The organism is Vibrio sp. CyArs1 (genome assembly GCF_022432925.1).
GTDB lineage: Bacteria > Pseudomonadota > Gammaproteobacteria > Enterobacterales > Vibrionaceae > Vibrio > Vibrio mediterranei.
Map to the genome: position 1 here is coordinate 1 of NZ_JAKRBO010000001.1, position 115,343 is coordinate 115,343.

107 protein-coding genes are annotated in these 115,343 nt (G+C 43.2%); 62 read left to right on the forward strand and 45 right to left on the reverse strand.

Going from position 1 to position 115,343, the window contains the following annotated elements; translation table 11 throughout:
* From MMA19_RS00005 to MMA19_RS00025, 5 genes are all read right to left on the reverse strand, one after another.
* Positions 1-1,419 (reverse strand): VWA domain-containing protein (locus tag MMA19_RS00005; RefSeq protein ID WP_240205163.1); only part of this gene is annotated, 1,419 nt, incomplete at its 3' end.
* Complete coding sequence (locus tag MMA19_RS00010) at positions 1,409-2,383, reverse strand: VWA domain-containing protein (protein WP_240205164.1); 975 nt, start codon at positions 2,381-2,383, stop codon at positions 1,409-1,411. The genes MMA19_RS00005 and MMA19_RS00010, both read right to left, overlap by 11 nt.
* Complete coding sequence (locus tag MMA19_RS00015; protein WP_031493882.1) at positions 2,380-2,877, reverse strand: DUF4381 domain-containing protein; 498 nt, start codon at positions 2,875-2,877, stop codon at positions 2,380-2,382. Before MMA19_RS00015 ends, MMA19_RS00010 begins: the two co-directional genes overlap by 4 nt.
* 6 nt (positions 2,878-2,883) lie before the next feature.
* Entirely contained in the window at positions 2,884-3,912 is a 1,029-nt protein-coding gene (locus tag MMA19_RS00020; RefSeq protein ID WP_240205165.1) for a DUF58 domain-containing protein, read from the reverse strand.
* A gap of 12 nt (positions 3,913-3,924) precedes the next feature.
* Positions 3,925-4,881: a MoxR family ATPase gene (locus MMA19_RS00025; RefSeq protein ID WP_240205166.1), complete on the reverse strand. Its 957-nt coding sequence runs from the start codon at positions 4,879-4,881 to the stop codon at positions 3,925-3,927.
* Between the two features lie 260 nt (positions 4,882-5,141).
* Between MMA19_RS00025 and MMA19_RS00030 the strand changes: the two genes are divergently transcribed.
* The 7 genes from MMA19_RS00030 (at position 5,142) to MMA19_RS00060 (ending at position 10,456) form a co-directional block, all read left to right on the forward strand.
* On the forward strand, positions 5,142-5,342 hold the full coding sequence (locus MMA19_RS00030) for a hypothetical protein (protein ID WP_006069048.1): 201 nt from the start codon (positions 5,142-5,144) through the stop codon (positions 5,340-5,342).
* Between the two features lie 337 nt (positions 5,343-5,679).
* Positions 5,680-6,357, forward strand: a complete 678-nt coding sequence (locus MMA19_RS00035) for a LuxR C-terminal-related transcriptional regulator (protein ID WP_006069047.1) — start codon at positions 5,680-5,682, stop codon at positions 6,355-6,357.
* A gap of 417 nt (positions 6,358-6,774) precedes the next feature.
* Positions 6,775-7,494, forward strand: coding sequence for a curlin repeat-containing protein (locus MMA19_RS00040; RefSeq protein ID WP_240205167.1), 720 nt, complete (start codon positions 6,775-6,777; stop codon positions 7,492-7,494).
* A gap of 89 nt (positions 7,495-7,583) precedes the next feature.
* A complete protein-coding gene (locus MMA19_RS00045; protein ID WP_240205168.1) occupies positions 7,584-8,504 on the forward strand; it encodes a hypothetical protein in 921 nt (306 codons plus the stop codon).
* The gene (locus MMA19_RS00050; protein ID WP_240205169.1) at positions 8,488-8,832 is read left to right on the forward strand and encodes a hypothetical protein; all 345 of its coding nucleotides are present in this window, start codon (positions 8,488-8,490) and stop codon (positions 8,830-8,832) included. The genes MMA19_RS00045 and MMA19_RS00050 overlap by 17 nt, the downstream gene beginning before the upstream one ends.
* Before the next feature lie 223 nt (positions 8,833-9,055).
* Entirely contained in the window at positions 9,056-9,739 is a 684-nt protein-coding gene (locus MMA19_RS00055; RefSeq protein ID WP_240205170.1) for a LuxR C-terminal-related transcriptional regulator, read from the forward strand.
* Between the two features lie 135 nt (positions 9,740-9,874).
* A complete protein-coding gene (locus MMA19_RS00060) occupies positions 9,875-10,456 on the forward strand; it encodes a thioredoxin domain-containing protein (protein ID WP_236109627.1) in 582 nt (193 codons plus the stop codon).
* A gap of 299 nt (positions 10,457-10,755) precedes the next feature.
* Here the strand turns inward: MMA19_RS00060 and MMA19_RS00065 are convergent, their stop codons facing one another.
* Genes MMA19_RS00065 through MMA19_RS00075 form a run of 3 tightly spaced genes read right to left on the reverse strand, consistent with a single transcriptional unit; the run spans position 10,756 to position 12,513 of the window.
* Positions 10,756-11,592 carry a CsgG/HfaB family protein gene (locus MMA19_RS00065; RefSeq protein ID WP_006069040.1) on the reverse strand — a complete coding sequence of 279 codons (837 nt, stop codon included), beginning with the start codon at positions 11,590-11,592 and terminating at the stop codon, positions 10,756-10,758.
* Between the two features lie 17 nt (positions 11,593-11,609).
* Positions 11,610-12,020, reverse strand: coding sequence for a curli assembly protein CsgF (locus MMA19_RS00070; RefSeq protein ID WP_031494927.1), 411 nt, complete (start codon positions 12,018-12,020; stop codon positions 11,610-11,612).
* 10 nt (positions 12,021-12,030) lie between these two features.
* Positions 12,031-12,513, reverse strand: coding sequence for a curli production assembly/transport protein CsgE (locus MMA19_RS00075; RefSeq protein ID WP_240205171.1), 483 nt, complete (start codon positions 12,511-12,513; stop codon positions 12,031-12,033).
* Positions 12,514-12,893: 380 nt separating this feature from the next.
* Here MMA19_RS00075 and MMA19_RS00080 point away from each other — a divergent pair, with 380 nt between their 5' ends.
* From MMA19_RS00080 to MMA19_RS00090, 3 genes are all read left to right on the forward strand, one after another.
* Positions 12,894-13,571, forward strand: coding sequence for a curlin subunit CsgB (locus MMA19_RS00080; protein WP_240205172.1), 678 nt, complete (start codon positions 12,894-12,896; stop codon positions 13,569-13,571).
* A gap of 95 nt (positions 13,572-13,666) precedes the next feature.
* Positions 13,667-14,470: a hypothetical protein gene (locus MMA19_RS00085; RefSeq protein WP_236109625.1), complete on the forward strand. Its 804-nt coding sequence runs from the start codon at positions 13,667-13,669 to the stop codon at positions 14,468-14,470.
* Positions 14,471-14,498: 28 nt separating this feature from the next.
* Entirely contained in the window at positions 14,499-14,834 is a 336-nt protein-coding gene (locus MMA19_RS00090) for a hypothetical protein (RefSeq protein WP_240205173.1), read from the forward strand.
* 33 nt (positions 14,835-14,867) lie between these two features.
* Here the strand turns inward: MMA19_RS00090 and malK are convergent, their stop codons facing one another.
* Positions 14,868-15,977: a maltose/maltodextrin ABC transporter ATP-binding protein MalK gene (malK, locus tag MMA19_RS00095; protein ID WP_240205174.1), complete on the reverse strand. Its 1,110-nt coding sequence runs from the start codon at positions 15,975-15,977 to the stop codon at positions 14,868-14,870.
* A 723-nt stretch (positions 15,978-16,700) separates the two neighbouring features.
* Between malK and malE (MMA19_RS00100) the strand changes: the two genes are divergently transcribed.
* The 4 genes from malE (MMA19_RS00100) (at position 16,701) to MMA19_RS00115 (ending at position 21,758) form a co-directional block, all read left to right on the forward strand.
* Positions 16,701-17,882 (forward strand): maltose/maltodextrin ABC transporter substrate-binding protein MalE, encoded by a 1,182-nt coding sequence (gene malE, locus MMA19_RS00100; protein WP_240205175.1) that lies wholly within the window; start codon positions 16,701-16,703, stop codon positions 17,880-17,882.
* Between the two features lie 84 nt (positions 17,883-17,966).
* Positions 17,967-19,538 (forward strand): maltose ABC transporter permease MalF, encoded by a 1,572-nt coding sequence (gene malF, locus MMA19_RS00105; protein WP_124941881.1) that lies wholly within the window; start codon positions 17,967-17,969, stop codon positions 19,536-19,538.
* Between the two features lie 11 nt (positions 19,539-19,549).
* Positions 19,550-20,440, forward strand: coding sequence for a maltose ABC transporter permease MalG (malG, locus tag MMA19_RS00110; protein WP_240205176.1), 891 nt, complete (start codon positions 19,550-19,552; stop codon positions 20,438-20,440).
* Between the two features lie 394 nt (positions 20,441-20,834).
* Positions 20,835-21,758 (forward strand): cation transporter, encoded by a 924-nt coding sequence (locus MMA19_RS00115; protein WP_096442783.1) that lies wholly within the window; start codon positions 20,835-20,837, stop codon positions 21,756-21,758.
* On the opposite strand, the gene MMA19_RS00120 is transcribed toward MMA19_RS00115, so the two are convergent.
* Both MMA19_RS00120 and MMA19_RS00125 read right to left on the reverse strand, forming a co-directional pair.
* Complete coding sequence (locus MMA19_RS00120; RefSeq protein WP_240205177.1) at positions 21,739-21,987, reverse strand: hypothetical protein; 249 nt, start codon at positions 21,985-21,987, stop codon at positions 21,739-21,741. The genes MMA19_RS00115 and MMA19_RS00120 overlap by 20 nt on opposite strands.
* 99 nt (positions 21,988-22,086) lie before the next feature.
* Positions 22,087-22,980, reverse strand: a complete 894-nt coding sequence (locus MMA19_RS00125) for a LysR family transcriptional regulator (RefSeq protein WP_096442793.1) — start codon at positions 22,978-22,980, stop codon at positions 22,087-22,089.
* 124 nt (positions 22,981-23,104) lie between these two features.
* Between MMA19_RS00125 and MMA19_RS00130 the strand changes: the two genes are divergently transcribed.
* On the forward strand, positions 23,105-24,733 hold the full coding sequence (locus MMA19_RS00130; protein WP_240205178.1) for an alpha-glucosidase: 1,629 nt from the start codon (positions 23,105-23,107) through the stop codon (positions 24,731-24,733).
* Between the two features lie 76 nt (positions 24,734-24,809).
* Here MMA19_RS00130 and MMA19_RS00135 read toward each other — a convergent pair whose 3' ends face one another.
* The 6 genes from MMA19_RS00135 to MMA19_RS00160 form a co-directional block, all read right to left on the reverse strand.
* Positions 24,810-24,968 (reverse strand): hypothetical protein, encoded by a 159-nt coding sequence (locus MMA19_RS00135; RefSeq protein WP_156020507.1) that lies wholly within the window; start codon positions 24,966-24,968, stop codon positions 24,810-24,812.
* Between the two features lie 335 nt (positions 24,969-25,303).
* Complete coding sequence (locus MMA19_RS00140) at positions 25,304-25,729, reverse strand: phosphate-starvation-inducible PsiE family protein (RefSeq protein ID WP_006069026.1); 426 nt, start codon at positions 25,727-25,729, stop codon at positions 25,304-25,306.
* A 213-nt stretch (positions 25,730-25,942) separates the two neighbouring features.
* Positions 25,943-27,118, reverse strand: a complete 1,176-nt coding sequence (gene malE / locus MMA19_RS00145; RefSeq protein WP_006069025.1) for a maltose/maltodextrin ABC transporter substrate-binding protein MalE — start codon at positions 27,116-27,118, stop codon at positions 25,943-25,945.
* A 190-nt stretch (positions 27,119-27,308) separates the two neighbouring features.
* Positions 27,309-29,105 (reverse strand): alpha-amylase family protein, encoded by a 1,797-nt coding sequence (locus MMA19_RS00150; RefSeq protein WP_240205179.1) that lies wholly within the window; start codon positions 29,103-29,105, stop codon positions 27,309-27,311.
* A 200-nt stretch (positions 29,106-29,305) separates the two neighbouring features.
* Positions 29,306-29,791, reverse strand: a complete 486-nt coding sequence (locus MMA19_RS00155) for an acyl-CoA thioesterase (protein WP_006069023.1) — start codon at positions 29,789-29,791, stop codon at positions 29,306-29,308.
* An 87-nt stretch (positions 29,792-29,878) separates the two neighbouring features.
* Positions 29,879-30,793 carry a DMT family transporter gene (locus MMA19_RS00160; RefSeq protein WP_240205180.1) on the reverse strand — a complete coding sequence of 305 codons (915 nt, stop codon included), beginning with the start codon at positions 30,791-30,793 and terminating at the stop codon, positions 29,879-29,881.
* 99 nt (positions 30,794-30,892) lie between these two features.
* On the opposite strand from MMA19_RS00160, the gene MMA19_RS00165 reads away from it, so the two are divergent.
* Positions 30,893-31,687, forward strand: a complete 795-nt coding sequence (locus MMA19_RS00165) for a helix-turn-helix transcriptional regulator (protein WP_006069021.1) — start codon at positions 30,893-30,895, stop codon at positions 31,685-31,687.
* A gap of 69 nt (positions 31,688-31,756) precedes the next feature.
* On the opposite strand, the gene MMA19_RS00170 is transcribed toward MMA19_RS00165, so the two are convergent.
* The 4 genes from MMA19_RS00170 to MMA19_RS00185 form a co-directional block, all read right to left on the reverse strand.
* The gene (locus MMA19_RS00170) at positions 31,757-32,713 is read right to left on the reverse strand and encodes a LacI family DNA-binding transcriptional regulator (RefSeq protein ID WP_006069020.1); all 957 of its coding nucleotides are present in this window, start codon (positions 32,711-32,713) and stop codon (positions 31,757-31,759) included.
* Between the two features lie 299 nt (positions 32,714-33,012).
* Positions 33,013-33,330: a PTS N,N'-diacetylchitobiose transporter subunit IIA gene (gene chbA, locus MMA19_RS00175; RefSeq protein WP_006069019.1), complete on the reverse strand. Its 318-nt coding sequence runs from the start codon at positions 33,328-33,330 to the stop codon at positions 33,013-33,015.
* 106 nt (positions 33,331-33,436) lie between these two features.
* A complete protein-coding gene (locus tag MMA19_RS00180; protein ID WP_006069018.1) occupies positions 33,437-34,765 on the reverse strand; it encodes a PTS sugar transporter subunit IIC in 1,329 nt (442 codons plus the stop codon).
* An 82-nt stretch (positions 34,766-34,847) separates the two neighbouring features.
* Positions 34,848-35,153, reverse strand: a complete 306-nt coding sequence (locus MMA19_RS00185) for a PTS sugar transporter subunit IIB (protein WP_006069017.1) — start codon at positions 35,151-35,153, stop codon at positions 34,848-34,850.
* Positions 35,154-35,519: 366 nt separating this feature from the next.
* Between MMA19_RS00185 and MMA19_RS00190 the strand changes: the two genes are divergently transcribed.
* From MMA19_RS00190 to MMA19_RS00210, 5 genes are all read left to right on the forward strand, one after another.
* On the forward strand, positions 35,520-36,842 hold the full coding sequence (locus MMA19_RS00190) for a PTS transporter subunit EIIC (protein WP_038221529.1): 1,323 nt from the start codon (positions 35,520-35,522) through the stop codon (positions 36,840-36,842).
* Between the two features lie 89 nt (positions 36,843-36,931).
* The gene (locus tag MMA19_RS00195; RefSeq protein ID WP_240205181.1) at positions 36,932-37,837 is read left to right on the forward strand and encodes a DMT family transporter; all 906 of its coding nucleotides are present in this window, start codon (positions 36,932-36,934) and stop codon (positions 37,835-37,837) included.
* A gap of 2 nt (positions 37,838-37,839) precedes the next feature.
* Complete coding sequence (locus MMA19_RS00200; RefSeq protein WP_240205182.1) at positions 37,840-38,358, forward strand: MerR family transcriptional regulator; 519 nt, start codon at positions 37,840-37,842, stop codon at positions 38,356-38,358.
* Positions 38,359-38,456: 98 nt separating this feature from the next.
* Positions 38,457-39,233: a CSS-motif domain-containing protein gene (locus MMA19_RS00205; RefSeq protein ID WP_006069013.1), complete on the forward strand. Its 777-nt coding sequence runs from the start codon at positions 38,457-38,459 to the stop codon at positions 39,231-39,233.
* Positions 39,175-39,978: a CSS-motif domain-containing protein gene (locus MMA19_RS00210; protein WP_124941888.1), complete on the forward strand. Its 804-nt coding sequence runs from the start codon at positions 39,175-39,177 to the stop codon at positions 39,976-39,978. Before MMA19_RS00205 ends, MMA19_RS00210 begins: the two co-directional genes overlap by 59 nt.
* 11 nt (positions 39,979-39,989) lie before the next feature.
* On the opposite strand, the gene MMA19_RS00215 is transcribed toward MMA19_RS00210, so the two are convergent.
* The 4 genes from MMA19_RS00215 to MMA19_RS00230 form a co-directional block, all read right to left on the reverse strand.
* Positions 39,990-40,892, reverse strand: coding sequence for a DMT family transporter (locus MMA19_RS00215; RefSeq protein WP_124941889.1), 903 nt, complete (start codon positions 40,890-40,892; stop codon positions 39,990-39,992).
* 108 nt (positions 40,893-41,000) lie between these two features.
* Positions 41,001-41,624 (reverse strand): 3'-5' exonuclease, encoded by a 624-nt coding sequence (locus MMA19_RS00220; RefSeq protein ID WP_240205183.1) that lies wholly within the window; start codon positions 41,622-41,624, stop codon positions 41,001-41,003.
* A gap of 128 nt (positions 41,625-41,752) precedes the next feature.
* Entirely contained in the window at positions 41,753-43,183 is a 1,431-nt protein-coding gene (locus tag MMA19_RS00225; protein ID WP_038222077.1) for a sodium-dependent transporter, read from the reverse strand.
* 727 nt (positions 43,184-43,910) lie between these two features.
* Positions 43,911-45,782: a methyl-accepting chemotaxis protein gene (locus MMA19_RS00230; RefSeq protein WP_124941890.1), complete on the reverse strand. Its 1,872-nt coding sequence runs from the start codon at positions 45,780-45,782 to the stop codon at positions 43,911-43,913.
* A 306-nt stretch (positions 45,783-46,088) separates the two neighbouring features.
* Between MMA19_RS00230 and MMA19_RS00235 the strand changes: the two genes are divergently transcribed.
* From MMA19_RS00235 to MMA19_RS00265, 7 genes are all read left to right on the forward strand, one after another.
* A complete protein-coding gene (locus tag MMA19_RS00235; RefSeq protein ID WP_198558758.1) occupies positions 46,089-46,784 on the forward strand; it encodes an aspartate/glutamate racemase family protein in 696 nt (231 codons plus the stop codon).
* 157 nt (positions 46,785-46,941) lie between these two features.
* Entirely contained in the window at positions 46,942-48,345 is a 1,404-nt protein-coding gene (locus MMA19_RS00240; RefSeq protein ID WP_171389523.1) for a sensor domain-containing diguanylate cyclase, read from the forward strand.
* Positions 48,346-48,378: 33 nt separating this feature from the next.
* Entirely contained in the window at positions 48,379-49,293 is a 915-nt protein-coding gene (locus MMA19_RS00245; protein WP_240205184.1) for a LysR family transcriptional regulator, read from the forward strand.
* Between the two features lie 123 nt (positions 49,294-49,416).
* Positions 49,417-50,031, forward strand: coding sequence for a LysE family translocator (locus MMA19_RS00250; protein ID WP_240205185.1), 615 nt, complete (start codon positions 49,417-49,419; stop codon positions 50,029-50,031).
* 102 nt (positions 50,032-50,133) lie between these two features.
* Entirely contained in the window at positions 50,134-50,841 is a 708-nt protein-coding gene (locus MMA19_RS00255) for a hypothetical protein (RefSeq protein ID WP_240205186.1), read from the forward strand.
* Positions 50,842-50,931: 90 nt separating this feature from the next.
* Positions 50,932-51,999, forward strand: a complete 1,068-nt coding sequence (locus tag MMA19_RS00260; RefSeq protein ID WP_240205187.1) for a spermidine/putrescine ABC transporter substrate-binding protein — start codon at positions 50,932-50,934, stop codon at positions 51,997-51,999.
* A gap of 2 nt (positions 52,000-52,001) precedes the next feature.
* On the forward strand, positions 52,002-54,410 hold the full coding sequence (locus MMA19_RS00265; protein WP_240205188.1) for a bifunctional diguanylate cyclase/phosphodiesterase: 2,409 nt from the start codon (positions 52,002-52,004) through the stop codon (positions 54,408-54,410).
* Between the two features lie 4 nt (positions 54,411-54,414).
* On the opposite strand, the gene MMA19_RS00270 is transcribed toward MMA19_RS00265, so the two are convergent.
* Both MMA19_RS00270 and MMA19_RS00275 read right to left on the reverse strand, forming a co-directional pair.
* On the reverse strand, positions 54,415-55,470 hold the full coding sequence (locus MMA19_RS00270; RefSeq protein ID WP_038226507.1) for a diguanylate cyclase: 1,056 nt from the start codon (positions 55,468-55,470) through the stop codon (positions 54,415-54,417).
* Position 55,471: 1 nt separating this feature from the next.
* Positions 55,472-55,924: a hypothetical protein gene (locus MMA19_RS00275; protein WP_171389517.1), complete on the reverse strand. Its 453-nt coding sequence runs from the start codon at positions 55,922-55,924 to the stop codon at positions 55,472-55,474.
* Positions 55,925-56,001: 77 nt separating this feature from the next.
* Here MMA19_RS00275 and MMA19_RS26505 point away from each other — a divergent pair, with 77 nt between their 5' ends.
* Positions 56,002-56,130 (forward strand): hypothetical protein, encoded by a 129-nt coding sequence (locus MMA19_RS26505; RefSeq protein ID WP_258182402.1) that lies wholly within the window; start codon positions 56,002-56,004, stop codon positions 56,128-56,130.
* Positions 56,131-56,146: 16 nt separating this feature from the next.
* Here the strand turns inward: MMA19_RS26505 and tkt are convergent, their stop codons facing one another.
* Together tkt and tal are read right to left on the reverse strand one after the other, a co-directional pair.
* Entirely contained in the window at positions 56,147-58,138 is a 1,992-nt protein-coding gene (gene tkt, locus MMA19_RS00280) for a transketolase (protein WP_240205189.1), read from the reverse strand.
* A gap of 83 nt (positions 58,139-58,221) precedes the next feature.
* The gene (tal, locus tag MMA19_RS00285) at positions 58,222-59,172 is read right to left on the reverse strand and encodes a transaldolase (protein ID WP_006070549.1); all 951 of its coding nucleotides are present in this window, start codon (positions 59,170-59,172) and stop codon (positions 58,222-58,224) included.
* A gap of 439 nt (positions 59,173-59,611) precedes the next feature.
* Here tal and MMA19_RS00290 point away from each other — a divergent pair, with 439 nt between their 5' ends.
* A complete protein-coding gene (locus MMA19_RS00290) occupies positions 59,612-60,595 on the forward strand; it encodes a sugar-binding transcriptional regulator (protein WP_006070548.1) in 984 nt (327 codons plus the stop codon).
* Positions 60,596-60,602: 7 nt separating this feature from the next.
* On the opposite strand, the gene MMA19_RS00295 is transcribed toward MMA19_RS00290, so the two are convergent.
* Positions 60,603-61,493, reverse strand: a complete 891-nt coding sequence (locus tag MMA19_RS00295; RefSeq protein WP_240205190.1) for a LysR family transcriptional regulator — start codon at positions 61,491-61,493, stop codon at positions 60,603-60,605.
* Positions 61,494-61,599: 106 nt separating this feature from the next.
* On the opposite strand from MMA19_RS00295, the gene MMA19_RS00300 reads away from it, so the two are divergent.
* Positions 61,600-62,121 (forward strand): lactoylglutathione lyase family protein, encoded by a 522-nt coding sequence (locus tag MMA19_RS00300; RefSeq protein WP_124941900.1) that lies wholly within the window; start codon positions 61,600-61,602, stop codon positions 62,119-62,121.
* Between the two features lie 39 nt (positions 62,122-62,160).
* On the opposite strand, the gene MMA19_RS00305 is transcribed toward MMA19_RS00300, so the two are convergent.
* Genes MMA19_RS00305 through moeA form a run of 4 tightly spaced genes read right to left on the reverse strand, consistent with a single transcriptional unit; the run spans position 62,161 to position 65,334 of the window.
* The gene (locus MMA19_RS00305; RefSeq protein WP_006070545.1) at positions 62,161-62,994 is read right to left on the reverse strand and encodes a sulfurtransferase; all 834 of its coding nucleotides are present in this window, start codon (positions 62,992-62,994) and stop codon (positions 62,161-62,163) included.
* An 11-nt stretch (positions 62,995-63,005) separates the two neighbouring features.
* A complete protein-coding gene (locus MMA19_RS00310; RefSeq protein WP_006070544.1) occupies positions 63,006-63,311 on the reverse strand; it encodes a hypothetical protein in 306 nt (101 codons plus the stop codon).
* Between the two features lie 24 nt (positions 63,312-63,335).
* Entirely contained in the window at positions 63,336-64,088 is a 753-nt protein-coding gene (moeB, locus tag MMA19_RS00315) for a molybdopterin-synthase adenylyltransferase MoeB (protein ID WP_124941902.1), read from the reverse strand.
* A gap of 10 nt (positions 64,089-64,098) precedes the next feature.
* Positions 64,099-65,334 (reverse strand): molybdopterin molybdotransferase MoeA, encoded by a 1,236-nt coding sequence (gene moeA, locus MMA19_RS00320; protein ID WP_006070542.1) that lies wholly within the window; start codon positions 65,332-65,334, stop codon positions 64,099-64,101.
* A 223-nt stretch (positions 65,335-65,557) separates the two neighbouring features.
* Between moeA and folE the strand changes: the two genes are divergently transcribed.
* Together folE and MMA19_RS00330 are read left to right on the forward strand one after the other, a co-directional pair.
* Positions 65,558-66,211: a GTP cyclohydrolase I FolE gene (gene folE / locus MMA19_RS00325; RefSeq protein ID WP_006070541.1), complete on the forward strand. Its 654-nt coding sequence runs from the start codon at positions 65,558-65,560 to the stop codon at positions 66,209-66,211.
* Positions 66,212-66,356: 145 nt separating this feature from the next.
* Positions 66,357-68,402 carry a hybrid sensor histidine kinase/response regulator gene (locus MMA19_RS00330; RefSeq protein WP_240205191.1) on the forward strand — a complete coding sequence of 682 codons (2,046 nt, stop codon included), beginning with the start codon at positions 66,357-66,359 and terminating at the stop codon, positions 68,400-68,402.
* A gap of 48 nt (positions 68,403-68,450) precedes the next feature.
* On the opposite strand, the gene cqsA is transcribed toward MMA19_RS00330, so the two are convergent.
* The 3 genes from cqsA to clcA form a co-directional block, all read right to left on the reverse strand.
* Positions 68,451-69,632 (reverse strand): alpha-hydroxyketone-type quorum-sensing autoinducer synthase, encoded by a 1,182-nt coding sequence (cqsA, locus tag MMA19_RS00335; protein ID WP_006070539.1) that lies wholly within the window; start codon positions 69,630-69,632, stop codon positions 68,451-68,453.
* Between the two features lie 221 nt (positions 69,633-69,853).
* A complete protein-coding gene (locus tag MMA19_RS00340) occupies positions 69,854-70,822 on the reverse strand; it encodes a TDT family transporter (protein ID WP_038222071.1) in 969 nt (322 codons plus the stop codon).
* 102 nt (positions 70,823-70,924) lie between these two features.
* Positions 70,925-72,325 (reverse strand): H(+)/Cl(-) exchange transporter ClcA, encoded by a 1,401-nt coding sequence (gene clcA / locus MMA19_RS00345; RefSeq protein ID WP_006070537.1) that lies wholly within the window; start codon positions 72,323-72,325, stop codon positions 70,925-70,927.
* Between the two features lie 470 nt (positions 72,326-72,795).
* On the opposite strand from clcA, the gene MMA19_RS00350 reads away from it, so the two are divergent.
* From MMA19_RS00350 to MMA19_RS00395, 10 genes are all read left to right on the forward strand, one after another.
* Complete coding sequence (locus MMA19_RS00350) at positions 72,796-73,782, forward strand: GTP-binding protein (protein ID WP_006070536.1); 987 nt, start codon at positions 72,796-72,798, stop codon at positions 73,780-73,782.
* 3 nt (positions 73,783-73,785) lie between these two features.
* Positions 73,786-74,823, forward strand: a complete 1,038-nt coding sequence (locus tag MMA19_RS00355; RefSeq protein WP_031494840.1) for a helix-turn-helix transcriptional regulator — start codon at positions 73,786-73,788, stop codon at positions 74,821-74,823.
* 128 nt (positions 74,824-74,951) lie between these two features.
* Entirely contained in the window at positions 74,952-77,207 is a 2,256-nt protein-coding gene (locus MMA19_RS00360) for a multiheme c-type cytochrome (RefSeq protein WP_240205192.1), read from the forward strand.
* A gap of 104 nt (positions 77,208-77,311) precedes the next feature.
* The gene (locus MMA19_RS00365; RefSeq protein WP_240205193.1) at positions 77,312-78,301 is read left to right on the forward strand and encodes a MoxR family ATPase; all 990 of its coding nucleotides are present in this window, start codon (positions 77,312-77,314) and stop codon (positions 78,299-78,301) included.
* Between the two features lie 17 nt (positions 78,302-78,318).
* Positions 78,319-79,278, forward strand: a complete 960-nt coding sequence (locus tag MMA19_RS00370) for a DUF58 domain-containing protein (RefSeq protein WP_240205194.1) — start codon at positions 78,319-78,321, stop codon at positions 79,276-79,278.
* Positions 79,275-79,832, forward strand: a complete 558-nt coding sequence (locus MMA19_RS00375) for a DUF4381 family protein (RefSeq protein WP_240205195.1) — start codon at positions 79,275-79,277, stop codon at positions 79,830-79,832. The genes MMA19_RS00370 and MMA19_RS00375 overlap by 4 nt, the downstream gene beginning before the upstream one ends.
* The gene (locus MMA19_RS00380) at positions 79,829-80,869 is read left to right on the forward strand and encodes a VWA domain-containing protein (protein WP_240205196.1); all 1,041 of its coding nucleotides are present in this window, start codon (positions 79,829-79,831) and stop codon (positions 80,867-80,869) included. The genes MMA19_RS00375 and MMA19_RS00380 overlap by 4 nt, the downstream gene beginning before the upstream one ends.
* The gene (locus tag MMA19_RS00385) at positions 80,869-82,557 is read left to right on the forward strand and encodes a VWA domain-containing protein (protein WP_240205197.1); all 1,689 of its coding nucleotides are present in this window, start codon (positions 80,869-80,871) and stop codon (positions 82,555-82,557) included. Before MMA19_RS00380 ends, MMA19_RS00385 begins: the two co-directional genes overlap by 1 nt.
* Complete coding sequence (locus MMA19_RS00390; protein WP_240205198.1) at positions 82,554-83,813, forward strand: BatD family protein; 1,260 nt, start codon at positions 82,554-82,556, stop codon at positions 83,811-83,813. The genes MMA19_RS00385 and MMA19_RS00390 overlap by 4 nt, the downstream gene beginning before the upstream one ends.
* Before the next feature lie 26 nt (positions 83,814-83,839).
* A complete protein-coding gene (locus MMA19_RS00395) occupies positions 83,840-84,745 on the forward strand; it encodes a LysR family transcriptional regulator (protein WP_038222099.1) in 906 nt (301 codons plus the stop codon).
* 6 nt (positions 84,746-84,751) lie between these two features.
* Here MMA19_RS00395 and MMA19_RS00400 read toward each other — a convergent pair whose 3' ends face one another.
* The 4 genes from MMA19_RS00400 to MMA19_RS00415 all read right to left on the reverse strand — a co-directional run bounded on the left by MMA19_RS00400 (position 84,752) and on the right by MMA19_RS00415 (position 89,711).
* Positions 84,752-85,702: a LysR family transcriptional regulator gene (locus MMA19_RS00400; RefSeq protein ID WP_240205199.1), complete on the reverse strand. Its 951-nt coding sequence runs from the start codon at positions 85,700-85,702 to the stop codon at positions 84,752-84,754.
* 91 nt (positions 85,703-85,793) lie between these two features.
* Complete coding sequence (locus tag MMA19_RS00405) at positions 85,794-86,915, reverse strand: bacteriohemerythrin (protein ID WP_006070525.1); 1,122 nt, start codon at positions 86,913-86,915, stop codon at positions 85,794-85,796.
* A 248-nt stretch (positions 86,916-87,163) separates the two neighbouring features.
* Entirely contained in the window at positions 87,164-88,873 is a 1,710-nt protein-coding gene (locus tag MMA19_RS00410; protein ID WP_240205200.1) for an alkaline phosphatase family protein, read from the reverse strand.
* A gap of 28 nt (positions 88,874-88,901) precedes the next feature.
* Complete coding sequence (locus tag MMA19_RS00415) at positions 88,902-89,711, reverse strand: SUMF1/EgtB/PvdO family nonheme iron enzyme (RefSeq protein ID WP_236109599.1); 810 nt, start codon at positions 89,709-89,711, stop codon at positions 88,902-88,904.
* Positions 89,712-89,918: 207 nt separating this feature from the next.
* Between MMA19_RS00415 and MMA19_RS00420 the strand changes: the two genes are divergently transcribed.
* From MMA19_RS00420 to MMA19_RS00435, 4 genes are all read left to right on the forward strand, one after another.
* Positions 89,919-91,226, forward strand: a complete 1,308-nt coding sequence (locus tag MMA19_RS00420; RefSeq protein ID WP_240205825.1) for an anaerobic sulfatase maturase — start codon at positions 89,919-89,921, stop codon at positions 91,224-91,226.
* Positions 91,227-91,236: 10 nt separating this feature from the next.
* Positions 91,237-92,271: a hypothetical protein gene (locus MMA19_RS00425; protein ID WP_240205201.1), complete on the forward strand. Its 1,035-nt coding sequence runs from the start codon at positions 91,237-91,239 to the stop codon at positions 92,269-92,271.
* Positions 92,272-92,392: 121 nt separating this feature from the next.
* Complete coding sequence (gene gltS, locus MMA19_RS00430) at positions 92,393-93,619, forward strand: sodium/glutamate symporter (protein WP_006070520.1); 1,227 nt, start codon at positions 92,393-92,395, stop codon at positions 93,617-93,619.
* A 78-nt stretch (positions 93,620-93,697) separates the two neighbouring features.
* The gene (locus MMA19_RS00435; RefSeq protein WP_240205202.1) at positions 93,698-93,934 is read left to right on the forward strand and encodes a hypothetical protein; all 237 of its coding nucleotides are present in this window, start codon (positions 93,698-93,700) and stop codon (positions 93,932-93,934) included.
* Positions 93,935-93,958: 24 nt separating this feature from the next.
* On the opposite strand, the gene MMA19_RS00440 is transcribed toward MMA19_RS00435, so the two are convergent.
* Positions 93,959-94,531 carry a TetR/AcrR family transcriptional regulator gene (locus MMA19_RS00440; protein WP_240205203.1) on the reverse strand — a complete coding sequence of 191 codons (573 nt, stop codon included), beginning with the start codon at positions 94,529-94,531 and terminating at the stop codon, positions 93,959-93,961.
* Positions 94,532-94,647: 116 nt separating this feature from the next.
* Between MMA19_RS00440 and MMA19_RS00445 the strand changes: the two genes are divergently transcribed.
* The 10 genes from MMA19_RS00445 to MMA19_RS00490 all read left to right on the forward strand — a co-directional run bounded on the left by MMA19_RS00445 (position 94,648) and on the right by MMA19_RS00490 (position 104,914).
* Positions 94,648-95,265 carry a glutathione binding-like protein gene (locus MMA19_RS00445; protein ID WP_240205204.1) on the forward strand — a complete coding sequence of 206 codons (618 nt, stop codon included), beginning with the start codon at positions 94,648-94,650 and terminating at the stop codon, positions 95,263-95,265.
* A 162-nt stretch (positions 95,266-95,427) separates the two neighbouring features.
* Entirely contained in the window at positions 95,428-96,102 is a 675-nt protein-coding gene (locus MMA19_RS00450; protein WP_006070516.1) for a type 1 glutamine amidotransferase domain-containing protein, read from the forward strand.
* Positions 96,103-96,272: 170 nt separating this feature from the next.
* Positions 96,273-96,857, forward strand: coding sequence for a sugar O-acetyltransferase (locus tag MMA19_RS00455; protein ID WP_240205205.1), 585 nt, complete (start codon positions 96,273-96,275; stop codon positions 96,855-96,857).
* A gap of 177 nt (positions 96,858-97,034) precedes the next feature.
* The gene (locus MMA19_RS00460; protein WP_124941918.1) at positions 97,035-98,660 is read left to right on the forward strand and encodes an EAL domain-containing protein; all 1,626 of its coding nucleotides are present in this window, start codon (positions 97,035-97,037) and stop codon (positions 98,658-98,660) included.
* Positions 98,661-98,889: 229 nt separating this feature from the next.
* Positions 98,890-99,309 (forward strand): D-ribose pyranase, encoded by a 420-nt coding sequence (gene rbsD, locus MMA19_RS00465; RefSeq protein ID WP_006070513.1) that lies wholly within the window; start codon positions 98,890-98,892, stop codon positions 99,307-99,309.
* Positions 99,310-99,342: 33 nt separating this feature from the next.
* Positions 99,343-100,848: a ribose ABC transporter ATP-binding protein RbsA gene (gene rbsA / locus MMA19_RS00470; RefSeq protein ID WP_124941919.1), complete on the forward strand. Its 1,506-nt coding sequence runs from the start codon at positions 99,343-99,345 to the stop codon at positions 100,846-100,848.
* A complete protein-coding gene (rbsC, locus tag MMA19_RS00475) occupies positions 100,845-101,825 on the forward strand; it encodes a ribose ABC transporter permease (RefSeq protein ID WP_006070511.1) in 981 nt (326 codons plus the stop codon). The genes rbsA and rbsC overlap by 4 nt, the downstream gene beginning before the upstream one ends.
* A 75-nt stretch (positions 101,826-101,900) precedes the next feature.
* Positions 101,901-102,779, forward strand: a complete 879-nt coding sequence (gene rbsB / locus MMA19_RS00480; protein WP_006070510.1) for a ribose ABC transporter substrate-binding protein RbsB — start codon at positions 101,901-101,903, stop codon at positions 102,777-102,779.
* 150 nt (positions 102,780-102,929) lie between these two features.
* Positions 102,930-103,850 (forward strand): ribokinase, encoded by a 921-nt coding sequence (gene rbsK, locus MMA19_RS00485; protein ID WP_031494699.1) that lies wholly within the window; start codon positions 102,930-102,932, stop codon positions 103,848-103,850.
* 59 nt (positions 103,851-103,909) lie between these two features.
* A complete protein-coding gene (locus MMA19_RS00490; RefSeq protein WP_006070508.1) occupies positions 103,910-104,914 on the forward strand; it encodes a substrate-binding domain-containing protein in 1,005 nt (334 codons plus the stop codon).
* 96 nt (positions 104,915-105,010) lie between these two features.
* Here the strand turns inward: MMA19_RS00490 and MMA19_RS00495 are convergent, their stop codons facing one another.
* Both MMA19_RS00495 and MMA19_RS00500 read right to left on the reverse strand, forming a co-directional pair.
* Positions 105,011-106,153, reverse strand: a complete 1,143-nt coding sequence (locus tag MMA19_RS00495) for an iron-containing alcohol dehydrogenase (protein WP_240205206.1) — start codon at positions 106,151-106,153, stop codon at positions 105,011-105,013.
* 147 nt (positions 106,154-106,300) lie between these two features.
* Positions 106,301-106,906, reverse strand: coding sequence for a hypothetical protein (locus tag MMA19_RS00500; protein ID WP_124941922.1), 606 nt, complete (start codon positions 106,904-106,906; stop codon positions 106,301-106,303).
* A gap of 436 nt (positions 106,907-107,342) precedes the next feature.
* On the opposite strand from MMA19_RS00500, the gene MMA19_RS00505 reads away from it, so the two are divergent.
* Positions 107,343-109,775 carry a glycosyl hydrolase family 18 protein gene (locus tag MMA19_RS00505; RefSeq protein WP_240205207.1) on the forward strand — a complete coding sequence of 811 codons (2,433 nt, stop codon included), beginning with the start codon at positions 107,343-107,345 and terminating at the stop codon, positions 109,773-109,775.
* A 68-nt stretch (positions 109,776-109,843) separates the two neighbouring features.
* Here the strand turns inward: MMA19_RS00505 and glgC are convergent, their stop codons facing one another.
* Positions 109,844-111,088 carry a glucose-1-phosphate adenylyltransferase gene (gene glgC / locus MMA19_RS00510; protein ID WP_346657515.1) on the reverse strand — a complete coding sequence of 415 codons (1,245 nt, stop codon included), beginning with the start codon at positions 111,086-111,088 and terminating at the stop codon, positions 109,844-109,846.
* A gap of 274 nt (positions 111,089-111,362) precedes the next feature.
* Here glgC and MMA19_RS00515 point away from each other — a divergent pair, with 274 nt between their 5' ends.
* Genes MMA19_RS00515 through MMA19_RS00530 form a run of 4 tightly spaced genes read left to right on the forward strand, consistent with a single transcriptional unit; the run spans position 111,363 to position 115,335 of the window.
* On the forward strand, positions 111,363-112,115 hold the full coding sequence (locus MMA19_RS00515; protein ID WP_240205209.1) for an outer membrane lipoprotein-sorting protein: 753 nt from the start codon (positions 111,363-111,365) through the stop codon (positions 112,113-112,115).
* Positions 112,116-112,148: 33 nt separating this feature from the next.
* Entirely contained in the window at positions 112,149-113,378 is a 1,230-nt protein-coding gene (locus MMA19_RS00520; protein WP_006070502.1) for an FtsX-like permease family protein, read from the forward strand.
* The gene (locus MMA19_RS00525; RefSeq protein WP_006070501.1) at positions 113,368-114,603 is read left to right on the forward strand and encodes an FtsX-like permease family protein; all 1,236 of its coding nucleotides are present in this window, start codon (positions 113,368-113,370) and stop codon (positions 114,601-114,603) included. Before MMA19_RS00520 ends, MMA19_RS00525 begins: the two co-directional genes overlap by 11 nt.
* Before the next feature lie 21 nt (positions 114,604-114,624).
* Positions 114,625-115,335: an ABC transporter ATP-binding protein gene (locus tag MMA19_RS00530; RefSeq protein ID WP_006070500.1), complete on the forward strand. Its 711-nt coding sequence runs from the start codon at positions 114,625-114,627 to the stop codon at positions 115,333-115,335.
* Positions 115,336-115,343 lie beyond the last annotated feature (8 nt).

The following is a 115,343-nucleotide window of genomic DNA, read 5'->3' on the forward strand; positions in this document are numbered from 1 at the left end:
TTGCTGTTGCTGTTGCTGTTGCTGTTGCTGTTGCTGTTGCTGTTGCTGTTGCTGTTGCTGTTGCTGTTGCTGTTGCTGTTGCTTCATTGCGTCTTTAACTAGATTAAGATTAAACTTCGCATCAGCATGGTTAGGCTGTTGATTGAGCACTTGTTGATACATATCAGCTGCTTTTTCCAATTCACCATGCTGGGCATAGGCATTACCAAGGTTATATAAAGCGCTGATATCGCTCTCGCCCTGTAAGTTGTCGATAGCTTGTTGGTAATCGCCATTTTCATATTGCGCCGCTGCTAACCATTGCTTGTTGCTGAACAAGTTCTTGGCGGACTCGTAATCTTTATCTTGAAAGGCGTGGTAACCAAGTTGGTTCTGATTATTGAATGCGCTATCAATGATGGACGCCTCTGCGCTGTTACTATTAAAACCTAAAAGAATAGCGAGTAAAGGAGAGCAAAACACTACGCCTTTTCTAAATAATGGCAGAAAGAGTACTAATACAAGAGGAAGTAGCCAGTAGCCGTTATTTACCCTTATATCGACGCTTTGCTCTCCTTCTTTCTTAAGGTTTGCGGTTACATCTGAGGTTTGGATCAGACTCGAAATGTCCTGATTGTCACTTCGATACGTTGTATAGTGCCCTCGTCCCACTTTTGCTGCTTGCTCTAAGTTTGTGAAGTGAGTTTTGGCAACGACGGTGTTTCCCGACTTGTCAGTCAGCAGAGAGCCGTCGGGTAGTGCAATAGGTGCGCCTCCAATGGTTCCGAACGCTAAGACTGAAAGTTTCCAGCTATGACCGCTGAGCATCGCTTCAATTGCTTTAAGTTCACTTTGGCCTAGATCATCAGAAAACAGAATGATTTCACCGTTAGACAAGCCTGCTTGTTTCATCATATCGATAGCTTGCTTTACGGCTAAGTCTGCTCTCGCACCTTGGAATGGCATAATCTCAGGCGAAAGGTTTGTGATTAGGTTGCCTAGCGTGGCGGAATCTGTCGTTAGGGGGCTTAAAGTGTAAGCATCGCCTGCGTAGGCTACTAATCCGGTCTGCCCATCGGCAATCAGTGGAAGTAGATCCTGTGCCTTGTACTTTATTTGAGCGAGACGGCTAGGTTTGATGTCATTGGCATAAACTGAACGAGACATGTCTAGCACTAACACTCTGGCACTGGATGATTGAAATGCAGGCCGAGTTTGGGTTTCAAAGCTCGGTCCTGCAATCGCGGTTATCAGAACAAGACAAAGTAACGTTAACCAAAACTGAGCTGACTTTTTAGAATCAGATTGCAACTTCAACGCTTTTTCTAAGTGAGAGGCGATAAGTGATGAGTTAGATTGACGGAAGTTCTTCACCGCAACAACTAAAGCAACAGGCAAAAGTAGCCAAAACGCTTGCGGATAGAGAAATTCAAAATTCATCTTTTTCTCTCCTTAGTATCACTAAAAGCATAATCAGCAACAGGCTGATCGTCGCGGGTAGTGCAAACCACTCGGTTTGAGGTCTCCAGGATTGGGTGGCTTGCTTAACAGGTTGTAGTGCATTGATGGTATCGTAAATGGTCGCTAGTTCATCGGCATTACGAGCTCTGAAATATTGTCCGCCAGTTATGTTAGCGATTTTTATCAATGTCTTTTCGTCTAAATCTTCTGCGGTGTTTACCGTGCGGGTCATAAAGAAATCTTTAACCTGCATCTCACCTGCGCCGACACCTATGGTGTAAATCGTGGTGCCGTACTTTTTGGCGATTTCTGCTGCTTGAACAGGGTCAAGAACACCGGCGTTATTGCTGCCATCACTGAGTAATATCATGACTCGTTGCGGAGCGTTACTATCGACAAAGGTTTTTGTCGCAAGTCCAATACCGTCTCCTATGGCAGTCTGGGTGCCAATCAGTTTTAATAGGGTTTGATTAAGCTGAGTTTTAACGGTCTCTCTGTCGAAGGTCAGTGGGGTCTGCAAATAAGCGTGGTCAGCAAAATATACTAATCCGACTCGATCTCCCTTGCGACGGTCAACAAAATCTGACACCACATGTTTGACGGCAGTGAGCCTATCAATGTAACCATCTTGATATGCCATATCTTGTTGGCTCATTGAATAGGAGAGGTCGATGACAAGCATCATGTCACGGTGCTTTGGCTGAATCTCAATAGGCTCGCCATACCAAATTGGTCGAGCAGCAGCACATACTAGGCTTACCCATGCCATTATTGCGATGGTCCGGACGAGTAGTATTTTCTTTCGGCTCGCAGCTGGCATGCCTGAAATGTGAGGTAAAACTATAGATGCGCTTGGTTGTTTAGGTTGAAAGAACTTATAGCTGAGGTATGGCAGGGGTAGCAAAGCGAATAGCCACCACCATTCAAATGTAAATTCACTCATGATGCAGCATTCCAGTTTCGATATTTTCTTTTTGGAGGCAGCGCATTCTGTACCCAGTATTTACAATCGGAGATTAAGTTTGCCTCCTCATCTTTTGGAGGATTGGCGCTGGTGTATAGTGCGGAGTGCCACGAAGATTCATTGGGTATAAACTTCGGCGAGGCAAGTTGTGAATCCAAAAAACTCAACCATGATTGTCCAGTCAAATTAGCCACCTCTTTTCTAGGGAAGTAGCTAAGCGCCGCTTGGCGTAATATTTCATTGGCTTCAGCGGGTGACAATGTGGACACATCGCTTGTAAGCATTTTTAAAGCGGCTTTTTTTGCGCGCTCTTGCTTACGTTTTCTACGTATCAATAGAACAGTTAAAATGATGGAAAGCACAATGAAACCCAGTAAAGCCCAGTATCCCCAAGGTAGGGGCCAAACGCTAGGCTCGGTTGGTAGGTGTAATGGCTTTAAAGGTAAAGTTTGAGGCTGACTTAGCTGGCTCATAATTCACTACTTAAAATTGGACATTAATAGCTGTTGTAAAAGCGGTGTTCCGCTTGATACTTGAGATAAGGCAATACCATATCGATTTAACTTGGAAGTTAGCTCGCGCTGTTGCTGCGTATATATGGATTCAACGGTTTTCCTTGTACGATCATTAGAAAAGTCTATTGATAACCGTTCATTTTTACCCATTACGTTTTGTATACCCTTAGCTTTGGTGATACCAAGCTCGATAGGGTCAAACAACTGAATAGCTCGTACACGGTTGTGTTTAGATAGCTTCGAAATGGCGCTTATATCCCTATCAGAAGTCGCCGAGAAATCACTGATCACAATGACCTCACTTCCTTTATTGCAGAGATTGGCTAGTACTTGATAAGGGTCTTTGTCACTTTCCATATCGTTAGAATTAGGAACACTCTTCGATTCCGTTACTACGTTATGAAAACCCTCATTATGAGCGTCGACGAGTTGCTGCAGTAATTGGTATAGCGAGGCTTTTGAGCTCGAAGGACGAAGCTCAAACAAACGTCTATTGGTTCGAATAACCGCGCCGACGCGATCTTTATTGCCAATAGCAATCCAACTTAACAAACTGGCTAAGTGACAAAGCTGCACTGACTTTAACAGCAGTTGCGTTCCCGTATACATGCTTGGTGTCAGGTCTAAGAATAGAACGACAGGGCGTTCTCGCTCTTCAGTAAAAAGTTTAGTGTGCACCTTGCCAGTGCGAGCGGTAACGCGCCAATCTATTTGTCTAACGTCATCACCAGCTTGATACTGGCGAACTTCAGAAAACGTCATTCCACGTCCCTTGCGAGGGCTGGCATGCTGTCCGTTAAGTTGTGACCAGAGGCTTTTAGCTGGTGGCTGCCAACGTTTACCGTGTGTTTGATAGAAGCAGAGCTCCTGCAGAGAAATCGAGGCTCCATTACACTGTATAGGCAAGTCTCCGCGCACGATAGCGGTCTCGAGGACGTGACTGTTATTGGTATCTTTTCGAAAACCTTTAGCAAGGTTAAATTTTCCGAACATAAGCCAGTTTACCTACGCCGATGCAACGGTTTTTAGTAACTCGTCAATGATTCTATTGCCATCAATTCCTTCGGCCTGCGCTTGATAAGTCAGTAACAGTCGATGTCGCAGAACTGGGTAAATGATTTCGTGAATATCTTCTGGGCTTACAAAGTCGCGACCAGATAGCCAAGCGTGAGCTCGAGCCGCTCTATCTAACGCGATAGTTGCACGTGGACTCACTCCCATCTCAATCCAGCTGACTAGGTCGTTGCTATAAGCATCTGGAGTTCGTGTTGCCATAACCAATCGAACGATATATTTTTCAATAGACTCTGCGATATGAATGGATAAAACTTGGCGTCGCGCTTCGAAAATTTCTTGCTGGGAAATACGATTCTCAAAGTGGTGACTTTCTCCTAAAGCTTCACCGCGATTCAGCCTCAAGATCGCTAGCTCACTATCCGCATCTGGGTAATTGACCTCTAAGTGAAGCAAAAAGCGGTCTAACTGAGCTTCTGGTAGTGGATAGGTTCCTTCTTGTTCTATGGGGTTTTGTGTGGCCATAACGAGGAAAAGATCGGGAAGAGGGTAGGTCGTTTGACCAACACTAATCTGCTTCTCCGCCATTGCTTCTAGCATCGCCGCTTGTACTTTAGCTGGTGCGCGGTTTACTTCATCCGCCAAAATAAGGGAATGAAATATCGGACCAGACTTAAATTGAAACTCACCAGTCTCAGGACGATAGATATCAGTACCTGTTAAATCTGATGGTAGAAGGTCCGGTGTAAACTGAACACGATGGAAGCTACCTTCAATGCAATCGGCTAAGGACTTTACCGCACGTGTTTTTGCAAGACCAGGAGGGCCTTCTACCAGTATATGTCCATCAGCGAGCAACGCTACGAGCAACTGTTTCACTAAGTTGTCCTGACCAATAACCTGAGATTCGAGATAGCGTTGAAGTTGTTGGAAAGACTGCGCTGGCATGATGATGTTTCCTTATGGCGAGCGATTGAGATAAATAGGTAGATGGAAAACTACCGCGAAAGTTCCCTAAGTTATGTCATTGTTTTGTAATTACAATCAAGGATGTTACCACTTCACGTTTCATAATTTGGCAATACGTGTTCATTGTTGAAGGAAGTAAACATGCTCATAAGTAGGCTAATTGTAGCTGGAATATGGCATGAGCACGCCAAAACAAGTAAACTAGAACCAGTTTAAGTGATTAAGTAAGGTAATTTGTTATGAGTGATTTTGAGAAAGAATTAGAGTTGATGTCTTCTCAAGCAGAGTCTGAGCCAGAGGTAGCTCTTCCTTCAATTGAAGAGCAGCGTGAAATTGCTGCAGAGTTAAAGAAGCTTGAGGCTGAAGGTAAATTGACTCCAGAGGTGCTAGAAAAGTACTTTGGCAAGTTTAATCAAAAGAGCCAGACACCAATTCACTAAACCACCTATTTAAGCCCCTGTTAAGTGCTATTTTAACTAGGGGCTTTTAAATAAAAGTTCCACTGCTAGCTAAACCCCCTCAATATTTCACACTGAACTTTTGATTTAGTATTTGAGAGCTATATCTCATATCTCAATTTAACACTCTATGTTTAGTTGCAACTGATATTTTTCTCAAAAATGAGACTGCATATGCAAGCCGTTGTTTTGAATAAAAGTTAGTCAAATGCAATCGATTTCATTGCACTTCTAGGCTATTGACGGATGAGAATGCATCGAATTCAATATTAACTTTGGAACTACTTTTCAAAACAAAAATAATCACATGGAGTGAACTATGGCTACCTTGGTAGAGGGAAACCAACGTGCGGTTCTGTTGGCAGAGAATAATTTGCAATCGAGTCTGTTAAAAGAGTCGATTGAACAGCAACTTAATATGGAAATTCGGCTAATTTCACCTGAACGTATTGGTCAACTCAGGCGCAGCACCAAAGATTACAATGTCGATCTAATTATTATTGACTACCCGACGATGGACCATGCGGCGGTAAGACAATACCATGAAGTTAGGGATGTTTTCTCGCTAGAAGCTCAAGAAGTTTTGATAAATACCTCTCCAGGTATCCGTCATTCGGAGATGTTACGTTGGCAACGTTTAGTAGGTGTATTCTATGCGACCGATAACCTAGAGCGGCTTATTACAGGTTTTAAGTGCATACTAAACGGTGAGATGTGGATGAGCCGAAAGTTGGTTTACGAATACATTAAACTTTACCGAGGAAAACATTGCCATACGACAAACCCTTACTACACTAAATTGACTAGAAGAGAACAAGAAATTATTAAACTTTTGGGTAACGGGGCTTCTAACACGCAAATAGCAGAGACTCTTTTTGTGAGTGAAAATACAGTAAAAGCACACTTGCATAATACTTTTAAAAAAATAAAGGTGAACAATCGTCTGCAAGCCCTCATTTGGGCCAAAGATAACATAGCTCCCCATGAACTTGCATAGTCTTCGCTCTTCATATTAAATGCTAACCCGTCTTTTTTGGCGGGTTTTCTATATGCATTAAATGAAAGTGAATATTTAGCTTGCTTGTTGTGGATGATGTTCTAATATTATCTTTGATCATGATCACAAAACCAATGCCGAGGGCCATTATAGAGATCTAATGTGATAATTTTTCTAAAAGGCTGTTTGTTATGATGTTATTTATTTTTATCATGCGATAGTTTAAGTTTCGTAAATGTTTCGATTAGCTAATCTGCGTCATTTCTACTCTTTCCTGTTAACTATTCTCATCTACTTGCTAGCAAATTAATAACCCTAGTTAGTTTATTGGTGTTCTGATGGATAAACTTTAAGCTTGATTCAAGGTTTAGGTTTATATGCAACCTCAGATTGCTGAGGCTAGGAAAGGGTATTCCCATGAAAATGGAACAATGGCTTACCGTTCTATTTAAAACTCAAGGTTTGTGTAAATGCAGCTATTTATTTAGCTGGGCACTTATTTCCCTTTTCCTTTCTGAAAGCGTCGTTATTGCTGGCGAAGTGAACAGTTCTAATGTAATTGTACATACTCCCCCATTTGAATCTGGGGAGTTTTTAACTGGTATTACTGACGCCACTCTATCGAGATATGGGTTTGAAGAAGCCAATAATTCAGATTTGAGCACTGAGTCGGATCTTGATAATTATTCAGATATCAATATAGCGAATGCTACATCGGCACAAGTAGTCATCTTGCAAAAAAGCTATGGGTCTGATGCGAAAAATAAAGCAAAAGTCAGTGTTTCCGGGGCTGGGAATCGTGTATTGGCAGCACAACTAGGAGGCAGGAATGAAGCCTACATAGCGCAAGAGGGCAATAATAATATAGCTATTGTAGGTCAAGTTGGCTGGGATTTAAGTTCAGAAAGTGTCGCCGTTGTTATCCAAGAGGGTGATGATAACGAAGCCTACATTGGTCAAAAGCGATACAGAAGTGCATCTAGCAATGTCAGTGTTAATCAAATTGGTAATGGGAATATTGCAGCGGTAGTCGCCGGTTCAGGTGCAGACCTTGGAATATCTCAAGTAGGAAATGGAAGTGAGTTAATAATTAATGCTTCCAGTTCAATGGGAATTTACGTCAATCAAACTAATTAACGGCGTGGTATGTTGGTGGGTTGATATAAATACGTGCTTCTTAAGAAGTATATGTCGACAAGGAATTATAAAGGATTAAGGTTGTTATTATGAGAAAACTAGCTGTTGTAATCGCTGCAAGTTTGAGTAGTGGTTCAGTCATCGCACATGAAGTTGATTTCAAAAATTACTTTTCTGGTGTAGATGCCGATAAAGAGAGTGTGATTATATCTCAGTACTCTGATGATACAGATGTGTCCATATTACAAAATGGTGAAAGTCAACAATCAGTCGTAGACATAAAGGGTACATTAAATGCCGGTAATGATAATGATGTGACAGTACGTCAGTTCGGATATAGTAATGATTCACTGATTAAGATAAAAGAAGCCAGCGGCGGCAATGATATAACCGTTGTACAGCGTGGTTCTTCACAAGATTCACGAATTGAAATCGAAGGTGATGCGGATCATAACTTAGTGGTCGTAAGGCAGCGTGACGCTTGGGGCAGAGATGACAGTTGGTCTGATATCAAAATTGACGCGGGTGATGATAACAGAGTACGTGTCAATCAATATGGGGCCAACAACCACTCTGATACAGAAGTTATCGGTAACTCGAGTGACAATAACAGAGTTCGAGTTGCGCAAGACGGTGATAGAAATGACTCTGATATTACAATTAATGACGGTGCCCGCAACCGTATTGTTGTAGCTCAGACAGATAACCGACACAAATCTGATATCGATGTTGATGGTAGTCTTAACCGAATTGGTGTAACCCAATCGGATAACATAGCAGGTGAAGGTCATGATTCAGATATTGATCTAACTAGAAATAGTAACAACAATAGCATTGAAGTAACGCAAACAGGGTACACTCCTAATGAGTCTATTGTTAGTTTAGTAAACTCCTCGGGTAATAATGGTGGCTTGATTGCTGGTATATCAGTGACTCAAACTGGAAATGACTATTCAAATATTCAGCTCTCTAATTCAAATACCGGTACATACGTTGTTGTACAAAATTAGAGACGGCAAAACTTTATTTAGAGCGGCGCTGGGCGTCGTTCTCTTTTTTTACTCTAATTTCATACTAGGTGATGTTCAGCATACATTAGGTTTGTTTAGTTGTGAGCAAAAGGAAAAGGGACTGGTTTTAACCATCTATAGTGCTGAAGAGAAAACTCATGAAGTTACTACAAATACGAATTCTAGAATACATGTAAAGCAATCTGGTGGCTTTACACGTTATACTTATGATAGTTCCCTACTTCCATTAATTATTTTAAACCAAGAAACCTTGCTTGAGTGGCGCGTTGATTCAAATTGTAATATTTCTACTATTGATAGGGGCTAAAGTTGCTCTAAATAAAGATAGGGGCTTCAATGACAAGAGATTAATGGCCTCGATTTCCTCAGCAATTAATCTAAACTTTCTCACTACTGAGAATCTAACCCTAACTTACTGTAATTCCACAAATAAGACTTAATCTTCGGGCTTAGCGCCAGATCCGCTCAATAAATGCTCTGTTATACTTCACAGAATACGGCGTACTAAGCATAGTTACAGGGAGTTGGTTATGTCTGTTGAAAAGGATAGCAACGACGTGCACGCATTATTGTTAGCAGAGAATAGTCTGCAATCCGGTTTGCTCAAAGATTCAATAGAGCAAAAGGTTCCGATCACCATTAGGTTAATGTCTGCTGAGAAGCTTTACCGCTCACGAGATGATGTGGTTGAGAGGGATGTGCGCTTTATTATCATTGATTACGCTGCCATTGGTCATGGCACTGCCACTCACTATCACGAGATTATAGAGAGTATGGACAACAGCATCAAAGAAATTTTATTAAATGCGCCCAGTGACCTAGAACACGCGGAAATGCTTAAATGGCAAAACCTGGTTGGTGTCTTTTATGCCTCGGACACTATTGAAACGTTGGTTTCGGGCTTTGAGCGCATTTTAGCTGGGGAGTTGTGGATGAGCAGAAAGCTGGTCTACGAGTACGTGAATTTCTATCGTCGTCGTCAATGCTCAAAAACCAGCCCGTATTATACCAAGCTAACGAAACGAGAACAGCAAATCATTAAGCTGCTTGGCGATGGAGCGTCTAATACAGAGATCGCCGATACTCTATTTGTTAGTGAGAATACAGTGAAAGCCCACCTTCATAATGCATTCAAGAAAATTAAGGTCAAAAACCGTTTGCAAGCATTGTTGTGGGTGAAGAACAACATAGCATCTAGTGAATTCGTTCAATAGTGTGACTATCCGCTGAGCCGAAACAGAGCCTCTTTTTACCGCACGTTGTAACCATTTTCTAACAGTGTCTGATTTCACTAGAAATAGATGCTGTTTTATCGTGTGCACATTTCCATATTTTGAGTGTGGCACGTGATGAAAAAATCTCTCCTATTTTGGGCATTTAGCTTGTTGTCGACCGCTGTATTTGCTGGTCAGTTTGAAAAGGGTAAGCACTATGTAACCTTGCCTCGACCTCAGACTATTGAATCTCAGGTTATGTTATTCCATTCACCTTATTGTGGTCCTTGCGCCATGGTTCACGGGCCATTGGTGGATATTGTTCAAAAACATGACTTAACCTTTAACGAAGTTGTTGTAGGTATGGGGCCTGTCGGTCGCGACGTTCAAGAAGCCTTTGTGGTTGCCAAAGGGCAGGGCACAGAGCAAGCATTTATTGAAGAGTTGATTCATAGAATTCACTTTCGAAGGGATCAAACTCCAAGGTTTCGTAGTGATATTGCCGATGTCTTAGAAATGTGCGGTGTTAATTCTCAACCTTTTGAGGAGCGCTGTGAACAAATACAAGATGAAGTCGATGACTTTAACAGTTTAATAAAGGAGTATAGGGTTCGAGCGACACCGACGATAATTGTAAATGGTAATCAGCAAGTCATATTGCACCAATTGAGTAGCTTAGAAGAATTAGAACGCCTTATTGTGGAGTTAACAACCTAGTGGTTCAACAAGACGTGCATATCACTTTGTTAAGTGTAGTTATATTGATAGCGCCCATGCTGCTTAGTTGGAACCGTTCAAACCGAATGATGGTCATTGGCTTCAATATGTTGGGTGTTATCTGTATTGCTGCGGCATACCATTATTGTTATCACCCCTTAGCGTACCTTCCATTCTTTATGTCAGGGCTCACTTGTTGGATGTTTGCAGTCGGATTTGCGGTTAATAATCGATAAAAAAACAGGGCTACGGGTAAGTTCCATTTTCCGCATAGCCCTGTTTGCTGCTTACTCGGTTAGCTATAAAATTTCCGTTTTAGCTTGAGAGTATTTGGCGATAATCGGGTTAGACATTGCATCTGGGTCACCAGATGACCACATTCCTCTTTCCATCCCTTTGACAATTAGATGTATAACAGCGGCGTCAATAGCCGACATAATCGCGATATTGACGGGCTCATTGTTGCTGTAACCCAACTCAATTTCGAGTAGCTCTTTATAGTCAATGAATCGGAATGCGCCCAAACCAATTTCATGAGAAGAGATGGTTTTTGAAGTAGTTATACTTAGCAAGACTTGTCCACTACGCACGTCGACTGCTCTAAGGTTGACGGTAACTTGGTCAGTTCGATATTGACCTGAAGCTCCTATGCCTAAGTATTTTGCACCTGCGCCGCCAGTTCGTATATTGGAGTCATACGCGACAATACCCCCTTCAATCACCACATTAGCGGAGTTAAGTGACGATAGATCCGAACCATGATTTGAGATCACTTTGTCTTTTTTCTGAGCTGCTCGAATAATCTTACGCTCAGTTAGTAGGTTTTGAAGACCTTCTCGCTCAAGTGGAACAAACCATTGAGAGTCTAGTAGTGATGTTGTCAGCAATGACGTACCACCCTGAGGTACTGCAGTAGAGAAGTTACTATTAGGCTGAGGCTTATATTGGCCTGTCTGGTCGCGGAAATCATAGACAGAAACTAAGATTTTACCTGCTGGTTTAGGTAACGCGATCAAGTCGGTGTAAGTAGCGCCTCGTGGCATTAATTTAGGCTCTGCAGAGGTATCAGGTATATCCAAAGAATGTGCGCAGCCACCAAGCATTAATGCTAGGCTCAAGTAAATTAGACCTTTCATAATACGTTCCTTGTAAATTAGAGGTCGGGATTAAGTCCAGAAACACTGATTTCAGTGGATTCTCCAGTTGCCTTGTCGACTATCTGAACCAATAAAGTGCCTGAATCATCAACGACATTAAGGAAGAAGTCGTCAGTTTCCAATTGGCCAGTATTGCCATTACCAATATCTGCCAATAATTGGCTAATTAGTCGGGACTCTAAGCTTGAAGCAAGCCTATCTAGTGCTGATTCTTCTTCAAAATCAAACGAACTCGCGTTCGGGTCTTGATAGTCGTTAATTGCGTTCGCATGATTGATCAAGATCGTACTGTTTAATGGGTTTCCCCCAAAGGTAGGATTAACTGGGGTGTAGACGAGTTCGCTCGCCAGTGTTAATGGAGACCCCAATATTCCAATTAACGCGAGTTTAGTTGATAAATTTGCCATCCTTGCCGCCTTAAAATTCATCGTGTTCCAAATCAAAGGTGTCCATGTAAAGACGCTCAGCCTGCCATCGAATAATGTAATTACCCACGACTTGTAAGGCATCGTTTGCCCGGTCTTTAGCCTGTCTTCGACCTGGTGACAACGCTGTTCTGTAGATAGCTTTTCGAGAATGGTATACCTCAATAATACTGCCGGAAAGCGCTGTCGGGATTTCTTTGATAGTGAGATTTTCTTTAAGGTCAGGGTATCTATCATTAAGTTGTTGAGAGAAGAAAAAGTAAAAGTCTTCCCCTAAACGAGTGATAGTTCTATCGACAATAACACCACTAACTTCGCTAAAGTCGTTAAACGGAACCTTAAGTTTGTCTCCTTGCCCTTCTATCTTTTTACCGTTTTCTAAGGGAGCCCCGTTTTCAATACCATTACTGTTTCCTGCCCCGAAAACAGAAGAGGCATACAAACACATAGTAATCATAAGCAGCAATAACTTCATGTTGGCTCCCATTCAAAAATCCGTTTAAAAAATGAGAAGAGTGAGTTCAACTGAACTTAGATAAATAGTAACCCAAAGCCTTTTTTCACTGCATAAACTTTAGCACTAGTTATTATGACTTTTTTTTCATACTTCGGTTCTTTTGATTGCCTAATAATTACTTCAAATATCCAAGGTTTATTTCTTACAAATCAATTTAAGTTTAGTGTGACTAAAACTAGTTGTAATTAAAATTCTAAATGTCATCGGTTCTTATTTTTAAAAGGCGCAAACTCAATCATTGTTTGAAATCACAATTATTGTTTGAAACGCAACACAACCATTTTAAGAATCATGAAGTGTTAAATCCGAAGTCTGCGTTCAGTTAATTCAGAAGCAGGATGAAAATCGATACATTTGGCAATTCAGGGAAAGTCGCAATGAATGCTTCGATAAAAACGAAACTTCAATCGGTATTAGGCGTAGCGTGCTTAGTCGCTAGCACTAGTGCTGCGAGTACAGCTCTGGTTTTTGCTCCCAACGGAGGGGTTGAGTCTCACGGTGTTTTCTTACATGGAGTAAACGAGGATATCCAAAGTGATTTCAATGATTTACTCAATACTGTAGATGACATCGATAATTATTCAGAGGTGCACATCACTAACGCCACTGATTCGCTTGCGGTTGTAGTTCAGGAAAGTCCGGGGAACTCAGCAGGTAACAAGGCGAAAATAGTACAAAGCGGTAGTAGCAATACTGCCCTAATTGGTCAGAAAGGGGCAGCAAATACCGCCTATATCATTCAAGAGGGTGATAACAATGCAGCGGCGATAGGTCAACTTGGAAGAAATGGGCAAGCTCTTGTCGCCCAAAAAGGAGACAATAACTTAGCGGTAATCGGTCAAGCAAATATATTTCATCCTTCGAGCAAACTCAGTATTAATCAAGAGAACGATAATAATATTGCGTTTGTCGCTGGTTCAGGTGGTGCTAATTTAGGTGTTTCCCAGAATGGCGGGGATAACATATTAATTAATGCATCAAGTGCAATGAGAATTTACATAGACCAATCTAACTAGCGCGCGGTATTAACGTTACTTTGGTTTAGTAAATGACTTCTTTTTATAGAAGTTATAGTCGACATGGAAACTTAAAAGGAAATAAGGGTTTTATTATGAAAATGTTAGCATTAGCTTTAGGTGTTGCAGTTGCTTCTTCTACAGTGATGGCAGCAGGTCCTGGTACAGGGAAGGAAATCTCATTCAACAATTATGCAGCTTATCAGAGCATGGATGTCCAGGGTGATAAGGACAACAAAAGTGTGGTCTTGCAATCAAACGATGTAGGCACTAGCGTGACAGTGATGCAAGGCGAGTTGGGTGTGTTTGATGGTAACCGTTCGGTTGTGGATATCAGATTGAATAGTCCAGGTAACAATAATGATGTGATGATCGACCAATCTGGTGGGTACAGTTTCAATGACTCCAAAGTTAAAATCAGTGGAACCACAGGCGGAGCAGATATCGACGTTACTCAAGATGGCCATGCGAATGACTCTGTCGTCAATTTCAGACATGATGAAGATAACTCTTCAGCAACGGTTGCACAAACTGGTGTCGATAACTGGTCGCGAGTTCGCTCTAGAGGTGCGAGTAAATCGAACACAATAGCAGTAACTCAGAATGGGGAAAACCAAGACTCGGAAATTCGTTTGTCTGATAGCTCTTCCAACAACATGATTACTGTTATGCAAGGTAAAAATACGAATAAGAAAAACAATGTGTCCATTGTTGATCTGAGTGCATCTAGTTCAAACAATGACTTGATGATTAACCAGAAAGGTAATAATAACCTCTCAGAAGCGTATCTAGTGGCCTCTAGTGGCGGTGATATTGATGTTATCCAAAGTGCAGCAGACAGTTCATATGTTTCACAAATGAACTCTTTGAATAGTACAGTCTACGTACATCAAAACTAAAATGCGTTTATTTGGTATAGAAAAGACGGTGTTTAACACCGTCTTTTTTTGGGTCATAGCTTTTGATGGGTCTTCTTCGTTATTGAAAGAGCAAGTTAAGTGTGAACTCAGGCATCAGCAGATAGAGATAATATTAGAGGTTGATAAAGGTAATCCAATCATCGATGTAACGACATCTATGGACGACCGCTTCCGTTGGCAGGCGTCTGGTGGTACAGCTCTTTTTAGCTTAAATAAAGACGCTTTCCCTGTAGTAGTCGAAGATAGCAAAAGCACGAGTAAATTAATTATCAATAAGCGTTGCTTGATTGAAGTCATAAAAAAGCCCTCACACTCTCATAAAGAGAAGGAGGACTTTCAGTAAGTATCAATGCGTGAAGCGATTAACTAGAAAAGATTATACACCTGTCTCTTTATACAAACGTCGACACGCCTTACCATCACTATGGAACAAGTGGCAACGATGTGCTGGGATGCCAATCTTAATACGGTCACCGACTTCTACCTCAAGAGTGTCTGGTTGACGGTAAATAACGTCAGCATCAGCGCTTTCTAGGTTTAGATAGACTTGGGTTTCGTTACCTAGCTTTTCGACGATCATAACTTCGCCTTCAACCTTAGCATCTCCTTCTTCTTCGGAGACAAGGTGCTCTGGACGCACACCTAGAGACATACGGTCGCCTTTGTTGACGGTTGTTCCGTCTACTGGAATCCAGAATGAGTCGCCGTCAGAAAGCTGAACTTTTACGCGCTCTGTTTCTACTTCGTCGATGAATACACTCATGAAATTCATCTTTGGAGAGCCAATAAAACCAGCTACAAAACGATTGTCAGGATAATGATAAAGCTCTAGTGGTTTACCGACCTGTGCCACATACCCAGCATCTAGGACAACAATTTTGTCTGCCATAGTCATCGCTTCTACCTGATCATGCGTTACATAGATCATGGTGCAGCCAAGTTGACGTTGCAGCTTAGTAATTTGCGAACGCATGTTGACACGCAGCGCTGCATCAAGGTTAGACAGGGGTTCATCTAGCAAAAATACATTAGGTTGAGATACCAATGTACGACCAATCGCTACACGCTGGCGTTGACCACCAGAAAGTGCTTTAGGCTGACGCTCTAGTAGATGGCCTAATTGTAGAATTTCAGCAGCATGTTCAACACGGCGGTCGATTTCTGCTTTATCTGCTTTAGCGAGTTTAAGGCCAAACGACATATTGTCGTAAAGATTAAGGTGAGGGTAGAGTGCATAAGATTGGAATACCATACCTACGCCGCGCTTTGATGGTTCTACATCATTCATGCGCTCATCACCAATATACAAATCACCGGACGTGATGTCTTCTAAACCTGCGATACAACGTAGTAGAGTTGATTTACCACAACCTGATGGACCGACAAAGACAACAAACTCGCCTTCGTTGATTTCTAGGTCGACATTCTTGGAGATCAGTACGTCGCCGTACGCTTTACTAACATTTTTTAACGTGACACTCGCCATGTAGCTCGTCCTCGATTCATTTTTATATCTTTCTGTCGGTCATTATAGAGATAAGTCGACAGGTAATAATAGTAGGAAATTGGTAAGTGATTAGGGTATTGCTCGATTTTGTTAAAAGGCCTTGTCCTTTGATTGTTTATCTAGCCCCTGATGGAAAGAAAAAAGGGCGGCGCTGTACGATATGGCGCCACCCTCAAAGCCAAGACTTCGCTAGTATCCCCCGACATAAATTGAAGCTCTCCCCCGTAAAATAAATTACCACTAGTACTTCAATTTATGACTACTTGGCGAGTCCGGCGATGCAAACCCAGCATGTGTTTCGTATGAAACTCAAGGAGCACATGGCTCTTACTGGTAAAGGGTTCTTACCATCCACTCTTGGATGACTGCAGTTTCCTTGATTCGTGTAAGTCGTACATCCTCCTGATAAAAATAATTGTGGGGGGAGTAGGAAGGGAGGAGGGGTTAGGGGAGGAGAAAAGGCATATGAGATCTAGTTCAAATAATTACTCCTCATAATGGTGAAATATGTCACAACAGAAGATTGTTTTGTGATGTTGATCTATAGTCTTGGGCGATTGAGATCACGGAAATCATTGCTACTCCAAAGGGCGTAGAGAGTAGGAGGATGAGACCTTGCGGTATTTTTTAGATGATACTCATCGAAATTTAGGAAAATCCTCTGGATGACCCTGCGATCAAAACTATAAAAAGGATATGAACATGAAAAAAGCCCTAAGCACTGTAGCTCTAGGTACACTAGTTGCTCTAGGTTCTTTTGGTGCAAATGCTGCTATCGAAGAAGGACAACTCACTATTTGGATCAATGGTGATAAAGGTTATAACGGTCTTGCAGAAGTAGGTAAGAAGTTCGAAGAAGAGACAGGTATTAAAGTGACAGTTGCTCACCCTGATGGTCTAGAGAGCCGCTTCCCTCAAGTTGCAGCGACTGGTGACGGTCCTGATATCGTGTTTTGGGCTCATGACCGTTTCGGTGAGTATGCTCAAGCAGGTTTGCTAGCTGAAATCAAACCTTCTAAAGAAGTTAAAGAAGGCATCATTGATTTTGCATGGGATGCAGTGAAGTACGATGGCAAGATTATCGGTTACCCAGTAGCGGTTGAATCCCTATCTCTAATTTACAACAAAGACTTGGTTCCTAACCCACCTAAGACTTGGGAAGAAGTAGAAGCATTGAATGCGAAACTTGCAAAAGATGGCAAGTCGGCAATCATGTGGAACCTAAAAGAACCGTATTTCACATGGCCATTAATGGCGGCTGATGGCGGTTATGCATTCAAATACAATGGTGGTACTTATGACGTTAAAGACGCAGGTATTGCTAAAGACGGCGTGAAAGACGCACTTTCATTTGTGAAAGGTCTTGTCGACAAAGGTGTTATCTCGGCAGATATGGATTACTCAGTATCTGAGTCTGCGTTTAACCAAGGTAAGACTGCGATGACGATCAACGGTCCATGGTCTTGGGCGAATATCGAAAAGTCTGGCATCAACTATGGTGTTGCTACTCTTCCTAAGTTCAACGGTCAAGCATCTAAGCCTTTCGTTGGCGTACTAACTGCCGGTATCAGCACTGCATCACCTAACCGTGACCTAGCGGTTGAATTCCTAGAGAACTATCTACTGTCTAACGATGGCCTACGTCAAGTCAACAACGACAAGCCACTAGGCGCTGTTGCACTAACGTCATTCCAAGAAGAACTAGGTGCTGATGAGCGTATCGCGGCGACAATGGACAACGCGATGAACGGTGAAATCATGCCAAACGTTCCACAAATGAGCGCGTTCTGGGCATCGGCTAAAAACGCTATCGTAAACGTAGTTGATGGACGTCAGACTGTTGATGCTGCTGTAGCAGATGCAGAAAAGCAAATGACTAAGTAACAATTGATATTAGAACTACCCTTTTAAGGAGGGGGCAACCCCTCCTTCTTTTCTATTTTTGTATTATCGCTAGCAGGTCCTTTTATGCAGTCAGTTCAAGGTACAGATGCCATGTCAGCAACAACCGCTACAGTTCCGAGCAGCAAGAAAGTATTCATTAAGTGGGGACTTCTTGGCTCAGTTGGTCTAGTTAACGGTTACGCGACCATTCTTATGTATTCACGCGGTGAGCTTGCTTTTGCAATGCTCACTGTGATCTTAACCGCTCTGGCACTCTATATTTTCGGCAGTAAGAAAACTTACGCTCACCGCTATATCTATCCAGGTATTGCGGGCATGATTCTCTTTATTCTTTTCCCATTAGCGTATACCGTCGGACTCGCTTTCACTAACTACAGTGCGAAAAACCAACTCTCTTTGGATAGGGCACAAAGCGTCTTAATGCAGCGCACATTCCAAAGCGGTGAAAGCTTCTCTTTTGATTTGTATAAAACGGATAATGGCCATCGTATTTACGTTAAAGACGGTGACCAGCTGCTCGTCACGCCTGAGTTTGATATCTCAAGCCCTAAAGCAGAGTATGACCTTTCTGAAGCTCAGTCTCAGTCGGGTGAAAAAGAGAAAATTAAGGCGATCATTCAAAACCGTTCAGCGCTAAATACTATCGATCTTCACATGCCAGATGGCGCTGATATTAGAATGAGTGGCCTACGTAAGTTTGCGTCGGTACAACCATTGTTTAGCAAAATTGAGGGTACTGACGATCTTCTGAACAACAAGACGGGTGAGACATTCCGTCCGAATATGGAAGTTGGTTTCTATCAGCCTATTGATACGAATGGAGAGTTTACTGGCAATACGGTTTCTCCGGGTTTCATCGTTGATATTGGTACGCACAACTTTGAGCGTGTTTGGAAAGACGATGGTATTAAAGAGCCGTTTATTAGCATCTTTATTTGGACGGTTGTGTTCTCAGTACTGACAGTGATCTTTACTCTGGTCATCGGTATGGTGTTGGCTAGTGTGGTTCAATGGGAGGAACTGAAAGGACGTGCGGTGTATCGCGTACTGCTTATTCTTCCATATGCGGTCCCAGCGTTTATCTCAATCCTTATCTTTAAAGGTCTATTCAACCAAAGCTTTGGTGAAATCAATATGGTGTTACAGAGCCTATTTGGTATCAGTCCAAGCTGGTTCTCTGACCCAATTTTAGCGAAAACCATGGTGTTAATTGTTAACACTTGGCTTGGTTTCCCTTACATGATGATCCTATGTATGGGTCTACTAAAAGCGATTCCAGACGATTTGTATGAAGCATCGGCGATTGATGGAGCAAACTTCATCCATAACTTTACACGCGTTACGTTGCCATTGATGATCAAACCACTAACGCCGCTTTTGATTGCAAGTTTTGCTTTCAACTTCAACAACTTCGTAATGATTCAGCTATTGACTCAAGGTGGTCCAAACATGATTGGTACCTCTGAGCCTGCGGGTTATACCGACCTACTAGTAAGCTATACCTACCGTATCGCGTTTGAAGGTTCGGGTGGTCAAGACTTCGGTCTAGCAAGTGCGATTGCAACGCTTATCTTCCTATTGGTTGGCGCGTTAGCTCTACTCAACTTACGTTTCACTAAACTTGAGCAAGATTAAGGAATATCACGATGCCAATGGTACAAGGTAAATCATTAAAATACCGAGTGTGGGCAACCCATATTGCACTTTGGGCGTTCCTATCACTTATCATCTTCCCACTGTTGATGGTAATCGCAATCTCTTTCCGCGAAGGTAACTTTGCGACAGGTAGTCTGATTCCGGATAACCCATCGCTAGAGCACTGGAAACTGGCGCTAGGGTTCTCTGTGACCAATGCAGATGGTTCGGTGACACCGCCGCCATTCCCAGTACTAACTTGGCTGTGGAACTCGGTGAAAGTAGCAGGCATCTCATCGATTTTGATTGTGGCTCTGTCAACAACGTCAGCTTACGCTTTTGCACGCATGCGTTTCCCTGGGAAGAGCACCATTCTTAAAGCGATGATGATCTTCCAAATGTTCCCGGCAGTACTGGCGTTGGTTGCGTTATATGCACTATTCGACAAGCTTGGTCAGTACATTCCTTTCTTAGGATTGAACACGCATGGTGGTCTTATCTTCTCCTACTTAGGCGGTATTGCACTGCACGTATGGACGATTAAAGGCTACTTTGAAACGATTGATAACTCGCTAGAAGAAGCTGCAGCACTAGATGGTGCGACTCCTTGGCAGGCGTTCCGCTTAGTACTATTGCCACTGTCTGTGCCAATTCTAGCGGTAGTCTTTATCCTGTCGTTTATTGGGGTTGTGGGTGAAGTACCAGTAGCATCATTACTGCTTTCTGATGTAAACTCATACACATTAGCGGTTGGTATGCAGCAATATCTGTACCCTCAGAACTATTTATGGGGCGACTTCGCGGCAGCGGCGGTATTGTCAGCATTACCTATCACAATCGTATTCTTACTTGCGCAGCGCTGGTTAGTGGGTGGCCTCACAGCTGGTGGTGTTAAAGGATAATAACGATAAGGGTGATCGCAAGGTCACCCGTTTTTTTGTCTTGTTTGACACTCAATTGGTTTGGCCGCCGACAAGTCAGATAAGATCACTGGTGTTACGTATAGCTGGCTGTTACCAGGATTCCTTACTATCACGAATAACAGTTTCTTGTAACCGATGCCTGAGCTTAGTCTCGGGCGTTTTCTTTTCTAGCCATCAGTTCTTTTCGTCCATTAAATTGTGACCTAATAGGAATAGTCGTACGTCCGTTCATTACCTATTGTTATTATTGACAATTAATGCTGTTAAAAGCAGCAGTTGGCTTGTGTTGTCGTAGGCAGTCTGTGCTCGGTGTGTTATAAGTTTTAACAGACCTGAAATAGGTAGCCAGTTTGTCTGAAAAAGGGAGAATCAGATGACAAGAATCACGGAATCGAAAGCCTTAATTTATTCAGCCGTTGGGGCAGGCCTGTTAGCGCTGTGGGGCGGTCTAATGGCAATGATTTCTGGCTCAAGTGCCATCTTGCTTGACGCCTCGTTTAACCTATTATCAGCGGTGGTGTCTTTCGCCTCTCTTCGCATTGCAAAGTTAACTGAATCTGGTACATCACGAAACTACCCGATGGGTTTCTTTGCCTTTGAGCCACTTATTGTTGTCATCAAAGGAATTACTATATTAATACTTATTGCGTTCGCAGTCGGTAGTAATATTCCGGTTATTCTTGCAGGAGGCCGTGAGCCGGCACTTAGTTTAATGGCAATTTACGTCTTTCCTGCCGTGGCGTTGTGTGCTTTTCTCTATTGGATTTGTCACCTAGGACACAAACAGTCAAACTCCGACATTCTTAAGGCAGAAAAGAACGCTTGGTTTATCAATGGAATCATTTCGGGAGCTATTGGGGTAGCACTGATCTTGGTGATGTTGATTCAAGGGACATCGTTCGGATGGGTAGCACGCTATATCGACCAAATTCTTGTTGTGCTATTTAGTTTGGCCTTCATTAGTGACCCAATCAAACTTATCAAAAATGGTATGCGTGAACTCACCTTAGCCATGCCTCCGATAGAGCACACTAAGCCGATTTATCGCGGTCTGAAAGGTTTAGCTCAGGAGTATGAGATTGAGATTGTCGATATCTTTATTGCTAAACTTGGTCGAAAAACTTGGGTGTCTGTGTATGTGGATCCTAAGCGTGAATCGATGACATTCAAGAGCTATGAACGATTTGTTGATGATTTGAGGGCTAAAGTAGATAAGCCTTACACCATGACCGAGGTAGACGTCATCCTTAAGCGCTCACCAACATCAGCAAGTGAGGCTAACTTAGTTCACGACTAGAGGGTGCACATCCCACGTACTGGAGCAGAACGTAAAGACTTTCTTGCTCCAGTGCGACTCGTTGTAACAAATCAGCAAAGACATCGTCGCCACCAAAGCACGTTTTGATATAGTGATTGATCTCGTCTCTTTGATAACCTTCCACATACATCGTTCTGATCCATTGGTACTCGACAGATTTTAAGTTAGTAAGTGTTGTTTCACTTAACGTGATGTCGTTGAGGGTCAAGCCGAGCTCCTATCTCTTTTGGCATTAAAGTTTGGCGATTACATCAAACTTTAATGAAAGAAAAATGACAGTTGCGTGACTTGACAGTGAATTGACAAACTAGACTATTGATTCAACATTCTGTTTCAAAAGGTAAATTAGTTCGTTCACGCTGTTTTTATGTTCACCAAGCTTGGTATAAATCCCGATATTACCTACTTTTTGCCTATCAATATGGCAGGCTTTCAAACCTAAGCTCGCTAACCACTGTTCCGCTCTGTGACTGTATGGCATAACTGCTTGAGTCATATGAAGCATGTCTATACTGGCTAATACAGAGTCTACATCGTAGACAACGCGTTCTTCTAGAGAGCCATCATGAGGTAGGCCATTAGACAGCACGGATTGGTGTCGGGGGTGGTTCGGTGTCACTCGAAGCAATGGAAACTGATCTATCTCGTTTGGCTCTGCATTCGATTTCGCTAACGGGTGTTGTTGTGATACGTAGGTTGCTTCGTAATCTTGGAAAAGAGGTTGGAAGGCTACACGGCAGTCGTCGGAGAGTTCCAATACCTCATGACCTATAAATAAATCTATATCACCTCTTGTGAGGTGGCTCAGTAGGGAGAGGTTATTACCAAACTCGAGATGAAACGAATTTGCTGGGTTTAATGACTGATAATCCTTTACCGATTGACGTACAAATCGTTCCCACCATACTTCTCCAGTACCGATTTTAATCTTGCCGAACTGGCGTTGTTGCATGTCATTAAACTGATGTTTGAGAGAGAAGTATTGTTCCTGTTGTTCCTGCGCAAATGCCCGAAATTTCTGGCCATATGGTGTGAGTTCAACACCTTTCGATAATCGATTAAATAGAGGTGCGCCCATTTCGGATTCCAATTTTTTTATCGCGGATGTCAAAGACGGTTGGCTGATAAACAGTTCATCAGAGGCTCGTTTGATGTTGCCATGCTTTGCGACTGCTAAGAAGTACTTTAGCGATTTGTTGATAGCCATGTTGCGCACCAAGGTGTTATATAAAAATTCTATATGATTATACGTATATTCTATTTTCTTTCCTACTGAGCAATGCGTAGAGTGATGGAATAAATTAAGCCTATTAAAGGAATTGAACATGGAAAAAAGATGGTGGCATAACTCCGTTGTCTATCAGATTTACCCGCGCAGCTTCTGTGACTCCAACGGTGATGGAATTGGAGATCTAAACGGTATTCGTTCCAAACTAGACTATTTAACTGAACTAGGTGTGGATGTGATTTGGTTATCGCCTGTCTATCAATCTCCAATGGACGATAATGGTTATGATATTTCAGACTATCAAGCAATCGCACCCGAGTTCGGCACAATGGAAGACATGGATGCCTTATTAGCGGAAGCCAAAGAAAGGGGCATCAAAATCGTCATGGATTTGGTAGTCAATCATACCTCTGACGAACACGAATGGTTTAAACGCGCTTGTGAGTCGAAAACCTCGCCTTATCGAGACTATTATGTTTGGCGAGATGCAAAGCCGGATGGCAGTGCACCGAGTGATATGGGCTCAATCTTTGGTGGGAGTGCTTGGGAGTGGCACGAGCCCACACAGCAGTATTACTTACATTTGTTCTCGAAAAAACAGCCGGATTTAAACTGGGAAAACCCTAAAGTACATGATGAAGTTCATAAAATGATGAACTGGTGGATCGATAGGGGGATTGGTGGTTTCCGATTAGATGTCATTGATTTGATTGGCAAAGAAATTGATAACGGTATTACGGGTAATGGGCCACGCCTACATCCGCTACTTAAACAGATGAACAATGCCACATTTGGTGACAAAGATTTGCTAACGGTAGGAGAAACTTGGGACGCAACGCCTGAAATCGCCAAGCTTTACAGCGCGGAAGACCGCGAAGAGCTATCGATGGTGTTCCAGTTTGAACATATTACCTTGACCTGGACGAATGGTGACAAGTGGAAGCCTGCGCCGTTAGATCTAAAGGCATTCAAACAGGTTCTGACTAAGTGGCAACTGGAGCTTAAAGAGACCGGCTGGAACTCGTTGTTTTGGAATAATCATGATTTACCACGGGCGGTGTCTAAGTATGGAAATGACGGCCAGTATCGAGTGAAATCGGCCAAAATGTTAGCGACAGTATTACATTGCTTAAAGGGCACGCCTTACATCTATCAAGGCGAAGAGATTGGTATGACGAATGTGAAGTTCGACAATCTTGAGCAATATAAAGATATTGAAACGCTCAACTTTTACAAGGTAAGAACCGAAGCGGGTGTGAGTCATGAAGAGATGATGGCGGCGTTGGCTGAAAACAGTCGTGACAATGCTCGTACACCAATGCAATGGTCAAATGAAGCCAATGCAGGGTTCTCTACTGCCGAACCTTGGATCGAGGTCAATCCGAACTACATAGCCGTGAATGCTAAGCTTGATAGAGCCTCGAACGAATCAATCTATGAGTATTACAAAGCACTTATTGGTCTTCGTCGTGAGTTTGAGGCGGTGGTTTACGGCGACTTTATTCCTTTACTCGAAGAACATGACAAGGTATTCGCTTACCTACGTCAACATGGAGAGCAAACCTTACTTGTGGTGGCAAACTTTAGTGATGAGAGTGTTGATGTCGATTTAGGCATTGAGGCTCCAGCTCAATGTACAGAGTTATTGTCAAACGCAAGCATTGATTTCTCAGATTTTAGTTGCCTTACTTTAAAATCTTATGATGCAGCAGTACTGCGTCTATAGAGCCGAGGTTTAAAATGGAACCAAAAAGGCGAGAACTCAAGTTCTCGCCTTTTTGGTTTTCAATTGGCTAACTCAGTTAGTACGGCTGATTATTCTCGCTGTCGCGCTCTCTATCCACGTCTAATTCGTAAGAGTATGGGTCATAGGCGCAATCGCCGATATCATTCCTAGGACACACATGTTCAGTGTTTCTCTCTACCATAGGGGTGTTACACATAGGGCAAGTACGATCCATTTTCTATCTCCTATATTCACCTGACGTGAGGTTGTGAAGCCTATACCGTTGCCCAAAAAAGACAAACGGCTTCCATTTTTACGTCGAGTGATCTGGAAAGATCTTTTCTCGACCTCTAATGATATAGACAGCTATCTAGATGAATTCAATGGCACTTTTATGAATGACCTGGAGAGTGTGATCCTGCGTTAACAATTACAAAAACGTACAGAGCTCTGTTACATAGATATTAGTTTGAATTTAAGAGGCTTTTTCCCAAATTGCGATGAAAAAGCCCGAATCAGTCGGAAATCGGTTGAAATATTTGCTAACAGTAATCTATTGGCAGAGCGGAGTTACTCATCTGGTTGATTGGTTTTGTCGTCCACGTAAGGCCAATAATGATGACCGACCCTGATAAGTATTGTCGCCGCTGCCAAAACAAACGCAGCAAGAGACAGCCAAACGATAGGGACAGCGTCCAACTCTTTCATTCCCAGCGTGATATAACGAGCGATAGCCATCATAGCGATGTAGATAGGGTAACGTACTGGGATTTTACCGTTCATCACAAACTGTTGGACCATCGCTAATACTTCCAAATAGATGAACATCAGCAGAATATCAGTCAGCAGAACGCGACGTTCGGTGAAGACGTGCATGAACTCTTCAATCATCGCAAACAGCGTAGCGAGCGTGATTGCAACCAACAAGACAGCTTCAAGAATATGGAAGACTTTTAAGAAAGGCTTACTAAATGATTTTGGTAAATGGGAAGGCATGAAATTTCTTCGATAATAACTGGTTAACCTCTACCTTAGCATAGATGCGGTAAACTCGCGTAGTTCAATAAACGGTAACAGTCAGATATAAAAGCGATTATGGTACAACCTACTGAGTTGGCGATCACTGAAATATATCACTGGGAAAGGCAAGGCGATCAAAAAAGCCCGCTTTTTTACGACGGGCTTGACCTACGATCAAAACAGTTATAACTATCTTAAAATTTGCTTCTCAGCAGTTGTGAGCGCATCTTCAACCGTTTGGCGTCCGTTAAGTGCATTCTCGATAGCAGCACCCTCTGAAATCCAATATGTCATCATTTGTGGGATGGCTGGCATAATCTCACCGTTTTCGGCATTGAGCATTGTGGACTTAATGCGAGCATCGGATTCTAGAGAATTCTGGAATGTCTTAAGTGTCACAGCACCAAGAGGTTTGTCGTTGTTTATCGTTTTAAGAGCCTCGTCGGTAAACAGGTAATTTTCGATAAACTCAACTGCTAAATCCTCATTTGGACTAGCTGAGCTGATACCGGCACTCAAAATGCCAACAAATGGATTGGATTTATTACCATCTAGAGTAGGGAATGTCGCCACACCGTAATTTAAGCCTGCTTTATCTAAGTTGCCCCATGACCACGGTCCATTGATGGTCATTGCCACATCGCCTTTCGCGAATGCAGATTCGGCATTCGCATAGTCCATACCAGGGTCGACAATGCCTTTCTTTTTCATATCAAGCAGGAAGGCTAGGTTTTTGCGAGCTTGTTCGCTGTTAATACCAACGTCTGCTGCGTCGTGACCATTTTCAGTTTTCTTAAATGAGTAGCTTCCTGCAGAGACGATAGGCCAAGTGAAATACGCATTTTTTACATCCCACATGATGGTTTGTTTTCCTTGCGCCTTCATGTTCGCTTGGATAGCAGGGAGCTCTTCCCATGTTTTTGGCGGTTCTGGTAACAAGTCTTTGTTATAAATAAGAGATATCGCTTCGATGGCAAGAGGGTAGCCAATTAACTTACCGTTGTAATTAACGGCATCCCAACTGAAATCGACCAGTTTTTCTTGAAATTCTTTGCTTGGTTTTACTTCACGTAGCAAGCCTGCTTCCGCATAGCCGCCAAAGCGGTCGTGAGCCCAGAAAATAATGTCAGGACCATCGCCAGTTGCCGCAACTTGTTGAAAGCGAGACTCTAAAGACTCTGGAAATTGAACGCTAACTTTAACGCCAGTGTCTTCTTCGAACTGACGACCAACTTCTGCTAAGCCTTCATAGCCTTTGTCACTGTTGATCCAAATTAGTAATTCACCCTCAGTTACTGCGAATGCTGGTGCTGCCATTAACGTCGCTAGTGCGATAGCGGACAAGGATGTTTTTAGATTTTTCATTGTTACGATCCTGACTATTTGTAATGGCATTAGAATAAACCTAATTTCGTTAGCACAAAAATAGGCTTTTTCATGTATGGTATAGTTTTTATCTATTTCATGGCGGTTAAATGTGATTTGAGTGGTTGCCAATAAAAAAGCTCCAACGCGAAGGTTGGAGCTTATACACTTTTGTGTTTGGGGCTCAAAATTACCTAATGTCTGCGAGCTGCAAAATATGTGATGTGAGTGGTTTTAATGGTTGTGAGATATGTCCTTCACCATTTTTAATTTCAACCTCAAACTGAACATTGGAGTTTAATAAATCCTGATAGACATAATGTCCATCAGCCAGCGTCAATGTAGTAACGACCTCAGTAGGTAGCGTGATTGGCTGTGTAGTGCTGTGCGTTGAATCGAAGTTTAATAGGATAAGAGCATGTTCTTTTTGAGTGTATCGAGCATAACCGTAAAGTTTGCTAGCTAAACTGCCGTGCGTTTTATCCTCATCTATTTTTAATGGTTGCATGGCCCCCGTTAAGGCTGGGCAGGTCAGCGCAATGTTCATTAGTTTTTGATAAAACTGACGCAACGCCAATTCATCCGAAGATGATTGCCCTCCATCAAATTCGCCGCCATTCATCCAACGCTGATGGGTTGGAACACCGATATAGTCGAAGATAGAGGTCCGAGTTGGTTGTCCAAAACCGGCATACTCTGCACCAGCTTCTCCAACTTCTTGACCAAAATAGATCATTGTTGGAGCATTGCTAATCGTCGCGGAGAGCACCATGGCAGGCAGAGCAGCCTGGGCATTGGAAGCAAACTCGCTGCAAGGTATACGCTGCTCGTCGTGATTGTCTAAGAAGTGAAGCATGTGGGGTTCTATATCGTTCAGTTCTTCTTGAATTCGAGTGATATTTTGAGTATTGCCACGCCCCTGAATGATATCTTTCAAAGCGTCGTAAAGGTCCACTTTGTCATAGAGGGCATCCATCTTGCCCAGCTGAATATAATCTCGATATAAACGCGGTTGATACACTTCTGCAACTAAAAAGGCATCTGGATTGACCTTTTTGATTGATGAATTCATATAGCTCCAGAATTCTACGGGCACCATTTCGGCCATATCATATCTAAATCCATCGATACCTTGTGATAGCCAGTAAAGTGCGATGTCACGGAACTTTATCCATGAGTTTGGTACGCGCTTATCTTGCCAAAACTCAAAATGTGCTTGGCATGACTTGTGGCGATAAGTTTGTGGTAGTTCCGGAAAGTCTTTGCTGCCATCAGGACGAACACCATAGTTTACTTTTATGGTTTCGTACCAATCGTCTGCATTTGGTTTGGCGAGTCGAGAGCCATTTCCGGTCCACTTAGCAGGAAGCTCTTGATATGGTTCCCTTAGCAAACGATGTTCTTCACCACCAAGTGGTTGAAGGTGTTGTGGAATATCGGGAAGTTGGAAGGCTTTACCAGGAATATAGTAGAAGTTGTTATCTACCGCGTATTCTACGCTCACGTCATCATCAGCACCAAAATCACGGATTCCAACTGGGTTATTTAAACCTTGGTAGTGTCTCGCCACGTGATTGGGCACAATATCGATAATAACCTTCAAGCCTGCCTCATGTGTTCTTTGGATTAAAGACTGAAACTCTTGATTACGCTTGCTTGGGTCATCGGCTAGATCAGGATTAACCGAGTAATAGTCCTTTACTGCGTAGGGAGAGCCAGCTCTACCTTTTACAATGGCAGGGTGATCGTTTGAGATGCCAAACTCAGTGTAGTCTGCGACCAATGCATGATGAGGTATGCCTGTATACCAAACATGGGTCATGCCGAGATCTCGAATTGAGTTTAGCGCGGTTGGGGTGATATCGCTGAATTTACCCACGCCGTTTTCTTCGATAGTACCCCAAGGTTTGTTGTTTGAGTTTTTATTGCCATAGAGTCTTGTGAAAATTTGATAAAGATGGATTTTAGTTTTGTGGTTCATACTCATCTCACAGTCAAGGTAGAGGTCTGGATATAGAAAAAATCTATTGTATGATGAGAGTGTAGAGTAAGGCTGAGACAAAAAACTCATCCTTTTAGGTTTAAAATAGGGGCGTAGATGTGAGTTGTGTGACAAAAGCAGATAATGGTTAACACATTATCTGCATTCGTTGGGGCGATGTGTTGGGCTGTCGGCTTTTATAAACGCTATTTAAGGTACTTAACGTGCGCTTCCATCTCCTCGCCAATCTCTTTGCGCATATTCATCAGTCTGATTGCTGACTCACGTAGTTTGATGTCTTCGTCGGTTTCAGGAATCCATTCAGGAACTGAAGTTGGTTTTCCATCTTCATCGACGGCGACCATGATGACGATGCAGTGTGTGGTGAGACGATTTTTAAGTTCTTTGGGATCGCTTGCTTGCACATCAATGGCGATGTGCATTGAAGAGCGTCCTGTGTAAATGACTTTAGCGCTGACTTCCACAAGGTTACCGACGTGAATCGGTTGAACAAATCGAATTCCGCCAGCATAAGCGGTAATACAGTATTTACCACTCCAAGCTGCCGAACAGGCATAAGCGGCCAAGTCGATCCATTTCATTACCGCACCACCGTGCACTTTCCCGCCAAAGTTTACGTCACCAGGTTCAGCAAGAAAACGAAGGGTGATATCTCTTTTGCCACGACTCATTTGAACATGTCCTTATTGTTATTTGGGCTTCGCTGAGTATGACAAAATTGTTAACAGTAGGCTACAGAGATTGTGCACCGCTGGAGTTTATTGCCTATCTATGGTCAGGTTTTGCTCCACGGTATCAGTTGCCGATTTACGACGTCTCACTTTCACTTGAGATAGAATTACCCCAGATATCACCATTAACCCACCAATGACGTGGAATTGAGTGATAGTTTCGCCTAATAGGGCTGCAGCGAGTGCAACCGCAATGACAGGTAGCAAATTCATAAACATTGCGCTGTTGTCTGCTCCAATTAAGTCAATCGCTTTAACCCAGCATAGTGGTGCAATCAGCGAGGCCAATAAACCTGCGTAGGCGATTAGTGGCAGAGATGCTGACGTTGGCATAATTGTCTCGCTAGTAAGCAAGAGAGGAAATAGCATTATGACGGCAAACACACCTTGTGTATAAATTAACATCCAGCTAGACAACTGCATTTTCCATCGTTTCAACAGTACGCAGTATGTAGCGTAAACAAAAGCGGCGAGAACCATCAACAAGTCGCCCTGAGCTACGGTTTGATGCATGAAGAAAGCAACGTCGCCTTGACCTAGCATGAAGGCAAGCCCTGCTAAAGAAATCACGCCGCCAGCAATACTGAGCATAGAGATTTTTTTACCAAGTAAAGGGACTGACATGAACACACTGATAAGCGGCACTAAAGAGGTGATAAGCGCCATGTTGGAAGCAGAGGTTGTCAACGCTGCGTAGTAGCCTAACGATTGGTTAAGCACCATTCCAAGTAGCGCAAGAAAAGCAAGCTTGCCACTGTTGCGACGAATTTCAGGCCAATAGCGTTTTAACTTTGGTAAGCAAAACGGTGTCATGACTAACATAGCGAGAGCCCAGCGATAAAAACTCATTGCGCTTGGTTCGATAGTCGATGCGGCGATCTTATTAACAATGGCATTCCCACCCCAGATGAGTACGGTTAGGAAAGGTAGTAAGTAAACCATTGTGAGCCTCGTCGCGTTTTGTGAATTGATGTATAGTGTGACAGGTCGTTATAATTATAAATATCTCCATTCAGACATTAGGCGCGATAGGAAGACAAGTTGAAAAAAAAGTCACGTAACCTCCATCCCTCTCTTTCTATTGATAAAATGCCGTCGGACGTTTTCATGAACTTCGACGCGTTTCTTTCCAATACTGAGACGAGAGTACATTGCCACCCTTGGGGGCAGATTCAGTTGATTAGTGGTGGCATATTGGAAATGGAAGCGCAAGATACGCGCTTTCTCGCGCCGCCCCATCTTGCCATTTGGGTACCAGCGGGAGTGATGCATTGCAGTTACAACCGCAAACCATTGGAGTACTGCTCTCTCAATATTGCTCATGAGCTGACGTCGACCTTCCCGGAAAAGACCAGCCTAATTAAAGTGACGCCGATTGTTTCGTCGATTATTGAGGATTTTCGCCATCGAAGTATAAATGTGGCCGAGTCCGAAAAAGACAAACGATTAGTACAGGTGCTTTTAGATCAGCTAAGTGACCAACAAGAACAACATCACTTTTTGCCCTCTAGTAATAACAAATATTTAGCACCGATATTGGCGGCGATTGAGGAAGAGCCTACTAACGATATTAGCTTGAATGAATGGGCGAGTAGGGTACATACAACTGAGAGAACTCTCGCTCGTTATTGTCAAAGCGAACTCGGAATGAGTTTTACAGAATGGCGTTTGCGAGTTCGTTATTTGTATTCAATGGATTTACTACGAGGAGGGCACTCTGTTAAGGAAGTGGCTTTCACACTCGGTTACAACCAAGCAAGCCCTTTTATTGCGATGTTCAAGAAATACTCAGGTCAAACACCAGAACAATACAAAAACAAGTTATTGCAAAGTTGATTGAAGATTGTGGTGAAGTAGAACTAAAAAAGGAGTATGTAACACACTCCTTTTTCTAAATTACTTGTACTAGCTGCGATTAGTGACGGAATCTCGCGTGACAAGGCGACCAGTGATAAGCGGTTTTGGAGTCATTGGTTTATCATCTAAAATGGCGTCCAATTGCTCCATGGCAAAATCAACGATTTGCTGTGATGGGTAGCTAATGCAGGTCAGAGGCGGATTTAGTTGACTCGCCAGTTGAGAGTCTTCTAACGAGACGATGGATACCTCTTGTGGCGTTGCCAAGTTAAAATCTCTAAATAGGTTCATTGCTACTGCAGCTTGGCTATCGCGCATTACAACCAATGCAGTAAATGGATGATAGCTATTAAGTAATGACATGATAGCTTGCTCGCTGTTGCCATTAGCGGTCACAATCAGTTGACGATTAACTGGCATTGCAGAGTTTTGCAATGACGTCTTATAACCCTCTATGACCTGATTTGAGGCGTAACTTTCATCGTCTACGACAATGGCGATGCTTGAATGGCCTTTACTAGATAGGAAACGACAAGCGCTTTCTGAAGCAAATTTATAATCATAGCCAATAGAGTGAGACGGATCAGCCAAACTGTCTATGGCAATAATGTTGTCGTTCTTTAACTCTTCGACCGTTCCCCCCAGAGAGATAATTGCATCACAATGCCTTTGGTTTAGATCTTCGACGATACGCACTTGTTCAGCAGGCGTTTCGGCAAACTGTACAAGCATGTGTTTACCTTTGGCTTTCAGCGATTTCGCCAATAACGGGAGGTAGGTAGACACTTGGCCAGCATCCGTTGAAGAAAGAATAACACCGATGTAATCAGAGCGCTGATTGGCCAGTGTTTGCGCTGCAGCATTTGGGCGGTAGTTCAGCTCTTCTGCGGCACGCAGAACGGCTTCACGACTCTCGGGCTTAACACCGCGACTACCACTCATCACGCGCGAAACCGTGGCTTTCGACACGTTTGCTAGCAAAGATACGTCTGTGATAGTAGCCATGAAAACAACCTTATTTCATTTGCAGGGTTTCTGAAGTTGGGAAACCGTTTCCCAAAATTTCCAATATTGTACTCTTTTACTGGTACGTAGCTCAAGCTTGATGAAGGTAGAAGTGTATTATAAAACCGAGGAAAACAAGTAAAAGCAGTAAGTTGTTGAAAAAAGCAGCTCCCAAAAGGGTAGGAGCACATGAGAGCTGCTTCGACCAATTTTAAAAGATGCTCCTATACAACACCTTCCCTCTGACTCGTTCCCTGCATGGTCGACAACTATGAAAAAAGTAAAATGAGTTTACTTGCTTATTTCGCGGTGCGCTTGTGTAGTTCGATCATTTCAGCGACGAGTTCTTTTGCTAGCATAGATGTCATTAAGTGGTCTTGTGCATGAACCATCACCAAAGTCATCTTCATTTTTCCCGTACCTTCATCCGCTTCGATAAGCTGTGTTTGAACAAGGTGTGCTTGGTTTGCAAATTCTTGTGCTTCTTTCATCAGGCCTTCTGCTTCTTCAAACTCGCCGTTTTTAGCATGACGAAGTGCTTCGTAACATAGGCTGCGCGATTGACCAGCGTTGATGATGATGCCCATTACTTGTTCTTCTAAATCCATTGGTTCCATTTTGTACCTCTTAATTCTTAATGGTTCTATCTCAAAGATAGGTGTCGCCCCATGCTTATCCCCAACTAAGACTGAGGGGCGACATTTAATTTATGTAATTTGGGGTTTAAGCCGTTACAGGTTGACCTGCAGCTTCTTGTTGTTTCTTCTCTTCCGCAGCTTCTTGCTCAAGAAGTTGCTTTTCGTATGCTTTCAGGAATGGCAGGTACATCATTGCTGACATAGCCATACAGATGAAGCACATGATGACAGGACTGAATGCCCAGTTAGCTGCCCATGAAGCACCGATAGGACCTGGAGTTGTCCAAGGTGTTAGAGAAACAACGCGCTCAACTAATCCCCAATCAAGAGCGAACCAACCTAATGTTGCGTTAACCATAGGAACCAAAATGAATGGTAGGAAGAACACTGGATTCATGATGATCGGTGCACCGAATAGGATAGGTTCGTTAATGTTGAACATACCTGGAACTGCACCCATTTTACCGATAGTACGAAGGTGAACGGCTTTACTGCGTAGTAGTAGGAAAGCAAGTGGAAGGGTAGAGCCTACACCGCCAATTAGTAGGTAGTGATCCCAGAAACCTTGAACAAAGATATGTGGGATAGCTTCACCAGCTGCCATTGCTGCTTGGTTTACTGAAAGGTTAGCCATCCAGAATGGGTTCATAATACCAGTAACGATTAGCGCGCCGTGGATGCCTGCAAACCAAAGGATTTGACACACTAGTACTGCAAGAAGTACGGCTGGTAGCGTATCTGAAGCTGATACTAGAGGCTGTACTAATGCCATGATTGCTTCAGGAATGATCATGCCGGTTTGTGCTTCAATGAAAAGATTCAATGGGTGCAGGGTCATGATGATGGCTAACACTGGGATTAGGATTTCGAATGAACGAGCAACACCTGTAGGTACTTCTGGTGGAAGTTTAATAGTGATGTTGTTGCGTTTTAGGTAAGCATATACTTCCGTTGAGTACAGTGCTGTGATAATCGCGGTAAAGATACCTTGGCCTGAGAAGTACTGCATAGAAAGCATGCCGTCTTGCACTGGCGCAGCCACTAAAAGGAAGCTCATCAATGAAAGTAGGCCCGTTGTAACAGGATCTAGATCGTGATGACGTGCCAAGCTTGATGCGATGCCCACAGATATGAATATCGTCATGATGCCCATACTTAGGTTGAATGGCAGCATGAGTTGTTCACGGTAAGTATCAGAAAAATCTAGCCATGCTCGTGCGAATCCCCAAGTTGTTTCCGCTGAAAACGGAGGGAATATAAACACCAACATGAATGAACCAACAATCATAAAAGGTAGTGCCGCGATAAAACCGTCGCGGATAGAAGTGATGTATTTTTGTTGGCCAATTTTACCAGCAATAGGAGTCACCTTTTGCTCGATAACGTTGACCATTTTGTCGTACATAGCGCCCATGTCGTAGATCTCGTTTGGATATTAAAGAATAAGAAAGCTCGGTGTCGAAATGTGACTACAGGGGGGACACCGAGCCAGAAAACTAGCCGATTAGTTCTAGAGCAAAATCAAGAACTTTGTCGCCCTTCTGCATGCCGTAATCCATCATGTTGATTGGCTCAACTTTGATGCCGTGCGCATCCGCTTTCTTTTGGAAATCTGCTTGCATGTATTTAACTTGAGGGCCAAGTAGAACTACTTCGTAGTTGCCAACTTGCACATCAAATTCGCTTGCGCCGAACGCCTTAATTTCAGCAGCGATACCACGTTCTTGAGCTGAGGCTTCCATCTTTTTAACTAGAAGAGAAGTAGACATACCGGCAGAGCAGCAAAGCATAATTTTTTTCATTTTTCGTTCTCCAGAATCTTGAATTCCTTTTTACTATGCCGTTCTGGAAATCATTTGGAAACCGGTTTCCAAATGATTTCCAGTTAAGTGTGAAAACGATCACTAGAAAATCTCTGTAAGGTGGATTTTTCGTGACTCAGTTAACGAACTGTCGGTGGTCTGGAAACAACATGTGAAACAAAACTATGCTGACCTTAAAACGTTATGAACATCTAAAATAGCGGGGAGGGTTAGAGCTGTTTTTGAATGTATTTACGGCGACCATGAGTCGAAAAGTGTGCTGAAGTCATCAGATTTGGATGCGAAGTTTCCGCACTATTGAGTATTAGGTTATTCTTGCCCGGATCTCGACACTCGGTAACTAAGATGAACCACTCTGTAATGAGACTGTTTGCCAATCAGGTAGAGCAGTTCATGAACCCCATTGCTAAATTGCTTATGCGTAGTCAGCATTTGATGGCAATGCGTGATGGTTTCCAGTTGGCGATGCCGTTTATTTTTGTCGGATGCATGTTTGTCCCGATTATTTTCCCTCCGTTTGCCAACCCAGAGTCATGGATGTCAGTCGCTTGGCTGAACATGTCTTACACCTTAAGACCTATTCTATTGCCTACCTATCAATTAACTCTTGGAGTTGTAGGGCTCATTGTGTCGTTTGGTGTCTCAGCAAGTTTGGCAAAAAGTTATCAACTACCTGAACGACTCTCGGGATTGACGGGTTGTATGGCCTTTCTGATGTTGGCTGGTTTCTATCTGAATGGACAGGAGGACGTCAGATATCTCGGCGGGTCTGGGTTATTTACTGCGCTAATCGCGAGTATTTACTCTATTGAAGTGGTCAGGTTGTTTATTCGAAAAGGGTGGTATATCAAGATGCCTGAAGATGTGCCCATCCTTACGATTCAAAGCTTCAAACTGATGATCCCAATATTCGTGGTGCTAAGCACCATTTCAACCTTTAACGTTGCGTTGGAAGCTCAGTTTGGTGTGCATTTCCCTCAGTTGATTGAAGAGCTTTTTAGGCCCTTAGTGCTTGCGTCAGACAGTTTAGTGGCTGTACTGGTATCAATTTTAATTTGTCAGTTGCTGTGGTTTATGGGCATCCATGGAGCATTAATCATAACCGGGATTATGAATCCATTTTGGATGTCGAATCTCCTCGAAAATCAAACGGCATTAGAAGCTGGTGAGGCGGTGCTACCACATATTTATCTGCCTGCTTTTTGGGACTTTTTCTTGTTAGTGGGCGGCGTTGGTTCAACCTTGCCATTGGTTTATTTGGCGATTAAGAGTCGGTCAAATCAATTGAAGTCGGTTGGTAAAGTGGGCGCAATTCCAGCGATATTTAATATCAACGAACCGATTCTTTTTGGCTTCCCAATCATTATGAATCCCCTGTTCTTGGTGCCGTTTGTAATGGTGCCTATGATCAATGCCACCTTGGCGTGGTTTCTCACCTCAGCAGAGATATTGGACCGAGTGGTATTGATGATTCCTTGGTCAGTACCGGCGCCAATAGGAGCAGCGTGGGCAGCCAATGGTAGCGTGGTGAATGCTCTTATGGTCGGCTTCGCTATGCTTAACTCGTATTTTATCTATCTACCATTTTTCAAGGCACATGAAAAAATCTTGGTAGAGCAAGAAGCGGAGCGCGCTGAAAGAATGCAGCGTCGCAGAGAAGTACAATAGTTCTAATGTTAAGTTCTTTCAGCGACTAGATTGACCCGTCTACTGGTATAGGGTTTAGGCTTCGTGCTCTTATTAGTAAGAGGGCGCTCATGTCTATAAATTTTCCCACACAATCATTCTGGTACAAGGTCACAACTCAATGGTCTCCGACGACGAAAGGAATCGCATTGGCGTTAGTGTCTACAGCACTTTTTACTGTTGTTGGCGTTATCGTTCGCCTACTCAGTGACTCGATAGGCGTGTTTCAAATTTTACTGTTTCGCCAGTTAGTGTTTTTGACATTGCTTATGCCAGCTATTGTTATTAACTTTGCCAGTTTAAGGCAACCAACCCATTTGAAACTGCATACTTTTCGAATTCTAGGAGCGTTTACTGCTCTCTCTATTGGCTTTGTCGTGGTGAGCACAATCCCGCTAGCGAATGCGACTGCACTTGGTTTCACACAAGTATTGTTTGTTGCCTTACTAGCGAGGCTATTTCTACGTGAAACGCTTTCTATGAGCCGCATATTGACGCTGATATTAGGATTTTCCGGAGTCATGTTGATCGTACAACCTAGTTTTGATGATACGTCGCTGGGTTATATAGTTTTAGGTTTAGTGGCGTCGATGGGAGCGGCGATTGCGGCGATATGTGTTCGACGGATTGCGCAACTTGAATCTAAACTCGCTCTTTTGGCATACCAAGCGTTGTTCGTAGGTATTTTGGCGTTGGTTCCATCCACTTTCGATTGGGTATGGCCAAGTTGGAATGAGTTACTGCTTTTGGTTAGTGTCGGTGTTATTTCATCAATCGCTCAATGGTTTGGCGTCAGCGCTTATAAATATGGCGCAGCAAACGTGGTTTCCAATGTCGAATACGTGAAAATTATTTACGCTATGGGTATTGGTTATCTACTATTTTCAGAAACACCAAACCAACTAGCGATAATCGGTGTTGTTCTGCTCTTTCTGAGCGTATGTGTTCCAAAATTATTCACGAACAGGAATAAGTAAAAATGTTAACCGTTACTCAGCTAGCGCGAGAATGTAAAATATCGAGAACTACTATCCTCTACTACGAACGCGCAGGTCTTTTATTTCCTGCCCATCGTGCAGGCAATGGGTACCGCTGGTATGGAGAGAAACAGGTCTCAAGGCTTAAGAGTATCCTCGCATATCGCTCTTTCGGGCTACCAATTCAAGAAATAAGTTCTTTGCTCGATAGGCAAGGAGATCAAATACAAGAGCAGACCTTGAGAGACCAGTTCAATGCACTGGAAAGAGAAATAGAGGCATTGCGAAGCCAACAGAAAGCGATTCTCACTGCGTTAGAAGAGCCTAATTTGTTGGAGACCAATTCCATGAATAAAACACAGTGGGTTGAGATCATGAAACACTCCGGTTTTAACGAAGAAGATATGGCGAATTGGCATCGACAGTTTGAAAGAATGAAGCCAGATGCGCACCAAGAATTTCTCGAATCTTTGAATATTAGTTGTGATGAGATAGCAGAAATTCGCAAAAATTCTCGGTAGCTGAGAAATCTGAAGACACAATATTGAGTTGAGATAAAGAAACTTATATTTATCGAGTGTTATGATTTCTTGTCTTAATATACTTCCTGTTGATACATATGGTAACCAGACGGACTTGGCAGAACCTTTCTCTGATTTTTCTCTACACCTTGCTCATCGGTTGCGTCTATCAAATGATGACCTTTCGAGAGGAGTTGAGTTGTGATGCTGAACAAGTTGTTGGTCGAATCGACGACCATCTATCTAAGATAGAGTCTGAGTTACGTGCCATACCTATTGCTGAAACCTGCACCTCTGACGTTCAAACTGCGCTGGCTCACCACGTATTTAATAGCACTGGGATACGGGGAATTGTGATTGCCAACACAGTAAATGACGACCCCAATTATTGTAGTAATTTTGGTGCTCACGAACGGCTTATTGATGAAGCATTTTGGGACGCGAGACAAGAAGGGGACGTACTGTTTGCTCGTCTTCATGTAACAGAGTTTCGTCGTGACCTATCGTTCGCTTTAGCGGTTTATCGTGGTGATCAAATTGTGATTGGTACTATTAACCCTAGGGTCATCCTAGGATGGTGGATTGAGCCTTACAATAATGATGCACGCATTACCATGTCTTTCCCAAAGTCATCCAATGTCTTGCTAGACCGAAATCAAAGTGCTTTTTCCGGAAAAGAGCTGTCTACCTCGCTAGCTTCTGAACGTTATCCGTTTGAGATCAAAGTGACTAAGACTATGGGATTGCTGACCAACAGAATTAAAACCTTCTTCATACGTTTATCAGTACTCGGGTTTATCGTCTTTGGTGCTGTTTTTGCCGTTGATATCTATTCAAGACTACGTAGCGACCAAGATGCCTATGAACACCTATAACTTCCCATGGGCAAAGACAGCTTACGTGTTGGTCCTTGCCTTACTTCTTAGTGGTGGTTTAGCTTATTTACATATCTCAAATGAGATAAAAACAAGCGCTCAGACCTCGGTACTCAGTGTCGATAAACGCATCGATGAGGTCGTCTCGGTCATCAGACAAGTGCCCTACGATGAATCATGTCCAGACTCACTGATGCACGACTATGCCAACCTAGCTTACGAAAATGAACGAATTCGAGCAGTCGGATATATCCGTGAGTCTGATGATGGTGCTTTTGTATGCAGTATGTTTGGCAAGACTTCGTTGCATCAAAAGTATTGGCGTGGCGAATCAAATACCGATGTATTCATTGGTTGGTCGTTGTTAACCAGTTATTTTCCGGAAACATCGCTGGTTGTTGATATCGATGATGGTGATAAACGGTTCTTTGCTTACGTGAACCCACGACGCTTAGTAGGGTATTGGTTGGAGCCAACACTGCCTTACGCTAACTACGCCTTTAAGTTGGATGGCGACCTTAAATCCACTTACTCTAGGAACCCGATTGAGCCTGATGTCAATGAGATGAAGTTTGAGGTTAGTTCTTCACGTTATTCATATTCAATAATCGTTTATTCGGCTTATCATACCTTGATAAAACGTATGTTGATCTATTGGTTACGTTCAATTATCGCAGTTGCCATTCTATGGTCTTCAGTTTGGTTGCTAAACCAGTCGTTTCGGGATAACCGAAGCCAAGCCTAGCAACCTTAATTCTAGCGAGAGCGTAAGAAAGGCAATCGCAGATTTTTCCCAAAGACATTGATTAGCGCACCTAAAACAATGAGTGCACCACCTAAGTAAGTCCATATCGATGGCAGCTCGTTAAACAGAACAAGACCTAGCAATATCGAGAACACTATTTGAATGTAGGAATAAGCGGATGCTTTACCTGCTGCTTGTGTCTGCATTGCCTTAGTCAACCCAAGTTGTCCTACTTGGGTGAAGATCCCTACGAGTATGAGCATCACCGTAAGGTGCAAATCGGGTATCACAAAGTTGTCACCGATCAGTAATAGCGATAAAGGGAGTGCAACGAGAGGGAAGTAGAAAATAATAACTGAACTATCTTCAGTTTGGCTTAGTTTTCTCACAATAACATAAGCGATAGAGCTCCCTAATGCGCCAAGTAAGGCCACACCAACACTGAATAAGGGTAAATGCTCGGTACTGTTAGCACCCAATGTAGGACTGACCATGGTGTATAGACCTAACAAACTCAGCAAAATACATATAAAGGTCGAAAATTGCACACGCTCTTTCAAGAATAAGAAGGCAAGTAGCGCGGTAAAAACAGGGTGAATGTATTGTAATATTGTTGCTTCAGCTAATGGAAGGGTCGTCACGGCATAGTAGACACAAATTAAGGCAAGCGACCCCATGACACCACGAGCAAACAACAGCTTTTTATTGTTACCCCAGATCGAGATACCTTTCCTTTTCACATCAACATAGCTGAGTATCAATGAGACAAGGGCACGAGCTGCCACAATCTCAAAGACAGGTATTCCATAAGTACTGACGTATTTTACTGACGCCGACATCAAGGCGAAGCCAAGTGCGGAGAGCACCATATAACGAACACCAACGGGTACTAATTGGTCAAAACTTGAATTCATTTGAGACTCTGGCTAAGAAAAATGACACTAACGTTATACATAACATAGTGAGGAGCATTTCACACTACGATTTGATTTTTATATAGAAAATGACCTATGTCTAAACAATTACACTGCTTGTTTTGTTAAGAACTGAGCTATCGATGCTTTCGGTTGTTTGGACAGTCTTTGCATTAAAGCAAAACTAGGATCATTGATCTTGAATCTCTCAGTCAATGAATCAACGAGGAGCAACCATAGTGATGCTGTCACTTCTGCATCGGCTAAAGCACGGTGAAAGACGCCATCATTAGCAATATTATGATAAGCCACTAAGTCGCCGAGTTTGTGGGAGTGAGCTTCCTGATTTAAACGTCTTGAGACTAGAAGAGAACAGGCAAATTCCCCCGTGTAACTTTCGTTGATGAGTTCTAGCTCTGCATCCAGAAATCGCTTATCGAACGAAGCATTGTGAGCAACGAGATTACTGTTTTTTATGAAAGTTGAAAACTCACCCATCACGTCTTTACAGCTTGGCGCGTTAGCCAGCATGGCATTACTGATGCCAGTGTAATCTTCGATAAACCCACTGACACGAAATCCCGGATTCATGAGGGATTGAAACCTATCGATTACGGTGCCGTTTTCTAGCTTAACTGCACCAATTTCAATAGCTCTGTCGCCTTGATTTGGTGAAAGACCAGTGGTCTCAAAGTCGAGTACTACGACAGATTTGGCAGATGAAAGCATCATTATAATCTCGTTATTTGGGTAGGGCGCAAAGTCTAACGTGAAGTGGCAGGAAGGGGAACATTAAACAAGGAGAGTTAAACAAAAAAAGAGGAATCCTAGGATTCCTCTTTTTCAATAAGGTTTAAGTCTTACAGTTTCTTCGAAAGAATACCTGTTAGAGCAATGATACCGATACCCATCAACATGATTGGACCTTTACCACTGTCGAAGCCGCTTGAGATTCCCGCAAACGCAACGATTGCTACTGCTACAGGAATTACGAACTTAACTAGGTTGTACCAAAGACCGAATAGTGGGAATTTCACTTCACCGTCGTTAGTGATTTCTTTCTCAAGTTCTTCGCGGCTTAGTCTCCAACCTGCGAAGATACACACCAACATACCGCCAACAGCTAGGAAGATCTTATCTGTCATTAGGTCGAAGATGTCGAATGCACCAGTGTCAAACAATGTTGGACCAACGCCACCTAGAGATAGAGAAGCAAAGATACATAGTACCGCCATTACTGCAGCTGCAGAGAGTACTGCTGTAGTACGCTTGAAGCCTTTCTCATCGATTAGGTAAGACACAACTACTTCTAGTAGAGATACCGAAGACGTTAGTGCTGCAACAGTTAGACCTACGAAGAATAGTAGTGCGAAGATTAGACCAACACCGCCCATTTCTGCGAATAGCTGAGGTACAACAACGAAGACTAGACCAGGACCAGCTGCTGGCTCCATACCTAGAGCAAACATTGCAGGGAACATTGCGATACCCGCTAGGATTGCAACACCAGTGTCCATTGCCGTAACCATACCTGTAGTTTGAACAAGGTTCTCTTTCTTCTTCAGGTAGCTACCGTATGTAATCATACAGCCCATACCTAAACTTAGAGAGAAGAATGCTTGGCCAAGTGCTGCAAGTACAACACCACTGTCTACTTTAGAGAAGTCAGGGCTAAACAGGAACTCAATACCCGCCATTGCACCTGGTAGAGACAAACCTTTCACTGAAACAATGATGAGAATCAGGAATAGGATTGGCATTAGGATCTTACCTGCTTTTTCGATACCGCCAGAAATACCGCGGCTAACGATGATTACGTTCATTAGCAAGTAGATACCCATCCACATCAATGGTTGAATTGGGTTAGTGATGAAACCACCGAAACTATCGCCGATAGCTTCAGGGTTACTTAGAAGACCAGTAGATACTTTTTGAACGTACGCTAGAGCCCAACCACCTACAACAGGGTAGAAACCCATAATAAGTAGACCACTTAGTACGCCGATGACACCTACGAAAGTCCAACGACCGTCTGTCGACTTAAACGCACCTACTGCACTACGACCAGTCTTACGACCAACCGCGAACTCAGTTAACATTACGCTAAAGCCAATGAAAATTACGAATGCAAGATAGATAACGATGAATGCACCACCGCCATTTTCACCTGCTGTGTAAGGGAATTTCCAAATATTACCAAGACCAACTGCAGAACCTGCAGCGGCCATTACGAAGCCTAGCTTCGAACCCCAATTGTCGCGGGGTGCTGTGTTTGTATTACTCGTTGCCACGATAACTCCGATAATCTGTTGTGTTTGTCCGTAACTTTGGCGCCGAAAAGTTTGTGTATTTATTTTTATACACTTTCTAAAATTTGTGGAGGCGCTTTATCAGTGACAAGTAAACCAGTTTATGATTGGAGTTGGAAGTCTAAAAAGTGTTTTTTTCTAACTTTTGTCATCAAATTGTTGTCAACTGCTGATTTTTTAAACGTTCGTCATTTTATTTTCTAAATTTTCTTGACTCGATAGCGCTATTTATTGAATTAGAATAATCACTCCATTGCATAAAGTAGGGATTTGTTCTGACGCTAACCATATTTCTAGCACCACTTTAGGAGATCGTAGGATATTATATTGCAGAATTACCTATTAACAATTCGGCAAAAAATCAGGTTGTTTTGACTAAAAATGCAATACAAGTGGCTTACATAACGCATAATTAAGCAAAGTTTTTATGTGGAAATCGCCTTGTCAATAGCGGGCTTTATAAAAGTTATTGTAGTTAATGTAAATTATGGTTTGCAGTTCATTTGTTGTTTGAACTGGCTAAGTGGAAATTTTATAGATAATTATGTTTAGTTTAGTTGAAAAAATAGGTTATTGCTTCGATTGATGTTGCTGGGCGGTAATATAACCAAGAACTCATTAGGACGTTGTGGTTGTTGGTGAGCCAATTTTCATCAGGGATAAAAAAAGCTCCGCCAAATTGGCAGAGCTTGGTTGACATCAAAAGACGTTATACTTTGAATCGATTGAGTATGTTCTCTTGTTGGTGAACATTACTAAACTGCTCGGTCATTGCTGTGTTCGCATTGTTAGCCGAATCGGAAACCTGTTCACTAAGATCTTTAATTTTGATGGTGTTGGCATTGATCTCCTCTGCAACTAAGCTTTGCTCTTCAGCAGCCGCAGCAATTTGCATATTCATGTCAGAAATCTGCGCTATAGATTGGCGGATACGTTCCAACGCATCATTTGCACTTTGTGCTCTTTCAACAGCAAGGCTAGCACTCTCTTTACTCTGAGTCATAGCGCTAGAAACAGAATGCGCTCCACTTTGCAGTTGCTCTATCATACTACGAATCTCTGTCGTTGATTCTTGAGTACGTTGTGCAAGCGTGCGAACTTCATCGGCGACAACAGCAAATCCACGACCAGATTCACCAGCACGAGCAGCTTCAATAGCCGCATTGAGTGCTAGTAGATTAGTCTGGTCGGCAATGTCGTTGATGACTTTAAGTATGGTTTCAATGTTATCTGTTGCCGTCTCAAGGCCTTGAACTTCAACTACTGCATCTTCAATACTGTGTGAAAGGTTGGTGATAGCTGATGTTGTGTCTAAAACAACAGCAGAGCCTTCCTGTGTTGCATTGTCTGCTGCTTGAGCGGCACTGGCTGCTCCTTGAGCATTGTTTGCAACTTCAGCGGAGGTACTTGCCATTTCATTCATCGCCGTAGCAAGTTGTTCCAATTCTTGCAACTGGGTATTCATTGCTATTGCCGAGTGCTTTGAGCCTTCAGTTGTTTGTTGAGTCAGGGTAAGAATCTTGGTGGAGATCTCTTTAGATTGAATGATCTGTTGCTGAAGATTTGCAGTAAAGGTGTTAAATCCTTTTGCTAGTTCGGCAAACTCCTCGTCGGTATCTGTATCCAAACGATGGGTCAAATCGCCGTCTCCATTCGCTACGTCTTGAATCGCTGTATTGAGGTCGTTCAATGGGCGCATAAGGAAACGAATGAGTAACGTTAGTGCAATGACACTAACAACTAGACCCGTCAAAATGAAGAAAATTGACTGATTTCGTAGTTCGCCAATTGCAGAGAAAGCGATGTCTTTATCGATAATCGCACCAACATACCAGTGCTCCTCCGGTACTTGAACCAGATTAACCTGATAGTCCTTACCATCAAGCTTTAATTCTTGAACACCCTCAGAGAGTGTAATACCTGGCAAGAACTTGCTGATTGGCTCTCCGTTTAAACTACTGTTTGGGTGCGCGATAGTCATGCCTTTATCTGTGACTACGAATAAATAGCCAGCGTTAAATAAATTGGTTTGGTTTACCAGATCTGCGAGTGTTGTCAAGGTTACATCGAATACTACGCTACCAATGAAACGCCCAGTTTTATCATTAAGCGGTGAACCCAGAGAAATAATGACGTTCTTTGTCGAGGAGTCTACGTAAGGATCGGTAATGATAGTGTTTCCCGACGACTTAGCTTCTTGATACCAAGGACGTGACCTTGAATCATAAGAAGCATCTGGCACCCATCCATCATTACTTACTAGGGAACCGTCGTTTTCGTATCCAACACCAACTGCTTGGAAACTGGATTTAAGTGTCGGTGTTGTTATGACGTTGTTGACATAGTCATTCTCAGTGGGCGCAATTTCTAGTGATTCAGTGACGGCACTCGCTAAATCGCGCTTGGAGTTTAGATCATAATTAATGGTGTTTTTAACACCGGTAATAAGCTCATGAATACTGCCGTCAATATGGCTTTGCAACTCAGAGCGAACGGTAACAAGTTGGGTAATTCCGAGAGTGGAAACGGTCACGAGCAACAAGGCTGCTGAGGCCGAAACGATTTTGTGACTAAATTTCATACTACGTCCTAGATTGGCTTAAACCTATAGCCGATTGGCTAGCCAGTACTGATTTGATAATTATGATTATTTTTAGGGTTAATAAGAACAGTGTCTTGTATAACTTTAAATGTTATCGGTGGCAAGCAGCATTACTTTAGTAGTTATGTCATTAAAAATGACTGGTCGGCGTTCTAATATAGAGAGGGTAAGCAGATTGTTCTGTAATGATTTGAGACATTTATGATACAACGAAGGTACAGTTATGACAGAACGGCTAGTTTTTACCTAGTTTGATAGAAAGTGTCGTATTAATAGGATGGTGATATGAAAACAATAGGCTTATTAGGCGGAATGAGCTGGGAGTCTACAGCTAACTACTATAAGGCAATCAATGAAGGTGTTAAGCGAGAACTAGGTGGTTTCCACTCTGCTAAAGTCGCTTTATATAGTGTCGATTTTGCGGAAATAGAGAGCCTACAACGTCAGGGGGATTGGGACGCTGCGGCTAGATGCTTGAGTGAATCTGCCAAGTGTATCGAAGCGGCGGGTGCCGACTGTTTATTGATATGCACCAACACTATGCATAAAGTTTCGTCAGAAATTGAAAGTGTTATATCCATTCCTCTGTTGCATATTGCTGATGCCACAGCAGAACGTTTGACGTATGACGGGATTACAAAGGTAGGCCTGTTGGGTACAGCATTCACAATGGAACAGAGCTTTTACAAAGGGCGTCTCGAACAGAAATACGATATTGAAGTAGTTGTGCCCAACCAAGAGCAACGAGCGCTGGTTCATGAAGTTATCTACAATGAGTTAGTAAAAGGGGAGGTGCGTGATATCTCGCGTCAAGGTTACTTAACGATCATTGAAGATCTAAGAAACAACGGGGCACAAGCGATTATTCTCGGATGTACCGAAATCGCGATGCTAGTGAAGCAAGAACACACAAATATTCCTTTATACGACACTACGCAGATTCACAGTGAAGCTGCTGTTGATTTTGCTTTAAACAAGTAGGCAGAAATATTAAGAGCACGACAGGACCTAATAAAAGTGAATGGCGTTCCATATATATAATGAGATTTTGATCGTGCTTTAAAATATTTGAGGGGAAAGTCACGAATTTTGCGACTATAAATAACATTCTTGTTGGCTGTTTATCATAGAGGCAATTGTGTTCTTTCCCAAAGTCGTGTTTGTTCTGGTTACGTTGATACTGTTTACGAACAGTGCTGTGGCCATTGAGCGCGGCCCCGATACTCTTATAATCTCGAATTCGAAAGCATGGAAACCATACTCTTATCTTGATGAAAACAATCAACCAGCAGGCATCCTCATCGACTACTGGCGCGCTTACGGGATTGAAAACGGTGTTGAAGTACAGTTTAGGTTGGTTGATTGGCAATCGTCGCTAGATCTAGTCAAAACCAATCAAGCCGATGTTCATGCGGGGTTACTGTGGTCTAAAACGCGCGCTAATTACCTTGAGTATGGTAGTGAAATATTTGAAATCGACACCCAACTTTATTTTCATAGTAGTTTGCAGTCTTTTAATGTTAATTCGTTCTTGATGGGAGGACACAATTATAAGGTAGGCGTAGTTTCTGGAAGCTATGAAGTTGAGTTTTTACAGACCAACTACCCGAATGTTGAATTAACCTTGTTCGATAATAATTCCAAGTTATTGCAAGCGGCTTTTTCTCACCAGATACGTGCTTTTGTCGCTGATCTTCAGGTTGCGAATTACTATCTATATACGTCGTCGAACACAAGTGAATTTATCGGTGTCAAACATCTTTATTCCGGAGCATTGTATTTTGCTGTGGCCAAGAACAAAGCAGCAATGCTTGATGTTTTGATCCCTAATTTCAGTAAAATCAGTGTTGATGAACGCCAGCGTATACTCAGCCGATGGATGCATATAGAGACTGTTTATCCAGAACATCTATTACCAATAATTGGTATTATGATCATACTCGGTGTGTTTATTTATATACTCTTGCTACGCTATACCGTAAATACTAGAACCAATGAACTGGCCAACGCTAATAGAGAATTAAAGGTGCTGTCTGAAACCGATGCATTAACCGGTTTAAGTAATCGCCGCTATTTTTTAGAAAAACTCGAGAAGTATCGACATACTGGTGGTTATCTTGCGATCATCGTTATCGATATTGATGATTTTAAGAAAATCAACGATACATTTGGCCATGTTCAAGGTGACAAAGTGATCAAGTCTGTTGCGAACTCTATACGGTCGCTACTCAAAAGTGATTGTGTCATCGCGCGTATTGGTGGCGAGGAATTTGCGTTGGTCTATGTATATCAAGGATTTGAATATTCTTATCAACTGTCACAAAATATCTGTCGCTCTATCAGAGAGTTAGACGTTAAGGATATCTGCTGCCAACCAGTTACAGTGAGTGTTGGCTGTGCGGTGTACGAAGATGCGTCGGAGTGTGAGACACTATATGAAGCCGATAGACTTATGTATGTTGCTAAAAAGCAGGGGAAAAACCGCGCTGTGGTAGAGCTAATATCCTCACAGGCTAAGAGAATGTCCACGATAGACAAGTGAAGACACCTCTTTTACGAATAGATGTCGAAGTAAATGAATCAAAAAACCAACCTCAATCTTCTCTATACCCTAGAAGTGTTGTTAGCTGAGAAGCACGTGAGTCGCGCGGCTGAAAGGCTTAACTTGACTCAATCCGCGGTAAGCCGTCAGCTTAGTCAATTGCGCGATATCTATCACGATCCTTTGTTGGTAAGAAACGGCAACCATTATGTTTTGACCCCGCGTGCTGAGCGATTAGGAGCGGAGCTTGAAGACTTATTCCAAAACATTACCAAGGTGTTAGGACAAGCGGACTTTGATCCACTACTGTTCGATCAAACGTTCACCTTTTCTTCTTCTGACTATGTGGCTCAATATATACTTCCGGAGCTCGTTGAACAGTTATCGTCTTTGGCTCCAACGATGCAGTTTGCGTACCGATTATGGGAACCAGACAACCTAGCTAAACTCAGTGAAATCGATGTTCAATTGGCATCCACTATGTTGCCAGAAGCACCCTTAGGTTTGAGTTCTCAACAAATAGGGGAGGATATTCCAGTCATCGTGACTCGCAAGAACCACCCATTATCTGGTACTAAAACAATTACAGAGCAGGAATTGGGCGCGTATCCACACATTCGAATCTCGGGTGGTGGTGATAAGGATAGTTTCCTTGATAGAGAAATGAAGACGCGGAGCTTAAAGCGAAGAATTCTAGTTTCAACGCCTTTTTTCTCTTCAGCCTTTGCGCTATTGCAACAAACAGACGCACTGTTGACCGTCCCACTCCATATCGCGGTGAATCTCAAAAAGACCCAAAAATTACATGTTATTGATATTCCGTTTACTGTACCTACTCATAAGTATTGGCTGATATGGCACCCTAAATATGACCATGAGCCCGCGCACATTTGGACTAGAGAGCATGTGTTGTCCATCATGCGTAGTTCGATGTATTCGGTTAGGTAACCTAGTAGGTGAAGAGTACTTATATGATGATTATGATCTGATTTCATTACGATGATGAGAAATGGTGATTTCAAATCATAATGTTGCGGTGATAAAGTGGCTCCAGTTATTTGAGGAGCTGTTATGACTTTTACTGTTTGGTTATCTTTAGTTGCAATCTGTCTTCTTGGGGCGATGTCCCCAGGCCCTAGTCTCGCTATTGTCGCAAAACACAGTTTAGCTGGGGGAAGGAATCATGGACTGGCAACAGCATGGGCACATGCATGCGGAATTGGAGTTTATGCACTGGTAACGGTTCTTGGTTTGTCGGTGTTGCTGCATCAATTCCCGATTGTTTTTAAAACAATATCATTGCTCGGCGCACTCTATCTTGCGTGGCTAGGATTCAATGCTATTCGTTCAAAAGGTGGAATTGTCGAGCGCCTTGAGTCGGGCAAACAGGTATCGGTAGCATCAGCGGCAAAGGAAGGGTTGTTCATCTCACTTTTGAGCCCGAAAATCGCATTATTCTTTACTGCACTATTTAGCCAGTTTGTAGCGATAGGAAGTGAAGTCTCAGATAAAGCTATTATTGTCGCGACACCTCTGATTATCGATGGCCTTTGGTACACACTCATTACCTTTACGTTGTCATCGCCAAAGTTGTTAGATTCATTGAAGTCGAAAGCGAAAATTATTGACCAGTTGTCGGGTGTTGTCTTAATACTCCTAGCTGTTCGTGTCGTTTATACTTTGTGATTCTATTACTAGAGCAATACTAAGATAGTTGAATCAATAGCTTGAGAGATGCCATTTAACTTCTTACACTTAGGAAGTATCGGACTATCTTGAGACTGTAATTTGAAATTGAAAAAGCCATTGATTCTCTGCTCTTTAGTGATTGGCCTTACTGGTTGTCTTCATAGTGCTTCAGAGGAACCTAGACCAAGTGTGTTTACATTGGAGAATGTTGACCGCTTAGTGAATGAAGACATTCTTCAGCCAGAGCAACTCGATCCTGATGAGAAAGACTATAAATACGCAGCTGGAGCTACTGATCTAAATAACGATGGCAATGATGAATTGCTTGTTCTTATGCAGGATCCTTATTTTTGTGGTTCTGGGGGCTGTACTGCCTACCTATTCTCCTCATCGGGTGACGTAATTACCAGAATGACGGTGACACGAAAGCCTATCCTTGTTTCAGATCGAACAACGAATGGTTGGAAAGACTTTTACGTTTGGAGTAATGGTTCTCTGAGAACGATGAGCTTTGATGGAAAAGCCTATCCGACAAATCCATCTGTCGCACCTGAGTATAGTCGAGAGCGTGAAAAACAAACTGCAGAACAAACTCTAGAGGTTCAAGAGATTGTGGTTCAAGACGGCTATGGTATCGCCATGGTTGAAGAGCTTCCCATTTTCTATCCTGCTCATAGTTACCAATTTACTTTTAGACACTATGGTGACCCGGAAAACTTATACCTGTTTAAAATCAACATGGTGACGGGTGAATCTGAGCTAGAAACTCTACCAATCCCAAAAGAGAAAGATAGTGCTCAAAAGTAACCATTCTCAGTAATGAGATAGGGTTTACATCGCAATCGTCGACACTATGTCCTAGTCTGATTATGTTAGTAAAAGCTAAAGGACTAGCAGATGCAACGACAAGTTCTGCCAAAAGTGGTCGTGATTAAACAAGTAGTACTTTCTGCTCTTGTTATGATTGCGCCGGCTTTTGCGGAACATAGCAGTGATACCGTCCACCTTTACAACTGGGAAGCCTACCTCTCTCCAACGGTCAAAAATGACCTTAAATCAAAACATAATATTGCCATTGAAGAGTTCTTCTTTTCTGACGAAACGGTGCGTGATGAACTGCTTCTTAGTGAAAGAGGCCGTACCATTGATTTGGTCGTCGTAGAAAGTGTGCGATTACAGATGTTAGCGAAACAGGGAGCTATACAAAATATAAGCTCTATTCAAAATCGAATAGCCGATAGATTTGAAAAACGCTGGTTGGAGGCGTGTGGCGAGTATGGCATCCCATACTCATGGGGAACCAGTGGTATTTTGTACCGTAGTGACAAGATCCAAAATCCAGTGACATCTTGGGCATCATTGCTGAAGCCTGACAAAGTTCTTCAAAATAAGATCTCCATGTACTATCACCCAATCGATCTTATTAGTGCGGCGATGTTGTTTCTAAAGTATGACCCTTTTTCAGATGACGAAGAAAAACTTCACGATGCCTACCAACTGCTGGCGGAGCAGCGACCTTTTTTAAATTCCACACAGTATATTTTGGAGGCAATCCAAGAGCCGAAAAAACTTGATAATGTTTATATGGCATTTGGCTTTTCTGGCGATGACTATGTGTTAAACCAATGGAGTGATTCTGACGAAGTTCAATGGAAATATGTGGCTCCTGAAGAAGGTACTGTGGTATGGCTTGAATGCCTTGCTGTGCCTACGGGTAAACCTGTTAGCAAAGCAACGAGCAAAGCTATCGATTTCTTATCTTCTCCTGAGGTCGCAGCCTTGAATGCCGAAGAATCTTGGTTTTCGTCGCCTAACCTCAACGTAACTCCCTACCTGAGTGAAGAGTACCTTAACGACCCCATAATCAATCCAGCACCTGATTTAATCGAGCGTAGTTATATCTATCGACCGGTCAGCGATATTGGTCTGCGGTTAAGACAGCGGATAGTGGAAGATTTGAGGTGACGATGAAGTTATTGCAGAGGTTGCATTTAGCATTGATACCAACAATCGGCGTGATTACTCTCGGCGCAGGAGCTTTGCTTTATCAGATGCAACTCGATGAATATAAGAAACTTGAACGGTCCAAGTGGATTGCAAATGTAGAAGCGGCTCTAAAAGCGACCAGATTCGAAATAAAAGGTATAGAGGCTTTAGGTTATGAGATATCAGGCAGTACGCAATTTCTGCGTCACATCCAAGACACAGGTGAGCTCAGTGGCCGAAACTTCCTTGAGTCACATATCAACTATGTACTAAGTCGAGATCATAGTCGGCAAGAGAGCAACACTGCAATCTATGTACTAGATGAAATGTTTACCATGACAGCCGCCTCTTCTAAGTCGAATCCATTTAGTGCTCGTTCTTTGCCTGATGACCTTTACCAGCATGTCTTTGACTCCCACGTTAAAGTTTCTCTTGGGGAACCTTTTGATCAGTCGGGAAATATCTATCAATCTTTAACAGGAGAGGTCAGGTACAGCTCTACAGGAGCTTATGACCCTACATTACCACCTGATGATAAATATGTGGTAACTAGATCAGATCGCAGTTTATTAATTGTTGATGGCAGTCTTTTAGAAATCAATGCTTTGTTTAGCAAAGCATCCCAGTATCCTTATATTAGCTTGGAGTTTAGCAAGGGTGCCTTAGAAGACAATAGTAGTTCCAACATTGTGGTTACAGAGTTGGGTAGCGAATTTATTGATGGCAACGTTATACGTATTGCTGGGTCTGGGTTAGTCGTCGATTTGAATATACTTGACTCTCATTACGCGTCGATCAAAAAGGAACTTGTAATAGAAGTATTCGGGTATTTGGTTCTGGTAATGCTCGTACTATTAGTTGTAATTCATTTCAATATACGCCGTCGAATACTCTATCCAATTGATGCTTTGCTGTCAGAAATTCATAAAGGTGGCTTGGAACTGAGGTATTTCAAAAGAGCTAAAGGAACCGATGAAGTATCAGTGTTAAAAAACGCTTATATAGATAGCTTGAGTAAGGTGAAATTTGAAGCGGAGTTTGATGGTCTTACTCGTCTTGCTAATCGTAGGTCATTTATTCACTTTGTAGAGCAACGTATCGCGAGTTATTCGACTCGAAAGACTTATATTGTTGCATGGGACATCATAGACTTCAGGCGAATCAATGATCTTCATGGAGCAAAAATAGCAGACCAAGTGTTGAAAAACCTTGCGAGAGAAATAGAGATGTTTGTCAGCCATTATCAAGAACATAGGGGGACAGCGAGCAGTGATTATTCAGTTTGCCGCTATGGTAGTAACACATTCTGTGTACTTATCGATGCGAATGATGAAACCCAGGTGAAATCACAAATCGTCAATAGTGAGAAGACGCTCAAGCGAGCGGGGGTACTTGATGCTCTGCCAATTAATTTAGAACTGGCAATGGCTGTTTTCCCTCTGTGTCGCAAGGAGCAAGCAAACTTATGGCAAAAAGGGCTAGAAGTAGCTTTAAACAAAGCTAAGCAAATTAAAAATCAACGCTCTCTTGTACTATTTGACGACCAGTTATTGAAGGATTTGTCCCGTATTGATGATATAGAGAGAGTACTGCTCAAATGTACTCAAACGGATGGTTTTGAACTACGTTACATGCCTCTTATAGATTCAAAAACGATGGAGATATCGAGTCTTGAGGTGTTAGTCCGATGTCCAGTGCTACAAACAAAAGGTATCGGACCAGATGAGTTTATCCCTGTGGCAGAAAAGGCGAATATTATAGGCCTTATTGATAGTTGGGTCATAGATAATGCATTGAAAGATATGCAAAAAATGGAATCTGATTGCGGCTATACCGGAAGCCTATCGATTAACATTTCCGCATTGGAACTCTACAATAATGAGTTTGTTGAGCATATATGTAGTCTTTGTAGTCGTTATGGTGTCAAGCATCATAAAGTTACTTTAGAAGTAACGGAGACCAGTTATGTCCGAAGTACTCAGGATACGGTGGCTATTATTTCAGGACTTAGAGAGTTTGGCTTTAAAGTGTCGCTGGATGATTTTGGAACAGGATATGCTTCAATCAATCAATTGCTGCATTACCCTGTTGATGAACTGAAAATTGATAAGAGCTTCGTTGACCGAATTAGTGACGAAGTAAATCAAGATCGCATGCTTAACTCGATTATAGCGTTGGGTCACAACTGTCGCGCTAAAGTAGTAGGGGAAGGTGTCGAAAATGCTAATCAATACCGCTATCTGACTGAAATTGGTTGTGATTACTTACAAGGATACTTCTTTAGTAAACCACTTGGTTATTCCGAGTTCTGTAAATTCTATAAGAATGGCCGACATGAAACACTGTCTACCAAGGTGACCAGCATCAAAGTTGCTGACCATAAATCTTAAAAGGTTAAGTGGATAGTGCTTTACGTGATAGTTGCGTCAGTGTCTCAGTTAGGCTGCTTCGTTTAAGATTAACCTCTTGCGATAGAGAAACATCGAGTACCAACTCCATATCACTCAATTCGATGGTTTTTGACAGCTCTTCTTTAATTCCTTGGACTAGTTTATCGGAAATTAATGAACCTTCTGCCTTGCCGAGAATAATGAACTGAGCACCACTGTAGCGATATAGCAGTAAATCATCAGTTAGAAAACTAGTCACCCTTTGCGCCGCAGTTTTGATAATGACATCGCCGTAATCGATGCCGTATTTTTGATTCACTTCTGCAACATTTTGCACTCTTATTGATAGTAAATTGTAGTGCGGGGCTTTGAGGTTCGCCTTAATGTCCGTCGTAAGAGCAACTCGATTTAACAAACGTGTGAGAGGATCTCTTCGCTGAATAGTTTGCCTCATTTTGGTCTCAATCCAGAAAATCACTGATATAACGATGAACAATACGATTAACGCCACAGTACTTACTTTCTGAAGTACTAATAAACGCTCTATTAAAGTACGACTCTTCTCACTTAGAGGGCTCTCTATTTGGAATTTATTATTAATAAAATGAATAACCTCATTGAAGTTGAGCTTAATACGTTGGTTTAGTGCAGTTTGGAGTTCAGGTTTTTCTTGTAATAGTTTTAAGGAGCGCTCAAGGGCTTTGAATTTTTCGAATTGAGCAATGAAGAAGCTGTGATAGTTGGCTTGTCTGATAAAGTTAGCGGATTCTTTGCTATTCAGAATAATGTCAAAACGACTCCAAGTGAGGTCATAAGAGAGCCAAATCTTGTCTGTATCGAGTGGTGTAATATGGGTTTGCGTAATGAAGTTAGAATATTCTTTGACGAGCTGCAGTATGAACCACGTTGCCTCATTTTTGCGCTCAGACAGGTCTTCGTTAATATGGTTAATACGGTCGATAGTAATAACGTTCACTGCCAAAACGCAGGAAGTGATAATGATCAGGATGAGCTTGGCCAGATTGATAGGAAACTGACGAATAGAATAAGTATTTAGCATCTCAGTAGCTGACTTCTTTTAACTGCCAAATCATCATAGAGTGATAGTCAGTTGTATCAATTTCAGGGAATTGAGAAATGGGGAATATCACCCAAAAAGGTCCTTTATCCCTAACAGACATCTTTTCACCATTTTTCCGATTAGCGACGATAGGGTTATAAGCTTGGATGTCTTTAAGGGTAATTGCGACTTTATAATCATTCAGTGCGATAAAGGTAATCGTGTCTGGGATTTGTGCGTTTGCCTGAGCAAAAAGTTCGATAAGTGAAACTCCGGTGAAGTGATTTTCACCCTCTAACCAAGGTAGCTCAGTTGCAATACTAGTTTGTGGCATATTCGCTAAGTCTTCGTCTGTGTATGTTTTGAAAGTGACACCTTCACTCTTCATCGTTAAATTTGAGGCCAAAGCTAGGGAAGAGAATAGCGCAAACAATAGAATCGTACTCTTGAGCATAATGAAGTTCCTTTTCGTTGCCACATTGATAGTGTAGGAAGCATGTTTGCGTAATCAATGCAGGAGGTGTTTCATATATGAGACAGGTACAAGATGAAACCAAGGAACTATCTGATAATAAAGCGAACCTCACCTTGAACGCTTTATTGAAAGTAGATAACGACAACAAAAAAAGCCGAGCATTTATGCTCGGCTTAGTCGTTTAGGTTTTAGAGCTTAGTCTTAAGCGAGAAGATCTTTAGCAGTGGTTACAACATTTTCAGTCGTAAAGCCAAACATTTTGAATAGCTCGCCTGCAGGTGCAGATTCACCGAATGTTGTCATACCGATGATCTTGCCACCAAAACCAACATACTTGTACCAGAAGTCAGCGATACCCGCTTCGATAGCGATTCTTGCTGTCACATCTGAAGGAAGTACAGACTCGCGATACGCTTCATCTTGTTTATCAAAAACGTCTGTCGCTGGCATTGAAACAACACGTACTTTCTTACCTGCTTCAGTCAATTGTTGAGCGGCACTGACGGCTAGCTCAACTTCAGAGCCTGTTGCAATCAGGATTAACTCAGGCTTACCTTCGCAATCTTTGAGCACGTAAGCTCCTTTCGCGATATCAGCAACTTGCTGGGTGCTACGCTCTTGTTGAGCTAGGTTTTGACGGGAGAAAATCAGTGACGTTGGACCATCTTTGCGTTCGATAGCAAATTTCCAAGCAACCGCTGACTCAACTTGGTCACATGGACGCCACGTGCTCATGTTTGGTGTTAGGCGTAGTGATGCCATTTGCTCAACAGGTTGGTGTGTCGGGCCATCTTCACCCAGACCAATAGAATCGTGAGTGTAAACTTGGATGTTTTGCACTTTCATCAATGCTGCCATACGCATAGCGTTACGAGCGTATTCCATGAACATAAGGAAAGTAGCACCGTAAGGAACAAAACCGCCGTGTAGTGCGATACCATTCATAATCGCAGTCATGCCAAACTCACGTACACCATAGTGGATGTAATTCCCAGAGGCGTCATCAGCTGTTAGCGACTTAGAACCTGACCACATAGTTAGGTTTGACGGTGCTAGATCAGCAGAACCACCTAGGAATTCTGGTAGCATTGCACCAAAAGCTTCAAGTGCATTTTGAGATGCTTTACGTGATGCAATATTTGCTGGATTAGCTTGAAGATCGGCGATGATTTGACTTGCTTTTTCCTCCCATTGAGCAGGAAGTTCACCGTTTACACGACGTTTGAATTCTGCGGCTAGCTCTGGGTAAGCTGCTTCATACGCTGCAAGTTTTTCGTTCCACGCTGCTTCCTTAGCCGCGCCCGCTTCCTTCGCATCCCACTCTGCGTAAACTTCTGTCGGAATTTCAAAAGGACCGTACTCCCAGCCTAGTTGCTTACGTGTTGCCGCGATCTCTTCTGCGCCTAGTGGTGCACCGTGGCAGTCATGAGAGCCAGATTTGTTTGGAGAGCCAAAACCAATGATGGTTTTAGTACAAATAAGAGTAGGGCGAGGGTCTGCTTTCGCTGCGATAATTGCCGCGTTGATCGCATCTGAATCGTGACCGTCTACTGCAGGGATAACGTGCCAGCCATACGCTTCAAAACGTTTTGGAGTATCGTCAGAGAACCAACCTTCCACTTCACCATCAATAGAGATGCCGTTGTCATCCCAGAAAGCGATTAGCTTACCAAGGCCTAGTGTACCCGCGAGAGAACACGCTTCATGAGAAATGCCTTCCATCAAGCAGCCATCACCCATAAACGCATAGGTAAAGTGGTCAACGATGTCATGACCTTCTTTGTTGAATTGTGCTGCAAGTGTCTTTTCAGCTAGCGCCATGCCCACAGCGTTAGTGATACCTTGGCCTAGAGGACCAGTGGTTGTCTCAATGCCTGGTGCATAGCCATACTCTGGATGCCCTGGTGTTTTTGAGTGCAGTTGACGGAAGTTCTTAAGGTCCTCAATAGAAAGCTCGTAACCTGCAAGGTGAAGTAGAGAGTAAATCAGCATTGAGCCGTGACCGTTAGACAGTACGAAACGGTCGCGGTCCGCCCACTCAGGGTTTGACGGGTTGTGGTTTAAGTGAGAGCGCCAAAGAACTTCAGCGATGTCAGCCATGCCCATCGGAGCACCTGGGTGGCCAGAGTTAGCTTGTTGAACACCGTCCATGCTTAATGCACGGATAGCGTTTGCTAGGTTTTTACGATCCATAATAAACACCGAATAAATTTGATATTGGAGAGGGGGAAATTAAAAAGGGAACGCAAACGTTCCCCTTTTATTAATCGTGTGGATTAAAGCTTAGCTTCAATCATTGCTTCTAGTTTGCCTTGGTCTACGGCAAAGTTGCGAATGCCTTCTGCCAGTTTCTCTACTGCCATTGGGTCTTGGTTATGATCCCATAGGAACTCGGCATGAGTCATCGCTGCTGGGCGTTCTTTAGAGCCTTTTGAGTCGACAAGCTTCTCTACAACTTCACCTTCTGCTGCTTCTAGTTCAGCTAGAAGTTGTGGAGCGATAGTCAGACGATCACAGCCTGCTAGCTCAAGGATCTCACCGATATTACGGAAGCTTGCACCCATTACAACGGTGTTGTAACCGTGGTCTTTGTAGTAGTTGTAGATGCTTGATACTGAGATAACACCTGGGTCTTCTGATGCTTCGAAGTCACGGCCTTCTTTCGCCTTGTACCAGTCCATAATACGACCTACGAAAGGTGAAATTAGATAAACACCAGCTTCTGCACATGCACGAGCCTGAGCGAATGAGAACAATAGTGTTAGGTTACAGTTGATGCCTTCTTTCTCTAGAATTTCAGCTGCACGAATACCTTCCCAAGTAGAAGCCAGTTTGATTAGGATACGGTCATTGGCGATGCCTGCGTCATTGTACATTTTGATAAGTTGACGGGCTTTAGCAACGCTACCTTCAGTATCGTAAGAAAGACGAGCATCCACTTCAGTGGAGATACGACCTGGGATAGTTTTAAGAATTTCTTTACCGATGTTAACCGCTAACATGTCACAAGTGTCTTGAACTTGTTGTGCTTTATCGTCGCTTTGAGTTTTAGCGTATTCAATCGCCTGGTCGATAAGCGGTGCGTAATCAGCGATTTGTGCTGCTTTCAAAATCAGAGATGGGTTAGTTGTTGCGTCCTCTGGTTGGTACTTACGAATTGCTTCGATATCACCAGTGTCCGCTACTACAGTAGTCAATTTGCGAAGTTGCTCTAATTTGTTGCTCATCGGTACGTTCCTATTCTTGAGGGCATAAATTTGTGAGGAATGGCCTCATACTACAAATGTTATGTTACGAGCCAAAGTTTCAACTTTACGTAGGATTAGCTCGTAAACCTTTTCCGTGTTAGTGAACAAATATGCGTGAACATATGTATCACTTCTGAGTAAATGTTGAACCCATATTTACCCTATGCAGAAATAATGTCAATCAAATACTGGTCTGAAAAGTAGTATTCATAAGGTTATTTTTGTTTTTTGATAACGCAAGCGTACTTCAATGTCGATTCCATGTTTTATAAGGTCTGTGGGCTGCTTTTTCTGCTGAAATCTTGACCTGAGAAAATGTAATGGTATTGAGCGAATGCTTAGTTCTGTTTATGATTGAGCATATGTATAAGGTGTGAACCAATGAGCGCCACTATTTTTCCCGATTAGGTAAGTGATAATGAAAAGTGAAATTAGCGAAACTGGCAATGACTTGCTGACAGAAATTGCTGTCGCCTATTACCAAGATGGTGCAACACAAGAGGAGATCTCTAAGAAGTTTGGTGTGTCGCGAGCAAAAATTGGTCGTCTTCTCAAGCAAGCAAGAGATGAAGGAATTGTCGAGATCACAGTCAAATACCATCCGGTATATAGTGCTAAGATCGAACAGCGTCTGATTGAACGTTTTGGAGTTAAGCGAGCGCTCATTGCATTGGACCAAGCTGATGAAGAAGCACAGCGTATGCAAGTGGGAGGGCTAGTCTCAAACTACTTAGCACAGACATTGAAAGGTGGAACTGTGGTGACAGTAGGACAAGGCAGAAACGTTTCGGCTGTCGCTCATCATATGGGGGTTATTACTCCTAGAGACTGTAAGTTTGTTTGTGGGATTGGGGGAATTCATCCACGTGGGGGGCGTTTTAATGCCGACCATATTTGTCGTCAGTTGGCGAAAAAATACGGTGGTAGTTCTGAAACCTTATATGCACCGGCATACGCTGAAAATAAAGATCAAAAGTTAGCGTTTATGCAAAATGCCACGGTCAAACAGACTCTAGATTTAGCGCGTAAAGCCGATATGGCTATCGTAGGTGTCGGTGATATGAGTGAGAACAGTTACATGGTTGATTTGGGATGGTTTACCGCTGACGAAGTTGTTCAATCGAGATTGAATCAGGGAGTAGTTGGTGATTTTGCTGGTTATGATTTCTTCGATATCCAGGGGCAAGCCGCCAATACAGTGATGAGTGATCGAGTGATTGGCTTGGGGCTTGAAGAGTTTCGTATGATATCAGAGGTGATTGCGATCGCTTCTGAAAATAGCAAACCAATGGCGTTACTCGGAGCATTGCGTACTGGCGTAATCGATGTGGTTGCAACCAGTGTAAGTAATGCTTTAACGGTGCTGAACCTTGATGAGCAAATGAAGAATTTACCGAGCTAATCGCAGACTACGCGAACTCTGTGGCTTTGATAAGTTCCAGCAAAAATAAGTACCGAGCGGCAAGTTGTTTTCGTTTTTTCTTCACAAAATAGAGCGGTTCACTGACTAAATGTTCAGTGGGCCAGACATTAACTTTATCTTTGTAGCCTGAATACTCAATGGCAACTTTGGGTAATACAGTGACACCAATACCCATAGAAACAGGCTGTAATATCTGACTATGTTGGTTAATGTAGGTGACTTTATTGAAATCTTGCCACTCTGCTTGAGTGAGTTCTTTGAGTCGGCTGTCTTCGATGTATTTTTGTAAGTAGTATTGCGCATCAGGATGGTCGACTACGCCAAGCTGGTTGATCGCTTCTGACGCCGAAAATTTAGCTACCGCGTCTCTACTACCAATGAGACATAGCTCTAGTTGTCCTATGTACTCTGCTGAAAGTTCAGGGTTCTGAATCGAAGCCGTGACCATGCCAGAATCTATAATGCCATTACTAATACTTTCTATGATCCGACGGTTTGGTGCAGCTTCAACATTGACCTTCAACCCCGGATATCGTTGCTGCAGATCCAGCAAACTTGGGTAGAGTGCGGTAATGATAGCGCCCGAAGCTGAAAAGCTAAGGCTACCTGACTCAGGGTCATCATATCTTAGACGCTCTAGTAACATGTTTTCCCGACTGGCTAGCTCAAGGGCGTATTCATACATTAAACGTCCTTGCTCCGTGAGCTCAAAACTCTTGCCTTCCCGAGTAAGCAACTCAACATTAAGGCTAGCTTCGAGCTTTTTAATATGTTGGCTGACACCAGGTTGTGTCATGAAGAGCTTTTCAGCGGTTTGGGTAAAGTGCCCGATCTCTACTAGAGTTTTAAAAGTATTGAGCCAAGTCGTATTTATCATGACGGTTTCGTAGATAACAAATAATTATAGTTTTTAGGTTATATGATAACTATCGGCTGATCCACAATGAAATACTCAAGCGTTATCATCTAGAGGACATCGACTTATGAGTTCAGCAAACACAAACCACACCTACCCACGCTGTTTTAGCCACATTGGAATATCGGTGCCTGATCTGGAGGCTGCCGTCAAGTTTTATACCGAGGTATTAGGTTGGTATCTTATTATGCCGCCGACTGATGTTACTGAAGACGACTCTGCTATCGGTGTAATGTGTACAGACGTTTTTGGGGAAGGGTGGGACCACTTTCGAATTGCTCATCTGTCCACCGGTGACAGAATCGGGGTAGAGCTATTTCAGTTCAAAGATCAGCGAAATCCAGAAGACAACTTTGAATATTGGAAAACCGGCATTTTTCATTTTTGCGTACAAGATCCAGATGTTGAAGGGTTAGCTGACAAAATTGTCGCGGCAGGTGGTAAACGACGAATGAAGGAGCCACGTTACTACTATCCGGGAGAGAAACCGTATCGAATGATCTATATGGAAGACCCGTTTGGTAATATTCTAGAGATCTACTCACATAGTTATGAGCTTCATTACTCAAGTGGTGCTTATAACGGCTAGCGAAAGGAAGCAGGTCCCATAGACCTGCTTATCTTCATTTTACTTTTCTACAGGTAGATCAACACGTTGACCCCATTCAGTCCATGAACCGTCATAGACAGATAAATTATGATAACCACAGACATAAGCGCCAAGAGCGAGAATACAAGCCGTTACGCCGGAACCACAGCTAAACACCATATGCTCTCGTTTACTTGCTGAGATAGCTGAATACAAAGGAGCAAGATCTTCTAACGGTTTGAGGGTGCCATCGTTGATGAGTTCAGCAAAAGGAAGACAAACAGAATTTGGAATATGGCCGCTTCTGACACCTTCTCTTGGTTCTTTCACTTCGCCTTTAAAGCGTGCTAAAGAGCGAGCATCGACGATATGAGCGTTTTGCTTTTCGGAATACGTAAGAACTTGTTCTGCTGATAGGAAGTAATGCTGATCTAGTGACAGAGAAGGGGAGGTGGGCGCTCCAATCGAATAATCTTCATCGCAATCGTAACCAGCTGTTTTCCAAGCAGGTAAGCCTCCGGAGAGCACATAAACCTCACTTAATCCCATTGCTTTAAGCATCCACCACGCACGAGGTGAAGCATAAGTACCGGAATTATCATAAACAACTATCGTACTTTTTTCAGTAAGGCTCAGTTTCGAAGCTAGTTCATTGAAACGAGCTTCAGTTGGCATCATATGAGGAAGAGAACTGTCTGGGTCGCAAAAGACGTTGTCATAATCAAAGCGCTGAGCGCCAGGAATTACTCCACTTTTGTCCTTTTCAGGCTCTAGCGGAATTTGAAATTCGATACTGGCATCAAGAACAATAATGTCGTTGTTAGCATCTAGCTGTTGCTTTAGCCATTGAGGAGAAACAATAGGTTGTGTCATCAATGATTTCCTTATCTGTTGAGGCAATGCTGAAGGCGATAGGTCTTGGTATTAGAAACTGAGCTCTGCTGTGAGCTTAGTGTGACTTCTGAACCTACGGGGCATAATGTTGCTTTATCTGTGGCGACACGGCTGTTACTACCGTCTCTATGTTCCACGATGAGGTAGTAACGATTGCCGTCTAAAGATTGTGTGAGAACATGGCTTATTACTTTGGCTTGTTCTGTTTTTTCTGTATTTGAATCTGAAGATAGGAGAAGCAACAAGAATCCAACACCCACAGCGAGAATAGCAAATGCGATGGTTAGTTGTTTCATTAGTACTTCTCCATAGACTACTCTCTATTCACCACAAACTTTGCAGGCCTTGGATTTAGGCAACCCCATGTCTCGCCAGCTTAATGATAAACCATCAAATATTAATAGCTTACCTATTTTAGGCTGCCCATAGTTAGCGAGGACTTTTATCGCCTCTAGTGCCTGCGTAGCACCAATGATGCCAACGACAGGTGACATGACGCCAGCTTCAACACAGCTCAGCGTTGTATCTCCAAACAGTGCGCTTAAACAAGCATAGCAAGGTAAACTGTCGTCTTGATATGTAAAGACGGAGACTTGACCTTCCATTCTAATCGCTGCCCCACAGACCAGCGGCTTTTTGTGTTTAAAGCAAAGGCGATTGAGTTGGTTACGAGTATCTACATTATCAGTGGCATCAAGAACAAGGTCGTGCTCTTTAATTTGTGCTTCGAGAGCAGCATCGTCCAAGCGATGATTAATGGTTTTAATCATCACATTAGGGTTTATCTTGCTTAACGCAGTTCGGGCTGACTCAACTTTATCGACACCAATAGAGTCATCGTTGTGTAATACTTGTCGTTGCAAGTTTGATAGCTCCACCGTATCGTCATCGACTAAGGTGAGTGAACCAATACCCGCTGCGGCAAGATACTGACTAGAGGCACAACCTAAACCACCGGCTCCAATAATCAAAATTGAAGATTGTTTGAGTGCTTCTTGTCCATCAAAATCGAAGTTCTTCAATATAATTTGACGGTTATAGCGAAGCATCTCTTCATCAGACAGTATGTCCACAATAGCCTCGTTAGAATAAAGTTGGGTTGAACAACTGGATTTGAACCGTTTCTCCCACATCAATTGACGTGCGGTCGCGCTCAAGCACCACAAAGCAGTTTGCTAAGCTCATCGATCTAAAGGCTCCTGAGCTTTGGTTTCCGGTTGTTTCGACTACAAACTGGCCATCTTCAATCGTATAGATACCGCGTTGATAATCGGTTCTTCCAGGAGCTTTTTTGAAAGCGCTGCGTGTGATGGCAGGAATAGACTCCGGCTCTTTCCATTCTGAGTGACCGGAAAGCTTAGCGATGAGAGGTTGTACTAGGACATACATAGTTAATACTGCAGAAACAGGGTTTCCTGGTAATCCGCAGAACCAAGCGTTGTCCAGCTCACCAAAAGCGAAAGGCTTACCGGGCTTGATAGCAAGTTTCCAGAAGCCAATTTGACCTAATTCTTCAAGAATATCTTTAGTATAGTCAGCTTCACCAACGCTTACGCCACCCGAGGTAATAACAACGTCGGCTTGTTGTTGCGCCTGCTCGAATGTGGCTTTCAGTGTTTCTGGGCAATCAGGAATGATACCTAAATCAATAGCCTCACAACCGAAGTTCTCAATAAGCGGTTTGATTCCGTAACGGTTGCTATCGTAAATCTGTCCATCTTCTAGCTCAGTACCAAGCGGGCGCAATTCATCTCCTGTAGAAAAGAAAGCAACAACTGGTTTACGGAAGACACTGATGTGGCTAATTCCTAACGTAGCTATCATAGGAATATCGCGTGCGGTTAAACGAGCCCCTTTTTTTAATACGACATCGTTCACTCGAATATCATCACCAGTAGGACGAATGTTCATATTTGTCTTCGGAGAACACTGGTTGAACGTAATGTTATCTCCGTCTACCGTGGTGTTTTCTTGCATAATAACGGCATCACAACCCTCTGGGATTTTCGCACCAGTCATAATTCTAACCGTTGTCATTGCAGGCCAGTCACCCTCATAAGGTGCGCCGGCAAATGACTTACCAACCATTGATAGAGTGGTACTTTGCTCTAAGTCACGGAGACGAATGGCGTAGCCATCCATTGCGGAGTTATCAAAGGGAGGCACGTTAATAGGAGAAAGAATGTCTTCTGCTAATACATACCCAAGCGCGTCAGGTAACGGCAGTGTGAGAGTGTCAGTAACAGGAGTAATTGGTGTGAGCATTTTATCCAATGCTTCTTCTATAGGCATTAAGCCTGGTGCGTCGCAGCAACCCATAAGATAAGCCGTCCTAATTGATTCAGTGGAACTATTTAATTCAATAAAGTCTTCGGAATGTAACACATTTTGTCTGAAGAGAGGCTTACTCCTATGGATAAAATAGCCAAAAACATGCTTCAAATCATAATGCATACAAAGCAATACAGAATTTGTGGGTGTAATTGATGAAAATTCCGAGTATCCTTGTGCCCCCTTACGGGTGTTAGTGCGAGGAAGTAAGATGTCAGGATTAAGTGAATCAGCAAAATTGGTGAAAGCCGCGTTGTCAAAGCGAGGGCTAGAAACACCGATGCTGCCAAATGAAGTCAGCCGTGAAGAAAAGAAAGAGCGTATTGAACATCATATGCGTGAAATTCTTACGTTGTTACAGCTTGATCTACAAGACGATAGTTTGATGGAGACGCCGCATCGCATTGCCAAGATGTATGTGGATGAAATTTTCTCTGGCTTGGACTATGAGAACTTCCCTAAAATCACCGTCATCGAAAACAAGATGGACGTTAGTGAGATGGTTCGTGTTAAAGACATCACGGTAACGAGCACTTGTGAACACCACCTTGTTACCATTGACGGTAAAGCGGCAGTCGCCTATATCCCTCGAGGTAAAATCATCGGTTTGTCTAAAATTAACCGTATCGTCAGGTTCTTCGCACAGCGTCCACAAGTTCAAGAACGCATGACGCAACAAATTCTGGTTGCTCTACAAGCATTGCTTGAAACCGACGATGTCGCAGTAACAATTGATGCAGTACATTACTGCGTGAAGTCTCGCGGTGTCATGGATGCTACCAGCGAAACGACGACTACAGCATTGGGTGGCATCTTTAAATCCAAACCAGCGACTCGACATGAGTTTTTGCATGGACTGCGATAGTTCTTTCTGGAAGACGCATCACATATTCGTTTGCAACGCCCTCTGATTACGAGGGCGTTGTTGTTTTACAAAGCTTTCTTACCGATCAAGCCAATGTTATGCTTAACCAATAGTAATAAGTTTTAAATCTGGATTGATTGCACAGATGGAAAGGATAAAGAGAACCTACGAGTATGCTGCGCCAAATATTACACTTGTCGCATGGATGGGGATTTTGGGCTTTCCACTTTATTACGTCATTTGGAAGTATGTATTTCCTCAGCCTTATGAAAGTGAGCTTTTAAGAACTATTGGCGCAATCATGTTAATAGGGTTTATCTTATTACGTGCTTTTTCAGAAAAAACTAAGCGAATCCTCCCATACTATTACCTAGTAGTCATTGGCTTTACTTTACCATTCTTCTTTTGCTACATGATGTTGATGAATAACTGGACGACAGTTTGGGTTATGTCGTTTATGTCATCTATATTTCTTCATATATTGCTTATTTATGATACAAGAATCATGGTCGCTCAGGCGGTAATATCTGTTGTATCTGCTGTTATACTTGCTTACATTATGGGTGGGCAAGGGATCTATATGGAACAGAGCCTTACTTATTTGCCCATATTTGCGTTTACCTATATTTTCGGCAGTTTGTTCTTCTTTCGTAACCAAAACGAGCATGAATCGAAATTCGCGATTGCTAAGTCATTCGGTGCTGGTATCGCTCATGAAATGAGAAACCCTCTTAGTGCTATGTATTCTTCGTTAGAGGTAATGCGAGCGATTATTCCTAATAAGAGCGCTATCTTTCGTAACTCTCACCAATTGAACACCGAAGAGCTTCAACGTTTGAATGAAATCATAGATGATTCCATGAAAACGATCATGAATGGCAATGAGACCATTGACTTACTACTGACTTCTATCGATCAAAGTCGAGTATCTACATCGACTTTCTGCCGTAATAATGGCAAAGAAGTAATTGAAAATGCAATCAGAACGTTTGCATATAAAACAGCACTGGACAATAAAGCTGTCTCGGTCAATATCCCGAACAGTTTCGACTATTTTGGCAGTGATACTTTATTGAAGTATGTGTTGTTTAACTTACTGAAAAACTCGTTTCGCCACCGGGGGGCAGGGAAGTTCATCATAACAATTGACTCTCAAACCCAAGACGACTGCAATATCATTATTTTTAGAGATACCGGCAAGGGGATTGAAGAGCAACTACTTCCGTATATTTTTGAAGACTTTTACACTACCGGTAAATCTGGGTCCTATGGTCTAGGGTTGGCCTTCTGTAAAAAGGTTATGAGGTCGTTTGGCGGTAAGATTGTATGTCAATCCGAGTTTGGTGCATGGACAGAGTTTAAATTAATATTTCCTAAGTATGAGTCGGCTGAAGTGGCACAGATTAAGAGTGAACTGATTAAAGATAAGTCAGTGTTGTTTATTGGTGAGTCATCTAGCATGTTGGACTTGGTTAAGAGTGCTCAATATCACCGAGAATTCAAGCTGACAGTTGAAGACATAAAAGCGGCAAGTTATCGCGAAGAATATAGTTTCGAGTATAGCCTTATTATTATCGACGGTAATCTATCGAGAGAAGGGTGGATCTACCTTTCGAGTCTAGAGGCTAAGCTTGAGTTTACTGAGGCAAGAATTGTTCTCGTTCACTCCGCAAATGACCAGAGAAATCTATACTTCAAGCGCTATCTTAATGTCGAACTAATGGATTATGACGAGTTTACCTCTGATATTAGAGACACGTTAGATAAGTTGTTTTTTAGAGAAGTGGAAGAGCTTGCGACGGTTCGTCCATACAACACAATATCTTCTACAAAAACAGTTCTCTTAGTCGATGACAATCACTCATTGCGAACAATTACTAGCATAATGTTGGAAAAAGAAGGTTTGGTCGTGCTTCAGGCTAGCAATGGTGCTGACGCACTAGTTATGCTTGATGAAGAAAACGTAGATTTAGTTATTATGGATATAGAGATGCCGATTCTAGATGGTATTTCCACTGCGGATAAGATAAGAAAATCGACAGCAAAGTACAACACAGTGCCTATCATTGCTTTTACTGGTGATGCGAATCCAACAACTCGTGAAAAAATCAAGCAATCTGGAATGGATGACTTACTCATTAAACCGACACCGAAAGACGAGCTAGTTGATAAAGTGGCGTCTTGGATATAGATGAGGGAGCTCAGATCTAAATGTTGAGCTCCACATCCGATTTACTACCTATAAGAAATAGAATTCTTTGTTTTCCGTTGCTTCTTTACATGCTTGTACTACTCGATCTAAATCCTCGAGAGTATGCTCTGAAGTGACTGAAAATCTGATGATATTTTTTCCTTTTGGCGTTGCCGGTGTACAAAAGATTGAACCAAAAACGCCTTTACTCTCTAAGAAATCCCGAACAATTTCAGTGTTTTCAGCGTCACCTGTTTCCAAAGCGATGATCTGAGATTCACTACGAATAGATAGTCCTAAGTTTCTTAGCTGATTTCTTAAATAGTCACTATTTGAGAACAACGAGCGTCTTGCACTGTCGGCGCTCTTGATAACGTCGACAGTGGCACTTAACCGTTCAGTTTCATACGGTAGTAGCATGGAACTGAATATTGCAGGGAATGCCACAAATGGAAGACAATGTGCGGTCTTTTTGTTGGATAAAATTGCGCCTGCACGATATGCAAATGTTTTTGCTAAGCTCACAGTAATATAATCGACATGCTCAGTTAAACCCAATTCAGCAACCAAACCAGCACCTTTAGGACCGTGAGTTCCAAGTGAATGAGATTCATCCACGACCAATGCGCAGTCATACTCATAAGCCATTGATACCAGGTCTACAAGCGGTGCTATAGTTCCCAACGTACTGTAGATAGAATCAACTAGAATTATGCCTGGGCCATTCTTTTGAATCTGTCGCTTTAAGTGCCTGATATTGTTGTGCATAAATGGATGAACCATAGCGCCAGCAATTCTTGCACCCTCCCATAATGAAGCATGAGCGAAGAAATCGACATACACATTAGTGTCTTTCGTGCAGATAGCCTGTAGTAAGCTCAGGTTTGCGGTATAACCTGATTGTGATACCACACACTCTTCAAATCCTGTTAGTTTAGCGAGTTTTTTTTCAAAAGCAGAACTGTCTTCCGCCTCAGCAGTATAAACACCAGACATCAACATACTTTCCGTATTGGCTCGTATAGCGTCTATGTGCTTCTCCTTAATATAGGCGTTGTTATTCAGACATAGATAGTCATTTGTTTGGTAACTAGTATCACTTGCCGTAGGTCTTTTCCCAGAGACTAGATGCTTTTTACTTTTGGTTGAATGGATATTTTCAGCGATATAAATATCGTGTTGCTGTTCAATAAATTTAGGCAACGTTTTTGTTATTTTCTCTAAGTGCATAGCTAGGTTCTCTCGACATTTAAAATGGGTTGTCGGCCGACAGAACGAAATATTGCCCAATATGCAAAAATAGTCACTAGTGACTATTTTATTTTTTGGAGTTACTAGCAATCTTCACTATACTACATAGCGATATATTCATCTTGCTTATACCCATTGGGGATCTGTGCGAGGTTTTTTATACTCTTTTTAGTTGTTATTGATATATGTATCACATTTTTTCATTGTCGTGACATTAACTCCGGCCAATACATTTTGATAAAACCAAAACTCACCCAGATAACCGCCAAAGTTGCTACAGATAACTCCAAAAAGCCGAAGTTGTGAAGCCAATGCCAATGCGGGTACTCGCCCTCGAAGAAATCCGTTAACCTGTACATCGCGATAGAACTGATGACTGAAGGAAAGGTAATCGCAGCGATAGATGGTTGAAATTTCAGTTTTAATAATCTGAAGTAACACAAATAGATAAGTAATGTCATTGTGATGGCGATACCAGCTAGCGCACCCGTCAGTATAGGATCAGGTTCAGGGAAATTGACTAAGTATGCTGATAATGTGAGGTTGATCGGCGCTGCCATGATAGCGATAGTAGGCCTGGCACGTTTGCGAAGCATACCTTCAAACACCAGTCGATATAGAACCAGTGGTAGCATAAAGAAATATATTGCGATGCATACACTAGCAATGGTTTCAGAATATACCGTATGTCCAAATTGAGTTCCTGCTAATGAACTACTAATTAGTCCAACAGGATAAAGAAACCAGCTTGGAACTATATTGGCTATTTTAAAATTCTTAATTTGATAGAAAAAGAATAATATCGCCATGAGTATATGCAACATCAACGCAGCAAACCAAAGAGGATAGGCGATGAGCGGTCTAATAACGGCTAAGTAATCACACAGGATTAATAACGCCATACTCATTGGAGCCATTAAGCTGCCTGTTAATGGGTGCTTTATATCAGCAGAAAATATATGGCGATTGAGCAAATATTTTAACAGTACGGGAATTAACAGTAGGGCCCCGATAGTGGCTAAGATTGGCTGAATAGTCTTACCAAGTTCTGGTACATACATCGCCCAAGCGTGGCCGAGGCCGATTATTCCTAAAGCCAATGAGGCTTGAGAGGTGGGGACACTGTGAAACTGTGTCAGTCGTTTTAGGGCAGCAAGACTTGTTGTCACGAGGAGAGCTCTCTTTAATATCCTTATTATTATCTGCTAGCTCTTCTGGGAGAACTAGCAGTCTAGCCGTCTAATTATACACAGTTTGGATAGAAAATGCGCTCAGTTTTCCTTTCGTGGTAGATCTTCTTGTCGTAGTTTTTCGTTTTTGATGGTTCGGTGGAGTAGTTGGCTATAAATAGGTTGCCCCCCCATTGCTTGAGCAATTACTGTTGCACCCAACGCAGTGATGATAAGTGGTAAGATCAAGTGGTAGTTATTGGTCATTTCAATGACCAGTAAAATTCCAGTAATCGGTGCTCGTACCGTTGCAGAGAAGAGTGCACCCATCCCTGCGATTGCAAAGACAGCGGGTTCTATTGGTAATTCAGGAAATAGTGCTTTCGCTGTTAATCCGAAGGCATAACCGAAGGACGTTCCCAGTGCCAGCATAGGTGCAAAAATACCGCCAGGCGCACCAGAGCCAAAGCAAATAAGGGTAGTAAGTACTCTACCGATAAACAGCAATACCAAGATGGAAGCGCTAAAACTGCCATTTGTAATATCAGGAATAATACCGATACCGCCACCAGTTAATTCTGGTACATAGAGAAGGAGTAGTCCGAAACATCCACCAATAATAGAGCCAGTAAACAGGAAACGCTTAAGGTCGTTTTTATGAATGCGTACAAACAGATCCTGAAACACAGTAACAAGTTTATTGAAAGCAACGCCAAATACACCGAAAAGTGCACCTAAAACTAGAAACAGCCACAACACATTGAGCTCTGGTGAGCCATATTGTGGAATGGAGATGACGGCGCTTTGGCCATTAATATAGCGAAAAACCAAAGTCGCGGTTACTGCTGAGATAAGTACGGCTTTAATAGAAATAAGAGAGTAGCGAAAATGTGGACGCATCTCTTCGACAACAAACATGATACCGGCAAGAGGGGCGTTAAAAGCAGCTGCGAGACCGCCTGCAGCACCGGACGCAAGTAAGGTATGGCGACTGTCATCGTTTTTTACTCGAAAGAGATCTGTCACCATCCGAGCTAAGTTGCCGCCCATTTGTACCGTTGGGCCTTCTCGACCTAGTACCATACCTGAACCGAGAGCTCCTAAGCCACCAAAGAACTTAACGGGTAACACGCGCCACCAACGAACTGGTCGCATATTATCCATCGCACCCTCAATTTCAGGAATACCTGATCCAGCGGCCTCTGGTGCAAATTTATGGACCAAAAAATATCCAATGAAGGCGAGTAATGCACTAATTAGAAAAGCTGATAACCACAGAGGAAGGACTGAACCGATTTCGTCGCGAAGCCACTCTGTGCGGGTCTCAGTTACGAAGTGAACACCAAGCTCAAACAATGTGCCTACTAAACCTGCAAGTACACCCACAACACAAGACAGCAAAAGCACTGAGATAGGGGTCGTGTCTCTCGAGAGAAATTGATTAATCGTTCCGCGTGGCACATGGGCAAGTAACGACTGTTTGATTCTTTCTCTCTTTGTCATTGTATTTAAAGACCTTGGTTCTTCGGATTGGCGGGAATGTATAAGTAAAATTATACGACTTAGAACAATTGGCAACAGTGGTAAAGATGAAAAGTAGTATTCCAAATTTAATGTTGCCTAGTGTTGCAGCGTTTTGTGATTCACCTCAATGTTCTCTACTTGCAATAATCCAGATATGTACCATATTTAAAGCGTAGGGATTGTATTCGACGAGCATGGAGGATTTGAAAACCCTACGTACAATTTGGATGTGCAACAAACACATACTACTGCCCCGTAAATTATCTCAGCCGCGTTAACAAGGTTCAGAGATTCGCAAACTCACGATTGAGTAACGGGGGATCAAGGCGCGCGCAAAGTGCGCCTTTTGTCTTTTGGTCTTTTATACTCATCCCTAAACCTATTCAATATAGAACCTACGAGTCACTTAGGTATATACTCATACCAAAGCAATATTCAGAGAGTTCATCATGTCAAATCAAGTGCCTACCAACATCATCACTGGTTTTCTTGGTGTGGGTAAAACCACCACAATACTTAATCTACTTAAATCAAAACCCGAGAATGAGAACTGGGCGGTACTCGTTAATGAGTTTGGAGAAGTCGGTATTGATGGTGCAATGATGGCTGAGGGTGGTGCACTTATTAAAGAAGTCCCGGGAGGCTGCATGTGTTGCACTGCAGGTGTTCCGATGTCGGTAGGTATCAACGTCCTGTTAAGACAAAAGCCGGATCGTTTGATAATCGAACCAACAGGATTGGGGCATCCCAAACAGGTCATTAAGACGTTAACATCAGAGCAGTACACTGATTATATTGATTTAAAAGCGACGATTGCGTTGGTGGACCCGCGTAATTTATCCGATGATAGGCATTTATCTAATGCTAACTTTAATGATCAACTTAGTGTCGCTGAGGTTGTGATCGGTAATAAAGTGGATCAATGCACCGCTGAAGATGTCGATGTGTTCAATGATTGGGTTACGGATCAAACGCCTGCCAAGATTTTCCACAAACTGGTAAAAAACGGCGTGCTTCCGATAGAGGTGTTGGATATAGAGCGACGAATTCAAGAGACGGAATCTTCTGCCCACTCTCACGACTTTCACGACCATAGCGATCTTGAACCAGTATTTGAATTATCTCCTGAAAAACCATTTATTCGCCGCGAGAATCAGGGACAAGGCTACTTTAGTTGTGGTTGGATTGTTGGTGCGGAACATACATTCGATTTTGACCAGTTATTCTCAATGTTCAGTGATTTGAATGCAGAGCGCATTAAGGCGGTAGTAAACACAGATAAAGGTTGTTATGCCTTTAACGTTGCTAATCGTGTTGTTTCTGTCAATCAAATGTCGTTAGAAGGCTATGAATCAAGAATCGAAGTCATCGATAGTGAACTTCTACCATGGGAGCAATTGGAGACAGTACTCCTTCGCTTGTGTGGCTTACGTTAGGGTATGGACTCAAATGAACTTCTAAAGACGGCTTCGACCCGACAAATCATTGATGTGCAGTGGCTTCGGTCTCTTGACGAGGCTGCTAAGCGCTATGGTCTCGATATTGCTGCGTATCGCGGCGGCATCAAGGATTGGCACGAGCAAATGGAGAGGCCAAAGGTCTCCCTTGATGCGTTGGAGGAAGCGATTGCACTAGTGGAAGCACATCCTGCCGCGTTTGATATTGTGATAGATGCTGGTACCAGTATTACGGCAAATCATCTCGGTGTGCTTGGGGCGTTTCTATATAGCGCTCCCAGCGTTGATGTCATGTTGAAGTTCTTCGAAGCATTTTCGTTAGTGTTTTGTCCTGCTGTAAAGTTGGTGTTTATTCATCGCCTTAATGAGAAGTCTGAACTTTGGATGCTCAGACACGACAACGATAAAGGTATGCCGACCTTTTCCAACCTTGGTTTTAGCTATTACTGTATCGCGTTAATTACTTTTATTCGATCGACACAAAAAGAAGCGTGCACCGTAGAGTTTTTCTTTGAACGAGATCCTCTAGATGACGACGTCATAGAGTCATTAGAACAACGATTTAATTGCCGAATTTTCTATGGGCATAAGATTCGACGTATTACCTTACCAAGCTGGTTTGTTAATAAACCATGCACCTACGCCAACTCTGAGCTTAACGCGACATTAGTGGCACCGATGCATTACAGTGCCGAAAGCACTATGGATTCGAGTTTAGCTGAGCAGGTGTTTTCCGTTTTTAAGCAGTATGAGGTCACAGATATAACGATTGACTCTGTGTCTCGGCATTTTCATATGAGTAGTAGAACGCTAACAAGAAAACTCAGTGCGCAGTCTTTGTCGTTTCGAACTTTGCTAGACCGTTACAAATTAGAACGAGCGATTTCGTTGTCCGCCAACCCAAGTACAAACCTCACTCAAATTGCTTTAGAAGTCGGTTTTAAAGATCTCAGCTCCTTCTCGAGAGCTTTCAAGCGTTGGACAGGCGAGTCGCCAAAATCGCTATTGAATAGTCGATAAACTATCTTTTTGCTGTCTTAATAAACTGATCGGGTTTTATCTTTTTAGAACACCTTGCACCTATAACTCAGTAGTCTATTGTTATTATTGAAATAACAATAACTTGCACGTGTTAGAAGGGAAGCTAAATGGGTGTGATGGTAAGAGTTTTATTAGCACTAGTTAGTGTCGGTTTCACATCGTCGTCAGTTAGCTCTGAACTTGAAGGGGCTTCCTTTGTTGGCAGTGATGCTTGTATTGAATGTCATGCTAAGGAAGTCGAGTCATGGACGGGCTCTGACCATGAGCGAGCCATGGATCACGCGACATCGGAGAGTGTTCTAGCCGATTTCAATAATGTTCAGTTTACGTATCAAGGGAAAACGAATCGCTTCTATAAGAAAGACGACGAATTCTGGGTCAATATTCAGGGACCTGACGGTGACTTCCACGACTATCAAATTCTTTACACTTTCGGTCATTATCCACTTCAACAATATATGGTCCAGTTTGATGACGGTCGTGTACAACTGATACCTTTTACATGGGATTCGAGAGACAGGGAGTCTGGCGGTCAAAGGTGGTACCATCTCTACCCAGATACGACGCCAAACGATGAGTTTTATTGGACCAACTCTGGTCAAAATTGGAACTTCATGTGTGCAGATTGCCACTCTACAAATTTACTCAAAGGTTACGATAAAGCCACCAATCAATATGAAACCACTTGGTCTGAGATTAACGTCGGTTGTGAAGCCTGTCATGGTCCTGCTAGCGTTCATATAGAGCTTGCAAAGCGAGGCAGCGAGGGTGGCTTTAAGACTGTTGACCACTACGGTTTCAATCGTGATTTATCTCAAGCGGTGACAAGCTGGGTATTCAAACAAGGGAAATCGACGTTACAACCTAGTGATATTAAATCGACCCAACAGGTAAATGTATGTGCTCAGTGTCATAGTCGACGTGTTCAGCTAACAGAAGACTACGATCATGTACAAGGCGAGATTTTGGATCGTTACTTGGTTTCAAACCTTACTCAAGAACTTTATCACGCTGATGGTCAAATCTACGATGAAGTGTATGTGCTTGGTTCATTTGAACAATCGAAAATGGCTCAGATGGGCGTCACGTGTACCAATTGTCATGATCCACATACGGCTAAGCTTAAAATCCCGCAAGAAAGTGTTTGCTTACAATGTCACATCGCGTCTGAATATAGCTCGGAAAATCATACATTCCATCAAAAAGGTAGTGAAGCAGACAAGTGTACGACTTGTCACATGCCAGAAACTACTTATATGGAGGTCGACCCAAGAAGAGACCACAGTTGGCACGTTCCTCGTCCAGACCTCACACAACATATCAAAACGCCCAATGTCTGTACGACATGCCATGAAAGTGAGTCACCTGAGTGGGCTAGTAAAGCGCTTGCGGTATGGTTCCCTGAATCTAAATACCAAAACAGCCAGCATTATGGAATTGCCTTCTATGCAAGTGCCATAGGGCACCGCGCTGCAGCGGATGCCTTATCGTACATTGCGCAAGATAACTCTGAAGCTTCAATCGTAAGAGCATCAGCGTTGCAACGTTTAGCCAATTATCCTGGCCAAAATAGTTTGATAGCGCTTGGGCGTGCTGTAAAAAGCAGCGATGCTATGGTACGGGTCGGGGCGATCCAAGGCAGTGAGCCTTATCCTTCACACCAACGCTGGCAAATTATCTCGCCGTTATTGACTGATTCAGTGCTAGCTGTTCGAACTGAAGCCGCTGGTGCGTTAGCGCGTTATTGGCAGGAGCTAAATCCTCTTCAAAAAGATCAACTAAAGCCTGCGTTAAAAGAATATATAGCAGTACAAGAATTTAACTCTGACAGAGGTTTTGGTCGCACCAATCTAGGTAACGTTTACGCCGCTCAAGGTAAGACAAAGCTGGCCATTGCAGAGTACGAAGGTGCCATTCTTGTTGAACCATACTTTGCCAATAGTTATATCAATCTGGCGGACCTTTATCGTGCTCAGGGTCAAGAGGCATTAACCGAGCAGACTCTACAGTTGGGCATCAAAAATCAGCCAAACTCAGCGGCAATTCGTTACAGCGCCGCGCTTTCCAAACTAAGACAGGGTGAAAAACTGGCAGCATCTGACTTATTAAAACAAGCGGTAGACCTAGAAAAAGACAATGCTCAGTACTGGTACGTTTATGGTTTATCGATGGAGTCTATTAATCTAGGGCAGGCAATCTCTGCTCTGAACCAAGCGTTCAAGCTCAGTCGAAATCCAGAACAGTTATACGCACAATGTGACATGCTGTTGAAATACCAAAAGCCTGAATCGAAGGCTTGTTTGCAGCAATTGTCGCAATTCGCACCTAAGGAAGTAATAGAGCAATTACAATCACGTTATTAAAGTGCGATGAGCATTATCAATATAACTAAAAGTTATGACCGCTAAAGATAGTATGAAGGGTATGTGTTATCGCCTAAATTAAGTGTAGCTGGAAGGGTAAACGAATGAATCAAGCACAAACAGAGCTTAATCGCCTAATATCTGAAGTTGGTGAGTCAGTGATCGGACAACAGCATGTGGTCACTGCACTGGTGGTTGGGCTTATTACCAATGGTCATATTCTTCTAGAAGGCTTGCCAGGTACGGCCAAAACGCGCTCTATCAAAGCGTTAGCGGATCGTCTACATACAAGTTTTGGTCGTATTCAGTTTACTCCTGATTTGTTGCCTTCCGACGTGACAGGCACCGAAATCTATCAAGATGTGGATGGAAAACCTCAGCTACATTTCCAATCCGGACCTATCTTCAACAGCATCGTGTTGACGGATGAGATCAATCGAGCTCCTGCTAAGGTTCAAGCCGCCTTGTTGGAAGCAATGGCAGAAGGCACGGTCACCGTAGGTGGTGAAAGCCACTCTCTCCCAGAACTCTTTATGGTGTTAGCGACACAAAACCCTATCGAGCAAGAAGGGACTTATCCATTACCAGAAGCGCAAATGGATCGCTTTATCATGAAAGTGACGGTGGATTATCCAGAAGACGAAGCCGAGAAAGACATCATTCGCCTTGTTCGTGATGAAGAGCTGGGAGCGCGTTCGAACACAACAAACAACAATGGCTCCGAATCTTCCATCTCACCGGAGTCGGTGTTTCTTGCTCGTGAAGAAATGGCAAAGATAGAAGTATCTGACATCGTTGAAAACTACATTGTCGGGTTAGTGATGGCTACGAGGCAGCCACACCGTTACCCAGATTCCTCGTTACAAGATTGGATTTTAGTGGGTGCTTCGCCTCGTGCGTCTATCGCTCTGGATAAATGCAGTCGAGCCTATGCGTGGTTACAAGGCCGCTCTCATGTAGAGCCAGATGATGTGCGTGCCGTGGCTCATATGGTTCTGGGTCATCGGGTAGCGCTGTCATACAACGCGCTCGCAGAGCAAATCACTCAGAAGGATGTCGTCGACCGTCTATTGGATGTTGTGGCTATTGGCTAACCGCAGAGGTAGATAATATGGCTCACAATACCGAGGCGTCACTCGATACTCGCATTTATACTCCATACGCCCGATTGGTGAAACTGCAATCGCAAGTTCAAGCTTTCTCACTATTGCCACACTTGATGGCGCAGTCGGCAATGTCTGGCAGACACAGTTCTCCGTTTCGCGGTCGTGGTCTTAACTTCGAAGAATTGCGACATTATCAGCTTGGTGATGACATTCGTAATCTCGATTGGAAGGTCACGATGCGTACTGGTAAACCACATGTCAGAACCTATACCGAAGAGAAAGATCGTAACTTTATTCTGTGTATTGACCAGCGAAGCGGGATGTATTTTTCGTCAGTCGATACGATGAAATCGGTTGTTGCAGCTGAAGTTGGCGCACTGGCTGCTTGGCGAATCATAAAAGACAACGACCGTGTGGGTTTTATCATTAATCATAGTGACCACATCGAGTATATAAAACCACAGCGCTCGCAAAATCATCTGCTACATGGACTTAAGCGCTTGTGTCACGCAAATCAATCCCTTGGTTTACACAGTGAAGACAGTGACAACGTAGGCTTTACGGCGACCATATCTATGCTTGGTAATCTGGGGTTAAAAAACGCCACCGTAGTTTTCATATCGGATTGGTCAGATGCTACAGAGCATGATATTGACCGACTGAAATACCTACAACAGCACAATGACATCCTCAGCGTAATCATCTCGGACCCACTAGAACGTCGACTACCTGATGAGATTCTTGATGCGTCAACGTTAGTATTTGGCGATGGTAAGTATCAGTTAAGTGTGACAGAGAAACATAAACTCAATACCGCTAATGCTGGTTTGGCAGCGCAATCTCAAAGCAAACTGGAAAGCTTACGCCAGCTTATGTCGATAAAAGAATTACCTGTGATTGAACTGACGACCGATGGTGACCACATTGCCAGGTTTAAACGAGCTGTAGGAGGGTTTAGCTCATGACTCAACCTGCACCTAGCTCTTACATTTTGCGTAACATGCTCGAAGTTCCTAATCCTGATTCGGTTAGTTGGTTGCCACAAACCATTGGATGGCAACTTATCGGATTACTCATCGTTCTACTCATTGGCGTTAAACTTTTTCGCGGCTATTGTCGCCATTCTATGCTTCGTTACCGAAGAGAAGCACTCGCTATTCTGCAAAGCAACAAGACATCACCACAACGCGACCAGATGTGTTACGACGTACTAAAAAGTGTCACGCAGTACCTTAAAATCTCCCAATCTCAGCAATATGGAACGGCATGGATAGAGCAATTGAACCGCTATGTCAGTCCTGATGCTCAATTTAATGTTGAGTTGGGTGGAAAATGGTTACGCACTTTACTGAGTTCAAAAGTGACACTAGACGCTTCGGAATCAGAACATATTTATCAACAAGTACATAGGTGGATTGAACATCACCCCGTACCTAATTGGCTTAAACAGTATTGGCAGGCAAAACAAGTGATTGCTCGCAGTCTTAGTAGAATGGGTATTAAAGGAGGCCAGCAATGAGTTGGTCTACCTTAACATTGACGTATCCATTGTGGCTTTTGCTTCTGCCGCTGCCAGTGGTTGTCTATCGATTTGTACCTGCATACAAGACCAAGCAAAGTGCCATCAAAGTCCCTTTCTTTAATAAGTTGCTGGATATTTTGGGTGAGCAGCCAGAACTTGGTGCCAGCCAATTGCAACCGTCTTGGTGGCAACGTGGAATACTGATCGTTTCATGGTGCTTATTGGTTATTGCAATGACCAAACCTACGGTATTGGGCGAGCCACAAACGAGAGAGAAGCTTGGTCGAGATGTGATGGTCGCAGTTGATTTATCGGGCTCTATGTCTGAGATGGACTTCTCTTCGTCAGATGGTCAAGCGGTCTCAAGGCTTGATGCTGTCAAAAGTGTCCTGCATGAGTTCGTTGCAACGCGAGAAGGTGACCGACTTGGTCTGATACTGTTTGGTGATGCGGCTTATCTTCAAACGCCTTTCACCGCGGATCACGATGTCTGGCTTGCGTTACTTGATCAGACTGAAGTGGCGATGGCTGGGCAGAGCACGCATCTAGGGGATGCGATAGGTCTGGCGATTAAGGTATTTGAACAATCTGAATCGTCAAAAGACAAAGAGAAAGTAGTCGTGGTACTGACCGATGGTAATGACACTGGCAGTTTTGTAGAACCTAAAGATGCAGCTATTGTCGCGGCGGCAAAAGGTGTGCGTATTCACGTGATTGCGATGGGCGATCCCGCCACCATCGGTGAGCAGGCTCTGGATATGGCAACGATCGATAATATTGCTAGCCAATCAGGTGGTCAGGCATTTCAGGCCCTAGACCAAGAAGCACTTCAACAAGCGTACCAAACGATTGGTGAGTTAGAGCCGAAGTTGTACGAAAGTACTCAATACCGACCTAAACAAACTGTGCACCAGTATTTATTGATGGTAGTAGTCATCTTGTATTTGATTGCCTTTTCAACCGCAACGCTACGGCGTCGGTATGGTCAACCTCGCGAACTTAACGAGACCAATCAAACAGGGAGAAACATCTAATGAATTCCCTAGTCGTCGAGCAAATTATTTCTCAGTTCCATTTTATGCGTCCCTATTGGTTGCTTGCTTTTGTGCCATTAGCCTTGCTGTTGTTACTTCGTTGGCGCAGAGAATCATCTGCTGCTTGGAAAACCATAATTCCTGAGCATCTGCAAAAGGCGTTGGTTATTGGCGAGAAAGGGTGGAAAAGCCAGCTGCCACTTAAACTCCTTAGTGCGATTCTTAGCTTAGCTATTATTGTTTGCGCAGGGCCGACTTGGCAGCGTGAGGCCTCACCATTTGGTGAGGATCAAGGCGAATTGGTGATAGTACTCGATACCAGCCAATCGATGATGCAAAGTGATTTACCTCCTTCTCGACTCGAGCGTGCCAAGTACAAAATTCGCGACTTACTGCAAGCTCGTCAAGGTGGAAAAACATCGCTTATTGTCTTTGCTGGCAGCGCTCACACCGCGATGCCAATGACAGAAGACAATCAGGTGTTCTTGCCGTTCTTAAACGCTATTTCACCAGAAGTGATTCCTGTTCAGGGTAAGAGTGCCCAAGCCGCTATCCCTCAGATACAGTCACAGCTTAAAGGCAGTTCATCGGGTTCAGTGCTCATTATTTCAGATGGCGTAGCATCAGAGGCGATTGAACAGTATAAGAAGGCGTTTGAAGACTCAAACGTGCTCGTCATCGTGATGGCGGTAGGCAGTGAACGCAACCAATCAAGCGCAGCAACAGATTGGGACAGCCTGAAGCAGCTTGCCAATGACACTGGTGGAAGGTACTACGCGTTGAGTATCGACAACACTGATGTTGAACAAATTGCTACTGATGTTGAAAGGCACATGCAAATCTCTGGAGAGTCAGCTATGCCTTGGCGTGATATGGGCTACTATCTGGTTTTTCCGATTATGCTGCTAGCTTTGCTTTGGTTCAGAAAGGGTTGGTTGGTGCAATGGATGTTCGTCGCAACCTTATTAAGTCCAAATATTTTGGTCTCAGAAGCACACGCGGAAACGGTGTCGTCGCTGGCAAAAACTGAGACAACTGCACAATCTGTGTCACAAGTGGATCAACTCTGGATCTCAGCGAAACAAGCGTGGATGAATCTTTGGCTGACACCCGAACAACAAGGTCAGTGGTATTTTGAGCGTGGAGAGTTTCTAAAAGCGGCAAAGCATTATCAAGAGCCCATGAATAAAGGCATTGCCTATTACTACGGGCGCGATTTTAAGTCAGCACAAGCGCAGTTTTTGCAAGTTCAGAATAACGAACTAGGTACCCTATATTTAGGCAATGCATTAGCACGACAACGAGAATACTTGGCAGCAAGAAACCTCTATCACGCGCTTGCTAAGGACACACAATCCGCGGATATTGCAGAAAAAGCGACCCATAACTACCAGGTGATGCAATCGCTTGTTGACGAAATAAACCGATTCAGTGAAAGCCAAAAAGGGACCACAGATGGCCCAGAAGAATCTATAGAGCTTGGTGATAATCCTCAAACGGCAGATGGCGCTGATGAAACGACGACATCGGAAATGATGCTAAAAGAGACGCTCAATGCACGGGAAATTCTAGGAAGTGAAGAACTGGCTGATAAATGGCTAAGCCGAGTGGAAGCCGATCCTAAAAACTTCTTACGCAATAAATTCCAGATTCAACTGCGTGACACTCAAAGAGGTCAAACTCAATGATTTTTCGACTTTGCTATGTAAAACGATTGAGCTTACTGCTTGTTAGCACTTTCTTACTGATGTTCTCTGTACAATCTAATGCGGCTATGTCCATCAACGAACTTGAACGTGTAGGAGGCGTAGAAATCAAATCTTGGCTCAGTAAAGGAGCAACCGCGTCTGAACCTGCTGCCATTAGAGAACAGGTGATATTGTACATTGAGGTGTCGACACCTCGTTGGTTTACAGGTGGTACTCGCATTTCGGCTTTTGGTATGCCCGATCTTATTGTCAAACAGCGAAACCAGCTTGCGACCAATTATACTGAGAGAAAAAATGGCCAAACATGGTCACGTCAGCGTTGGGAGATTACGCTTTACCCTCAGCAAAGTGGTGAATATCGTTTACCTAAAGTTCCAGTTAGAGTTCAAGTGTCAGCATCTGATGGGACTAACGTGCAAGGCACACTCTATACCAAACCGATGTCGCTTTTTACTCAACTTCCAGATGCTTCCTTCACTCCAAACAAGCCTTGGTTTGTTGCCAGTAACGTCAAGGTTTCGGAAGATTGGCAGCAGTCATCTGAGAAGTTGGAAGCAGGAGATAGCCTGACAAGAAAAGTAACCATTACGGCTGATGACACGTTATCCATACTATTGCCTCCACTAGACAGTGAACAATCCATCGTTGGCACGAAATCTTATCCCAAACCAAGTGCGTTGACAGATAGTCAGACTCGTGGAAACTATCAATCGACCCGAACCGATGAGACTGTTTATATACTGACAACAGGTGGTGAGGTCACGTTTCCAAAGCAGACGATTCGTTGGTGGGATAGCGAGTCACAATCTGTCAAAGAAGTAACACTAGAAACTAAAAAAATAACCGTTGCTCACACTTGGCGATCTTTATTGAATACCTATTGGTCGCAGATAGCTATACTGATAAGTGCCTCTATTGTATTGATAGGATTGACGATCTTTGTAAATCGCTATTATAAGTTTCACCCTAAACCGCCTTGGTGGCTGTTCCAACAAGCCGTAAGAAAACAAGATTGGCCTAAGGTAAGAACGTTACTTTATTTAAAAGGTCGAAAGCATACTGCCACACTAGAATTAAAGCGAATGCACGACAGTGATAAGTGGCGAGCGGAAAGTGAGTACATTCAGAGGCATACGCCAAACAAAGAAAGCAGCTTTTGGCTGTGGCGTCAGTTGAAAAGTAGCAAACAACAACAGCGCGCAAGTGACTTAAAAGGCCTTGATAAATGGGGTTGAGTGCTGCGAGTGAAGTTAAGGTAATAATGAAAAATACTGAGCTAAACCTAATTCCCGTATTCGTTGCAATCTATGAAGAGCAAAGTCTTTCTAGCGCGGCTTCAAGGTTGGGAATTAGTCAGCCTGCCGTTAGCAAGGCTTTAAAGCGATTAAGAGAAATCTATGATGACTCGCTGTTTCATCGAAACGCAAGTGGTGTAGAGCCGACTACGTTTGCCAATGATATCTATCCAGCGCTAGCCACTTCTTTGAAGAACTTTACTTCGACTTTAGAAGCTTCTAGAGACTTTAACCCAAAGACATCGACCAAGACATTCTCGATAGCTTCAGTGTCTGCAGCCAATTATGCGATATTGCCAGAGTTATTGGTTCGTATCTCCAAAATTGCACCCAAAGTATCTCTAGAAGTTCATCCTTTGTTTACTGAGGACCATGAGTCTGATTTGCGTTTACAGCGATACGATTTGGTCATTGATAGAACTCGAAGTGAAACTCCAACATTAAAAGTTAGAGAGATTTTCAGAGAAAAGCTGTACGTGGTAGTCGCCAATAATCACCCACGTATAACCGGAGACACGATTACTACCGAGCAATATTTAGCGGAGCAGCATGTGGTGATGTCTCAATGGCAGACTCGTAAAAGCTTCTTTAATGAAAAGGACTTCCCTGAATTCGGTAAACGTAAAATTATGTACCGAGCGGCGGGTGAGGTAGATATGTTGCCAGCGATTAGCCAAACTGACGCAATAGGTATTATTACCCACTCAACATTCAACAAGTTTGCTGTTGGTCTAGATGTTAAGGCATTGATGATGCCATTTGGCGCATCAGATTATGGACTAAGCATGGTTTGGCACCCGAGTCGCAACTCGGATGCGGCGCATCAATGGTTAAGACAACAGATTATTAAGATTGCCTCTCAAGTTAATTAATTTAGGTCATTGCTTGTACATATGCTGATAGTCAGGAATATGGGCTTCCCAGCGAGCTGGCTCTCCAATGTAGCTCTTCAACTGATTAATGAACTCGGAAACCAGTAAGGTTTGTTTGCGATGTGGATAAATAGCGTAAATCCCTGTGTCCTGAGTAGATAGGGAATAGTCGGTGAGTAATGGTACTAACCCTAATTCATCAATGGGTTTTTCCAAATTAAATAGGTCAATAACGCAATAACCAATTCCATTCTGCGTTGCAGACATCATGGTTCGAACGTCATTGACCTTATAGTTACCCTGCATTTTATAGCTAGTCATTTCTTGGCAACTCGGTGTTCTACTCATTTTAAAACTATCAAGACATACATCGCCGTTATTATAGATGACGGCGGGCAGGGTAATGAGCTCTTCCGGTGTTTGTGGTGTTCCATGTTGCTTAAGGAACTCTTTAGAGGCAACGATGGCAAAGTTAGTCTTAGCCAGCTTTTTAGCAATTAAGTTCGAATCCGTTAACTTACCCATCCGAATAGCCAGATCAAAGTGATCAGCAATGATATCGGTTTTTCTGTCGTCTAAATGCAAAGTTACTTGAACGTTTGGGTACGTTCTCATAAAGCAACTAATAACGGGCTGAACATATTGCTGTCCTAAGAACACCGCGGAGACAATCCGTATGACTCCTTTTGGCTCAGATTGGTAAGAATCCGCAATTCCCTTTATGTTATCCAATGATTCTAACAACACATGAGTTTCAGCAAGAATGTCTTCCCCTGCAGAGGTAAGAAAAAACGAACGAGTAGAGCGATTGAGCAACTGCACGCCCAATGTCTCCTCGAGCTTTTTTATCTGCTTAGAAAGCGAGGAGTTATCCATATTATTGAGCGTCGCAGCTTTGGCGAATGAACCTTGCTGGACGACATCCACGAAGAGCCGAAGCTGATGAGTAATAGACATTTTGACCAATTATTTTCGGGGGAAACGTCTTCATACTAGTGGACTCGCTTCCTGATTGGAAGGTGTGCCATAAGGTTTGAAGTCAGGGTCGTCACTCCAAAGCTGAAAGCACGCAGTTTCGGCCTTGTTCTTTTGCTTTGTATAGCAGTTGGTCTGCGCGCTCCATAAAGTACATAAAATCTTCGTGTTCTTCGGGTATGTGGGTGAATACCCCGATGGATGTTGTTATAGCGTTAATGCTTGACGTATCAATTAGACATTGTTGTTCGATCGCACTTCTCACTTGTTCCGCTATTTCAATTACCTGTTGATGTTCAGCACAGCATACAACTACCAGGAACTCATCGCCGCCCATCCTAAAGATAAAGTCGTTTTTGCGGCAGAACTTTGATGCTAATACGTGACTAAAGTGAATGATGGCTTCGTCTCCTCGAGCATGCCCAAGCGTGTCGTTTAGATGCTTGAAATTATCGAGATCGAGAGAAATGAAGCTTAGGTAGCTGTTCTCCACTTTTGCTCTTAACAAGGCCTCTTGTGTCATCATCATAAAATATCGGCGATTGAACAAACCGGACAACTCGTCGGTGACTGCCAGTTGCTGGAGTTTATCATTGAGCGCTTTTAGTTCTTTCTCGGCAACGATGCGACGATTCTTCTCTCTAATAAGCTCAATCGCATGAGAGGAGAGCTCAAAGTACATATTTAAAATAGTGTCGGTGAGTGCTCCATGTTCTCCAACGAGGGCGACTTCGGCTTCGATTTTTGCTTGGTTTAAGTCAAGAGCACCTTTTGAAAGAGCGTTTATCACTAAGCCCATTTTTTTGTCTTCGTTGAGAATGTGTAGTAGCAGCCAGCGAATAAGAAAATGTAGAATTTGCTCGGTCGCTTCATGCCAACCAACACTCTTCGTACGATGTTGAAGTCGAATAATCTCAGGTACGAAGGATTCATGGTTACCTTTATGAAGTACACACCAAGAATCTTGTTCAAAGTATTGCTGCCACACGCGCTCTTCTTCCGAAAAATGGTAGAGAGCATAGTCAGCTAACTCATCAAAAATGGTAGAAACTTGAAGCTGGTTATCGTATACCAAGGCATTAGCGAGTTTGTTAATCAACGAAAATAGGTTTTTGTGTTGCTCGTCAATGCTGGCTATTCCGGTTTCGAAATTGGTGTTCCAAGGAAAAAGCTCGATTTGGTTGCTAGGCATCATGGACTATCTGTGATGACAAGTGATGCACGATGGTATCGAAAATGCTTAAGCCAAAAAAGCCGAAGAGCGCGTTTAAGGACTATTTGGGCTTTAAATTAGGGTGTTAAAAGTGGTTTGCTGAATAGGGTGACGGTGTTTTGTACACTAAACACGGAGAAAACTTCATGTTTTCCTACATGATTTTGGGTGTGCTCAAGGAGAAAGTTGTGACCAAGAGAGCTCAATGCTCTCTTGGTGGTTAGGATAAGTTAATCTTGAAATACTTCTTCTAACATCACGCCTGTGGCGCCGCTTGGTGCACTAACGTCTAAATATCCAGATAGTGTTGGGGCGATGTCATAAGGCGTGACAGGGCGCGTAACAATTTGGGGCTTAAGATTATGCCCTGCAAAGATGACGGGAACGTGCGTATCGTAGCGCCATGGTGAACCATGGGTTGATGCAATGGTGAGTCCATCCATATCATTAATATAAGTACGAGGACCAAATACCATATAGACGTCGCCGGAACGAAGAGGGTGATAGTTGTTGCGAATCAGTTCATTAACTCGTGAGTCCGCAACTCGATTGCTTGCGATATCCTCACTGGTTACTGCAGTCGCCACCCCTTTTACTTTCATTACCTCTTCAGCGATAACTTTTTGCACATCCCTCAGTGATACTTTTTTAGCAGCAATGAGGTCGTGATCGAGGTAAATATAAGGCTGTGCGTAAAGCTTAATTACGTCTTTTTCCAGACCAAATTCGTTTTTAAGTCGTGTAATAAGAGCGTCAGTCAACAATGCATCCTTATTGAAGTAAAAAGGTTGTCTAAAACCAAGCGTGTTTACAGTTGGAGATGCCTCGGGGACTCCGTGGTCCGCAGAGAGCACGATGAGGGTATTCTCTAGACCAATCGAGTCGTCAACAAATTTGAATAAATCAGCGAGTGTTTTGTCCAATCGGATGAGGTTGTCTTCGGTTTCTAAGCTCGATGCGCCATAAAGGTGAACGACGTAATCATTGGAAGAAAAGCTGATAGCCAGATAATCCGTAGCGTCTCCGCTTCCTAACTTTTCTTGTGCCAGCAGTGTCTTGGCGAAGTCAGCCGTGATTTCATCGCCAGCTGGACTTACTGTCAACATCGTCGAGTAGTACTTATAAGATGCAGGCCCGTAAGGGTGAGGGAAGGTACGGGCAAATCCGCCTAAATCCACTTTATGATCTTTGCTGTTTTCTTGCAGAGAGTAATGGTCTTTAGGTAGTGACAACTCCCATCGCTTTCCTGAGTATTTGGCAGGAATGGCTTTCTCATTCCATCGATCAACCCAAAATGGGTTGGTGTCGTAATAATAATCACTGGTGACAAACTGAGACTGTGCTTTTGAGAACCAAAAGGCTTTACCACCATGTCCAGCCAGGGAAATTGCACCTCTATCTTTCACTGAAACAGAGAAAACGCGTGATTGTCCATTATTGCTGATAACGAGCTCGTCACTAAATGTGGTCGAAAGAATCGGTTCAGGTGAACGACCATCGCCTGCAGCTGCTTTCTGTGTTGGGTCTATTTCAGTGGATTTATCAACGCCTGCACCAGATGTTAACATTGAATAGTTGGGATCTTCGACGTTGTAGACAAGCCTATCTAATCCTCGGTCAAACCAAACGTTACCGACCATGCCATGTACGGCTGGTGGTGCACCGGTTGCTAGGGAAACATGGCCTACGATGGTTTCGGTATTAGCATGTTCATAATTGGCGTTTTTATAATAAACGCCTTGGTCCATAAGGTATTTTAAACCATTGTCTGAGAAATTGTGTTTGTAACGCTCAATCAGATCTGCACGTAACCCATCAACGGTTATCTGCAGCACGAGATTGGGTTTAGACTCTGTTGCTAACGCCGCGCTAGCGTTGAAACACAAAGTCACCAAAAGTGATGCTGTCACTATTGGTTTTATGAGTTTATTCTTATGCATAGTCTGTCCTTGCCGTGACGATGAAAGCTTATTTGTCTTTCGCGAGTCTAAGGCCCATATCCGACATGATGATTGATTGACTCGCAAAGTCGCGTCGGAAGTTTTCAGATTCGTTCGCGTCGTAAGAGAAACTGCCACCTCTTACGGATTTATGTGAAAGCCCTGAGTCTGAATGTTTGGCGTTATTTGGGTTGTTAACAGGAGAAAAACGGTAGAAGCCGTCATCGAAAGCATCTTGAACAAACTCACCTACGTTTCCTGTCATATCATACAAACCTAGCTCATTAGGTTGTTTCATTCCAACTGGGTGAGCGCGATTATTAGCGTTTTCTGAGTACCAGGCGACGTCATCAATGTTGTTGGAACCCGCGTAGATATATCCTTTAGAGTGGATACCGCCTTTCGCTGCAAACTCCCACTCGGCTTCTGTCGGTAAACGATAGTTTTCGCCGGTCATTTCATTGAGTTTCTCAACGAAGTAGTTGGCTTGTTGCCAACTTAAATTGTTAACTGGCACATTAGGTGCTGCGAAGTAACTCATCGATGAACCCATGACGGACTCGAACAGCTCTTGGGTGACTTCAAATTTGGATAGGTAAAAACTATCGACTCGAACAGAGTGGGCTGGACGCTCTGATTTCGCAGCAGTTTTGGAATCTGAGCCCATAGTAAACTCACCACCTTCAACGAGAACCATATCTTGGTTGATACTCATCGCGATAGGATGATTGGACGGACTCGCGCAGCCAGAAAGTAGTATAGGTAGCGCAATGATGGCTAAAACAACAAGTAGTTTTGTTGTATTCCATGCCCTTTTTTCCTCTGAGTAATCAGTCATAGTTTGGCTCTGTAGTGTTAAGAAACATCTCCTCAATTTTAACGACTGCCCACTTTCTTTTTGGTTATAAGCACTATAACGCCCGCGTATTTCGCCCTGATATAAAATGCGATGAGTCTCAACATAAAAGGTGCATGAGTTATGGTATTAAGTGTGAATTCAGCTCAGTCGATAGGCGATTCCCGAAAGACAGAGTCCTCACAGTCAATCCACTTATCGCAAGGTCCCCAGTTCCAAGGGAAAGCTTCCAAAAGAATGCATGTGATGGCGAAGCCCATTGGCGCTGTGTGCAACATTGATTGCAATTATTGCTATTACCTGAGTAAACAAGACCTGTTGGAATACAAAAAAGGCTGTTCTCCAGAGATGAACGAAGAGCTTTTAGAGCAGTACATCAAAAACTACATTGAAGGACAGAATACGCCGGAAATTATCTTCTCGTGGCAGGGTGGGGAGCCAACTATGCTTGGCCTCAGTTACTTCGAAAAAGTGGTTGAACTACAAAAGAAATATCAGCCTGTAGGTATTAAGATTTCAAATGACCTGCAAACGAACGGTACACTGCTTGATGATAAATGGTGTGAGTTTCTTGCTAAGAACCAATTCCTTGTTGGACTGAGTATTGATGGCCCACAGATGCTACACGATGCTTACCGAACCAACCGAGCAGGGCGTGGTACACATAAGCAAGTCATGAAGGCAGTTGAACTGCTGCACAAACACAAGGTGAGCTTTGCCACTTTGACCTGCGTTAATAACCTCACGAGCAAGAATCCTTTAGAAGTGTATCGTTTTTTGCGTGATGAAGTGCGTTCACCACAAATGCAGTTTATTCCAATTGTTGAGCAGAAGTCGTTCCGAACCACCGCACCGCAAACATGGAAATCAAATGAGCAGCTCAAGCAAGGAGACAAAAGACTAATTCCCGGTAACGCCAACTCGATTATGGAATCATGGTGCGTTTCTGATGAAGCTTGGGGTAATTTCCTTATTGCCATCTTCGATGAGTGGATTCAACGAGATATCGGCCGTGTGTTTGTTCAGTACTTTGAAGCGAGTGTAGAAACTTGGATGGGACGAAAAAATCCGTTATGTACGCTTGGTCAATTGTGTGGCAAAGGCTTAGCAATGGAGCCTAATGGCGATGTTTATAGTTGTGACCATTATGTATACCCCGAGTACAAAATTGGCAATATTAACGAAACTAAATTGGAAACAATGGCTTATAGCCAAGCCCAACAAAATTTCGGATTCGCTAAATCTAAGACGCTAACGGCGCAGTGTCAGCAGTGTGACTATCAGTTTGCATGCTATGGCGAATGTCCCAAAAACCGATTTATTAAGACCCGTACAGGTGAGCCTGGGCTCAACTACCTTTGTGCAGGGTGGAAAAAGTTTTTCTCGCACGCAGATAAAGCGATTGCCTATATCTTACGTGCCACCGGCAATCCGGTAGCTCATGGAAAGTACAGCGACCAAGCGATTCGCAATGTTGGATTTGCAACCAAGTTCTAGGAGCCTACCAATGAAAAATAGACATCTGATCGCTTTAGGTGCGATGGCAACGATCTTTAGTCTTTCGGCAGTCAGTGCCGAACCACAGAAAGATCAAGTTACCAAAACCAAACCACAAAGCGTCGCTGCTTCAGCTCAAGAAACTACGGCGCAACAAATTCAGCGCCTGTCTTATACGGCGCAGAATCAGTCAGAGAACGTACAACGTCGCGTTGATGCTTTGCATCAGCTTAGTCAGTTTCCAAACCAGAATGCACTGGTTGCAGTTTCAAGAGCTCTTAAAGACTCAAACTCTGATATTCGACAAGCAGCCATCGTAGGTGCCAAACCTTATCAGTTTGAATATCGATGGAAGTTGGTTGCTCCATTGTTAAACGATGAAAGCAGTGACGTGCAGTTGGCAGCTTTGGTAAATTTGATCCCTGACTACACCAATATGCATGAGCAGCAGCAGCAAGAGCTTGATAAGATTTATCCAAGCGCTATTAAGCAGTTGAAGCAGCATTCTGGTAGTGAAAAGCAGTTACTTCTAGCGGATGTTTACCGTTGGCATCAAGACTTCAGCAGCGCTGAATTAATCTACCAACAGTTGATAACGAACCCTGCAATGGCGACGCAGGTCTCTCTGAGTCTATCGGATAATTATGGAGCGCAACAACAAGATGAGAATGCGCTAGAAGTGTTAAATCGTGCCATAGAAAACGACAGCACTTCAGCTCAATTATACTATTCAAAAGCGTTAACGTTAGTCAGGATAGGCAACAAGAACGAAGCGGCTAATGCTATCGAACAGGCGACGAAGTACTCGCCTGACAACAGTTATTATTGGTACTTGAACGGTGTGCTTCAAGAACCGATTGATGTAGCGAAAGCGACGGATTCGTTTGAAAAAGCGTACTTGATTTCTGGTGCGCCAGAACAACTCTACGCAGTTTGCGACATTTATGTGCGAACTGGGCACGAGAAAGCTGACGCCTGTCTGACGGAGCTAGAAAAAGTCGCACCGCCTTACGTCATTGAAGAACTGAAGAATAAAGGTAAGTAAGGGTACGGAAAGAACAAGTAAGTATTGGTTATCAAGGTTAAAATCTTTTTAAAAAGAGTTGGATAGCGCGCAAAATAAAGGCATTCTATTCTGTATCGTTTTCTAACAGGATGTGGAATACATGATTATTGAAGATGGCGCTGTCCATATTGATTCTTTTTTTGCGGTTACTCTGGGTATTATTGTTCTCTTTGTTGGTCGTAGACTGAATCAGGTTGTTGGGTTCCTAAAAGAATTCAGCATTCCTGAACCAGTCTCTGGAGGAATCGTCTTCTCGGTTCTTTTTGCTCTGTTCTATATGGCGACATCAATTGAGGTCAGTTTCGATCTGATGGCGCGCGATGTATTGCTTGTTTACTTCTTCACTACCATTGGCATTAACGCTAGCTTGAGTGACCTCAAAAAAGGTGGAAAACCACTCGTCATATTGTTGGCAGTGACAATAGCCTACATGATAGTCCAGAATTTAACTGGTATTACCGTTGCTACGGCCTTTGGTTTGGAACCAGTAGCAGGGCTACTCAGTGGCACTGTTTCTCTTATTGGTGGACATGGCACTGCCATCGCTTGGGCTCCAAAAATCCAGGAGCAGTTTGGGTTAAATTCAGCAATGGAACTGGGAATTGCAAGTGCAACCTTTGGTCTTATTCTTGCGAGTATCATGGGGGGACCAATTGCTAAGTTCCTTATCAAGCGATATGACCTTAAACCACAAGAGCAACAGTCGTTAGATGTAGGTGTCTCCGAAAATCAGCCGGAGCCTAAAATTACCTCCTATGATTTTCTTGATGCCATGTTGGCCATTCATACTTGTATCATTGTTGGTGTTTTCTTAAATGAAGGTATTGAGCATTTAGGGTTACAGCTTCCTCTTTTTGTTACCTGCTTATTTGCTGGCATCATTCTTTCTAATCTCGTACCGCATAATTATCCGCGAATTACCGGAACCTCATGGCCTGCGAACAAACCTGCTGTTGCTCTGATTGCGGATATGTCTTTAGGAGCTTTCCTTGCGATGTCACTAATGAGTATGCAGCTATGGACATTAGTGGATCTAGCCGGACCAATTTTCGCGATTTTAGCAGCGCAATTTATTGTGGCGATATTAGTTAATCTTTTCGTTATTTTTCCAGCAATGGGTAAAAACTATGATGCAGCGGTTATTTGTTCAGGCTTTGGTGGGATTTCGTTAGGCTCTACGCCAACGGCAATGGCAAACATGTCCGCGGTTGCGCAAAAGTATGGCAATTCTCATCAAGCATTTATCGTTGTTCCGTTGGTCTGCGCATTTTTCATTGACCTTGCCAACGCATTTATCATCCCGTATTTCATGGGTGTTCTTATGTAAGTTTTATTGAACGTTATCTGATTAGAACTTAAATCTTACGCTGTATACCCTAGGTGCTATGACCTAGGGGATACAGCCATGATGAACAGACAACTAAACACTCACCATCAACTCGACAGTACACTAGCACAACAGCTTGCTGACAAACTCTATCAAGGTTTGAATAGGCATCAGCTTTGTCAGGAGCACGATATTTCACTGCAACAACTCAAGTCAGCGGTAAACCAAGTACGCTTAAAGGAATATCAAGAAATGCCTTGTAGAGATACTCAGTATCTTGAAGCCCTTTACAAACGTTCACTTAGGACACGATGACCTTCAGCTAATCAACAATAGACGTTATTTGATTGCCCTAATTAGCATTTTGGTTGCGATATCAATATTGTCGTAACGTTTTGCTTTTCCTAATACTCGGATACCTTGCATATGGCAAATAATGAACTGCGTAAGAGCACTTACATCTGTGTCCGATTCCAGTTCTTGGCGCAGCTTGGCGTTATTAAGTACTTCTGCGATTGCCTTTTCCAATGTGTCAAATAAGGAATCACTACGTTTGAGTACCATGGCGTTTGTAGCGGCATGTTCTACAACAGCATTTTGAATAAAACAGCCACAGGTGTTGTCTTTCTGCTTCTCAGCAAAAAGTAGCAAGAAGTCTTGGAGCGCTTCCAAGCCGGAGTCGGGTTCTCGCAGTGTAGTAAGTTTGGGGAACGAAATCTGCTCTAGGTAATTGTCGAGTGCTAGATAATAGAGCGTTTCTTTGTCACCAAACGTGTTGTACAGACTAAATCGATTGATTCCTAGAACTTCGATGAGGTCATTGATAGAGGTGTTTGCGTACCCTTTGCTCCAGAACAACGTCATTGCTTGCTGAAGTTTCTCTTGTTTGCAGAAGTTTGCTTTTCTTGCCATCTCAATACTCTTAAACGCGCTTTAACCGTTCAATATTACATAAAATTATTCTTGACCGATCGTTTAGTTTTCTCGTAGATTATATCTGAACGATCGGTTAGATAAAAGGGATAGTGATGAAACTGTACGAACAGGCAGCAACTGTAAGCTGCAAGCGACTCAATTTATTTTTACGCGAAATTGATGCGACAGGGTTTGAGCGAGTTGAAATTAATGTTCGAGAAGGAGACAACCTAAGTGATGACTACAGGGCAAAAAGTGCCAATGGTAAGGTGCCATTATTAGAGTTTGATGATGGTAGTTTCTTAAGTGAAACCGTTGCTATCAGCCGGTATTTTGATGAATTGCAACCGAATGACTTGAACTTGTTTGGGGATAGCGTGGTAGCTCGTGCCAAGGTTGAAATGTGGAATCGCATCGTTGAAATCGATGGAATTCAAAACGCATTTCAAGCGTTTCGAAACACGACTGGGCTGTATAAAGATCGAGAGAATTGTATAGAGGCTTGGGGCGTAGAAGCGAAGCATCGAGTGGAGCTTTTTTTACCGAAACTTGATAAGCAACTCTCTCAATCTGATTACGTAGCGACAGAGCGCTATACCATCGCCGATATTAGTGCTTATATATTTGTTGTTGTGGCTATCAATGCACTGGAGATCGAAGTGTTAGAGCCATACCCGCATATCAAGCGCTGGTTTGAGGTCGTCTCGTCTCGGCCTGCAATGAAAGGCTAACGTACGTGTAAGGATAAGGTAGTTTAGGTTGGTGTCCAGCGCCTTAGGCAAGGTGCCAACCTTTAGTCAACTAGCGTTTGGATTTGAAAATTCTCATAAACTCACTAGGTTTAAAAGAAAGCTCTAGTAGGAGAATTCTTAGTGAGTCAAAAGAAAATACTAATGGTAATCACGTCTCATGACCGTTTAGGCGACGTGGATGAGAAAACGGGCTTTTGGCTTGAAGAATTCGCATCACCTTACTATGTCTTTAAGGCCGCTGGCTTACATATTACTCTTTGTTCTCCTAAAGGGGGACAGCCTCCAATTGACCCCAAGAGCGCACTTCCAGAGTTTCAAACTGAGTCCACTACCAAATTCGAGCAAGATCCAGTCGCGCAAACCCACCTAGCTCAGACTCTTAGATTAGTAGAAGTTCAAGCGTCAGATTATGATGCTGTTTTTTATCCTGGTGGGCATGGTCCCCTGTGGGATCTCACCTGTGACCCTGATTCTGTTTCTCTCATCGATGATTTTTTCAGTCAAGGTAAGCCCGTAGCGACAGTCTGTCATGCGTCCGGCGTTCTTATCAATGTTGTTGGAGAAGACGAAGAACCGATAGTAAAGGGCAAAAGAGTTACAGGTTTTAGTAATAGTGAAGAACAAACCGTTGGTTTGAGTGAAGTTGTGCCATACCTTGTTGAGGAAGAACTTACCAATTGCGGAGGGCTATATTTTAAAGGCGATGACTGGAGCTGTTACGTTGAAATAGACGGGCAATTAATCACAGGCCAAAACCCTGCAAGTTCTGCAGCTACCGCAGAAGCCGTCGTGGACTATCTTAATTCAGGGCGTTAGATATGATGTGTAACTATCTTTTACCATTGAAAGACTCACTACAAAGTGTGATGACGGCGAGATTGTTTGCTTTCGTTGCTCTATATCTGACGTTTTGTTGACATAGTAAATAGTGCAATAGATTCAATTAGAGCAATATATTTTAGTTAATTACTCTACTGGTTCTAGCAATGACAACAAAAACGGAACGTGAAAAGATGTTAGCGGGTGAAGCTTATCAAGCTTGGGATGAAGAGCTGCTTCAAGCGCGTGTAAACTGCCGAAAAATCCTAAAAAAACTCAATGATAGTATTCCTAATACAGAGGATTGGAAACAAGCACAAGAGGCGTTAATTCCTAATCGCTCTGGCAATCTATATTTGGAGCCACCATTTCGATGTGATTATGGTGAAAATATTCATGTTGGAAAAAACTTTTACGCAAACTTCAATTGCGTCATCTTAGATGTCAACGTGGTCGAGATAGGTGACAATGTTCTTTTTGCACCTAATGTACAAATATATACCGCAGGCCATCCATTGGATGTTAAAGGTCGAGTTGAGGATGAAGTGGAGTTTGGCCTACCAATTAAAATTGGGCACAATGTTTGGTTAGGTGGCGGTGTTATTGTTTGCTCAGGCGTTACTATTGGTGACAACGCTGTTATTGGTGCAGGAAGCGTGGTAACAAAGGACATTCCGGCAAATAGTTTGGCGGTAGGTAATCCTTGTAAGGTTATTAAAGAAATCGATAATGGCCAACGATCCAGTCAATAAATGCCTAATTTACGTCTTAACGCAAGAATAAAATAACGCAAAAACAGTAATTTAACTTTGCGTCAAAAAATTGTTGATTAGATAACGATTTTTTGACGTTTTGTTTGATGTCCATTCCATAAAAATTTATCATAACGGCGTTAGTTCTATAAGTTTCTATTTGTAGTGGATTTGGCGTTGCAGTATTCGGATTTTGAATTGTCATTAGGTTTGATGGAAAAAGCGTTGGAAAGTGCCTCTGCTGCTGTCCTAATTACTGACGTCAACGCACATATCAAATATGCTAATAAACAATTCTACAATCTTACCGGATACTGTGAGCAAGAAGTGATTGGGAAAAATCCTAATTTTCTTCGCTCTGGAAAAACAACCGAAAAAACCTACCGTGATATGTGGTCGAAGCTTCTTTCCGGCAAGGATTGGTACGGTGAGCTGATAAATAGAAAGAAGAATGGTACGTTGTTTGTTGAAAAAGCACACATTAGCCCATTCGAGTATCAAGGCCAAAAATTCTATATTGCGGTCAAACGAGATGTTACCTCCGAAAAGAACTTAACTGAAAAACTAAGTGACTTAGCGTATTTTGACGCACTCACTCGCTTGCCGAATAGAACATCTTTTTTCGATCATCTTCAGAATTTCTTAGTAGAGCACCAAGACTCAACTGAACCATATTCGTTGCTGTTAATTGATTTAAATGAATTTAAATCAATTAACGACAGTAAAGGACATGATTATGGTGATCTCTTTCTACAAAATGTCGCCAGACGTTTTAAGAATGTGGTGGGGGAAGGTGGAGTTGTTGCCCGTCTAGGGGGCGATGAGTTCGTCGTGTTATTGCCCAAGTCTGGTGTAGACGTTGCAGAGCGCGTCGCCCAAAATCTACTAGATGCCATAGCTTACATCGAAATCGGTAATAAATCCGAGCGCGGCTCGGCTGCGGTTGGTATTACAACGAATGAAAGTAAACGCATTCCAACAAGTTTGCTTCTTAAGCAGGCTGACCTTGCCATGTATCGTGCCAAACAGTGCCAAACGATGTGGGTAAGTTATAACGAAGAGATGGGAACCCAGTGGGGACGTAAAAAAGCCCTAGCTCAAAGGCTTGCTGAAGCGATAGAACTTCATAAGCTAGAAGTGAGCTTTATGCCAGTCATCGATCTTCATAAGAATGAGGTGGTTGCTTATAAGAGCCGTTTAGAGTGGGTGGATAAAGTTCTTGGTAACGTCGATCGCTTTGAGTTTATTCCTATTGCGGAAGAATCGCAGTTGGTTCGCAAACTTAATCTATTTACTATCGAGCAGGCTTGTAAATACGCAACCGTAGGTGAGCTAAAAACGGTTGCCGTTAAAGTGTCTTCGAAGAACTTTGGTCACGGTTTGTTTGTTCAAGAAGTTATTGAAATTCTTGAGCGCTTTAAATTACCTCCTCAGTGTCTAGTATTAGAAGTGTTTGAAGATATGCTTTCTAAAAAGCGCTGCGTTGATGAGCTATACCAATTAGTCGATTTCGGCTGTCAAATTACCGTCGCAGATTTTGGTATGGGTCATATCTCCATCTCCGAATTGCGTGCGCTGCCTATTCAAAAACTAAAAGTAGGCGCTCAACTGACAGAAGAAATTGCGCAAGATACGTCAGTAGAGCAGGTAGCTAAGGCGATTGTTGGGTTGGCTAACGTGCTTAATATTGAGACTATTGCGGAAGGGGTTACGACTGAACAGCAATTACAGTCGTTAAAAACGATTGGCTGCCATTTTGCCTCAGGTCCTTACATTTCATTTCGTATGCAACAAGGTAGCTAAGCTGCCTATTTCCTTCTTTTAATTCCAATTGTCACAATTTGAAACCATTCACGGAAAACTCATCGAAACGTTTCGATAGTCCGATCTGGCTCACACTTGACCATTCACTCCCTCGATCTTTTGATTAACTACGCTAGGATTATTATCGAAACGTTTCGATGACAAAATTATCAAAAAACATTTATCCAGAATACAGTCTCGATAAAGCCGCATGAAGCAGGTATAAGACATGAAAAAAAGTGCTCTAATTAACTCTGAACTTTCTTACTTAGTGTCCACATTAGGTCACACTGATGAAGTGACTATTTGTGATGCAGGGTTACCTATAGCAGACCACGTGCAGCGCATCGATCTTGCGTTAACTCACGGAGTTCCCGCCTTCCTGGATACGGTTAAAGTTTATCTTGCAGAAGCGCAAATCGAAGGTGTGGTAATTGCAGAGGAATTTAAACAAGTAAGCCCTGAACTCCATGACGCACTGATTACGACGATAGAAGAAGAGAAGCAAGCAACGGGCAAAGCGATTTCAGTTGTATACGTTTCACATGAAGAGTTCAAAGTAAGAACACACGATTCAAAAGCGGTAGTAAGAACAGGTGAATGTACGCCTTATGCTAACGTGATTTTTCAAGCGGGCGTCGTCTTTTAGTCCGGCAAGCACAGACAGTACAGGACAACTAACATGCTGCAACCAATATTACAATTAAGCGATATTGAAAAAGCTTTCCCAGGGGTCAAAGCCTTGGATAAAGCCAGTTTGAATGTGTATCCGGGCAAAGTCATGGCTTTGCTAGGTGAAAATGGCGCTGGTAAATCGACATTAATGAAAGTGTTAACGGGTATTTATTCCAAAGATTCTGGAGATTTGCGCTATCAAGGTACTGAGGCTGCATTCCAAGGTCCAAGAGACTCTCAGCAAGCCGGCATCAGTATTATCCACCAAGAGTTAAATCTAATTCCCGAGCTTACTATTGCGGAAAACATCTTTCTAGGTCGAGAAAAAACGAACGCGTTTGGTCGCATTCTGTGGAATGAGATGTATGCCGAAGCCGATCGTTTGTTGGCTCGTTTGAATGTAAAGCACAGCTCCAAAACACCATTGGGTGAGTTGAGTCTGGGTGAACAACAGATGGTGGAAATTGCCAAGGCACTATCGTTCGAATCAAAAGTCATCATTATGGATGAACCAACCGACGCATTAACTGACACTGAGACTGAGTCGCTATTTAGCGTCATTAATGAGCTGCGCGATCAGGGTTGCGGCATAGTTTACATTTCACACCGTTTGAAAGAAATCTTTGAGATTTGTGACGACATCACGGTATTGCGTGATGGTAAGTTCATCGGTCAACGCACTGTAGCGGAAACCGATGAAGACCTACTTATTGAAATGATGGTTGGTCGTAAGTTAGATGAACAATACCCTCGCATTGATGCGGTTCACGGCAAAACGAGCCTAGAAGTGAAAGACCTGTCAGGCCCAGGCGTGAATGATGTCAGCTTTACCTTAGACCAAGGAGAAATTCTTGGAATCTCTGGGCTTATGGGGGCAGGGCGCACCGAGCTTATGAAGATTATTTATGGTGCTCGCAAGCGTGAGTCGGGCTCTGTGATACTGAATGGCAAAACCATTAATCCAAGTAGCCCTCAGGATGGCTTGGCAAATGGTATCGCTTATATCTCCGAAGACCGTAAAGGTGACGGTTTGGTACTCGGTTTATCCGTTAAAGAGAACATGTCGCTTTGTGCCCTAGAACAGTTGTCTAAAGGTGCCCAGATTCAACATGGTGAGGAAGTGATTGCAGTAGAGGACTTCATTAAGCTCTTTAACATCAAAACACCGTCTCGTGATCAGATCATCGGTAACTTATCGGGTGGTAACCAGCAGAAGGTAGCTATTGCCAAAGGGCTGATGACCAAACCAAAAGTTCTGATTCTGGACGAGCCCACCCGTGGCGTTGATGTTGGTGCGAAAAAAGAAATCTATCAGCTTATCAACAAATTTAAAGCAGATGGTATGAGCATCATTCTCGTATCATCAGAAATGCCTGAAGTATTGGGTATGAGTGATCGCATTTTGGTTATGCATGAAGGGCATATAAGCGGAGAGTTTATGGCACACGAAGCAGACCAAGAAAAACTATTAGCATGCGCTGTCGGCAAAAATGTAAGTGAGGAAGCAGCATGAGCAACAAAACAATGAGCGTTGACACGGAAAAAAAGAAGCCTCTTTTTAACAAAGAGTGGTTAATCGAGCAGAAGTCGCTGATCGCTTTGATCTTCTTGATTGTCGTGGTGTCATTCCTTAACCCTAACTTTTTCACCGTAGACAATATTCTGAATATTCTACGTCAAACCTCTGTTAACGCTATTATCGCGGTTGGTATGACCTTGGTCATTTTGACGGCGGGTATTGACTTGAGTGTTGGCTCGGTATTAGCACTTTGCGGTGCGTTTGCAGCAAGTTTGATTGCCATGGAAGTGCCGGTATTAATCGCCGTTCCTACTGCTTTACTTGCTGGTGCTGCGTTGGGTGCGATCAGTGGCATTATAATCGCGAAAGGTAAAGTGCAAGCCTTTATAGCAACATTAGTAACGATGACCTTGTTGCGCGGTGTCACTATGGTTTATACCGATGGTCGTCCTATTTCAACTGGCTTCACTGATACCGCTGATGCGTTCGCTTGGTTTGGTACAGGCTACGCTATGGGCATTCCGGTACCGGTCTGGATTATGGTGATTGTATTTGCTGCAGCATGGTACCTACTTAACCATACACGATTTGGTCGTTATGTTTACGCACTAGGTGGCAATGAATCAGCGACACGTTTGTCTGGTATTAACGTCGACAAAGTAAAAATCGGTGTGTACGCCATCTGTGGTTTGTTAGCAGCACTAGCAGGCATCATAGTGACTTCCCGTTTATCATCAGCACAACCTACGGCAGGTATGGGCTATGAGTTAGATGCTATCGCTGCCGTTGTTCTTGGTGGCACTAGCTTGATGGGCGGTAAAGGTCGAATCATGGGAACCTTAATCGGTGCTCTTATTATTGGCTTCCTAAACAATGCTCTGAACTTATTAGATGTTTCCTCTTACTACCAAATGATTGCTAAAGCAGTGGTAATTCTGCTGGCAGTACTGGTAGATAACAAAAACAAGTAACAACTCGTAAACACAATTTAACAATAACTGGCTCGACATTAAGTTGAGCCACCCCCTACACAAAGGACTAAAACGATGAAAAAACTAGCAACTCTTATCTCTGCTGCGGTACTTTCTGCTTCGATGTCTGCAACGGCATCTGCACAAGACACGATGGCAATTGTTGTATCTACTCTTAACAACCCATTCTTTGTAACCATGAAAGAAGGCGCAGAGGCAAAAGCAAAAGATTTGGGTTATAACCTGATCGTTTTGGACTCTCAGAATGACCCAAGCAAAGAGCTGTCAAACATCGAAGATTTAACCGTTCGTGGCGTCAAAGCGATTCTGATCAACCCAACAGACTCTGACGCAGTATCTAACGCAATTCGCATGGCTAACCGTTCTAATATCCCAGTACTCACTCTTGACCGTGGTGCAAGCCGTGGTGACGTAGTTAGTCATATCGCGTCTGATAACGTAGTCGGTGGTGAAATGGCTGGTCACTACATTATGGAAAAAGTAGGTGAGAAAGCGAAAGTTATCCAACTTGAAGGTATTGCTGGCACGTCGGCAGCTCGCGAACGTGGTGAAGGCTTCATGAACGCTGTAAAAGGTTCTCAAATGGAGCTCCTTGCTAGCCAACCAGCAGACTTTGACCGTACTAAAGGTCTGAATGTAATGGAAAACCTTCTAGCAGCTAACCCTGATGTTCAAGCGGTATTCGCGCAGAACGATGAAATGGCACTGGGCGCACTTCGTGCGGTTGAAGCAGCTGGTAAAGACGTGATGATTGTTGGTTTTGATGGCACAGAAGACGGTATGGCAGCGGTTAAACGTGGCAAACTGGCTGCAACTATCGCTCAGCAACCTGACATGATCGGTGCATTAGGTGTTGAAACAGCAGATAAAGTACTGAAAGGCGAAAAAGTCGAAGAGTACATTCCTGTACCACTTAAAGTAGTGACTGAATAATCACCAGACTCCCTCTTTTGAGGATAGTAAAGCTCTCCTTTAACAAAAGGAGAGCTTTGAATAAAGCAAGCCTGTCTCGTCCAAGTTAATTTCGGCCTGTCATATCAAGGCAACCCCAAGTTAATTTATTTGAGTAAAAAGGAACAATGTATGAATAAACTCATCGTATTGGGTAGTGTGAATGCAGATCATGTGCTGCAAGTTCCTTCTTTCCCTAGACCGGGTGAAACCTTGCACGGTATGAATTACCAAGTGATTCCAGGTGGTAAAGGTGCAAACCAAGCTGTAGCCGCGGCGCGCCTTGGTGGAGATACTGGCTTTATTGCCTGTGTAGGCGATGATGCGTTTGGCATTAACATTCGCGAAGCATTCAAAGCTGACGGTATCAATATCGCGGGTGTGCAATTGGAGCCAGGAACCCCAACAGGTATCGCGATGATACAAGTAGCAGAAAGCGGTGAGAATAGTATTTGTATTTCTGCAGAAGCGAACGCAAAGTTAACTACTGCTCGCGTTGAACCACATAGGACGATGATTGAAAACGCAAAATATTTGCTGACACAGCTTGAGACTCCTATTGAAGGTATAGAGTATGCGGCAAAACTGGCAAAACAATCGAAAACTAACGTAGTCCTAAATCCCGCACCTGCAATGGCGTTACCAGACTCTCTGCTTGAGTGTGTTGATGTGATCACGCCAAACGAAACAGAAGCGGAAGTACTCACTGGTATTACAGTCACTGACGATGAGTCAGCACAAGAAGCAGCGAATGAACTTCACCGTAAAGGCATTGAAATTGTCATGATTACGCTGGGTTCAAAAGGTGTATGGTTAAGTCAAAATGGTCGTGGAGTGCGTATCCCTGGTTTTAAAGTAGATGCAACGGACACCACGGCTGCGGGTGATACATTTAATGGCGCGTTGGTTACTGGTTTAATTGAAGGAAAATCGATTGAAGAGGCGATCGTTTTTGCTCATGCTGCTGCCGCTATTTCGGTGACTCGATTTGGTGCTCAGACTTCCATTCCTTCGTTAGATGAAGTAAAAGAGTTTTTAGAGCAAAAAGCTTAAAATAAGGCGCTGATATTAGGCGACTACAATGCATAAGCAGTAGCGGAGAGCATTGCCCAATGGCAACGATGAAGGACATAGCAAGACTAGCTGGCGTATCCACATCGACAGTGAGTCATGTCATCAATAAAACACGGTTTGTGAGTGAAGAGATTTCGGAGCGTGTGAATAGCGCAGCGAAAGAGCTGAACTATGCCCCCTCAGCACTAGCTCGTAGCTTAAAAATGAACCGTACACGAACAATTGGAATGTTAGTGACAACCTCAACCAACCCGTTTTTTGGCGAGGTGGTGAAAGGGGTAGAACGTAGCTGTTATCATCAAAACTACAACCTTATTCTGTGCAATACAGAAGGGGATACTGAGCGCATGAGAGCATCCATCGATACGCTTCTGCAAAAGCGTGTTGATGGGCTGATTCTTATGTGTTCGACACTAGAAGGTGAGAAACTAGATATTTTCGACCAGTACCCAACTATACCGGTGGTAGTAATGGACTGGGGCCCTATCCATTTTGAAAGTGACAAAATTCAAGATAACTCTTATCTAGGAGGTTATCTAGCGACTAAGCACTTGATCGAATGTGGGCATAGGGAAATTGGTTGTATCACTGGACCATTGAATCGCCATCAGGCTTTGATGCGTTACGAGGGCTACAAAAAAGCTCTAAAAGAACATTCGCTGCCACTAAATCCCGACTGGATTATTGAGTCAGATTTTGAATGTGATGGTGGAGCTAAGTCTCTAGAGATATTAATGTCTCGTGGTGCATTACCGAGTTCGATATTTGTGTGCAATGACATGATGGCGATGGGCGCCATAAATATCGCTCATGACAAAGGCGTAAAGGTGCCCGAAGAGCTGTCTATAATCGGCTATGATGATATTCACATAGCAAAATACATGACGCCTGCTTTAACAACGATTCACCAGCCTAAATATCGGTTGGGTAAAGCTGCAGTTGAAACCTTGTTAGCCAAAATAGATAAAACGACAGAGGTTCCTGACGTAGTACAGTTAGAGCCAACCCTAGTGGTGAGAAACAGTGTAAAGTCAGTATTGTAGGCTGTTCACGACAAAATAAAAAAAGCACCTTGCATTTGGCAGGTGCTTTTTTGATGTTATTGGTATGTGTTTCAATTACAGCGTTCTACTGAGAATTTACAGCGCGTTAGTGAGAATTTCTCGGCTGACGTCTAGGGTAATTGCTTGATTCTCACCTAACTTAACATAGCCATTTTGTTCAAGCTTCGCTAAGACTGCCTCTACTGCATCAGACTTGTCACCGCTTACTTCGGATAGTTGAGCATCAACATTTAGGCTGGCATAGAAAGCTTCAATTGCACTGATGGTGCGCTCCGCAAGATCATCGCTATCTTCTAATTGGAAGACGTTGCGTCCCATCTGCTCAATTTTCCCACGCTTGAAAGTCATCTGACTGCGTAGCAGTGACGGTTGAATAATCGCCAGTGAGCGAGCGTGATCAACATTCCAAAGAGCGGTCAGTTCGTGGCCGATCATATGAGTAGCCCAGTCTTGAGGCATCCCTGTACCAATTAAGCCGTTAAGTGCTTGGTTAGCTGTCCACATTAAGTTTTCACGCCACGCATCATCGCGTTGCTCAAACTTAGCTCCGAGCTGGAGCAGGTTACGTAGCAGCACTTCAGCATACCCTTCCTGAACCATGTTGCCTGTCTGAGTAGTGATGTATTGCTCGCAAACGTGAACCCATGCATCAACAAGCCCATTAATCAGTTGACGCTCTGGCAATGTCTTCATTGCATCCGGGTCGAGTACTGCGAACTGAGGTCGAACTAGTGGTGTCATGAAGCCCAGCTTTTCATGAGTCGACTTCTTGGTGACAACCGCGCCCATGTTTGACTCGGAACCTGTTGCTGGTAACGTCAGTATTACCCCGATAGGCACAGCTGTTTCAGGTTTATATTGGCCTGTAATTAAGTCCCAGCTGTCGCCATCGTGCAATGACGCTGCGGCGATGTACTTAGTTCCATCAATAACAGAACCACCACCCACTGCGAGCAAATAATTAACGCCTTCAGATTTAACCAGTTCGATAGCCTTATCTAAGGTCTCTTTAGTAGGATTGGCTTCTACGCCTGAGAACTCTAACCATGTGTGATTTTGCAAAGCTTCAACGACTTGATCGTAGACTCCGTTGCTTTTAATGGAGCCGCCGCCATAGATAACGAGTACTTTGGAGGTCGTTGGTATGCTAGAAGAGATCTGTGCAATTTGGCCTTGGCCGAAATGAATCACTGTAGGGTTTACGTAGCTAAATTTCATAGTATTGCCTCACATTCCAATGTAGTAAATGCACCTTAATTATGAAGAGGGCGCATTGCATTTATGCTACTTATGTTTGGGGCAAATAGATCAGGCTTCAAGTGTTAAACCTGATCTATCTGTAATGATGGGCGAATTAATGCGCAGTTAAGAGCAATTAGGGGATAGGCCAGCAATCTCTCGTTCTTGCTGTAGTTCTTTATGGAATGCTTCTAATTGGGTTTGTGCGACGGCTGGATCGTTGATGGATGAACTCATCTTAACGAATTTGCTCACCGCTCGATCAACGCCTTCAGTATTATCACGGTCAAAGTCGATCAGAGCCTGCATAGCGACTCCTGCTTCCTTATAAGATTCTTGAGATGCATTCTCGGCAGCAAGTGCTGAGCGGTATGCATTATCGTGTTGACAGGAAATTAATGCGTTCACCGAAGCATCGATATCGGGACCAAAATCTAACGAGGGCTTAGCGGGTGCAGGTGCTTTCTGCTGTTGTGCTTCTTGTTGTTGGTCTTTGGCATATCCATCTACGGCTCCGGCAGTACCGCCAGCTAGAGCCCCTGCCGTAACATTTCGACTCAATCGGTAGGTGTCTACTTCGCCATCAACGATTAGATCGGTAAGTGCCCCCAACATACCAGCAGAGACCGCACCAACTGCCGCGCCTTCTGCAGCCCCTTGTGTAGTATTGGCGCCACAGCCCAATAGTAAGACAGAAGAAATGGCGACAGCTAATAACGAACGTACTTTCATGATCAATTCCTTGTCATTGATAGTTATTGGGCCAGTATAGGATGGATCTGCAAATTTTTCTCCATTTAATTAGTATGTTAGCGAAGTAATTAACATATTAAACTGACGCAAGATCGATTCATTATTTAATTAACTTCGGTGGTATTGGGAAGAAATATAAAACTCTGTTATTTAACCTATCGAATCATTATTAATCTGTATTCTTGACGCAAAATAAGTGTCCCGTCATTTCAGTGTAACAGCAATTAATTGCGAGACATTTCTTAAAAACCATCAATAGAATTCTCAATAACGGCTCAAAAGTTACACTTTATTTTTGTCGTATCTAAAGTGTGTTTCTGAGATGTAATTGAATTGTAAATTCACAAAAAAGTCGTAGTCCTTGTGATTCATTGCATCATTGTGAAATTTTCTACTAGTTAAGAAAGGATTCGTAATGGAACATACTAGAAATCTCACACCTACATTGAAGGTAGGTTCTCTAAGCTTATTAGCACTGGTTTGTGCTGCTTCACTATATGGTAATAATGCTCAAGCGAACACATCACAAACTGACTGTCGTCCAGATGGCTTATATCAGACACCAGGCATAACGGTACCTTATTGCACTATTTATGATGCAGAGGGGAGAGAGTTGATGGGGGCGGACCACCCACGTCGAGTAATTGGTTACTTTACGAGTTGGCGTTCAGGGAATGATCCTCAGGCTGCCTACTTAGTTAAAGATATTCCTTGGGACCAATTGACTCATATCAACTACGCGTTCGTCAGTATAGGCTCAGATGGCAAAGTTAATATTGGTGACGTTAATGATCCGAACAATGTAGCTGTAGGTCAGGAATGGCCTGGTGTGGAAGTTGATCCTGCGCTTGGCTTTAAAGGCCATTTTGGGGCGTTAGCGACAGCGAAAAAGAAACATGGTGTAAAAACCCTTATCTCTATAGGCGGCTGGGCTGAGACCGGTGGTCATTTCGCTACCGACGGTACACGAGTTGCTGACGGTGGTTTCTATACTATGACCACTAATGCTGATGGCTCGATTAATCATCAAGGAATTGAAACCTTTGCTACTTCAGCCGTTGAAATGATGAGAACGTATCAGTTTGATGGTTTGGATATTGACTATGAATATCCTACCTCAATGGCAGGCGCGGGTAACCCAGATGACAAAGCGTTTGCAGAAAGCCGAAGAGCGCATCTTTGGAAGTCTTATGAAGTGTTGATGAAAGTACTGCGTGAGAAACTGGACGCGGTCAGTGCTCAAGATGGTGTGCATTATATGTTGACGATTGCGGCACCTTCCTCAGGCTACTTACTGCGTGGTATGGAAACCATGTCAGTGACCCAATATCTTGATTATGTGAATATTATGTCCTACGACCTCCACGGAGCCTGGAATGACCATGTAGGCCATAACGCAGCCCTTTATGACACAGGTGAAGACTCTGAACTGGCACAATGGAATGTCTATGGAACAGCAGCTTATGGTGGCATCGGGTACTTAAACACTGATTGGGCTTATCATTATTTCCGTGGTTCCATGCCTGCTGGTCGAATCAATATTGGTGTTCCGTACTATACCCGAGGATGGCAAAACGTTTCTGGTGGCAACAACGGCCTATGGGGACGAGCACCACTTCCGAATCAATCTGAATGCCCAGCGGGAACGGGAGAAGGAGAGAAAAACAACTGTGGATACGGTGCTTTAGGTATCGACAATATGTGGCATGATAAGGACGTTAACGGCAATGAAATGGGCGCAGGTTCTAACCCTATGTGGCATGCGAAGAACTTAGAAAAGGGTATCTGGGGCTCCTATGCACAAGCCTATGGTTTAGATCCTGTAAACGACCCAAGCGATAAGTTTGTAGGAACCTACACTCGTAACTATGACAGCGTTGCCGTCGCACCTTGGTTGTGGAATGCAGAAAAGAACGTTTTCCTTTCTACTGAAGATGTAGAATCTATTGATGTAAAAGCGCAATACGTTATTGATAAAGAAATCGGTGGCATCATGTTTTGGGAACTTGCGGGTGACTACAACTGTTATGTACTAGACGCTAATGGTAATCGTGGAGCGGTTGATCTTACGGAACAAGCATGTGCAACTGGTAATGGTGAATATCATATGGGTAATAGCATGACCAAAGCCATGTACGACAAATTCTTGAGTGCTAGCCCGTATGGCAATAAAGTTGCTACGGGCGCGATACCAACTGAGGCTGTTGATATTGCTGTTTCTATCGATGGTTTCAAAGTAGGTGACCAAAATTACCCAATCAATCCTAAAATCACTTTCACCAACAATACAGGCACCGACATTCCAGGTGGCACTGAGTTTCAATTTGATATTCCAGTATCGGCACCGGACAACGCTAAAGACCAGTCTGGCGGTGGACTAAAAGTTATCGCTTCTGGTCATACTAGAGCGAATAATATCGGTGGTCTAGACGGACCAATGCATCGCGTCGCCTTTACGCTACCAAGCTGGAAGAGTTTAGCTGCTGGGGCGAGCTATGAACTGGATATGGTGTACTACCTACCTATCTCAGGTCCTGCTAATTATGCAGTCAATGTTAATGGTGTCGACTATGCATTTAAGTTCGAGCAGCCTGATCTTCCTCTTGCTGACTTGAACGCTGGTGGTGGGAATAATGGCGGTGGCGATGGAGGTGGTAACTCTGGAACGTGTAATACCACCGGAGTAAATGCTTATCCAAACTTCCCTCAAACGGACTGGAAAGGTGACCCTAGCCACGCGAGTGGTGGTGATAAAATGAGTCACAACGGAGTGGTTTACAAAGCGAAATGGTGGACGAACTCGGTGCCAGGAAGTGACGGTAGTTGGGAACAAGTCTGCGTTATCTAATAGATAGCAACTAAACAGCAAAGCCGCCAAGTTATATTGGCGGCTTTTGTAATTTATGTCATAGATTTTTAGTCTACAAATACATAGCCTTCCGGTACAACAACAATACCTTTCTCTGAAATATGAAAACGCTCCGCGTCTTGTGATGGGTTTAGGCCAATCACTGTACCGGCAGGAATGACAACGTGCTTGTCGACAATACAGTTTGCTAATTGACAGTTTTCACTGACGGTAACCTCTCCAAACAAAATACTGTCAGCAATGGTCGCACCATCATTGATTCTTACGTTGGATGACAGAATGGAGTGGTGGACTGAACCACCAGAATTGACCACACCGTTGGCGATAATCGAATTAATAAATATGCCTTCGTTCCCAGTCGCAGAAGGGACAGTGCGTGCTGGAGGCAACTGAGGTTCATATGTCCGTATTCCCCAGTTTTCTTGATATAAATTCATTGGTGGAACAGGCTCTAGTAAGTCCATATTCGCCTCATAGAACGAATCAATAGTGCCGACATCTCGCCAGTAGCAATCTCGTGCCACGCGGCCTTTATCTTGGCCGAAGTTGTAAGCATAAACACCTTGTGAGTCTATCAACTTAGGAATGATATCCTTTCCGAAATCGTGACTTGAACTATCCAGTTCAGCGTCATCTTCTAGAGCTTGCTGAAGTGTTTCCATATCAAATACATAGATGCCCATAGAGACAAGGGAACGATGAGGGTCTGTCGGCATGGCCGCTGGATCTGCTGGCTTTTCAGCAAATGCTGTTACTTGCAACTCAGCATTGGTCGCCATTACTCCAAACGCACTGGCTTCATCTCGAGGTACGTCCATACAAGCAACCGTAAGTTTAGCGCCAGTTTGTTTGTGCTCTTCAACCATAGCTGCGTAATCCATACGATAGATATGGTCGCCTGACAACACAACTACGTGCTTAGCGTCACTTCGTGAGAGGAGCCACATGTTGTGATAAATAGCATCGGCAGTGCCTTCATACCATTTGCCGCCTTTTCTCATTTGCGGTGGTACGACGGTAATAAATTCTTTTAGTTCAGGATTGAAGATCGACCAACCGTCTCGGATATGTTTATGTAAGGAGTGAGACTTGTATTGGGTGAGAACCAGAATTTGCCGTAGTCCAGAATGCAAACAGTTGGTTAGCGTAAAGTCGATAATTCGGTATTTGCCACCGAAGGGTACGGCAGGTTTAGCGCGGTCATCGGTTAGAGGGCTTAACCGTGAACCCATGCCTCCTGCGAGAACAATCGTAAGGACATCTTGCATCGTCTTCTCCCTGAATGTGTGCAATTTTTATGGGGGTCTATTAATCCTTACAAGATCTACGCCATACCGTAACTTACTGATTATTCAAAGCTATGGAGTTCCTTAAATAGAGTTTTGCACCATTTTAGTGATGTCTATTCGAAAATTGCACCCGAATAGCAGCAGTGATATCGCATTGACTCAATATGGTGCAAATTGCAGAATATTAACTTCGATAGTTATGGAAATGTCATGTGTCACAAATATATATTTAAAGAATTGATATAGTCTTCCAAACCGATAAGAACAGGTGTTCTCAATGAGATTTATATTGCGCGCTATTGCTGCCTTACTACTACTGTTTTCCCTACCGAGCCTGGCATTAAGCCCATCGGATATCGTCATCAAATCTGACCAATCTATGAGAGGCGACTCAAGCTATACCGAACTGACCATGCGTATTATCAGGCCTGATTGGACGAGAACAATGAGTATGAAGAGTTGGACCAAAGGGCAAGATCTTTCCCTTGTTTTGGTTACAGCACCTGCAAAAGATAAAGGCTCTGCCTCGCTAAAACGTCAACGGGAAATGTGGAACTGGTTACCGAATATTGAGAGGGTGGTAAAGATTGCGCCATCTATGTTGGGACAGTCATGGATGGGATCGGACTTTACCAATGATGACCTCATAAACCAGTCTTCTATTGTGGTTGATTACACACATGAGTTAGTAAAAGAAGAGAGTTTCGATGGTGAGCAAACTTGGGTCATTGACGCTTATACTAAGCCGGATGCGCCAGTAGTTTGGAGTAAGGTAAGACTGTGGATTTCAAAAGAGACTTTCTTACAACGTAAAGCGGAGTTCTATGACGAGTTTGATGAGAAGGTAAATACAATGCAAACCTTTGATATCAAGGAATTAGGTGGACGTAAAGTGGCAACACGTATGGAGATGATTCCAGCTGACAAACCCGGACACAAGACAGAAATGATCACTCATCAAGCACAGTTTAATTTTGCTATTGAAGACAGCTTCTTCTCTCAAAGCCAAATGAAAGCGTTACGTGACTAAGGCCCACATGAAAACAAGGAGTGAGCGTTCATCATGTTATTAAAACTGGCTTGGCGAAATCTGTGGCGACAAAAACGCCGAACCTTGCTAACCGCATCGGCGTTGGCATTAGCCCTTTTTTTGTCTCTGTTAACTCGTAGCTTTCAAGAAGGAAGCTACAACGCCAACATAGATAACGCGGCACGCTTTTATACCGGTCTCATTCAATTACAGCACCCAGAATATGCCGAAAGCAATAGTATCGATGATGTGATATCGGGTGACCTGGAGCAGTTTCCTTATCTAAAGAACATGAACAGTGTTAGCTATATTTTGCCGAGACTTGAGTCTGTAGCATTGGCTGCGGCCGATGACCGCTCTAAGGGTGTGTTGGTTTTGGGCGTGGATCCAGAAGCAGAAGATCGCTATTCACATATTAGTAGTAAAGTCAGTTCTGGGAATTTTATCGATTCTGACAGTAACGGTGTTTTATTGGGTGAAGGACTAGCCTCGTACTTAAAACTGAACGTAGGTGATGAAATAATACTCTACGGGCAAGGTTACAGAGGACACACTGCTGCGGGGCTTTACACTGTAAATGGATTGCTTCATTTCCCAGTGAAAGCACTGGATAACCAAATGGTTTATATGCCGATCAAGCTTACACAAGAGCTATACAGTACTGGTGATCAAGTCACTTCTTGGGTATTGCACACCGACTCCCTTGATGACGTTGCAACTGTCGAAACAAAGCTTAAAGATCATTATCAGGATCAATTGAAAGTTAGGGATTGGCAAGACCTATCCCCTGAAATGGCGCAACAAATTGCCTTGGATCGTGCAGGTGGAATTTTCTTAATTTACATCTTATATGGCATTGTTGGTTTTGGTTTGTTTGCGACTGTCATGATGATGACACTGGAACGGCAGCGAGAGTTTGGCGTTATGCTTGCAACGGGCATGGTACGACGTCAACTACTGGGGTTGTTATTCATTGAATCGGCGTTCATTTGTCTTTTAGGTATTGTTATCGGTACGCTATTGACCATGCCAGTTCTAGGTTATTTCTTCTTAAATCCTATCGAGATAACAGGTGATGCTGCTCAAATGATGCTTGAAGCCGGCTTCGAGCCGATTCTTCCGGTTCACCTCGATCTTTCGTTATTTATGACCCAAGCCGTGGCTGTCACGTTCATCTTATTATTGTGTCTAGTCTACCCAAGTTGGCGTCTCTATCGTCTCAATCTGGTTTCTGCGCTAAAAGGGGGAGCACATGCTCATTAAATTGGCGTGGCGTAATCTATGGCGCAACAAAATTCGCACCGGGATCATGGCGGGCGCTATGGTATTCGGACTGGTGGGGGTGGTTGCCATGATGGGATTCATGAATGGTATGACTGACAACATGGTCCATAATGCTATTGCTTGGCAAACCAGTCATTTACAGATCCATAATCAAAGGTTCGATGAGAATCCTGATATTAAAGACACCGTAATTGGTGATAAGCAAATTGAAGCTGCACTTGAGGCAAACTCGAATATCAATCAGTGGGTATCTAGGTTCGTTGTGGATGGCATGATGGCATCAGCTCGCAGCACCCGTGGTGTAACGGTATTGGGCATAGACTCGGCCAATGAACTTGACTTTACACCAATTGCGGAACGTCTCGTTGATGGGGAGTGGCTTGATGAAAAAGGTCGCAATCCGATATTAGTGTCGGCCAAAAATGCGCAGCGTCTAAAGCTTCGAGTGGGCTCTAAGGTGGTGATTACGTTTACCGACCCTGAAGGAGAGGTAACGGGAGCCGCATTCCGAGTTCGCGGTATCTTTAAAACGCCATCATCTGCTTACGATGATGGTCACGTCTTAGTCCGAAAGTCTGACATCCAATCTCTGGCAAAACTTAATGGAGTTCATGAGTATGCCGTCCAAGTAACCGCAAAGGCCAACGCTAACAGTGAGGAGCAAGTACGACATGTTGTCTCAGACCTGCAGTCGCTCATTCCAAGTGGTAACGTGGTACAAGGTTGGTATCAATTGCAACCGCTATTGGCAACCATGATTAATACGATGAAAATCAGTAATCAAGTGATGTTGACGGTTTTTGTTGTGGCGATGGCGTTTGGTATCGTCAATATCATGTTGATGTCGGTTTTTGAACGTACTCAAGAATTTGGCGTTTTAATGGCCGTGGGAATGCAAAAGCACAAAATTTTTATGTTGGTGATGCTAGAAACTGTGTTACTAGGTAGCTTAGGTGCCATTCTAGGTATTGTATTTAGCAAAGCACTTATTGCTATTTTAGGTCACACGGGGTTGTCACTTGGCTCTATGGCGCAAGGGTTAGGTGCTTATGGTGTAGATACGTTACTGTTCCCAACGGTCTCCAATGAACAATACCTGATGGTATTTGTTACCGTGTTTATCGCCTCTATAGTGGCTGCGCTCTATCCTGCACGACAAATCCTTAAACAGAAGCCCGTTGAAGCCATGTCTGATAAGAAATAATCAAAAGGTAAGTGAATTGAGATGACCATAGAGATTAAGCAGCTTAATAAAATCTATAACCCAAAAAGTGAATTTCCGGTGCATGCGGTTCAAGACTTATCTTTGACGATTGAGCAGGGAGAGTTTGTCGCCATTATGGGACCTTCGGGATCAGGAAAAACTACTATCCTCAATATGTTAGGGGGCATTGATACCCCTACATCTGGAGAAGTATGGATTGAGGAAAGCAACATTTGTCAGCTATCTGAGAAACAACTCATTGCATTTCGCCGTGACAACATCGGGTTTATCTTCCAGGACTATAGTTTATTACCTGTCCTGACTGCTCAAGAGAATGTCGAGTTTGTCATGCAACTACAAGGCGTAGCAGAGAAGCAGTGTCAGCAGCGTGCGAGTGAGTTATTGGCCCAAGTGGGGCTTGAAAATCAGAAAGATAAACGGCCACCAAAAATGTCTGGGGGACAACAGCAACGTGTAGCCGTCGCACGTGCTCTAGCGCCAAGACCACGATTTGTGATGGCGGACGAACCGACAGCCAACCTAGACGCCAAAAGTACCGCAGAACTGCTAGATATTATGCAACATCTGAACGAAGTGGAAGGAACGACATTTATATTTTCCACCCATGATCCTCGAGTGATAAAAAGGGCAAAGCGCGTCATTGTGTTTGAAGATGGCAAACTGGCGTCCGACAAACTGCAAACTGAGCTTACCACGGAGCTCGAACACTAGTTATGTGG

Coding starts and splice junctions, on each gene's coding strand:
- MMA19_RS00010 (WP_240205164.1), bottom strand. CDS start 2,383: ATGAGTGAATTTACATTTGAATGGTGGTGGCTATTCGCTTTGCTACCC.
- MMA19_RS00015 (WP_031493882.1), bottom strand. CDS start 2,877: ATGAGCCAGCTAAGTCAGCCTCAAACTTTACCTTTAAAGCCATTACAC.
- MMA19_RS00020 (WP_240205165.1), bottom strand. CDS start 3,912: ATGTTCGGAAAATTTAACCTTGCTAAAGGTTTTCGAAAAGATACCAAT.
- MMA19_RS00025 (WP_240205166.1), bottom strand. CDS start 4,881: ATGCCAGCGCAGTCTTTCCAACAACTTCAACGCTATCTCGAATCTCAG.
- MMA19_RS00030 (WP_006069048.1), top strand. CDS start 5,142: ATGAGTGATTTTGAGAAAGAATTAGAGTTGATGTCTTCTCAAGCAGAG.
- MMA19_RS00035 (WP_006069047.1), top strand. CDS start 5,680: ATGGCTACCTTGGTAGAGGGAAACCAACGTGCGGTTCTGTTGGCAGAG.
- MMA19_RS00040 (WP_240205167.1), top strand. CDS start 6,775: ATGAAAATGGAACAATGGCTTACCGTTCTATTTAAAACTCAAGGTTTG.
- MMA19_RS00045 (WP_240205168.1), top strand. CDS start 7,584: ATGAGAAAACTAGCTGTTGTAATCGCTGCAAGTTTGAGTAGTGGTTCA.
- MMA19_RS00055 (WP_240205170.1), top strand. CDS start 9,056: ATGTCTGTTGAAAAGGATAGCAACGACGTGCACGCATTATTGTTAGCA.
- MMA19_RS00060 (WP_236109627.1), top strand. CDS start 9,875: ATGAAAAAATCTCTCCTATTTTGGGCATTTAGCTTGTTGTCGACCGCT.
- MMA19_RS00065 (WP_006069040.1), bottom strand. CDS start 11,592: ATGAAAGGTCTAATTTACTTGAGCCTAGCATTAATGCTTGGTGGCTGC.
- MMA19_RS00070 (WP_031494927.1), bottom strand. CDS start 12,020: ATGGCAAATTTATCAACTAAACTCGCGTTAATTGGAATATTGGGGTCT.
- MMA19_RS00075 (WP_240205171.1), bottom strand. CDS start 12,513: ATGAAGTTATTGCTGCTTATGATTACTATGTGTTTGTATGCCTCTTCT.
- MMA19_RS00080 (WP_240205172.1), top strand. CDS start 12,894: ATGAAAATCGATACATTTGGCAATTCAGGGAAAGTCGCAATGAATGCT.
- MMA19_RS00085 (WP_236109625.1), top strand. CDS start 13,667: ATGAAAATGTTAGCATTAGCTTTAGGTGTTGCAGTTGCTTCTTCTACA.
- malK (WP_240205174.1), bottom strand. CDS start 15,977: ATGGCGAGTGTCACGTTAAAAAATGTTAGTAAAGCGTACGGCGACGTA.
- malE (WP_240205175.1), top strand. CDS start 16,701: ATGAAAAAAGCCCTAAGCACTGTAGCTCTAGGTACACTAGTTGCTCTA.
- malF (WP_124941881.1), top strand. CDS start 17,967: ATGCAGTCAGTTCAAGGTACAGATGCCATGTCAGCAACAACCGCTACA.
- malG (WP_240205176.1), top strand. CDS start 19,550: ATGCCAATGGTACAAGGTAAATCATTAAAATACCGAGTGTGGGCAACC.
- MMA19_RS00115 (WP_096442783.1), top strand. CDS start 20,835: ATGACAAGAATCACGGAATCGAAAGCCTTAATTTATTCAGCCGTTGGG.
- MMA19_RS00130 (WP_240205178.1), top strand. CDS start 23,105: ATGGAAAAAAGATGGTGGCATAACTCCGTTGTCTATCAGATTTACCCG.
- MMA19_RS00135 (WP_156020507.1), bottom strand. CDS start 24,968: ATGGATCGTACTTGCCCTATGTGTAACACCCCTATGGTAGAGAGAAAC.
- MMA19_RS00140 (WP_006069026.1), bottom strand. CDS start 25,729: ATGCCTTCCCATTTACCAAAATCATTTAGTAAGCCTTTCTTAAAAGTC.
- malE (WP_006069025.1), bottom strand. CDS start 27,118: ATGAAAAATCTAAAAACATCCTTGTCCGCTATCGCACTAGCGACGTTA.
- MMA19_RS00150 (WP_240205179.1), bottom strand. CDS start 29,105: ATGAGTATGAACCACAAAACTAAAATCCATCTTTATCAAATTTTCACA.
- MMA19_RS00155 (WP_006069023.1), bottom strand. CDS start 29,791: ATGAGTCGTGGCAAAAGAGATATCACCCTTCGTTTTCTTGCTGAACCT.
- MMA19_RS00160 (WP_240205180.1), bottom strand. CDS start 30,793: ATGGTTTACTTACTACCTTTCCTAACCGTACTCATCTGGGGTGGGAAT.
- MMA19_RS00170 (WP_006069020.1), bottom strand. CDS start 32,713: ATGGCTACTATCACAGACGTATCTTTGCTAGCAAACGTGTCGAAAGCC.
- chbA (WP_006069019.1), bottom strand. CDS start 33,330: ATGGAACCAATGGATTTAGAAGAACAAGTAATGGGCATCATCATCAAC.
- MMA19_RS00180 (WP_006069018.1), bottom strand. CDS start 34,765: ATGGGCGCTATGTACGACAAAATGGTCAACGTTATCGAGCAAAAGGTG.
- MMA19_RS00185 (WP_006069017.1), bottom strand. CDS start 35,153: ATGAAAAAAATTATGCTTTGCTGCTCTGCCGGTATGTCTACTTCTCTT.
- MMA19_RS00190 (WP_038221529.1), top strand. CDS start 35,520: ATGAACCACTCTGTAATGAGACTGTTTGCCAATCAGGTAGAGCAGTTC.
- MMA19_RS00195 (WP_240205181.1), top strand. CDS start 36,932: ATGTCTATAAATTTTCCCACACAATCATTCTGGTACAAGGTCACAACT.
- MMA19_RS00200 (WP_240205182.1), top strand. CDS start 37,840: ATGTTAACCGTTACTCAGCTAGCGCGAGAATGTAAAATATCGAGAACT.
- MMA19_RS00205 (WP_006069013.1), top strand. CDS start 38,457: ATGGTAACCAGACGGACTTGGCAGAACCTTTCTCTGATTTTTCTCTAC.
- MMA19_RS00215 (WP_124941889.1), bottom strand. CDS start 40,892: ATGAATTCAAGTTTTGACCAATTAGTACCCGTTGGTGTTCGTTATATG.
- MMA19_RS00220 (WP_240205183.1), bottom strand. CDS start 41,624: ATGATGCTTTCATCTGCCAAATCTGTCGTAGTACTCGACTTTGAGACC.
- MMA19_RS00230 (WP_124941890.1), bottom strand. CDS start 45,782: ATGAAATTTAGTCACAAAATCGTTTCGGCCTCAGCAGCCTTGTTGCTC.
- MMA19_RS00235 (WP_198558758.1), top strand. CDS start 46,089: ATGAAAACAATAGGCTTATTAGGCGGAATGAGCTGGGAGTCTACAGCT.
- MMA19_RS00245 (WP_240205184.1), top strand. CDS start 48,379: ATGAATCAAAAAACCAACCTCAATCTTCTCTATACCCTAGAAGTGTTG.
- MMA19_RS00250 (WP_240205185.1), top strand. CDS start 49,417: ATGACTTTTACTGTTTGGTTATCTTTAGTTGCAATCTGTCTTCTTGGG.
- MMA19_RS00260 (WP_240205187.1), top strand. CDS start 50,932: ATGCAACGACAAGTTCTGCCAAAAGTGGTCGTGATTAAACAAGTAGTA.
- MMA19_RS00265 (WP_240205188.1), top strand. CDS start 52,002: ATGAAGTTATTGCAGAGGTTGCATTTAGCATTGATACCAACAATCGGC.
- MMA19_RS00270 (WP_038226507.1), bottom strand. CDS start 55,470: ATGCTAAATACTTATTCTATTCGTCAGTTTCCTATCAATCTGGCCAAG.
- MMA19_RS00275 (WP_171389517.1), bottom strand. CDS start 55,924: ATGCTCAAGAGTACGATTCTATTGTTTGCGCTATTCTCTTCCCTAGCT.
- MMA19_RS26505 (WP_258182402.1), top strand. CDS start 56,002: ATGAGACAGGTACAAGATGAAACCAAGGAACTATCTGATAATAAAGCG.
- tkt (WP_240205189.1), bottom strand. CDS start 58,138: ATGGATCGTAAAAACCTAGCAAACGCTATCCGTGCATTAAGCATGGAC.
- tal (WP_006070549.1), bottom strand. CDS start 59,172: ATGAGCAACAAATTAGAGCAACTTCGCAAATTGACTACTGTAGTAGCG.
- MMA19_RS00290 (WP_006070548.1), top strand. CDS start 59,612: ATGAAAAGTGAAATTAGCGAAACTGGCAATGACTTGCTGACAGAAATT.
- MMA19_RS00295 (WP_240205190.1), bottom strand. CDS start 61,493: ATGATAAATACGACTTGGCTCAATACTTTTAAAACTCTAGTAGAGATC.
- MMA19_RS00300 (WP_124941900.1), top strand. CDS start 61,600: ATGAGTTCAGCAAACACAAACCACACCTACCCACGCTGTTTTAGCCAC.
- MMA19_RS00305 (WP_006070545.1), bottom strand. CDS start 62,994: ATGACACAACCTATTGTTTCTCCTCAATGGCTAAAGCAACAGCTAGAT.
- MMA19_RS00310 (WP_006070544.1), bottom strand. CDS start 63,311: ATGAAACAACTAACCATCGCATTTGCTATTCTCGCTGTGGGTGTTGGA.
- moeA (WP_006070542.1), bottom strand. CDS start 65,334: ATGGGTTGCTGCGACGCACCAGGCTTAATGCCTATAGAAGAAGCATTG.
- folE (WP_006070541.1), top strand. CDS start 65,558: ATGTCAGGATTAAGTGAATCAGCAAAATTGGTGAAAGCCGCGTTGTCA.
- MMA19_RS00330 (WP_240205191.1), top strand. CDS start 66,357: ATGGAAAGGATAAAGAGAACCTACGAGTATGCTGCGCCAAATATTACA.
- cqsA (WP_006070539.1), bottom strand. CDS start 69,632: ATGCACTTAGAGAAAATAACAAAAACGTTGCCTAAATTTATTGAACAG.
- clcA (WP_006070537.1), bottom strand. CDS start 72,325: ATGACAAAGAGAGAAAGAATCAAACAGTCGTTACTTGCCCATGTGCCA.
- MMA19_RS00350 (WP_006070536.1), top strand. CDS start 72,796: ATGTCAAATCAAGTGCCTACCAACATCATCACTGGTTTTCTTGGTGTG.
- MMA19_RS00355 (WP_031494840.1), top strand. CDS start 73,786: ATGGACTCAAATGAACTTCTAAAGACGGCTTCGACCCGACAAATCATT.
- MMA19_RS00360 (WP_240205192.1), top strand. CDS start 74,952: ATGGGTGTGATGGTAAGAGTTTTATTAGCACTAGTTAGTGTCGGTTTC.
- MMA19_RS00365 (WP_240205193.1), top strand. CDS start 77,312: ATGAATCAAGCACAAACAGAGCTTAATCGCCTAATATCTGAAGTTGGT.
- MMA19_RS00370 (WP_240205194.1), top strand. CDS start 78,319: ATGGCTCACAATACCGAGGCGTCACTCGATACTCGCATTTATACTCCA.
- MMA19_RS00375 (WP_240205195.1), top strand. CDS start 79,275: ATGACTCAACCTGCACCTAGCTCTTACATTTTGCGTAACATGCTCGAA.
- MMA19_RS00380 (WP_240205196.1), top strand. CDS start 79,829: ATGAGTTGGTCTACCTTAACATTGACGTATCCATTGTGGCTTTTGCTT.
- MMA19_RS00385 (WP_240205197.1), top strand. CDS start 80,869: ATGAATTCCCTAGTCGTCGAGCAAATTATTTCTCAGTTCCATTTTATG.
- MMA19_RS00390 (WP_240205198.1), top strand. CDS start 82,554: ATGATTTTTCGACTTTGCTATGTAAAACGATTGAGCTTACTGCTTGTT.
- MMA19_RS00395 (WP_038222099.1), top strand. CDS start 83,840: ATGAAAAATACTGAGCTAAACCTAATTCCCGTATTCGTTGCAATCTAT.
- MMA19_RS00400 (WP_240205199.1), bottom strand. CDS start 85,702: ATGTCTATTACTCATCAGCTTCGGCTCTTCGTGGATGTCGTCCAGCAA.
- MMA19_RS00405 (WP_006070525.1), bottom strand. CDS start 86,915: ATGATGCCTAGCAACCAAATCGAGCTTTTTCCTTGGAACACCAATTTC.
- MMA19_RS00410 (WP_240205200.1), bottom strand. CDS start 88,873: ATGCATAAGAATAAACTCATAAAACCAATAGTGACAGCATCACTTTTG.
- MMA19_RS00415 (WP_236109599.1), bottom strand. CDS start 89,711: ATGACTGATTACTCAGAGGAAAAAAGGGCATGGAATACAACAAAACTA.
- MMA19_RS00425 (WP_240205201.1), top strand. CDS start 91,237: ATGAAAAATAGACATCTGATCGCTTTAGGTGCGATGGCAACGATCTTT.
- gltS (WP_006070520.1), top strand. CDS start 92,393: ATGATTATTGAAGATGGCGCTGTCCATATTGATTCTTTTTTTGCGGTT.
- MMA19_RS00435 (WP_240205202.1), top strand. CDS start 93,698: ATGATGAACAGACAACTAAACACTCACCATCAACTCGACAGTACACTA.
- MMA19_RS00440 (WP_240205203.1), bottom strand. CDS start 94,531: ATGGCAAGAAAAGCAAACTTCTGCAAACAAGAGAAACTTCAGCAAGCA.
- MMA19_RS00445 (WP_240205204.1), top strand. CDS start 94,648: ATGAAACTGTACGAACAGGCAGCAACTGTAAGCTGCAAGCGACTCAAT.
- MMA19_RS00450 (WP_006070516.1), top strand. CDS start 95,428: ATGGTAATCACGTCTCATGACCGTTTAGGCGACGTGGATGAGAAAACG.
- MMA19_RS00455 (WP_240205205.1), top strand. CDS start 96,273: ATGACAACAAAAACGGAACGTGAAAAGATGTTAGCGGGTGAAGCTTAT.
- rbsD (WP_006070513.1), top strand. CDS start 98,890: ATGAAAAAAAGTGCTCTAATTAACTCTGAACTTTCTTACTTAGTGTCC.
- rbsA (WP_124941919.1), top strand. CDS start 99,343: ATGCTGCAACCAATATTACAATTAAGCGATATTGAAAAAGCTTTCCCA.
- rbsC (WP_006070511.1), top strand. CDS start 100,845: ATGAGCAACAAAACAATGAGCGTTGACACGGAAAAAAAGAAGCCTCTT.
- rbsB (WP_006070510.1), top strand. CDS start 101,901: ATGAAAAAACTAGCAACTCTTATCTCTGCTGCGGTACTTTCTGCTTCG.
- rbsK (WP_031494699.1), top strand. CDS start 102,930: ATGAATAAACTCATCGTATTGGGTAGTGTGAATGCAGATCATGTGCTG.
- MMA19_RS00490 (WP_006070508.1), top strand. CDS start 103,910: ATGGCAACGATGAAGGACATAGCAAGACTAGCTGGCGTATCCACATCG.
- MMA19_RS00495 (WP_240205206.1), bottom strand. CDS start 106,153: ATGAAATTTAGCTACGTAAACCCTACAGTGATTCATTTCGGCCAAGGC.
- MMA19_RS00500 (WP_124941922.1), bottom strand. CDS start 106,906: ATGAAAGTACGTTCGTTATTAGCTGTCGCCATTTCTTCTGTCTTACTA.
- MMA19_RS00505 (WP_240205207.1), top strand. CDS start 107,343: ATGGAACATACTAGAAATCTCACACCTACATTGAAGGTAGGTTCTCTA.
- MMA19_RS00515 (WP_240205209.1), top strand. CDS start 111,363: ATGAGATTTATATTGCGCGCTATTGCTGCCTTACTACTACTGTTTTCC.
- MMA19_RS00520 (WP_006070502.1), top strand. CDS start 112,149: ATGTTATTAAAACTGGCTTGGCGAAATCTGTGGCGACAAAAACGCCGA.
- MMA19_RS00525 (WP_006070501.1), top strand. CDS start 113,368: ATGCTCATTAAATTGGCGTGGCGTAATCTATGGCGCAACAAAATTCGC.
- MMA19_RS00530 (WP_006070500.1), top strand. CDS start 114,625: ATGACCATAGAGATTAAGCAGCTTAATAAAATCTATAACCCAAAAAGT.